Annotated in this window: 102 protein-coding genes, 1 other RNA gene, 2 riboswitches and 1 other annotated feature (1 of these 106 running past the window's edge); of the genes, 7 read left to right on the top strand and 96 right to left on the bottom strand. The window is 31.6% G+C overall.

Features of this window, described 5'->3' with window-relative positions; translation table 11 throughout:
* Positions 1–85 precede the first annotated feature (85 nt).
* The 13 genes from KQ51_RS04820 to KQ51_RS04755 form a co-directional block, all read right to left on the bottom strand.
* The gene (locus KQ51_RS04820; RefSeq protein ID WP_038471768.1) at positions 86–1,015 is read right to left on the bottom strand and encodes a nucleoside hydrolase; all 930 of its coding nucleotides are present in this window, start codon (positions 1,013–1,015) and stop codon (positions 86–88) included.
* 134 nt (positions 1,016–1,149) lie between these two features.
* The gene (locus KQ51_RS04815; RefSeq protein ID WP_038469576.1) at positions 1,150–1,917 is read right to left on the bottom strand and encodes an EFR1 family ferrodoxin; all 768 of its coding nucleotides are present in this window, start codon (positions 1,915–1,917) and stop codon (positions 1,150–1,152) included.
* A gap of 2 nt (positions 1,918–1,919) precedes the next feature.
* Entirely contained in the window at positions 1,920–2,705 is a 786-nt protein-coding gene (locus KQ51_RS04810; protein ID WP_038469572.1) for a MerR family transcriptional regulator, read from the bottom strand.
* A 197-nt stretch (positions 2,706–2,902) separates the two neighbouring features.
* Entirely contained in the window at positions 2,903–3,652 is a 750-nt protein-coding gene (gene truA / locus KQ51_RS04805; protein WP_038469569.1) for a tRNA pseudouridine(38-40) synthase TruA, read from the bottom strand.
* Positions 3,653–3,956: 304 nt separating this feature from the next.
* A complete protein-coding gene (locus KQ51_RS04800) occupies positions 3,957–4,289 on the bottom strand; it encodes a hypothetical protein (protein ID WP_038469566.1) in 333 nt (110 codons plus the stop codon).
* Positions 4,290–4,649: 360 nt separating this feature from the next.
* The gene (locus tag KQ51_RS04795) at positions 4,650–5,393 is read right to left on the bottom strand and encodes a Fic family protein (protein WP_038471766.1); all 744 of its coding nucleotides are present in this window, start codon (positions 5,391–5,393) and stop codon (positions 4,650–4,652) included.
* 404 nt (positions 5,394–5,797) lie between these two features.
* The gene (locus KQ51_RS04790; protein ID WP_038469562.1) at positions 5,798–6,490 is read right to left on the bottom strand and encodes a hypothetical protein; all 693 of its coding nucleotides are present in this window, start codon (positions 6,488–6,490) and stop codon (positions 5,798–5,800) included.
* 12 nt (positions 6,491–6,502) lie between these two features.
* Positions 6,503–7,330: an ABC transporter ATP-binding protein gene (locus KQ51_RS04785; protein ID WP_052609205.1), complete on the bottom strand. Its 828-nt coding sequence runs from the start codon at positions 7,328–7,330 to the stop codon at positions 6,503–6,505.
* The gene (locus KQ51_RS04780; RefSeq protein ID WP_052609203.1) at positions 7,323–7,703 is read right to left on the bottom strand and encodes a GntR family transcriptional regulator; all 381 of its coding nucleotides are present in this window, start codon (positions 7,701–7,703) and stop codon (positions 7,323–7,325) included. Before KQ51_RS04780 ends, KQ51_RS04785 begins: the two co-directional genes overlap by 8 nt.
* A gap of 554 nt (positions 7,704–8,257) precedes the next feature.
* Complete coding sequence (locus tag KQ51_RS04775) at positions 8,258–9,586, bottom strand: hypothetical protein (RefSeq protein WP_144242084.1); 1,329 nt, start codon at positions 9,584–9,586, stop codon at positions 8,258–8,260.
* Positions 9,587–10,542: 956 nt separating this feature from the next.
* Complete coding sequence (locus KQ51_RS04765; RefSeq protein WP_038469554.1) at positions 10,543–10,869, bottom strand: PadR family transcriptional regulator; 327 nt, start codon at positions 10,867–10,869, stop codon at positions 10,543–10,545.
* Positions 10,866–11,984, bottom strand: coding sequence for a hypothetical protein (locus tag KQ51_RS04760; RefSeq protein WP_038469552.1), 1,119 nt, complete (start codon positions 11,982–11,984; stop codon positions 10,866–10,868). Before KQ51_RS04760 ends, KQ51_RS04765 begins: the two co-directional genes overlap by 4 nt.
* Positions 11,985–12,509: 525 nt before the next feature.
* The gene (locus KQ51_RS04755; protein ID WP_038469549.1) at positions 12,510–12,992 is read right to left on the bottom strand and encodes a hypothetical protein; all 483 of its coding nucleotides are present in this window, start codon (positions 12,990–12,992) and stop codon (positions 12,510–12,512) included.
* Between the two features lie 251 nt (positions 12,993–13,243).
* On the opposite strand from KQ51_RS04755, the gene KQ51_RS04750 reads away from it, so the two are divergent.
* Positions 13,244–14,185: a tyrosine-type recombinase/integrase gene (locus KQ51_RS04750; RefSeq protein ID WP_038469546.1), complete on the top strand. Its 942-nt coding sequence runs from the start codon at positions 13,244–13,246 to the stop codon at positions 14,183–14,185.
* 218 nt (positions 14,186–14,403) lie between these two features.
* Here the strand turns inward: KQ51_RS04750 and KQ51_RS04745 are convergent, their stop codons facing one another.
* Positions 14,404–14,886: a hypothetical protein gene (locus KQ51_RS04745; protein ID WP_038469549.1), complete on the bottom strand. Its 483-nt coding sequence runs from the start codon at positions 14,884–14,886 to the stop codon at positions 14,404–14,406.
* A 251-nt stretch (positions 14,887–15,137) separates the two neighbouring features.
* On the opposite strand from KQ51_RS04745, the gene KQ51_RS04740 reads away from it, so the two are divergent.
* Positions 15,138–16,079, top strand: coding sequence for a tyrosine-type recombinase/integrase (locus KQ51_RS04740; protein ID WP_038469546.1), 942 nt, complete (start codon positions 15,138–15,140; stop codon positions 16,077–16,079).
* A 72-nt stretch (positions 16,080–16,151) separates the two neighbouring features.
* On the opposite strand, the gene ssrA is transcribed toward KQ51_RS04740, so the two are convergent.
* The 11 genes from ssrA to gpmI all read right to left on the bottom strand — a co-directional run bounded on the left by ssrA (position 16,152) and on the right by gpmI (position 26,889).
* Positions 16,152–16,502, bottom strand: a transfer-messenger RNA (tmRNA) gene (ssrA, locus tag KQ51_RS09595).
* 7 nt (positions 16,503–16,509) lie between these two features.
* Positions 16,510–16,707 (bottom strand): hypothetical protein, encoded by a 198-nt coding sequence (locus KQ51_RS04735; RefSeq protein ID WP_038469543.1) that lies wholly within the window; start codon positions 16,705–16,707, stop codon positions 16,510–16,512.
* Between the two features lie 32 nt (positions 16,708–16,739).
* Positions 16,740–17,519, bottom strand: coding sequence for a sulfite exporter TauE/SafE family protein (locus KQ51_RS04730; protein ID WP_038469540.1), 780 nt, complete (start codon positions 17,517–17,519; stop codon positions 16,740–16,742).
* Positions 17,519–17,965, bottom strand: a complete 447-nt coding sequence (gene smpB, locus KQ51_RS04725) for an SsrA-binding protein SmpB (RefSeq protein WP_038469537.1) — start codon at positions 17,963–17,965, stop codon at positions 17,519–17,521. Before smpB ends, KQ51_RS04730 begins: the two co-directional genes overlap by 1 nt.
* Positions 17,966–17,974: 9 nt before the next feature.
* Entirely contained in the window at positions 17,975–20,074 is a 2,100-nt protein-coding gene (rnr, locus tag KQ51_RS04720; RefSeq protein ID WP_038471759.1) for a ribonuclease R, read from the bottom strand.
* 54 nt (positions 20,075–20,128) lie between these two features.
* Entirely contained in the window at positions 20,129–20,350 is a 222-nt protein-coding gene (secG, locus tag KQ51_RS04715; protein ID WP_038469534.1) for a preprotein translocase subunit SecG, read from the bottom strand.
* 11 nt (positions 20,351–20,361) lie between these two features.
* Positions 20,362–21,366, bottom strand: a complete 1,005-nt coding sequence (locus KQ51_RS04710) for a sodium:calcium antiporter (RefSeq protein ID WP_038469531.1) — start codon at positions 21,364–21,366, stop codon at positions 20,362–20,364.
* Positions 21,367–21,457: 91 nt separating this feature from the next.
* The gene (locus tag KQ51_RS04705; RefSeq protein ID WP_038469528.1) at positions 21,458–22,777 is read right to left on the bottom strand and encodes an MFS transporter; all 1,320 of its coding nucleotides are present in this window, start codon (positions 22,775–22,777) and stop codon (positions 21,458–21,460) included.
* Positions 22,778–23,405: 628 nt separating this feature from the next.
* On the bottom strand, positions 23,406–23,825 hold the full coding sequence (locus KQ51_RS04700; RefSeq protein WP_038469525.1) for a hypothetical protein: 420 nt from the start codon (positions 23,823–23,825) through the stop codon (positions 23,406–23,408).
* 103 nt (positions 23,826–23,928) lie between these two features.
* Positions 23,929–25,221, bottom strand: coding sequence for a phosphopyruvate hydratase (eno, locus tag KQ51_RS04695; protein ID WP_038469522.1), 1,293 nt, complete (start codon positions 25,219–25,221; stop codon positions 23,929–23,931).
* 150 nt (positions 25,222–25,371) lie between these two features.
* On the bottom strand, positions 25,372–26,889 hold the full coding sequence (gene gpmI / locus KQ51_RS04690; protein ID WP_038471756.1) for a 2,3-bisphosphoglycerate-independent phosphoglycerate mutase: 1,518 nt from the start codon (positions 26,887–26,889) through the stop codon (positions 25,372–25,374).
* Positions 26,890–27,033: 144 nt separating this feature from the next.
* Here gpmI and KQ51_RS04685 point away from each other — a divergent pair, with 144 nt between their 5' ends.
* Complete coding sequence (locus KQ51_RS04685) at positions 27,034–29,112, top strand: alpha-amylase family glycosyl hydrolase (RefSeq protein ID WP_038469519.1); 2,079 nt, start codon at positions 27,034–27,036, stop codon at positions 29,110–29,112.
* A gap of 17 nt (positions 29,113–29,129) precedes the next feature.
* On the opposite strand, the gene KQ51_RS04680 is transcribed toward KQ51_RS04685, so the two are convergent.
* The 38 genes from KQ51_RS04680 to KQ51_RS04500 form a co-directional block, all read right to left on the bottom strand.
* Positions 29,130–31,484, bottom strand: a complete 2,355-nt coding sequence (locus KQ51_RS04680; RefSeq protein ID WP_038469516.1) for an HD domain-containing phosphohydrolase — start codon at positions 31,482–31,484, stop codon at positions 29,130–29,132.
* Between the two features lie 98 nt (positions 31,485–31,582).
* Complete coding sequence (locus KQ51_RS04675; RefSeq protein ID WP_038469514.1) at positions 31,583–32,107, bottom strand: folate family ECF transporter S component; 525 nt, start codon at positions 32,105–32,107, stop codon at positions 31,583–31,585.
* Positions 32,108–32,156: 49 nt separating this feature from the next.
* Positions 32,157–32,248: riboswitch (THF riboswitch) on the bottom strand.
* A 249-nt stretch (positions 32,249–32,497) separates the two neighbouring features.
* Positions 32,498–33,148, bottom strand: a complete 651-nt coding sequence (ung, locus tag KQ51_RS04670; protein WP_038469511.1) for a uracil-DNA glycosylase — start codon at positions 33,146–33,148, stop codon at positions 32,498–32,500.
* A gap of 68 nt (positions 33,149–33,216) precedes the next feature.
* Entirely contained in the window at positions 33,217–35,841 is a 2,625-nt protein-coding gene (gene ppdK, locus KQ51_RS04665; RefSeq protein WP_071162086.1) for a pyruvate, phosphate dikinase, read from the bottom strand.
* A gap of 196 nt (positions 35,842–36,037) precedes the next feature.
* Entirely contained in the window at positions 36,038–36,580 is a 543-nt protein-coding gene (locus KQ51_RS04660; protein ID WP_038469508.1) for a permease, read from the bottom strand.
* 1 nt (position 36,581) lies between these two features.
* Complete coding sequence (locus KQ51_RS04655) at positions 36,582–37,064, bottom strand: hypothetical protein (RefSeq protein ID WP_038469505.1); 483 nt, start codon at positions 37,062–37,064, stop codon at positions 36,582–36,584.
* A gap of 68 nt (positions 37,065–37,132) precedes the next feature.
* Complete coding sequence (locus KQ51_RS04650) at positions 37,133–37,438, bottom strand: RnfABCDGE type electron transport complex subunit B (RefSeq protein ID WP_038469502.1); 306 nt, start codon at positions 37,436–37,438, stop codon at positions 37,133–37,135.
* Positions 37,439–37,440: 2 nt separating this feature from the next.
* A complete protein-coding gene (locus tag KQ51_RS09740; protein WP_158497945.1) occupies positions 37,441–37,611 on the bottom strand; it encodes a hypothetical protein in 171 nt (56 codons plus the stop codon).
* Positions 37,611–38,216: an electron transport complex protein RnfA gene (locus KQ51_RS04645; RefSeq protein ID WP_038469499.1), complete on the bottom strand. Its 606-nt coding sequence runs from the start codon at positions 38,214–38,216 to the stop codon at positions 37,611–37,613. The genes KQ51_RS09740 and KQ51_RS04645 overlap by 1 nt, the downstream gene beginning before the upstream one ends.
* A complete protein-coding gene (gene rsxE / locus KQ51_RS04640; protein ID WP_071162085.1) occupies positions 38,213–39,016 on the bottom strand; it encodes an electron transport complex subunit RsxE in 804 nt (267 codons plus the stop codon). Before rsxE ends, KQ51_RS04645 begins: the two co-directional genes overlap by 4 nt.
* On the bottom strand, positions 39,016–39,543 hold the full coding sequence (locus KQ51_RS04635; RefSeq protein WP_038469496.1) for an FMN-binding protein: 528 nt from the start codon (positions 39,541–39,543) through the stop codon (positions 39,016–39,018). The genes rsxE and KQ51_RS04635 overlap by 1 nt, the downstream gene beginning before the upstream one ends.
* A complete protein-coding gene (locus KQ51_RS04630) occupies positions 39,533–40,657 on the bottom strand; it encodes an RnfABCDGE type electron transport complex subunit D (protein ID WP_052609201.1) in 1,125 nt (374 codons plus the stop codon). The genes KQ51_RS04635 and KQ51_RS04630 overlap by 11 nt, the downstream gene beginning before the upstream one ends.
* A gap of 4 nt (positions 40,658–40,661) precedes the next feature.
* On the bottom strand, positions 40,662–41,963 hold the full coding sequence (locus KQ51_RS04625; protein WP_052609199.1) for an RnfABCDGE type electron transport complex subunit C: 1,302 nt from the start codon (positions 41,961–41,963) through the stop codon (positions 40,662–40,664).
* A gap of 27 nt (positions 41,964–41,990) precedes the next feature.
* Entirely contained in the window at positions 41,991–43,688 is a 1,698-nt protein-coding gene (locus tag KQ51_RS04620) for a phospho-sugar mutase (protein WP_038469493.1), read from the bottom strand.
* A gap of 138 nt (positions 43,689–43,826) precedes the next feature.
* Entirely contained in the window at positions 43,827–44,411 is a 585-nt protein-coding gene (locus KQ51_RS04615; protein ID WP_038469491.1) for a peroxiredoxin, read from the bottom strand.
* 231 nt (positions 44,412–44,642) lie between these two features.
* Positions 44,643–45,005, bottom strand: a complete 363-nt coding sequence (locus KQ51_RS04610; RefSeq protein ID WP_052609197.1) for a DUF5684 domain-containing protein — start codon at positions 45,003–45,005, stop codon at positions 44,643–44,645.
* A 168-nt stretch (positions 45,006–45,173) separates the two neighbouring features.
* Positions 45,174–45,989 carry a purine-nucleoside phosphorylase gene (locus KQ51_RS04605; RefSeq protein WP_038469489.1) on the bottom strand — a complete coding sequence of 272 codons (816 nt, stop codon included), beginning with the start codon at positions 45,987–45,989 and terminating at the stop codon, positions 45,174–45,176.
* 57 nt (positions 45,990–46,046) lie between these two features.
* Positions 46,047–46,664, bottom strand: coding sequence for an ECF transporter S component (locus KQ51_RS04600; RefSeq protein ID WP_038469486.1), 618 nt, complete (start codon positions 46,662–46,664; stop codon positions 46,047–46,049).
* Positions 46,665–46,756: 92 nt separating this feature from the next.
* A riboswitch (FMN riboswitch) is annotated at positions 46,757–46,873 on the bottom strand.
* Between the two features lie 124 nt (positions 46,874–46,997).
* Positions 46,998–49,394: a glycogen/starch/alpha-glucan phosphorylase gene (locus KQ51_RS04595; protein ID WP_038469483.1), complete on the bottom strand. Its 2,397-nt coding sequence runs from the start codon at positions 49,392–49,394 to the stop codon at positions 46,998–47,000.
* 78 nt (positions 49,395–49,472) lie between these two features.
* Positions 49,473–51,884 (bottom strand): glycogen/starch synthase, encoded by a 2,412-nt coding sequence (locus KQ51_RS09645; RefSeq protein ID WP_081909908.1) that lies wholly within the window; start codon positions 51,882–51,884, stop codon positions 49,473–49,475.
* Complete coding sequence (locus KQ51_RS09820) at positions 51,877–53,007, bottom strand: glucose-1-phosphate adenylyltransferase (RefSeq protein ID WP_038469480.1); 1,131 nt, start codon at positions 53,005–53,007, stop codon at positions 51,877–51,879. The genes KQ51_RS09645 and KQ51_RS09820 overlap by 8 nt, the downstream gene beginning before the upstream one ends.
* Positions 53,008–53,009: 2 nt before the next feature.
* Positions 53,010–54,869: a 1,4-alpha-glucan branching protein GlgB gene (gene glgB, locus KQ51_RS09815; RefSeq protein WP_038469477.1), complete on the bottom strand. Its 1,860-nt coding sequence runs from the start codon at positions 54,867–54,869 to the stop codon at positions 53,010–53,012.
* Positions 54,866–55,666, bottom strand: coding sequence for a RecX family transcriptional regulator (locus tag KQ51_RS04575; protein WP_038469474.1), 801 nt, complete (start codon positions 55,664–55,666; stop codon positions 54,866–54,868). Before KQ51_RS04575 ends, glgB begins: the two co-directional genes overlap by 4 nt.
* The gene (locus KQ51_RS04570; protein ID WP_038469471.1) at positions 55,659–57,074 is read right to left on the bottom strand and encodes a S41 family peptidase; all 1,416 of its coding nucleotides are present in this window, start codon (positions 57,072–57,074) and stop codon (positions 55,659–55,661) included. The genes KQ51_RS04575 and KQ51_RS04570 overlap by 8 nt, the downstream gene beginning before the upstream one ends.
* 1 nt (position 57,075) lies before the next feature.
* The gene (locus KQ51_RS04565) at positions 57,076–57,957 is read right to left on the bottom strand and encodes a YitT family protein (protein ID WP_038469468.1); all 882 of its coding nucleotides are present in this window, start codon (positions 57,955–57,957) and stop codon (positions 57,076–57,078) included.
* Positions 57,957–59,057 (bottom strand): peptide chain release factor 2, encoded by a 1,101-nt coding sequence (prfB, locus tag KQ51_RS04560; RefSeq protein ID WP_038469465.1) that lies wholly within the window; start codon positions 59,055–59,057, stop codon positions 57,957–57,959. Before prfB ends, KQ51_RS04565 begins: the two co-directional genes overlap by 1 nt.
* Before the next feature lie 51 nt (positions 59,058–59,108).
* Positions 59,109–61,607, bottom strand: coding sequence for a preprotein translocase subunit SecA (gene secA, locus KQ51_RS04555; protein ID WP_038469462.1), 2,499 nt, complete (start codon positions 61,605–61,607; stop codon positions 59,109–59,111).
* A gap of 131 nt (positions 61,608–61,738) precedes the next feature.
* Entirely contained in the window at positions 61,739–62,278 is a 540-nt protein-coding gene (hpf, locus tag KQ51_RS04550) for a ribosome hibernation-promoting factor, HPF/YfiA family (RefSeq protein ID WP_038469459.1), read from the bottom strand.
* 103 nt (positions 62,279–62,381) lie between these two features.
* Positions 62,382–62,753 carry a hypothetical protein gene (locus tag KQ51_RS04545; protein ID WP_038469456.1) on the bottom strand — a complete coding sequence of 124 codons (372 nt, stop codon included), beginning with the start codon at positions 62,751–62,753 and terminating at the stop codon, positions 62,382–62,384.
* Positions 62,754–62,792: 39 nt separating this feature from the next.
* Positions 62,793–63,296: a 3'-5' exonuclease gene (locus tag KQ51_RS04540; RefSeq protein ID WP_052609195.1), complete on the bottom strand. Its 504-nt coding sequence runs from the start codon at positions 63,294–63,296 to the stop codon at positions 62,793–62,795.
* Between the two features lie 118 nt (positions 63,297–63,414).
* Positions 63,415–64,476, bottom strand: coding sequence for a butyrate kinase (buk, locus tag KQ51_RS04535; RefSeq protein WP_052609193.1), 1,062 nt, complete (start codon positions 64,474–64,476; stop codon positions 63,415–63,417).
* The gene (locus tag KQ51_RS04530) at positions 64,473–65,372 is read right to left on the bottom strand and encodes a phosphate acyltransferase (RefSeq protein WP_038469453.1); all 900 of its coding nucleotides are present in this window, start codon (positions 65,370–65,372) and stop codon (positions 64,473–64,475) included. Before KQ51_RS04530 ends, buk begins: the two co-directional genes overlap by 4 nt.
* A gap of 12 nt (positions 65,373–65,384) precedes the next feature.
* Positions 65,385–65,927 (bottom strand): 2-oxoacid:acceptor oxidoreductase family protein, encoded by a 543-nt coding sequence (locus tag KQ51_RS04525; protein ID WP_038469450.1) that lies wholly within the window; start codon positions 65,925–65,927, stop codon positions 65,385–65,387.
* On the bottom strand, positions 65,927–66,688 hold the full coding sequence (locus KQ51_RS04520; protein ID WP_038469446.1) for a thiamine pyrophosphate-dependent enzyme: 762 nt from the start codon (positions 66,686–66,688) through the stop codon (positions 65,927–65,929). Before KQ51_RS04520 ends, KQ51_RS04525 begins: the two co-directional genes overlap by 1 nt.
* Entirely contained in the window at positions 66,688–67,755 is a 1,068-nt protein-coding gene (locus KQ51_RS04515) for a 3-methyl-2-oxobutanoate dehydrogenase subunit VorB (protein WP_038469444.1), read from the bottom strand. The genes KQ51_RS04520 and KQ51_RS04515 overlap by 1 nt, the downstream gene beginning before the upstream one ends.
* Positions 67,755–67,985, bottom strand: a complete 231-nt coding sequence (locus KQ51_RS04510; RefSeq protein ID WP_038469440.1) for a 4Fe-4S dicluster domain-containing protein — start codon at positions 67,983–67,985, stop codon at positions 67,755–67,757. Before KQ51_RS04510 ends, KQ51_RS04515 begins: the two co-directional genes overlap by 1 nt.
* An 11-nt stretch (positions 67,986–67,996) precedes the next feature.
* Positions 67,997–68,647 carry a hypothetical protein gene (locus KQ51_RS04505; protein ID WP_038469437.1) on the bottom strand — a complete coding sequence of 217 codons (651 nt, stop codon included), beginning with the start codon at positions 68,645–68,647 and terminating at the stop codon, positions 67,997–67,999.
* 192 nt (positions 68,648–68,839) lie between these two features.
* Positions 68,840–69,454 (bottom strand): Pr6Pr family membrane protein, encoded by a 615-nt coding sequence (locus tag KQ51_RS04500; protein WP_038469434.1) that lies wholly within the window; start codon positions 69,452–69,454, stop codon positions 68,840–68,842.
* A gap of 82 nt (positions 69,455–69,536) precedes the next feature.
* On the opposite strand from KQ51_RS04500, the gene KQ51_RS04495 reads away from it, so the two are divergent.
* Positions 69,537–71,378 (top strand): hypothetical protein, encoded by a 1,842-nt coding sequence (locus KQ51_RS04495; protein WP_038469431.1) that lies wholly within the window; start codon positions 69,537–69,539, stop codon positions 71,376–71,378.
* A 174-nt stretch (positions 71,379–71,552) separates the two neighbouring features.
* Here the strand turns inward: KQ51_RS04495 and KQ51_RS04490 are convergent, their stop codons facing one another.
* The 9 genes from KQ51_RS04490 to KQ51_RS04450 all read right to left on the bottom strand — a co-directional run bounded on the left by KQ51_RS04490 (position 71,553) and on the right by KQ51_RS04450 (position 84,104).
* Positions 71,553–71,825 (bottom strand): GtrA family protein, encoded by a 273-nt coding sequence (locus KQ51_RS04490; RefSeq protein WP_232958017.1) that lies wholly within the window; start codon positions 71,823–71,825, stop codon positions 71,553–71,555.
* The gene (abc-f, locus tag KQ51_RS04485; protein ID WP_038469428.1) at positions 71,825–73,675 is read right to left on the bottom strand and encodes a ribosomal protection-like ABC-F family protein; all 1,851 of its coding nucleotides are present in this window, start codon (positions 73,673–73,675) and stop codon (positions 71,825–71,827) included. The genes KQ51_RS04490 and abc-f overlap by 1 nt, the downstream gene beginning before the upstream one ends.
* Before the next feature lie 21 nt (positions 73,676–73,696).
* On the bottom strand, positions 73,697–74,506 hold the full coding sequence (locus tag KQ51_RS04480; protein ID WP_038469425.1) for an amidohydrolase family protein: 810 nt from the start codon (positions 74,504–74,506) through the stop codon (positions 73,697–73,699).
* 1 nt (position 74,507) lies between these two features.
* Complete coding sequence (locus KQ51_RS04475; protein WP_038469422.1) at positions 74,508–77,435, bottom strand: GNAT family N-acetyltransferase; 2,928 nt, start codon at positions 77,433–77,435, stop codon at positions 74,508–74,510.
* Between the two features lie 191 nt (positions 77,436–77,626).
* Positions 77,627–78,601, bottom strand: a complete 975-nt coding sequence (locus tag KQ51_RS04470; RefSeq protein ID WP_038469419.1) for a DUF3137 domain-containing protein — start codon at positions 78,599–78,601, stop codon at positions 77,627–77,629.
* A 19-nt stretch (positions 78,602–78,620) separates the two neighbouring features.
* Entirely contained in the window at positions 78,621–80,072 is a 1,452-nt protein-coding gene (locus KQ51_RS04465) for a M20/M25/M40 family metallo-hydrolase (RefSeq protein ID WP_038469416.1), read from the bottom strand.
* Between the two features lie 97 nt (positions 80,073–80,169).
* A complete protein-coding gene (locus tag KQ51_RS04460) occupies positions 80,170–80,535 on the bottom strand; it encodes an iron chaperone (RefSeq protein ID WP_038469413.1) in 366 nt (121 codons plus the stop codon).
* Between the two features lie 63 nt (positions 80,536–80,598).
* Positions 80,599–83,001 (bottom strand): leucine--tRNA ligase, encoded by a 2,403-nt coding sequence (leuS, locus tag KQ51_RS04455; protein WP_038469410.1) that lies wholly within the window; start codon positions 82,999–83,001, stop codon positions 80,599–80,601.
* A gap of 40 nt (positions 83,002–83,041) precedes the next feature.
* Positions 83,042–83,259, bottom strand: a binding site (T-box leader).
* Between the two features lie 32 nt (positions 83,260–83,291).
* Positions 83,292–84,104: a DUF1189 family protein gene (locus KQ51_RS04450; protein WP_038469407.1), complete on the bottom strand. Its 813-nt coding sequence runs from the start codon at positions 84,102–84,104 to the stop codon at positions 83,292–83,294.
* 70 nt (positions 84,105–84,174) lie between these two features.
* Here KQ51_RS04450 and KQ51_RS04445 point away from each other — a divergent pair, with 70 nt between their 5' ends.
* Positions 84,175–85,113: a TIGR01212 family radical SAM protein gene (locus tag KQ51_RS04445; RefSeq protein ID WP_038469404.1), complete on the top strand. Its 939-nt coding sequence runs from the start codon at positions 84,175–84,177 to the stop codon at positions 85,111–85,113.
* Between the two features lie 19 nt (positions 85,114–85,132).
* On the opposite strand, the gene KQ51_RS04440 is transcribed toward KQ51_RS04445, so the two are convergent.
* Positions 85,133–86,533 carry a hypothetical protein gene (locus tag KQ51_RS04440; RefSeq protein ID WP_038469401.1) on the bottom strand — a complete coding sequence of 467 codons (1,401 nt, stop codon included), beginning with the start codon at positions 86,531–86,533 and terminating at the stop codon, positions 85,133–85,135.
* A gap of 220 nt (positions 86,534–86,753) precedes the next feature.
* Here KQ51_RS04440 and KQ51_RS04435 point away from each other — a divergent pair, with 220 nt between their 5' ends.
* The gene (locus tag KQ51_RS04435; RefSeq protein WP_038469398.1) at positions 86,754–88,424 is read left to right on the top strand and encodes a hypothetical protein; all 1,671 of its coding nucleotides are present in this window, start codon (positions 86,754–86,756) and stop codon (positions 88,422–88,424) included.
* Positions 88,425–88,501: 77 nt separating this feature from the next.
* On the opposite strand, the gene citX is transcribed toward KQ51_RS04435, so the two are convergent.
* From citX to KQ51_RS04350, 17 genes are all read right to left on the bottom strand, one after another.
* On the bottom strand, positions 88,502–89,782 hold the full coding sequence (citX, locus tag KQ51_RS04430; protein WP_038469395.1) for a citrate lyase holo-[acyl-carrier protein] synthase: 1,281 nt from the start codon (positions 89,780–89,782) through the stop codon (positions 88,502–88,504).
* Positions 89,782–90,801 (bottom strand): adenylyltransferase/cytidyltransferase family protein, encoded by a 1,020-nt coding sequence (locus KQ51_RS04425; RefSeq protein WP_038469392.1) that lies wholly within the window; start codon positions 90,799–90,801, stop codon positions 89,782–89,784. The genes citX and KQ51_RS04425 overlap by 1 nt, the downstream gene beginning before the upstream one ends.
* Positions 90,802–90,874: 73 nt before the next feature.
* The gene (locus KQ51_RS04420; protein WP_052609190.1) at positions 90,875–92,299 is read right to left on the bottom strand and encodes a citrate lyase subunit alpha; all 1,425 of its coding nucleotides are present in this window, start codon (positions 92,297–92,299) and stop codon (positions 90,875–90,877) included.
* 9 nt (positions 92,300–92,308) lie between these two features.
* A complete protein-coding gene (locus KQ51_RS04415) occupies positions 92,309–93,124 on the bottom strand; it encodes an HpcH/HpaI aldolase/citrate lyase family protein (protein ID WP_052609188.1) in 816 nt (271 codons plus the stop codon).
* The gene (gene citD / locus KQ51_RS04410) at positions 93,117–93,371 is read right to left on the bottom strand and encodes a citrate lyase acyl carrier protein (protein ID WP_038469386.1); all 255 of its coding nucleotides are present in this window, start codon (positions 93,369–93,371) and stop codon (positions 93,117–93,119) included. Before citD ends, KQ51_RS04415 begins: the two co-directional genes overlap by 8 nt.
* A gap of 8 nt (positions 93,372–93,379) precedes the next feature.
* On the bottom strand, positions 93,380–94,633 hold the full coding sequence (locus tag KQ51_RS04405; RefSeq protein WP_038469383.1) for a methylaspartate ammonia-lyase: 1,254 nt from the start codon (positions 94,631–94,633) through the stop codon (positions 93,380–93,382).
* A gap of 4 nt (positions 94,634–94,637) precedes the next feature.
* Positions 94,638–96,101 carry a methylaspartate mutase subunit E gene (locus KQ51_RS04400; protein ID WP_038469381.1) on the bottom strand — a complete coding sequence of 488 codons (1,464 nt, stop codon included), beginning with the start codon at positions 96,099–96,101 and terminating at the stop codon, positions 94,638–94,640.
* Between the two features lie 11 nt (positions 96,102–96,112).
* Positions 96,113–97,501 carry a methylaspartate mutase accessory protein GlmL gene (gene glmL / locus KQ51_RS04395; protein WP_038469378.1) on the bottom strand — a complete coding sequence of 463 codons (1,389 nt, stop codon included), beginning with the start codon at positions 97,499–97,501 and terminating at the stop codon, positions 96,113–96,115.
* Positions 97,501–97,905 carry a methylaspartate mutase subunit S gene (glmS, locus tag KQ51_RS04390; protein ID WP_038469375.1) on the bottom strand — a complete coding sequence of 135 codons (405 nt, stop codon included), beginning with the start codon at positions 97,903–97,905 and terminating at the stop codon, positions 97,501–97,503. Before glmS ends, glmL begins: the two co-directional genes overlap by 1 nt.
* Before the next feature lie 366 nt (positions 97,906–98,271).
* Positions 98,272–98,751 (bottom strand): hypothetical protein, encoded by a 480-nt coding sequence (locus KQ51_RS04385; RefSeq protein ID WP_038469373.1) that lies wholly within the window; start codon positions 98,749–98,751, stop codon positions 98,272–98,274.
* A gap of 12 nt (positions 98,752–98,763) precedes the next feature.
* Positions 98,764–99,921, bottom strand: coding sequence for a methionine adenosyltransferase (gene metK / locus KQ51_RS04380; protein WP_038469370.1), 1,158 nt, complete (start codon positions 99,919–99,921; stop codon positions 98,764–98,766).
* A gap of 11 nt (positions 99,922–99,932) precedes the next feature.
* The gene (locus KQ51_RS04375) at positions 99,933–101,531 is read right to left on the bottom strand and encodes an HD domain-containing phosphohydrolase (protein WP_038469367.1); all 1,599 of its coding nucleotides are present in this window, start codon (positions 101,529–101,531) and stop codon (positions 99,933–99,935) included.
* A gap of 13 nt (positions 101,532–101,544) precedes the next feature.
* Positions 101,545–102,108, bottom strand: coding sequence for a phosphatidylglycerophosphatase A (locus KQ51_RS04370; protein ID WP_052609186.1), 564 nt, complete (start codon positions 102,106–102,108; stop codon positions 101,545–101,547).
* 43 nt (positions 102,109–102,151) lie between these two features.
* Positions 102,152–103,093, bottom strand: coding sequence for a methionyl-tRNA formyltransferase (fmt, locus tag KQ51_RS04365; protein WP_038469364.1), 942 nt, complete (start codon positions 103,091–103,093; stop codon positions 102,152–102,154).
* A gap of 12 nt (positions 103,094–103,105) precedes the next feature.
* The gene (priA, locus tag KQ51_RS04360) at positions 103,106–105,445 is read right to left on the bottom strand and encodes a primosomal protein N' (RefSeq protein WP_038469361.1); all 2,340 of its coding nucleotides are present in this window, start codon (positions 105,443–105,445) and stop codon (positions 103,106–103,108) included.
* 4 nt (positions 105,446–105,449) lie between these two features.
* Positions 105,450–106,238, bottom strand: a complete 789-nt coding sequence (locus KQ51_RS04355; RefSeq protein ID WP_038469357.1) for an AAA family ATPase — start codon at positions 106,236–106,238, stop codon at positions 105,450–105,452.
* Complete coding sequence (locus KQ51_RS04350; RefSeq protein ID WP_038469354.1) at positions 106,231–107,019, bottom strand: Cof-type HAD-IIB family hydrolase; 789 nt, start codon at positions 107,017–107,019, stop codon at positions 106,231–106,233. Before KQ51_RS04350 ends, KQ51_RS04355 begins: the two co-directional genes overlap by 8 nt.
* A gap of 149 nt (positions 107,020–107,168) precedes the next feature.
* On the opposite strand from KQ51_RS04350, the gene rnjA reads away from it, so the two are divergent.
* Positions 107,169–108,851, top strand: a complete 1,683-nt coding sequence (gene rnjA, locus KQ51_RS04345) for a ribonuclease J1 (RefSeq protein WP_038469352.1) — start codon at positions 107,169–107,171, stop codon at positions 108,849–108,851.
* A gap of 40 nt (positions 108,852–108,891) precedes the next feature.
* Here the strand turns inward: rnjA and KQ51_RS04340 are convergent, their stop codons facing one another.
* The 6 genes from KQ51_RS04340 to KQ51_RS04315 all read right to left on the bottom strand — a co-directional run.
* A complete protein-coding gene (locus KQ51_RS04340; RefSeq protein WP_038469349.1) occupies positions 108,892–109,671 on the bottom strand; it encodes a cobalamin B12-binding domain-containing protein in 780 nt (259 codons plus the stop codon).
* A 1-nt stretch (position 109,672) separates the two neighbouring features.
* Positions 109,673–111,235: a lysine 5,6-aminomutase subunit alpha gene (locus KQ51_RS04335; protein WP_038469346.1), complete on the bottom strand. Its 1,563-nt coding sequence runs from the start codon at positions 111,233–111,235 to the stop codon at positions 109,673–109,675.
* Between the two features lie 5 nt (positions 111,236–111,240).
* Positions 111,241–112,080 carry a hypothetical protein gene (locus tag KQ51_RS09405; protein ID WP_052609183.1) on the bottom strand — a complete coding sequence of 280 codons (840 nt, stop codon included), beginning with the start codon at positions 112,078–112,080 and terminating at the stop codon, positions 111,241–111,243.
* Between the two features lie 163 nt (positions 112,081–112,243).
* The gene (gene ablA / locus KQ51_RS04325) at positions 112,244–113,503 is read right to left on the bottom strand and encodes a lysine 2,3-aminomutase (RefSeq protein WP_038469343.1); all 1,260 of its coding nucleotides are present in this window, start codon (positions 113,501–113,503) and stop codon (positions 112,244–112,246) included.
* Between the two features lie 10 nt (positions 113,504–113,513).
* A complete protein-coding gene (locus KQ51_RS04320; RefSeq protein WP_038469340.1) occupies positions 113,514–114,542 on the bottom strand; it encodes an L-erythro-3,5-diaminohexanoate dehydrogenase in 1,029 nt (342 codons plus the stop codon).
* Position 114,543: 1 nt separating this feature from the next.
* A protein-coding gene (locus KQ51_RS04315) for a 3-keto-5-aminohexanoate cleavage protein (protein WP_038469338.1) crosses the window boundary here: on the bottom strand, positions 114,544–115,343 show its 3' portion. Its footprint extends 25 nt past the window's final position; only the last 800 of its 825 coding nucleotides appear in the window; its start codon lies beyond the right edge, outside the window; it ends in the stop codon at positions 114,544–114,546.

Genomic DNA, 115,343 nt, shown 5'->3' with positions numbered 1-115,343 from the left:
AGGATATTTCTCCCATACACATTAGTAATTATATCATAAAACTATAACAATAAAAGAAGAGTATAAATTAATATACTCTTCTTTGTTAGTATCTTTTTAAAGCTTCTTCAATCATATCCCAAAACATTTCTTCATCAATGTCTTTTGCGATATAGGTGTTTCTTTCTAATTCGAGAAAATCAAAGATATCACAATTAGTACGACCATAACTAGTCCCATGAGATATATCAATATCACAATGAACATGTTGTATTTCTAATAAATCAGGATTTATTAAGTATCCTATTGTTACAGGGTCATGTAATGGTGAACCATCAAAACCAAATACTTTCTTTTGATTCTCATTAAATACTCGCATTAATTTTACGAATAAATCAGAACCGTTGTTATTTATTTTTTCCATTCTATCAATAATGTGCGAGAATACTTTCACTTTTCTAGTAACGTCTAACCCAACCATTGTTACTTTTACTCCAGAATTAAAACATATATATGCTGCTTCTGGATCACAGTAAATGTTGAATTCTGCAGCAGGTGTTACATTACCATTTTGATAAGAACCACCCATTAAGACGATTTCTTCAATATTTTCTATTATCTTTGGTTCAATTCTTAGTGCAAGACCTAGATTAGTCATAGGTCCTGTTGTAATCATTGTTACCTTTTCTTTACTTTTTAAGATTTCTTCAATCATAAATTCCATAGCATTACGCTTATCAAAATCAATTTCTAACGGGGGGAAGTCAAAACCATCAAGTCCTGATTCACCGTGGATTGCCTCGCATACTTCAACTTCTTTTATAATAGGATTTACTGCACCTAAACAAACAGGTACATCAAGTTCTAAATACTGTACTAAGTTTAAGGCATTTCTTCCTGTTTTAGCTAATGTTTGGTTACCAGAAGCTACTGTAATACCTAATAAATCAAATATTGGATTTTTACCTGCTAATAGAATTGCTATTGCGTCATCATGACCTGGGTCACAATCTAATATTATTTTTCTTTTTTTCATAATTTGCATACATTCGAGATGAATGTATCTCCTTTCAGTATATGGATTGTTAGTCTTAGAACAATTATATCATATCTAAGGTAATAACTTTCACATTACCTACAAAAAGAGCCTATGTATAGTAATTCACCTTCTTATTTACTTAAGTATCTTGATAATGAGTAACCATTCTTAATTAGTATAAATTTTGATATATAAGGGGTGATTGCTTTTTGGGGACACTCTGTGATACACCTCATACACATTTCACATTTAAGTCCAAATTTTGGAATGTTGTATTTATTTGGCTTTATATTGTTTTCAGGACATCTATTCCAGCAAATCGAACAAGAGTTACATGCCTTAGTGGCATGTAGTTCTAATCCAAATAGTCGAGCAGCTGGATCTTCAAGTTTCCCTATTAAATTAACTGCTTTTGATTTGAATTTTACTTTTCTATTTGATGAATGGTTTTTAGAAATTATGCTACTGATATCATTTATCTTATCCTCGGATTCTTTGACTAATTTCCGACCTGCAGCATCAGGAAAACTCATTACAAAAGTAAGTGGCATTGCCAATACTTCATCTAAACCAACTACATAATTCTTCGAGTGTAGTATTTTTTTGATATCTATAGACACTGCATCATTAAGCCATAAAGTATTACACCCTACAGCAATTATATGGACTTTCTTGTATAATCCTTCTGGTAAATTCTTGATGAAGCGTTTTACTGTGCGAGGTGCATTAAACCCTTGTATTGAAAACATCAAAATAAGGGTATCATTAGTTTTTAAGTCTTCCGGCTTTGCAAATTCTAAAGGGAGAATGTAAGTTTCATCAATTTTTAGGTTTTCACCTAATTGTTTTGCTAGATGTTTTGTATTCCCCGTTGGGCTAAAGTATAGCAATGTGTACATAGTTATTCCTCCAATAGTGAATTTATATTTTTTTCTTTCATAAAATACTCAATAGCTTTTTCTAGAAATAATTGTGATTTCTTTTGAATTTCTCCAAATTCAGCCGGCCAGTTTCCAGCACCACTATAAAATTTATAGAGTTTCTCAAGGAGTTTGGAATCACCCTTGGTGTATTTCATAACTGATCTCCACCACTCATTGGCTATCTCTTGTCCTTGGACACTTTCTGGACTAACTCCCTGCTTATCGAGCAAAACAGCTTTCTCGAGGCATTTTTTTAGCCAATCCGGTGACATTCCTTGGTTCTCATCTAATTCATGTGTCTCGGTAATACTTGTTAGAATATCTTTGTCTAAGAAATTTATTACCCAGTAATACTCGTTGTTATCATTTATTAGTTTTACCATATTGGAGTACTTAGCCCAATCGACTTGATTTGTCTCGATTATTTCCCTTTTTATCATTTCAATAGATTCAACAGTTTTATTTGCTTTAGATATTTGCTCTTTGATAATTTTCGATTGTTGGTCCAACATGTGTACAATATCATTATTCGAATTTATAGGGATTATTCTTTTTCCTATGTCCTTCAAAGATAGTCCAAGTGATTTAAGTGTAATTATCTGATGGATAATAGATATATCATTTGAGTTATATATTCTTCTCCCACCTTCACTTATCTCTGAAGGTTTTAGTAAACCTATTTTGTCATAGTATTGTAATGTTCTTACAGATACATTTGCTAGTTTAGCCATTTCTCCAACTAAAAGCTTATTGTTAATCGTCATATTGAGCACCTCTATTCACTATAATAATACATTACGTTACGTAACAAACAAGGTATATGTTATTTAATTTATAATATAATAAAAAAGAGCATAAATTTATATGCCCTTTATTTTACTACTTGAGGTGGAGAGCGGCTCTAAAGGTTCCTCTCTTCCACAACTCTACAATACTTAGTTATCATGTATTCTTGATACTACTAGTTATAAGTTACATTAACCAAACACAATCCTTTTCCAGGAACTGTAAAGCCTGCTTCTTCACGGATTCCACTTGAAAAAATTTGCTGAATTACATCAATGTCTTTTTTTGATTGCCCGATCTCGATAAGTGTACCAACAATAATTCTAACCATATTATATAAGAAACCTTCTCCAAATATGTCGATAGAAATCATTGATCCTTCACTTGAGATATTTATGTTATAAATATCCTTAATTGTATTTTTCTTTTTACTTTTAGAGGAAAACCCAAGAAAATTATGTTTACCAATTAATAATTTAGAGGCTTCTCTCATTTTGCTTATATTTAAAGAGTCTTTTACCCAATAACTATTTTTTCTTTCAAAAACACTAGAATGAATTCCATTCCAAATTTTATATTGATAGTGTTTTTCAGAAACATTGAATCTAGAATGAAATTGCTCATCCATTATTTCAATATTACTAACTGCAATATCCTCAGGAAGATAGTGATTTACATATCTATAAATCTCTTCCGTAGAATAAGCATTCTCTGCATGAAAGTTAGCTATTTGACACAATGCGTGTACTCCAGCATCAGTTCTTCCTGAACCAATTATCTTAATCTCAGATTTATATAATTCAGACAAGACTCTTTCTATCTTAAATTGAATCGATTTCTCGTCATTTTTCAGTCGTTGCCATCCTTTATAATGTGTGCCATCATATGAAATTGTCATTTTATAATTTTGCTTTTCAATACTCATATTCTCACTTCTCTCTTTAATTTATATTAATATGTGTAGAATCAAATTCTATCATATTTTGTGAAATAGTTCACTAGGTAATTCCGCAATTCAAAATGTTATGTTCCTTATTCTTTAACCAAATTTGTTATATATTTCGAGAAGCTTCTTATTTAAATAGTTATCATATGACTACGATGCAAATCACATCCAGGATTCAATTTACATTACAGTCCAAAATTGTACTTGGTTTCAATGTTTTTAAAATGTAAATGAAGTCTATGGAACTATAATCGACTTTAAAAAAAGAGCACACGAATGCTCTCTATTTCTTATAATTCTGTGGATTTGAGCGAGTTTGAACATCTGTCAAAAATACAATCGTGAGTTTTACTAATAATGCAGCAACTAGTGCCCCAACAATTACCGGTATCAAAAAGAACGAACCGAATAAAGCAGCAAGTGCATCTCCCATATCTGCAGAATAAGCTATTGAAAATAACATGATCATACCTATTAAAGATGCAGCAGATACTAAAATTTCTATAAAGTAGATTCCTCTTTTTTTACTTATGAAGAAATACCATAACATTGATATACCATACATACAAGGTACAATAAACAAAATTGCCATAAATATAAATCTTTCAGGACTCATACTATCACCTCTTCTAAAACATTATATCACATAACAAACAACAAGGTATAGCCTTTCATCAATTTGCTCAACACACATCAAACTAATTAACAGGCACATTGTTGAAACAATTAATAAATGCAGATAGGAGTTCAGAAGGTAGAAAATACATACTAACTACATTGCCACATAAAAATATCTACATCTTGAGAGGGAGAATTTAAGCAAACAACACAAAGCATACTCCCCACTATCTAAACTATGATTTCTTATTGACCAATTAAAAAAGACCTCTCAACTGATAATCAGTTAAAACGCCTTAGTTAAAGTCTTTTATTGGTGGAGTTGAGGGTCCCTGAAGGATACCATCGTCCATGACAATTACCTAATTACTTTCAACCATAACATTTCAGATTCAACGACAAATTCCGAGACTAATTTAATGAATTTAGAGTAGTCCATTGTAGTATGAGCATAATCTAATGTGTCATAATATTCAGCTCTTTTAGTCTTTGTAATTATTATTGGAGTATATCCATACTTCATTAATTCAAAATTTAATATCAATCTCGCTGTTCTACCATTTCCATCAATGAATGGATGTATCTTAACAAATTCCCCGTGTAACAAACATGCTTTTATAACTGGATGAAATTCATTCCATTCCTTGTTATATTCAATTATTAGTTTCTGCATAAGTTCTTGTAAAACCACATGGTTAGGTGGAATATGACTTGCTCCACTTATTATTACATTCTCATTTCTATACTTCCCTGCATTTTTATTATCTATGTCCTTAAGTATTAAAGAGTGAACATTCTTTATATTCCATTCAGATATCTCTTCATTACCAGAAATTAATTCCTCTAAAAATAATATTGCATCTTTGTGATTGATTGTTTCTAAATGTTCTATAACACTTTTACCACCAATTGTGATGCCTTCAAGTACTACTTTTGTTTCAGACATAGTTAAGGTATTGCCCTCAATAGCATTACTATTATATGTCCACTCAACTATAAGTTTCTCATGTAGACCTTTTGATATTCTTTTCGGTAAGGGTCTATATGAATCTATTTCTTTTTTCAATAAATCAATATTTGAAAAATCAGACTCTAAACCAATATATTCTTTATTACTTTTTCTTCTTGCATCATAAGGTTTCCCCTCATCTTCTCTAATTAACCAACTCTTTCCAACTTTCATCGCACTTTCAATACGACCTTCTTCACATAATATTCTTACTCTACGATCATTGATACCCCATTTTTTTGATATTTCTTTAGTTCCAATATATTTCATGATATCACCTCTCAATACTATATTAACCCGTTACCGGTATATTGTCAATATTTACATCTTGAGAGGAAAAATTTAGTAGAACAACATAATGCCTACTCCCCACTTAAGAAACTGTAGTTTTTTATTGACCAAATAAAAAAGCCCCATCAACTGACAATCAGTTAAAAGCGCTTTATTTACTTGTTATATTGGTGGAGTTGAGTGCAATCGACCCCCTGTTTTACGTCTTAGCTAGATAGTTTCTTAGATGTTGAGTACGAAACAAGCAACGCTAATACACTTATGAACAGTACTACAATTGATAAAAATAAGCCATATGATGTATCTTCCATATTAATTGACATATTTGCATCTATATTTAATCTACCAGTTAATATCCAAGTAATTGTGTAATTGAATACTACCAAAGCCATGATTGATAAAAATCCATGAATATATCTCATCTTCACATTTATCATGAAAGCTGTGGGCATAAATGCAGCAAGTACTATAAATGAGTATCCAATTGAATAAATTGTACCAGCGAGATAAAAAGGATCATTTACTGTATTGTTTTGCACGTCTGTAAGAAGTGTGAACAATAATAATGTTGTAGATGCTAGTAGCACCATTATAACTACTACACCCAAAAAGGTAAAAAACACACTTATGTAACCATTTATTACCCTATCTTTATTATCTAATGGAAACTGATAAATCGGATGAGATGATTCTGATTGGATAAGATATACATAGTAAATCACTGCAAATAAAGACCAAAAGAACATCACTGCAAAACCTGTTGTAAACATGTCTGTTAGACTTACAAACTTGTTATAAACAATTATGTTTAGTAGTACAAAAAGTAAAGTATAGAAAAAACCCTTTTTTGATGGAGTTGTTAATCTTAATATATTGTAATACTTAAAATATTTTTTCATTATATCTATCCTCTATGCACACAGGTGAACAAATATCTGCTCTAATGAAGCCTGATTATGTTTACCTGCAACCTTTCCTAAGTCTTTAGTTCGAACAAGTCCTTGAACTCCAAATGGAGTGCTTTTTGGATTAATAAGTATCACACTGTTCCTATCATTTTCAGCTAATGTAATCATTTTATATTTGTCTAGTAATGTTTCCTTATCCTCAAATAATACGATCTCCCCTTCATTCATAAATGCAATATAATCCGCAATCTTTTGAACATCATCAATTTGGTGGCTAGACCATATAATGGAATGCTTCTCATTCTCCATATAAGACTGGATTATATTGATGAACTCTTGTTTATCAATTGGATCGATTCCTATTAACGGTTCATCTAATAAAAGTGTTGTAGGATGAACTGAAATAGCTAGTATAAGCATAAGTTTCTTTTGCATTCCTAGTGATAAGCTACTAACTCTCTTCTTTAAATCAATGTTGAATCGTTTTATTAATTCATCGAATAATTTCAAGTCAAAATTCGGGTGACTTTGAACGTAAATTTTTCTTAGCCACTTTACTTTCGCATATGGATTACCATTAAAGAAATCATAAACAACTGCCACATTAGTTCGAATTTCTTTCTCATTGTCTATATAGTTCAATCCGGATAACTTTAAATCTCCTGAAGTTTTAATGTATGATCCATGTAATGTCTTGAATAGAGTAGTTTTACCTGCACCATTCCTCCCAATCAAACCTACAATAGAACCTTCTGGTATCTGTAAATCGATATCTTTCAGTTCAAAATCACCAATTTTGGCACACAATTTATTAGTTTCAATACTATTCATTTTGTCCATCTCCCTTTTGCTTTAATATCCCCTCAAGTACTTGAAAATCAATATTAGCATCATCTTTTAGGCGAACAACTTCATCAAGCAAATCATTAATTCTAGATAAATACATATCTTGTACTTTATCAAGATCAATTTCACTTACAAAGTAACCTCTCGCTGATTGGCTAAAAACAAACCCTTCATTTACAAGATCATCATAAGCTCTTTTTACAGTCACTATTCCAATCTGCAATTCTTTTGACAAGACTCTTACACTAGGCAATTTATAGTGTTTCTCTAATTCACCTTTGATAATAGCCTTTTTCAGTTGATCTTTTAGTTGCTCATATATTGGTTTATCAGAATACAATGACACATTTAGATTCACAAAATCACCTCGTTCTACTGTTATCATACAATGGATACAGTTATAAGTCAATAGCATTTTTCAAATCCGTTTAAATGAATCAGTTCCCTTAACTCCCTCTGTTTTTTCATATATACTTTACAATTTTATCGTCCTTATTAAAAAAGCGTAGATATAGTCTGATTGGACCTTTTTCCATGCTTTTTAGGACACGGGTTCGACTCGTTAAAATTTGAAATTTCCCTATTGTAATAGGGCTGGCGAGAAAAAACACCGATTTTTTTGTCAGTTTTCACTATAATTTTGGGTAAATAAAAAACCGAGGATTCCATTAACGGCTAATTAAAGCCATCTGAAATTCTCGGACGCGGGTACTATTGGTGGAGTTGAGTTTGGACCAACCCCTTTCCCAATAATGATGAGTAAAGTTGAAGAAAACTATTAAGTAAATATCAGTTTCATTTTTGATCCATTAAATTGCAATAAAAACTCCCTAAATAATAGGGAGTTTAATGTTTCTTTAGTGTTACTTGGAATAATTACATTTCTGTTCAAAATAAACCATTTTAAATATTTTATTCAGTTAATAAAAGCAAGTATTTGAAGATAGGGTTGTAATCAAACATTGGTGCATCTTCATAAAATAAATGTGTTTGATTGTCAAAACCAATAATATTATCATCTGGTCCACTATTAACATGCCCAATTTCTCCTATGGTACTGCTTAACTCTGATTCATCTTTTATTCCATCATTTCCATATTCTTCAATAAGATATCCATAATCAGTTTCATATAATAAACACGTCTTGTAATTATACTCGAAAAATGTAAATCCATTATAGTTATCAACATCATAACTCGATGTAATCTCATTCTGAGAATTTTCTAGACTAATATAGTTTTTCTCTGTTAAAACTGATAATTCAGTTTCTTTCAAATTAGTGAAATCGTAATCCCAAAGGCTTTGATAATACTTTCTCACATATGACGATGTATTATCCCAACTATTAATCGTAAAGTTATACATTTGAGATGAGTACATATTTTCTCCTAAATCTGTTTGTTCATTTTCAAAATAGATCCTATATCCAGAAAAGATGTTTGATACAAATCCCTCATACTTTGATTCTATACTATAAGAATCTCTTGAAGGTACATCTTCATAGAATTTAAATTCATAGGTATTTTCTTCAGCTAACTCATATTCAACTCGATATTCTGTTTCATAGTCTGGTTCATCTGCACTGAAATCATGAAATGGAAAATCTGTTATATCAGAAACCCCATCAATAACCCCTGTTAATCTGAAATTCTTTTTGTTTTGTATTATATCTTCAGAACCAAACTCTGTTTCAATAATTACTTCATAATAATTTGAGACTAATGTCTGATTTACAAGTGTAAAAGCCTTATCAAAGTCACTTATAGATTCATCTTTGGTATAGTCATCTGCATAGTAATTACTAATCTCCTGTAAGCGATAATACTCAATAATATTATCATCTGTGTATCTGACCTCAACCCTGATCTTTGATCCGCCAGTATCCACTTTCCGATACTGGTAACCTGTCATACCAGTTCCTGATAAACCATTGTATCCATTACCGCTACCAAAATAATTATATTCAAAAGTCATAATTAAAGAGTCTTCTGTTTTAACTACTACAGGTTCTGGACAATTATACATTAATCGAGAACCATGGATATAATTTCCAAACTCATCGTAATAATAACATCTCTGGATAGGTGGTGTTTCTGCCTCCATAATATAATTTCTTTGTGTTATTAAGATTACCGTTAGCGATGTCACTATTGATACAACTGTTATAATTCTAAAAAAGATTAACCGCTTCTCTTGGAAAACGTCACTGTTTCTATCTAAATTGCGTTTAAATAATGCCATTGTTATTTTAATACTTAATAGTCCTAATAATAGAAAAGTAAGTGTATGCTTAGTAACATACAATAGTTGGTTATATCTAGGTGTAAACCAAAAAATCACCACGATAACTAAAAGTAATATCGTATAATATTTCTTAATATATTTAATAATAATTTCTCCTCTCGTATTTTAGATTTCTTTTACAAACCAAAATACGATCAACATCTAATCACTTGAAGCTTTTGCAACTTGTTTTTATTAACTAGAGTTAAGCTCTTTTTTGCGTAAACTTGCTTAATTGCTTTCGGGAAGCTTGTTTCACTAAGTGCAATATTCAGTCTATATATTTTTACTATACAAACTATTGGTAATATATATGTTATAAGAATACTTAATCCCACCAAGATGCATAATTCTAGAACAAAAAACAGGATATTCATTAATGTTTTATAAGTAAAAATACCAGTTGGTATTATATCAATTTGAGCAAAATAAAAAACTTGAATTATTGTATAGAATATAAGAATGCTCGAAATAATTATTTTCATTGTTCTATCATTTCTCATATTCTCACCACCTCCAAATTTACTTAATTAACCATATATATATTTAAAAAGTCAGAAATCTTTGATATTTACAATAATCTAGATTAAGTATCTTAAAATCCCTATACTCCCTCAGTTTTATTACATGAATCATGATTCTAAGACTTCCTTTTGGACGCGGGTTCGATTCGTTAAATTTCTAATTTTCCCTATTGCAATAGGGCTAGAATGAAAAAACACCGATTCCGAGCTACATTTTCCCTGTAATTTTGGGTAAATAAAAAACCGAGGATTCCATTAACGGCTAATTAAAGGCCATCTGAAATTCTCGGACGCGGGTACTAATGGTGGAGTTGAGTAAAAGTGACCCCCTGTGCAATAATAAAGAGCAATACTTGGATTTTCAAATCATTTGAAATTTATAGAATAATATCATTTCCTAATGATTTGATCAATAAGTTCTTTTGTTGAATTCCATTCGTGTATTTGCTTTTCGAGCATACTTTTACCTTTATTAGTGATTGAGTAATATTTTCTTTTTTTGTTAGAAGTGCTTTCAAGCCAATATGTTTTAAGATAATCTAGTTTAACTAATCTTTTAAAACTAGTGTAAAGAGTTGCTTCAGTGAAAACAAAATCACTATTTGTCATATCCTCAATTTTTTTGTTTATCTCATACCCATAAGAATCTTTATCACTTATTATACTTAGTAGCATCATATCAGTGTGACCTCTTAATGAATCACCGTTTAAACTCATTTTATTTTCCTGTTAAGATTGAAATCAATTATAAATAGTAAAATGAATACAATCCCTACAAAGAAGAATATTGGTCCATTCACACTACTTATACTTCTAGTTGATTCAAGGGCAATCCAGACAATAAATACTATAACTGAAATAAGTATATTTATTATCGGAATTAATAGATGGTATTTAATTTTACCAAGTACTATGAGTATAGTTAATAGTAAATACAAACAGATAATTATAAGGTTTTCAATAATGAAAAATCGAGATAAAACATACCACTCATATTCAGAACTATCCGATACAACATTAATATCAATGAGTAAAATTAAAGATATTATAAGATGTAATACTGGATAAAACCACTTTCTCAGAAAGATATTTTTCTTCTGAGTATAATTGTGAGTAATAAACTCTTTTGCTTTTAATCCAATTGATTTTACATCATTATTACCTGATAAGTCTGTATATTTTTTTATTAATCTTCGATATAAGCCTATGAACAATGAACCTATAATTGCAAAAACAATTAAGAATCCAATGACTGAGAAAGTAATAATACCATAAAAATCTTCTATACCTAATGTATCCATAGTCATTACAGTTGCAAATAGTACTACAATACCATAAATCATTCTTGTGAAAATCAATGAAAGTGATATAGCCCAAAATACAAAATTAGTTTTCATATATGAAAAAACTTTATCTATAAATGATGTATATTTTTGAATATCGTACTCTTCTCTTTGAATAAATTTACTATATTGATAAAGGTAGACAGCTCCAACAGCATACAATGTAATACTTATCCCAACTACAATCGCTCCTGCAACACCGCTTAATAGTGTAACAATTAAACTAATAACTGAAATTACAGTTGCTGAAACCAAAAACATTTCTGCAACCAGCGGTTTGTATGAATCTTCATCGGTAGAATCAGCGGGAAAATCACCAAATGTTTTTATTGCCTCTACATATGAGTAAGATTTATCCTTTGTTTTTTCATACAACTCATCATATCTATCAATGATATTTGAAATAATTTCTTCTTTTTTCTCTTCATGATCTTCTGAATGATCACTTTTCAATTTAAAATCAACATATTCCCTAATTTTTTTATGCATTTTTCTCTCTCCTTACCTAATCTAGTTAGGTATATAGTATCACCTTATACCTAATCTGTCAATGTATAAAATTGAATTAAAAATTTAAAATATTTTTGTTCCACTTCCCTCTACTCCCTTAGTTTTACTGCTCACATAGTAAATCATATAACAAATATCTCTCAATACTCTAATAAGGCTATTTAATCCGGTTCAATAATGTGTTTTTGGACGCGGGTTCGACTTGTTAAAAATCTCGTTTTCCCTATTGCAACAGTGCTGGAACGAGAAAACACCAATTTCGAGCATCATTTTTGCTTCGATTTTGGGTAAATAAAAAACCGAGGATTCCATTAACGGCTAATTAAAACCATCTGAAATTCTCGGACGCGGGTAATATTGGTGGAGTTGAGGGGATTTGAACCCCACAACTTTGAAAAATCAAAAAAATAAGTATATAATTAAAGTAGTCAACTTAATAATAATCATACTTGGTCAATTATTTAGTTACAGATATTTCGATAGTTATTAAAGACCTAAAATACATTACATAAACCAAAACTTAAGATTATTAATTAAAGCGAACTGATACAAACTAAACAGAGTCATAGTTACTGCTAATATTGAAACAATCCAGTTAATTATCATACTTCTTGTTTTTTTAATATCTCTTTGCTCATGCAAATACTTGTATTCATAATTTTCAACTAATAAAAGTCCATACCTAGATAACATATAGTTTCCATTAGCAAAATTATTTAGCATTCTTTCAGTTTCAACTTTATTATAAGCAAACTCTTTTATTTCAACACCTATATTTTTCAAGGATATTCTATTATCATGAAAGTCGTCATCAATATACATTAATGGGTCTCTTCTCAAAAAACTAAGAGAATCAAAAAGTTCCATATCTACTTTACAATCATTGAACTTAATGTAATCAACTATCTTAAAAGATTTGCTTTTGTACTTTCTCAAAAAAGTATATTCTCTTTTCGTAATTCTTTGCGCATAATTTTTATCACTCATTGCAATCATCTCCTTCCATTCAATTATATCATATCGAGGTCGTGAGGTAAAAAATGTTCTAACCCCAAGCGAGTCCCACGAGTGCGGTAGTCTTATAAACAATCTTTTGACTCTGGGGGTTATTCATAAGGGGGCAAAAGTGCCCCCTATGAGATAGAGTCTTGAGAGCGTGTCACTATTACTAGACAATGTGACACATTTCCCTCACTTTACAAATAATAAAAAATAATTATAAATAAGAGGTGTTTAGTATGAATGATTTAAACCGTATAGTAGAACTACTTACAAAGGAAACTAACAAGACAATAACGATAGATAATTTAATACATTTATTCTTAAAGAATTCAAAGTACACAAAGCGATTAGGTACTTACGATTATGAATCAAAACACCTAGAAATAGTATGCAGGTATTTAGATTCTAGAAAGATATACATGACTAAAGATATAACACTATCCGTAATGTATGATTTTATCGAATTACAAAAGCTAAAAGGTATAAGCAACAATACAATAAACAAGCGTATAGGATTACTCAAACAATGCCTTAACTTTTCAGTAAGAAACAACTTTATAAGTGACAACCCAATACAAGGTATCACAATGTTAAGAGTACGAAAACGAGAAACAATCACTATACCAAGATACATAATATTGGATATCCTCTACTATCTAGATCACTTGAAACCCACACCACTAAATTTAAGAAATAAAGCAATAGTGTATTTACTTCTAGATACTGGTATGAGATTGAGTGAGCTAGTGCATTTAAAGATTGAGAACTTAAACCTATCAGAGAATACAATCAATTTAACTTATACTAAGACTTCCGAAGACCGTACTGTATTTATTTCACAAAAAACTAGTGAGATATTAGAGGAGTATTTAAAACTCTTAAATCGCAAATATGGGCTTCTAATTATTGAGTTTAGAACTGAAGGGAAAATATATCCAAGATATGTAAATCATCTATTAAGCGATATCGCCAAAACACTAAATATCAATCAAAGTATCAGCCCTCATAAATGGAGACATACTTACGCAACTATGTGCTTACAAAACGGAGCGAACTTAGAATTCGTAAGGAAAACACTTGGTCATTCAAATCTACAAACTACACAAAAATATTTACATCTTGAGAGGGAAAATTTAAGCAAACAACACAATGCATACTCCCCACTTACGAAACTGTAGTTTTTTATTGACCAAATAAAAAAGCCCCATCAACTGACATTCAGTCTCTAGCGCTTAATTAAGCCATAATATTGGTGGAGTTGAGGGGATTTGAACCCCACAACTTTGAAAAATCAAAAAAATAAGTATATAATTAAAGTAGTCAACTTAATAATAATCATACTTGGTCAATTATTTAGTTACAGATATTTCGATAGTTATTAAAGACCTAAAATACATTACATAAACCAAAACTTAAGATTATTAATTAAAGCGAACTGATACAAACTAAACAGAGTCATAGTTACTGCTAATATTGAAACAATCCAGTTAATTATCATACTTCTTGTTTTTTTAATATCTCTTTGCTCATGCAAATACTTGTATTCATAATTTTCAACTAATAAAAGTCCATACCTAGATAACATATAGTTTCCATTAGCAAAATTATTTAGCATTCTTTCAGTTTCAACTTTATTATAAGCAAACTCTTTTATTTCAACACCTATATTTTTCAAGGATATTCTATTATCATGAAAGTCGTCATCAATATACATTAATGGGTCTCTTCTCAAAAAACTAAGAGAATCAAAAAGTTCCATATCTACTTTACAATCATTGAACTTAATGTAATCAACTATCTTAAAAGATTTGCTTTTGTACTTTCTCAAAAAAGTATATTCTCTTTTCGTAATTCTTTGCGCATAATTTTTATCACTCATTGCAATCATCTCCTTCCATTCAATTATATCATATCGAGGTCGTGAGGTAAAAAATGTTCTAACCCCAAGCGAGTCCCACGAGTGCGGTAGTCTTATAAACAATCTTTTGACTCTGGGGGTTATTCATAAGGGGGCAAAAGTGCCCCCTATGAGATAGAGTCTTGAGAGCGTGTCACTATTACTAGACAATGTGACACATTTCCCTCACTTTACAAATAATAAAAAATAATTATAAATAAGAGGTGTTTAGTATGAATGATTTAAACCGTATAGTAGAACTACTTACAAAGGAAACTAACAAGACAATAACGATAGATAATTTAATACATTTATTCTTAAAGAATTCAAAGTACACAAAGCGATTAGGTACTTACGATTATGAATCAAAACACCTAGAAATAGTATGCAGGTATTTAGATTCTAGAAAGATATACATGACTAAAGATATAACACTATCCGTAATGTATGATTTTATCGAATTACAAAAGCTAAAAGGTATAAGCAACAATACAATAAACAAGCGTATAGGATTACTCAAACAATGCCTTAACTTTTCAGTAAGAAACAACTTTATAAGTGACAACCCAATACAAGGTATCACAATGTTAAGAGTACGAAAACGAGAAACAATCACTATACCAAGATACATAATATTGGATATCCTCTACTATCTAGATCACTTGAAACCCACACCACTAAATTTAAGAAATAAAGCAATAGTGTATTTACTTCTAGATACTGGTATGAGATTGAGTGAGCTAGTGCATTTAAAGATTGAGAACTTAAACCTATCAGAGAATACAATCAATTTAACTTATACTAAGACTTCCGAAGACCGTACTGTATTTATTTCACAAAAAACTAGTGAGATATTAGAGGAGTATTTAAAACTCTTAAATCGCAAATATGGGCTTCTAATTATTGAGTTTAGAACTGAAGGGAAAATATATCCAAGATATGTAAATCATCTATTAAGCGATATCGCCAAAACACTAAATATCAATCAAAGTATCAGCCCTCATAAATGGAGACATACTTACGCAACTATGTGCTTACAAAACGGAGCGAACTTAGAATTCGTAAGGAAAACACTTGGTCATTCAAATCTACAAACTACACAAAAATATTTACATCTTGAGAGGGAAAATTTAAGCAAACAACACAATGCATACTCCCCACTTACGAAACTGTAGTTTTTTATTGACCAAATAAAAAAGCCCCATCAACTGACATTCAGTCTCTAGCGCTTAATTAAGCCATAATATTGGTGGAGTTGAGGGGATTTGAACCCCTGTCCAAAATAGCCGATACCCAACTTTCTACATGCATAGTTTGCCCATTGTTTTAACTATTAACCAAGAAGCAAACAACCAAGTTAATAGCGAGCCTTATTGTATTCATTAAAGTTCTTAAGACTGCAGACCTTTAATATATCCTAGATTACTGATCTCAACCGATACAACTCTAGGAAGTCGTAAAGGGAGAACGCGCTTATATATTAAGCAGCGTAAGCGTAATTTTGGTTTCCGGTTATATTTAACCTAGTGTTTTTACAACCACAACGTTGGCATGCTTATCAAGCTCTAAACTACTCTGTCGAATCCATAAACAACCCCGAGTTAGTTAGATAGTTCCTAAATTTACTGTAAATGCTATTACTATAAGTGCAATCCCAATTACAACATAAAGTATTTGTGTTGGTACAACACCAATCAATTTAATCCATCTTTGTGCTTTTCTTCCGTTAAACCCAAATCTAGATAATCCTACAATAATAACAAGAATTCCTGAAGCAACAAAAATAATTTGCGGTAAACTCATAAGAACACCTCCATATATATTATAACATAAATCTATGAAAATATTGTGAAAATGTGTTTTCCAAATATACCTACATAGATTAAGTTACTACCAAAAATTATTAAAACAAAATTCATAACTCTTTGGAAGATTTTATCACTTACTCGACCAGATAGATAGACTCCAAATACACAAGCACCCACTGCGAAAGCGAAAACAATCAATATATTATTAATAATAAACGTGTTATAACTACTCCCAATAAATCCATGAGTGATAATATAAATAATATTCATTACAAGGAAATACGTTACTAATGTCGATTTAAATACCTTCTTATCCATTTTTGATGAACCTAGTAGAATTAATACTGGAATTCCTCCTAAACCAAACATCCCGTTTAATATTCCTGAAATAACGCCAGTTATACTATAGTGCTTCCAGTTCAACTCTTTGAAATGGAATTTTAGTTTAAATATTCTATTTAGAGTTACTAGAATAATCATTGATCCAAGTAATATTTTAAACGAAGATTCATTAATTGCATCGAGGAAGAGTAATCCAACAATGCTAAAGACTGTCCCAAAGAGTACTAAAATCCATATTTCTTTTATAAACTTTAAGTTGAAGTTCTTACCTTGAATTATCATATATATGTTCAAGAACAAGTTTACTGTTACAACGATAACCATTATCTCTTTTGAGTTATCAAATCTTGATAAGAAAAGTAATAACGGTGGTACAACTAGATTTGTTCCAAATCCAGCCCATCCTTTTAAAAAGGCCCCAAACATAAATATTACAATCATTAATAGTATGGAAATTTCAAACACTAATATCGCTCCTTAAGTCTACGATCAATATTTCTTTTATCATCACGTTCTTTGATACTTTGACGTTTGTCATAGTTTTTCTTACCTTTAGCAAGGGATATCTCTAATTTGCAAAGTCCTTTTTCCATATAAACTTTTGTAGGGATTATCGATAAATCTTCTTGCATAACTTTATTGTTCATTTTGATAATTTGCTTTTTATGTAATAAAAGTTTTCTTGATCTAGTTTCGTTATGATTAAAAACGTTACCATGATCATATGCTGAAATATGCATATTCACGATAAACATTTCTTCGTTTCTTATTATACAGTAAGCATCACCTATATTTACTTTGTTTGCTCTAATACTTTTGATTTCAGTACCTTTTAAAACTATACCTACTTCAGTAGCATCTAACAAAAAGTAATTAAATTTTGCTTTCTTGTTACTTGCAATAATTTTCATATCAATCACCTAAACTATCTTAAAATCAACTTCTCCGTCTGTAATATTAGCATTCATTACTTGAATTGTTACTTTATCTCCAACACGGTAGATTTTCTTTTTTCTTTCCCCAACTAGCAGCATAAGACTTTCATCGTAGTGATAATAATCATCTGTTAATTGGGTGATATGAACTAATCCTTCTACAGTATTTGGTAACGAAACATAAAGTCCAAAACTCGTAACACTGCCTATTATACCATCAAATCTTTTATTAATATAACCTGATATATATTCAGCTTTTTTCATATCAACGACTTCTCTTTCTAAGAGAACAGCACGTCGTTCTGTTTCACTTGCTTGAGCTGCAATTTCCTTCATTTTCTCATTATAGTAGTCAATCACTTCAGTTGATTGATTTCCCTTAAACAAATACTCTCTTAATAAACGATGAACAATCAAGTCTGGATAACGTCTAATTGGACTTGTAAAATGAGTATAGAATTTAAAGCTTAGACCGTAATGTCCTAAGTTTAGTTCGCTATAGATTGCCTTTTGCATACTACGAAGCATTAATAAGTTGATTCCTTTTTCAGCTTCTGTTCCATGAACTTTTTCAACTAGCTTTTGAAGTTCAAAATTACTAATTTCATTCTTAGCTTTGACTTGATAACCTAAAGCACTTGCCATTGATAATAAACGATTAAGTTTCTCTTCGGTCGGTTTATCATGAACCCTGTATATAAACGGTAAATTTAACCAGTGAACATGTTCTGCAACTACCTGATTTGCTTTTAACATAAATTCTTCAATGATACTCTCACTGATTCCTCTATCACGTAATTGAATATCTATTGCTTTACCATTTTCATCTAATGTAATATATGATTCATCTGTTTCAAAATTGATACTACCAAACTCTGCTCTTTTCTTTTTCAAGATTTTGGCTAGGTTTCTCATTTCATAGAATGTACCAACTAAATCAACATATTCCTCAGCTAAATCAACATCACCCATAAAGATTTTATTGATTTTATTATATGTCATTCTTCTATTAGATTTTATAACAGATGGATATATCTCATATTTAACTACTTTACCACTTTGATCTATTTCCATTTCACATGTAAGAGTTAGTCTTTCTTCATCAGGTCGTAAAGAACAAACACCGTTACTTAGATTCTCTGGTAACATTGGGATAACTCTACCGGGTAAATAAACACTAGTTCCTCTTTGATAGGCCTCTTTATCTAAGATACTTCCTTTAGTCACATAGTGGCTAACGTCAGCAATACTTACACCTAAGAAGAAATTACCATTAGAAAGAGTTTTCACTTGAACTGCGTCATCAAAGTCTTTGGCATCATCACCATCAATAGTGATGATTACTTCATTAGTTAAGTCTTTTCTATCTTTGTAGTCTTCAGGTTTAACCCCTGTGAACTTATTTGCCGCTTCAAGCACTTCCTCACTAAATACAGGATCGACATTATATTTTAATATCTTACTTAAGATATCAACACCACTATCGTTCTTGTTTCCAAGAACATCAGTTACTGTTGCTTCTATTTTCCCTCTTAATGAGTAGTTAAGTATTCTACATCTAACTTTATCAAACTTTTGAGAACCATTAAGGTTTTCTTTTTTTACAATAATATCGGTATTAATAGTTTTATCATCACTAATCACATACCCCATACCATTTCTAAACATCATAGTTCCAATAATATGTGTATATTTTCTTTCTAATACTTTTCTAATAATTCCTTCTTGTCTTACACCATATCCATATTTTTCAATATGAACTAAGACAACGTCATTATTCATTGCATCATTTATGTCTTTCTTACCTATATAAACATCATTTCTTGAAGGGTCCTTGGGGATAACAAACCCAAACCCTCTTGGTTTTAACATTAGTCTACCTACTAAGAAGTTAGTATTTTCAATTAAGGTAAGTTCATGTCTACTACTTTCAATAAGCTCAGCCTGATCTATTAATTCATTAATTGTCTTCATTAATAAAACTAAATCTGGACCCGACGAAATATGAAAAACTTCACGAAGTTCTTCAACAGTTGCTTTTTTATTATCTTCACTGCGTAGATATTCTATAATTCTGTCTTTCATAATTCCACCTCTTATCTATATTTTAGAAAAAAAAAGAACACTATACAAGTGTTCTTAAATAGCGATTGCGACAATACTCAATACTACAAACGATATTCCAACTACTGTTGTAACACGATTTAGTATCAATTCATATCCACGTTGCTTTTGGTTGTTGAATAATTCACTCTTTTCCCCACTAAAAGCATTTGCAGCACTATCTTTTGAACTTTGCATAACAACTAATGTAATTAACATTAATGCTACTAATAATAAAATCATATCAATTGGTCTCATGTTGATTCCTCCTATAAACTTAATCCAATGTATATAAAATATGCTACCAAGATTAATACACTTGGAATTATATACGTAATTTTACTTTTTTCATCTTTTCTAATTAAAGCTAACATTAATATTATAGAGTTAATTAGCCCTAAAATCAAGAGGTAAGATATATTTTCTCGAACTGCTCGATTATCAACTAATTCTTTAAAAATATCTTCCTTAACATTTATGATATCTACAACACTAATTATCGTCATATTAAAGATATTACTACCAATAATATTACCTAGCGCTGCTTCATAATTTCTCAATTTCATTAAAGTCATAACTGCAGTTAATTCAGGTAAACTAGTTGCAACTCCTAAGAAGATTGCTCCAGCAAAACTGCTTCCTAAATTTAACTCAGTACCTAAATTATTTGCAACAATTGTTACAAAGAAACTAGATACAATAACTACTACAGACCATAAGACAAAGGAAATACCGATCTTTTTATAAGATAGTTTACTAACTTCTTCACTTTGTTCTGTTTCGTCCTCATTCATTGCTTTGATGCTAAATAAATATATTACTACTATAACTAGTGATATTACATTAAATATTAATAAAATATTTATTGTAAATGAATTGTAGTCTAAGCCAGTAAATCCACTTAGTATTAATGGAATCATAAATACAATATACATCAATATAACTAACGCATTAGTTTTTCGTTGAGTTTTAACTTTATTAAAGAACATATGTTTAATGAAGATAATGTCAGCTACAGCTAGTATTACAATATTGAATATATTACTACCAAAAACATTCCCAAATGCTAATCCAGGTTCTCCAAGTCTTACTGTTGAAGTAATACTAGTAATAAATTCAGGCATACTTGTAACAGTTGCCAATAGTACCCCACCAATTAAGGCTCCACTAATATGAGTTTTTTTATCGAGTTCATCGATAAAATAACTTAATCTACTCGTTGCGAATATTACGATAAATGCTAATAGCAAATATTCTAAAATTAATAAGAACATCTCACCACTCCTCACGACCTTTCTATTATATTACAAAACCTTCTAAAATGGTAGTGTTTAAAACAAAAAAAGAGCGTAAGCTCTTTTTGTTTTATGCTCCTTCAGGTACCACTTCTTGGCTAAACTTTGAATCAATAATTTTAGAGTCTTCTTCAATTCCTTCAAGAAGAGTTTTTACTTTCTTATCAAATAAGAATCCAATCGTTGGAACTAATAGTATTAACGAACAGATAACTCCTAAAAACGCAACATTTGTTAAGGCAATAATTGGTCCACTTAAGAAGATAGCAATTGGTACAGCACCACCACTTATTGCGCCGATTGTACTAAATACTTTCCCTCTAAGTTCAGGATCTATTACTTTAATCATTCCTGTATTTAAAGGTACATTTGTAGCCATCATTGCGGTTGCCATCGAAACGTGAAGGACTAATATAATAATATAGAATACATTATATGAGATTGTTCCATTAGTTAATAGATATATATTTACTGCAACTAGGATAAAACTTGCAGATAAGAACATTAGACTAACTCTTATGATTTTCGTCATTGATTTCAAAACAATACTACCTACAACTAATCCTGCAGCCATCATAGCAATACCAAATACAATATCAACTCTTGCCAACTCCCATGCACCTTTTTTTAATTCATCTCTAAATAGGAAAGGTACTCCAACACTAAAAAGTGGTGTGAACGCAAAATTTAAGAATAGACTATAAGTCATCAGTCTTAGTAATCCCTCTTTTTTCTTAATATAGTTAAATCCTATTTTAATATCATCTATCATGTGAGGAGGTTCATGATCTGGAATTTCTTGTTTATGTTCTGATTTTATAAACATTTCACTTACTCCAGATAGAATAAATGAAATCCCATTTATAAGTAAAGCTATATAGAACGGAAATATTCCGAATGTTGCAGCTCCTAGTACTACCCCCATAATCATAGTTATACTCAGAATTATACTATTTGCTCCATTTGCTTGTTGAACTTTATCAAGCCCAACAATTTCTGGTGTAGCAGATGTAACTGCTGGCCCGAAAAAAGCACTAATAATCCCTGATAATATTGTGACTATTAACAAAACAATTACCGCTGTAGTGTTATCCACACCACCAAAGATTATGTATGCAGTAGCTATGAAAATCGACCCTCTGATAAAGTCTGTCAGATAAATAATTTTAACTTTATCCCATCGATCAACTAAAACACCTGCAATAGGACTAAACAGTAGTCTTACTAAAGCTCCTAAACCTAAAAATACTGCTAATAAAATTGCGCTTCCACCAGTTATATCAATTACATATAGCGCAGCCACAAATCCGAATAAAACATTTCCTATTTCAGACACAAAGTTACCTGTAAATAACAATGCATAATTTGTATTTCTAAACAAATCTCTCATATGTACACCTCTTTTATGTTATGTTATAAATTATATCAATTTTCGATTGATATAAAAATCTACAATATTCAATATTATGTCACATTAGTTTTTGTTTATTTTAACAAATACATTAATGCACCAAATACTTTAGCAAAGCCAATAGCTACGCCCCAATCACAATACCACCGACAGCAACTCCACCTAGACAATACCACCTATTGCTACCCCACCAATACTAATAACACCAACAGCGACATCTCCTATAGTAATAACACCTTTAGCTACTCTATTTTGGTATCTCCCACACATATTAATATGAACTAAGGGTAGTCCGAATATTGTAACCTTACTTTTGAACTAATGCATTTTCAAACTATAAGACATCCCAATAGTGACTGGGTATCTATCAGGTATTTTTAAATTCTCGTTGAATTCTTTAGCTACTTCTAATGGATCTCCAATTTCTTGCATCAAGTCAAAGAAAGGAACATTCTCTTCAGCTATTTCAATCCTTTGTGATAAATCTTCCTTGATTCTATTTTAGAGTCTTTTTATCTGCAGCTATGTTTCTTAAAACGTCAGCGATGTATTTATCTTTATTTATATCCATCTATCCTTTCAAGATTGCATAAAAAAAAGATAATTGCTAGTTACTGCAATTATCTTTTAGAATTTTCATAGCTCTTATTAAGTTACTTTTTGATAAATAACCGATTGCTTTTGTTTTTTCTCCATATGTGAAGGTAATATCTTTTTCATTTAATGCAATATCTCCCATTTCTGCATAGTTATACTCTTTATTACTAAACCAATATGAGTTAATAACTACCTTTTCCACTTGAAACGATACTTTTAATTGATCCTTTTTCATCTTTAATAAATCAACTACATCTAAACAAATAACAACTACCGCAACTCCCAAGAAGATGTATTCAAGTGCTCCATATCCTTTTGCAATATCGAATCCTGTTACAAGTGTTACAACAATAAATATTACATAAACTAGTGCAATAGTTAAACTGCTTACTGCTCCATTTTTACTTTTTATTAAAAAGTCCTTATTCATAATTTACCAACTTTCTTTATATGTCAGATTACTATCTATAAATCATTATATAAAAAAAAGGGCTAAATTAATAGCCCAAATTGTTGCATTGTTTTTGTTGCAATTATTTTAAGTTATAGAATGAAGCGATTCCGTTATAGATTGAAACCTCTCCTAATTCATCTTCAATTCTTAATAATTGATTGTATTTTGCAATACGATCAGTTCTTGATAATGAACCAGTTTTGATTTGTCCTGAGTTAGTAGCAACTGCGATGTCAGCGATTGTTGAATCTTCTGTTTCACCACTTCTGTGTGATACTACTGCAGTGTATCCAGCTTTCTTAGCCATTTCAATAGCTTGGAAAGTTTCAGTTAAAGTACCGATTTGGTTTACTTTAATTAAGATACTGTTAGCGATACCTTCATTGATACCTCTTGCTAATTTTTCAGTATTTGTTACGAATAAATCGTCACCTACTAATTGGATTTTTTTACCTAATTTTTCAGTTAAGACTTTCCATCCGTCCCAATCATTTTCATCTAAACCATCTTCAATTGAGATGATTGGATATTTATCTACTAATTCTACATAGAAATCAGCTAACTGAGTTGCAGTTAATTCTTTTCCACCTTCACCAGCTAATACATAAACACCTTTTTCTTTGTTGTAGAATTCACTTGAAGCAACGTCCATTGCTAACATAACGTCTTTACCTGCTTCGTATCCTGCTTTTTTAATTGCTTCTAAGATTACTACGATTGCTTCTTCATTAGATCCTAAGTTTGGAGCGAATCCACCTTCGTCACCTACTGAAGTGTTATAACCTTTTGCTTTTAATACAGCTTTTAATGCATGGAATACTTCAGCACCAGTTCTTAAAGCTTCTTTAAAAGTTGGAGCACCTACAGGCATAATCATAAATTCTTGGAAATCTACGTTATTATCTGCATGAGATCCACCATTGATGATGTTCATCATTGGAGTTGGTAATTCTTTTGCATTGAATCCACCTAAGTATAAGTAAAGAGGTAATCCTACGTAATCAGCTGCCGCTCTAGCACATGCCATTGAAACACCTAAAATTGCGTTAGCTCCTAATTTACTTTTATTTTTTGTTCCGTCTAAGTCAATCATAACTTTGTCAATTAATACTTGTTGTGAAACGTCTAAACCTAATACTTCTGGTGCGATAATTTCGTTAACATTTTTAACAGCTTTCTCTACACCTTTTCCTAAATATCTAGATTTAACTCCATCACGTAATTCAACTGCTTCGTGTTCTCCTGTTGAAGCTCCACTAGGTACTAAAGCTCTACCAAATGCACCTGAATCTGTATATACCTCAACTTCGATAGTTGGGTTACCACGTGAATCTAATACTTCTCTTGCGTATACATCAGTAATGTATGGCATTTAAAACATCTCCTTTTTACTATTAGTTTTTATATAATTTACGTACATATTAATTATAGAATAATTTACTTTTATTTACAAACGATATATATTAGATGAAAACACTTTCAGTAAATTTTCATAAAAAGAAAAGTTCACACAAGGTGAACTTTATTTTTTAACTAAACTAGTACCAGTCATTTCTTCTGGTTGTTCAATATTTAAGTATTCTAACATTGTTGGTGCGACATCTGCTAAGATACCACCTTCACGGATAGCAATTGCTTTATCAGTGATAATCAATGGAACAATACTTGTTGTATGCGCGGTAAACGGGTTACCATTTTCATCTAGCATTTTCTCAGCATTACCATGATCTGCAGTAATTAAAGCAACTCCACCTTTATCTAAAATAGCATCTACTACTTTACCAACACATTCATCAACTGTTTCAACAGCTTTTATAGCAGCAGGAATAATACCTGTGTGTCCAACCATATCGCAGTTAGCAAAGTTCAAAATAATTGTATCGTGTTTTTCTGCAGCTATTTCATCTAAGATTTTATCAGTTACTTCATAGGCACTCATCTCAGGTTGCAAATCATAAGTAGCGACTTTGGGACTATTAACAAGTACTCTTTCACTATTTTTGATTTGTTTATCCACTCCACCATCAAAGAAGAATGTTACATGGGCATATTTTTCAGTTTCAGCTATACGTAATTGTGTTTTACCAGCATTACTAATAACATCCCCATACATATTATCTAACTTTTGTAATCCAAAGGCAATTTCACCTTTAACATTTTGACTATAAGACATTGTAGAAACAAATGTTAAATCTGTTGGTCCATTACTTGAATCTAATCCAGAAAGTTCTGGATTAGATAAAGCTGTACCAATTTCAATTGCTCTATCTGGTCTAAAGTTAGCAAAGATTATAGAATCTTTGTCTTCCATAATACCTTCTGGTACTACATTGAAGGGAATAACGAATTCATCATAAACACCAGTGTTATAAGATGCTTCTATACCTTCTACAGCATTATCATAATGTGGTCCTTTTGCTTCAACAAATACATCATAATGTAATTGAACACGGTCCCAGTTTTTATCACGATCCATACCATAATATCTACCACCAACACTAGCTACTTTTCCATAATTAATCTCAGTCATATAAGCTTCTAAGTCTTTGATATAATTTACTCCACTATCTGGAGGGGTATCTCTACCATCTAAGAAGGCATGGAAGTAAGCTTCTTCTACACCATTATCTTTAGCTAATTTGAAGAATGCTTTAATATGTTCAATATGAGAATGAACTCCACCATCGCTTAACAATCCCATAATATGTAATTTTGAGTCATTAGCTTTAGCATTTTCTATAGCATTTAAGTATGCTTCATTAGTGAAAAATGTACCTTCACTTATTGCTTTATTAATTCTTGTTAATGATTGATATACAATTCTTCCTCCACCTAAGTTTAAATGTCCAACTTCACTGTTACCCATTTGTCCTTCAGGTAGCCCTACACTAAGTCCACTAGCTTGTAAAGAACTTGTAGGATATTCTTTCATTAATAATTCAATATTCGGAGTTTTAGCCATATGGATTGCATTTCCAGTATCACTATCACTCAAACCAAACCCATCCATTACGATTAGGATTACTGGTTTTTTCATAATAATCACCTCTATCGAAGATATTATACTCTATTATGAAAATTTTTCATAGCGAAATAACCCAGGTGGTAGCGTTTTCACATTTGTGCAATTCTATTTAATTTACTATAATGTTATTATATAATAGTTTTGAAAGAGGTTGATATTATGAGTAAGTTAGTTCTAGAAAAACTACTGAAAACATTGAAGAATAATAACGACAAACAAATATATAACTACACAGTTCCAGATTTATGGAATTGTTTTGACTATGATAAGAAAAAATACATAAGAACAAGTAATAATGAGTTAATGGTAAATCCTTATGACTTTTATGCTAGTGTGATTGAAGATTATATCTTACCTAATAAAAAGGATAAAACTAATTATAAACAAAGTTTGTCTTCAAATAAAACAATACCAAAACGAGGATACAAAGGTGGAGACTGGATAAAACAAAGTGTTTGCTATTCTACTATGATTCGTGTATCTAGTGCCTGGGATTTTGATCGAAGTGGAAAACTTGAACAAGAGAATATCTACAAAATGACAGAGACTGGTAGTTTTGTTAAGATGTTAAGTTTATTACCGCTACTTAAAAAAATGGGTGTAGATGTTGTTTACATGTTACCAATATCTAAGTTTAGTTTAAAAGATAAAAAAGGTGATTTAGGTAGTCCATATGGGGTTAGCAATTTTAATGAATTAGATCCTAATTTAAAGGATCCACTTACTGGAGATAATATTACTCTTGAAGAAGAATTTAAAGCTTTCGTTGAAGCTTGTCATATTCTTGATATGAGAGTAATGATTGATATAATACCTAGAACTAACTCAGTAGAAAACGATCTAATTAAAGAACACCCAGACTGGTTCTACTGGATTAAAGACAGTGAATATGATAAATACCAAGTACCTTTCGTTGAAGGTGTTAAAAAGACAAGTGCGCCGACTATAGAGCGAATGGAAGTCGTATATGAATCAAAAGATACTTTACGTCATATTGATATGTTCCAATATGACCCAAAAACTCAAGACGAGGAAAAATGGAATAGAATAAAAGATAGTAAAAATATTAGTCAGGCAATTGCAAAAGAGTTTGATTTAAGAGTTGCTCCTGCGTTTAGTGATCATATTAATGATCCTCAACCTCCATGGACTGACGTTACTTTCTTTAGAATGTATAAAGACTTTCCTAAGGAAACCGTTAAATTCCTAAATACTAAAAACCGTGCTCCTTATATTTTATTTGATACAATCAAATCAAATATGTATCATGGAAAAGAGCCAAATATTGAATTATGGGAAACATTGGCTGACATCGTTCCTAGTTATCAAAGACGTTTTGGAATTGATGGAGCTCGTATTGATATGGGCCATGCATTACCTAAAAAGTTACTTAATATGATCATGGAAAAAGCGAAGGAAATAGATCCAGACTTTAGTTTTATTGCTGAGGAACTTACACCTTCTAATGCAAAGAAAGCAAAAGAAAATGGTTATAATATGATTATTGGTAATGGTTTCATTATGGAACCACGTATCTGGGATGGTAGTTTAAGAGAATTCATGTATGAATCAATTGATTTACCAATTCCAACATTTGCTTGTGGTGAAACACATGATACACCACGTCTAGCTGCTAGAGATGGTGGACCAACACTAAGTAAAACATTAACTGTGCTAAATATGTTTATGCCTAATGCAGTTCCATTTATTAATAGTGGACAAGAAGTATATGAAACTCAACCAATGAATACAGGATTAGATGCTAGAGAAAATGAATTATATATGTTACCAGAAGATGATCCTTATTATGGTAAACTAGCATTATTTGACCTTTATCAGTTTCATTATACTAATCAAAGACGTTGGGAATTACCTGATTTACTAGAGCAAATAAAACCTATTAGAAAGAAATATTTAAAAGAAATCACAAATAAAAAAGCGTTTATGCCAGTTTATGCTGAACATCATCCAGATACATTTATTGGATTTAGTTATATTAAAAAAACTGGTAAGGATAAAAAGAATATTTTACTGATTTTAGCTAACTCAAACCCTTATGACCAACAATACTTAAGAGTTGATATAAGAAATCTTAGACAAATTACTGATAACCAAGAAATGAAAGGCAAACTATTATTTAGCACTCATGAGAGTCCTAGAGAGTTTACACAATTTATCGATTACAACACATTAGATATTCATCTTGGTGCTGGAGAAGTAAAAATAATTGAATTATAAAAAAAGCAGTAGAATTTCTACTGCTTTTCTTCTTCTAAAATTTCAATAAATAGTTCAATTAATTTATTATCAAATTGAGTTCCTGAACACCTTTTAAGTTCATCTATAACTTCACTTAAAAGTTTAGGTTTTGAATAAATACGTCCTGATACCATTACATCAAATGCATCACATATTGATATTATCTTAGCATACATTGGAATTTCATCTCCCGACAAACCAAATGGATAGCCGTTTCCATCAATTCTTTCGTGATGATATAGAACCCCATAGGCTATATCATCAGATTCGACAATATTTCTAACAATCTTATATCCTGCTTCAGCATGTTTTCTAATTTTCATATACTCATCTCGAGTTAGTTTTCCACCTTTTGAAAGAATATTTTCAGCAACAGTGATTTTACCAATATCATGAACCTTACAAAGAAGTTTCATATCTTCTTGATCACTAGATCTGTTATATCCTACTTTTTTCATCAGCTTTACAGCATATCCCGACATGCGTTCACAATGTTCTTTTGTTTCCTCAGTTTTCTGGTTTAAAGTTTCAAGAACTGTTTCCATAGTTCTACTTTTACGAGAATGTCTTTCGTTTAGTTTACGACGATACATAAGATTCTCTGCTTCAATAAAAGCTTCAGAAAACTCCATTTCACTATCAACAATTTCATAACCCCATGAAATATTGATTTTTATGTTATATGCATTATAGAATTCTACTAAAGAATCTCTAACGAACTGTATTTGTTCCTCTAATACTTGATGTTCAACTATCGATGAGATAATAGCATACTCATCTCCTCCGATTCTAAAGAGATCAGAAGTATCACCAAAGAATTGGGTAAGTTTGTCTGCTGTAAAGGCGATAGCTTTGTCCCCCATTAAATGTCCAAAAGCATCGTTAATAAATTTAAGACCATCTATATCCACAATAATTAATGAGTAATCAAGATCGAGATTATGTGAAATAATATAATTCTCAAACGAGTTTCTGTTTTTTAAGTTTGTCATCTCATCATAATTTAGGAGATAATCATTTCGCTTTTCAGCTATTACTTCAGCAGTGACATCAGTCATAAATCCACCACGAACCATCAGAGTACTATCATCATATCTTGTCTCAACTTCAAAATTATGTTCGAAATACATTATTTCTTTATTCTTTATATTTTTATGCTTAACAATAACCTTCTCAAATGAATCCATAACTCCGTCGATGACTTTAAGTTTATTATCTTTGTAGTTTTTATCTAAGGAAATCCCCTCTTCATCATCTATGCAAATTGATTTATCAAAGTCTTCAACATGAAAAAGATTATTAGTACTTCTTTCTAGTCCTAACTTATCAATAATCATATCATTTCCATAGAAGTAACCTTTTTCTATTTCGGCATCATCGATAAACCAAATCATTACTTTTCCAGACTTCAAAGCCAATGTATGAGCTCTCAAAAGACTTTCATTCTCTTTTGCCAATTCAACATTTACATTACCCAAATTTACTCTGTCTGTCATATTAAAGATATAACCGCCAATCTCCTCAATAGATCCATCAGCATATCTTTTTTCTACTTTAGTATTATGTTCTAAATAAACCGCATTCCCATTTTTCTTATTCATATGTTTTACTAGTACTTTTTCAAATTGATCTAATTTATTATCAATGCTCAGTTGGAACATCTCCAATAACTCACCCATTGATTTTGTTCCTTCTTCATCTGGGTATCCAGTACTTATAAAATCACTTAGTTTAACATACCCATCTCTATTTCTTTTAAGTCCAAGTGTTTCTACATAACTATCGTTAGCTAGAAAATAATCGCCATTTGGATATGCATTGTAATCAATTCTCCATACTAAAATATCAGCTAATTCTATCGCACGGTTATTGGCTTCTTCTAATTGCTTATTAGTTTCTTTTAAATCACTTATAGATTCACTAAAAGTCATTTTATCAGTTATATCAATTGATGATCCTGCTATCAATATTGGTTTTCCTTTATCATCTTTTTGAATAACAGTAAGTTGATTTTCAATCCAAATCATCTTATCTCCTTTAGATATCCACGGAAAAAAGTTGATATAATTATCAAACTCCCCTTCAAGTAATTTATTGAATAATCCTTGAATATCATCAATGTATGACTTGTACGAATCATCTATCGCTACTACTTTATCTGCAATTTCATGCCATCTTTTACCAAAAATCTCCCTCTTTAAACTTTTAGTATTATGGCCAAATAGTTGTTTCCCGGAATCAGGTTGATAAATGTAATATTTTCCATTATCCCATCTAACCCACCAAACTCCAAATGCATGTTTCTTCTTTGATTCATTATTTGGATGGTTCCCTTTTACGTAATTCGGCATTCGTATCACTCCCAACATCTTAGTACTATTATACTATTATCGAAATACGTTTGCATAGAGAATTATTGATTATAAAAAAAGACAAGAAAACTTGTCTTTTATTCTTGTCCTATAAGTTTAAATTGCATCATCAATACGCGATGGTATATTACTTCGATTGCTAATACTTGAATTGGTAATTTAATTAGTAGAACACCAATTCTATAGTAAAGAGTTCCTAGCATCCCACCCATACCGTTAAACTGAATAATACCAATCGTATTAAGACCAAATGATAAGAAGCTTGCGATCAATATTGTAGTAATTAAACGACGTCTTGTTAGTTGTCTCTTAAATAATAACAGTCCAGGGATGATTGCCCATACCATATTAGATAATGTAAAAACACTAAATGTGAATGCCCATGGACTAAACATCATGTGGAAGAAATCTACAATAATTCCTGTTATTCCACCAATAAATGGTCCAAAAATTATACCGATAACCATCATTGGTATATCGTAAAAAGTAAACCTAAAAGTTCCTGTTTCTATTACTAAGAAACTTTTTAGAACTACTGCCATAGCTATTAAGATAGCTACAAGAGTAATTTGTTTTGTTGTTAATAATGTTCTTTTTTGCATAATAAAAAACCTCCTTAAAATATTAAGAGGTCCACACGAAAATGATAATTTCAGCGGACGCACTATTTCACCGCCACGATAGTGTTCGTCATTACCCGACTTCCCATGGTAAAGCACTTAACGCGAAATAGTTACTCTGATACTATGATTTTAAACAAAATATTTCTTTTATTCAAGATATATTTTAACTAATTAGTGAGACAACTAAAACGACTCCAAATCCAGTGATCATTCCTAGTATTATTAAGTTTAAACTTTTTGAATAACCTTTTGGTGAAATCATGTCCTTATTGTCTAATTTCTTAACAATTGGGTATAACTTCCAGTAAATTAAGTATTGTACAAAATCCTTGTTTTCATCTTTTATATTAGTGTATGAGTTGAAAAGCCCTATTCCAGTTCAAAGTCTATTATACTTCTATAATTATTAAATAGGAAATCATTAATTTTTGTAAACACCTTGCTACCAAAAAAAGAATGTCTTGCACTAAGAGGAGAAGGATGCGAAGTTTCAATGATTAAATGTTTAGGGTTATCAATGAGGATGTTTTTCTTCCTTGCGTTGTTTCCCCATAATACAAATACTTTGGGTTTACTATCTTTATTTAATTCTCTAATAACATTGTCCGTAAATGTCTCCCAACCTTTTTTAGAATGGCTCATCGGTTTATGAGCTTCTACTGTAAGAATGGTATTAAGTAGGAGTATCCCTTGTTTTGCCCAATTAGTTAATTCACCGTGCTCGGGGACAGACAGTCCTAAATCACTATTTAGTTCCTTATATATATTTCTTAAAGAAGGAGGTATTTTATTACCTTTTTTTACACTAAATGCTAACCCATGAGCTTGATTGAAATCATGGTAGGGATCTTGTCCTAAGATTATAACTTTTGTGTCAACAAAAGGACAGTAATTAAACGCATTAAATATATCTTTATATGGAGGAAATATTTCCTTTGTTTCATACTCTTTTTCAGTAAAGTCTTCTAACTTTTTAAAATAGTCTTTTTGCTTTTCTTTTTCAATATAATCATGCCACATATTATCACTTCCTAATTACTAGTATAACAAAAAAAGCACTGAATATTCAGTGCTTTTAATTTATTTAATTACTTGTTTCTAAGTTCAGCTTGTGCAGCAGCTACGATAGCTACTGGAATACGGAATGGAGAACAAGATACATAATCTAATCCAGTTCTATGGAAGAAATCGATTGAACTTGGTTCACCACCATGTTCACCACATACACCAATTACGATATTTGGATTAGAAGTTTTTGCGTTTTTAGTACACATTTCAACTAATTGCCCAACACCTTCTTGATCTACTGCAGCAAATGGATCGTTAGGGATGATTTTTTTAGTAGCATATTCTTTTAAGAATTTACCAGCGTCATCACGGCTAAATCCGAATGTCATTTGAGTAAGGTCATTAGTACCGTAAGAGATGAATTCTGCTTCTTCTCCAACTTGTCCACCAACTAATGCAGCACGTGGAGTTTCTACCATTGTACCTATTTTATAATCTAAATCAATACCAGCTTCAGCGATTAAGTTATCTGCAGTTTCTTTAATGAAAGCTTTAAGATATTTTAATTCTGCAACTGTAGCGATTAGTGGAATCATGATTTCAGGTTTAACAACTTTTCCTGATTTAGCAACAGCGATAGCAGCCATAATGATTGCTTTTGCTTGCATTACTGAAATCTCTGGATAAGTTACAGCTAAACGACAACCACGGTGTCCTAACATAGGATTAAATTCATGAAGTGTTTCTAATGTTCTTTCTAATACTTCAGGTTTAATTCCTAAATCTTTAGCAACTTCAGGCACTTCATCTAATTGAGGTAAGAATTCATGTAGTGGTGGATCTAATAAACGGATACACACTGTTTTACCTTCCATAGCAGTAAATAATTCTGTAAAGTCTTTTAACTGATGAGGTAAGATTTTAGCTAATGCTTCTTCTCTATCAGCAGTATTATCAGCAATAATCATTCTACGAACATCTAAGATTCTTTCTTCATCAAAGAACATATGTTCTGTACGACAAAGTCCAATTCCTTCTGCTCCAAATTTTAAAGCTTGTTCAGCATCTCTTTTGTTATCAGCATTAGCTTTAACACCTAGAGTTTTGATTTCACTTGCCCAGTTAAGAATTGTTTGGAATTCTTCACTGAATTCAGGATCTTTAGTTTCAATTGTACCAGCGTAAACATTACCAGTAGTTCCATCAATACTGAATGGAGTTAATTCTGGGTATTTAACACCGTTAATTGTCATATATCCTTCTTCTTCATTAATTGATAATTCTCCACATCCTGATACACAGCATTTACCCATACCACGAGCAACTACTGCAGCATGAGAAGTCATACCACCAAGTTGAGTAACGAAACCTTCACAAACGATCATACCTTCAATATCTTCAGGTGAAGTTTCTTTACGGAATAATAATAATTTTTCGCCAGTTTCATCTTTAATTTTAGCAGCTTTCTCACTTGAGAATACGATTTTACCAGTTGCAGCCCCAGGAGATGCAGCTAAACCAGTTGTTAGAATCTCAGCGTTAGCCATAGCTTCTTCATTAAATACTGGGTGTAATAATTGATCGATAGCATTAACATCAATTGAGTTAACAGCTTCTTTTTTAGTTAATAAACCTTCTTCATGCATATCTACAGCAATTTTGATTCCTGCAGCACCAGTACGTTTACCATTACGAGTTTGAAGTAAGAATAATACTCCTTCTTCAATTGTAAATTCAACGTCTTGCATATCATGATAATGAGCTTCTAAGTTATCTAAGATGTCAGTTAATTCTTTATAGATTTTAGGAGATACTTCAGCAAATTCTGCTAATTTTAATGGAGTACGGATACCAGCAACGATATCTTCACCTTGTGCATTAAATAAGAATTCTCCCCATGTTTCTTTTTCACCAGTTTTAGGGTTACGAGTAAATAATACTCCAGTACCACTGTTATCTCCAGTGTTACCAAATACCATTTCTTGAACATTTACAGCAGTTCCCCAATGATGAGCAATTCCATTATGATCTCTATAGATTACAGCACGTGGAGTATCCCATGATTCGAACACAGCATTAACAGCCATTTCTAATTGTACCATTGGATCTTGCGGGAATGGTTTTCCAGTAGCTTTTGCAACGATTGCTAAGTATTGTGTTGCAACACTTTTCCAATCAGCAGCAGTTAATTCTAAGTCACCTTTGTATCCATTTTCTTCTTTGATTGTTTCAAGTACATTGTCAAATAATTCATATTCAACACCTTGAACAACTTCACCAAACATTTGGATAAATCTTCTGTAGATATCCCAAACAAATTTTGGATTTCCAGTTTTTGCAATCATAGCTGCAACTGCTGAGTCAGTTAAACCTAAGTTAAGAATAGTATCCATCATACCAGGCATTGAAACTCTAGCACCTGAACGAACACTTAATAATAACGGATCAGTATCAGAACCGAATTTTTTTCCAGTTTCTTCTTCTAATCTTTTTGTATATTCGCGCATATCAGCAAGTAATTCATCTGAATTCTTACCTCCATTTGCATAATAATCTGTACACATCTCTGTTGTAATAGTGTATCCTGCAGGAACAGGAACACCCATTGTTTTCATTTCAGATAAGTTAGCACCTTTACCACCAAGTAAGTTCTTTTGTTCTTTGGTACCCTCACCAAACATATAAATTCTTTTCACTTTGACTATCCTTTCTATATCTCATTTATTTTCTAAAAAAGTTCGGTTATATTATATCAAAGTAAATATATTTATTCAACTAAAAGGACAATAAAAAGACACTAGGAAACCGTTTTTATTATGAAAACGCTTTACATACCAGAACTTATCACTAATGTAGGAATTGACTCAAAAAAAAAACATAAAATTTATGCTTTTATTTTTCTTACTTTGAAGTATAGTTGATCGCTTTGTTAGTCATTTCTTCCTTTTCATTAGAGCTAAATAGTTTATCGGCAAATAATGCACCGAGAATAAAGACTATGAGCATACTAGTATTAATGATAGTTGTTAATTTCCATCCTACTTGAGAAATTTGAAAGAGAATGATCGGTATTTTAAGTGTAGACCATGTCATAATGAAAAATATAACGTTTGAATACTTAGCACCTTTTTTCAACATAATTAATGCAACCGGGAATGCCGCCATTGTTGGTCCTGCTGAGAATGCACCTAAGAAGAATGCTAAGAACATTCCTTTTGGTCCAGAATTTTCTCCCATAAGCTCAATAACTTTTTCTCTAGATACCCAGACATCGAATAATCCGATGAGTATAAAGATAGGTGGGACGATCAATAACATACTCTTTGTTTGACTAACCGTATTTGATAATGCCTTGATTGTTATGCTCATATCGAAAATAGCAAATATAATTAATAGAATAACTGAAATGACTAAGAACTTATTTTTCATAATAATTTTCATCATATTAATACACCACCAATACTATAAGAATAATTAATAATGCACCAATAAAACTCACTACATTTCTATAAATAGCGGCTTTTTTACTAAATAACTTACTTTCAGCAGCATAATATACTACCCCAACACTCATTAATGTTGCTAAGAAAGCAGCTACTTGAGCTACTCCTGCTCCACTTGCAATCAGTTCAGCTCCTAGCGGATATGACAGAAAAGCTGGCATAAAAGTAATACTACCTACTACAAGAGCAAATATCATTCCCATAAATCCACTTTCTTCTCCGAGCATCTTCGAAATAAAATCAGGTGTTACAATTGCTAATAGAATTCCTATAAATAAAAACAAAGGTAATAAAACAGGCATTAATTTCATAAATGCCTTTCCACCTTTTTTTAATCCTCTTAATGTTTTTTGCCTATCAGCAATTAATGATGCGATTAATAAAATTGCTGTTAAGACATAAATTATTACTTGATCAAGACTCACACAAATCACTCCTCTTAGGTATTTTATAATATTGAAAGTATTAAGTCAAAATAAAAGCAGGCGGTTGCCTACTTTTGTATTTTTAATATACTACCATCACTATTGGGATTATCTTTTAGATATTCAATGATTGCATTATAGTTTTCATCTTTACCTGGTTTACACATCGAAAGTTTTTCTACTTCACCTTCCATGATTCCTTCGGCAAATCCACTACAACCTGGATAACCACAAGCCCCACAATTATACCCTGGTAGTCTTTTCTCTACTTCTTGAAGACGGATATCCACTTCTACTTTGAAGACATCAGCCGCATAAGCAAGTCCAAGTCCTAGTAAAAGTCCCATCACTGCTAAAGTAATCGTCGCTGCCATTTCTATTCGCCTCCGTGATGTCCACATGCGAAGTTATTACAACTTGTACATGCAGCAGTATCGATATCATCTAAACATTCTTCTGGAACTGGCGTTCTTTTATTTAAAGCATATGATAATACATATACTAAAACTAAACCACCAATCATAATGAACGGTATTAGTTCTTTCATTAAATAACACCTACCAATCCAGCAAACGCTAAACTCATAATTCCAGCAACAACTAAACTAATTGGAACTCCGGCCCATGCTTTTGGAATATTTGATGAATCTAATCTTTCTCTAACACTAGAGAAAGCAAATAAAATTAAACCAAATCCTAATCCTGTACCTACAGCATTAGATACTGAAAGAAGCAATCCATTGAAGTAAGGCATTGTTTCAGTCCAAACACCGGTAATATTTCCTTCTGCAACTCCTAAGATAGCACAGTTTGTGGTGATAAGTGGTAAATAAATACCTAAAGCTTTATATAGTGATTTACTATATTTCTTCATTATCATTTCAACAAATTGAACTAAACTTGCAATTACTAAAATAAAAGCAATTGTTGAGATATATGGGATATCAAATGGGAATAATACAAGATCATAAATTGTATATGTTACTGCAGTAGCAATTACCATAACAAATAATACTGCTGCACTCATACCTACTGCACTACTTGATTTCTTACTTACTCCTAAGAAAGGGCAAATACCTAAGAAACGCATTAAAATAACATTGTTAATTAACATCGAGCTAATAATAGCTGCTACAAATACTGTCCAACTCATGCACTTTCACCTACTTTCTTAAGTGCTGCTGCTTTTTTCTTTTCTAAAGCAATACGTCTTTTCTCAGCAATTAATGCTTTACGTTCTGCTTCTAACTTTTCAGCTTTTTTAACTTGTTTAGATTGAATAAAAGATAAGATTAATCCAAGGGCTATAAATGCACCCGCTGGTAAAGCAAACATTGGAATTGCAACATCTTCAATAGATCCATTTACCAAAATTGAAATATTTGGAATTAGATTTATAAGATATACAACACCATCAATCAGCCAATCAAATGTAAATAAGTATATTGGTTTATCAACGAAAAATGGTAGGTAGTTACCATACATAATACTACCGGTACTTAATAATTCTCTTACAAAACCAATAACAACTAAGGCAAACGTAAATCCTAGACCCATTCCTAAACCATCAATTGCACTATCAACAACTTTGTTTTTAGAAGCAAATGATTCTGCTCGCCCTAAAATTAAACAGTTAACCACAATTAAAGGTATAAATACACCTAGAGCTTCATATAAAGCATAAGCTTTCCATTCAGTTAACATTCCTACAATTGTTACAAAAGTCGCAATAACAACGATATAAGAAGGTGTACGTACATCATTTGGAATTAAGTTTCTTAGTAAACTAACAACAATATTGCTCATTGTTAATACAAATACAACTAAAATCCCCATACCTAACGCTGTTTCAAATGTTGAAGTAGTCGCTAAGGCAGGACACATTCCTAATAAGAAGACGAATATCGGATTTTCTTTGAAGAATCCTTTTAAGAAGTTTTCTTTTTTACTCATTATTCGTCACCTCGATTCAACAGATAATACTCAACACTAGCATCAACAACTTTTTTAACACTACCATAAGTAAATGTTGCACTAGTTACATCGTCATAATCAACATCATTTGCATTTTGATTAGTTAGACCTGCTAGATTATCATCTTTTACTGCTTTAACATATGTTGGAGTATTTGTTGAACTTGAAATAATAACGTTTTTAATAACTCCGTTAGTATCAATCCCAACTAAGATAACGATATCTCCATATGCGTTTGTATCAGTCATTTTATAGATATACCCAATAACATCACTATTTGCATCTACTAATTCAACTTCTTCTAACCCTGATTCTAAAATCTCTTTAGTAAATGTAATAACAAAATCATCGTCTAAATTAAATAGTTCTTTATAATATCCTTGTTCTCTAATTTCTCTATTTTCTAAGATTCCATCTTTTGATAATTCATTTGTTCCCCAAATTAAGAATCCACTTATTGCCCCTATAACTAATAACACGAGTGCTGTTTTAAATTTAGAACCCATAATGAACTCCTAACACTGTGACTAAGATAGTTGCTACTATTACACCAGCAAATATTAAGTTACCTTTATTTGTAAATCTAGATTTACTCCATTTAAAGTAATCGAATGTAGGGACAAACATATTCATAATTAAAATCGAGAATACTACACCTTCTGGTAAAGCACCAAAAAGTCTAATAAAGAATGTTATAACACCGAGACCAAATCCAAAGTAGATCCGTCCTGGTTTAGTTATTGGTGAAGTGATTGGATCTGTTGCCATGAAAATAGCTCCAAATAATAATCCACCACTTAATACGTGATATACCGGATACCATAAACCTAAACCTTGTTGTATAGCAACAACTCCTGCAAGCAAGAAAACTGTTCCAACATAAGCAAGTGGTATTCTAACTTCAAAACTAGTTCTAAGAGCTAAATAGATTCCCCCTAGAATTAGTAATATTGCACTAACTTCTCCAAGACTACCCGGTATTCCCATACCGGTAAATAAGTTCATTAAACTGAAATTATCAAGGACTGCAGGATTAAATGCATTAGTAATCATCTGTCCTGCATCGGATGTATATGCAAAGTTTGTATATTGTAATGCAGTTGCTCCACTCATTCCATCAACAGTACCTGCTAAGGCAAAGTCTGCTGTATGAGAACCATAAGCAATGGCAAAGTTTACTACTACTATTACTCTAGCTACTGCAGCTGGATTAAAGACATTTTGACCTAACCCACCAAAGATTAACTTAGCTAAGAATATTCCAAGTATTCCTGATACAGCAACAACCCATATCGGTGTTTGATCAGGCAAGGTTAATCCGTAGATCAGTCCACTTGTTAGAGCACTAAAATTATAAAGAGTAAAACTTTTGTTTTTAAATTTAAATGTTTCTCCTTTGATTTTATCAACAATTTGATAATAGAAATACTCAGCTAATACCATTGAGATTATAGCTGTTGATAATATTTTTACAGCGTCCATTCCGAATGAATAAATTGCAAAGATAGTAATTGGCAATAATGCTATAACCACATCACGCATCATTCTAGAAACACTAGCTTGTGGTCTTCTTAAATAAGGAGATGTTTTTCTAATTATTTTTGGTTGATGTTCTATCATGATATCACCCTATTAACTTTTTAGCTTTACGAACATATTCAGTAACATGGATTTTACTTGTACAAACATAAGCACATAATCCACACTCAATACATTTATAAGCCTCAAGACCTTTCATCGCTTCTTTATCATTACGTTTTACTGCATTCATTATTTGAACTGGTTCTAAATGAGTTGGACAACTATAAACACAACTACCACAACGAACACAAGGTTCTTCCTGATAATCAATATTTTGTAGAATAATTACTGATGTTGTAGTTTTAGAAACGATTACATCATCACTAACACTACTTACACCCATCATTGGTCCACCCATTACTACTAATACTTCATCATATTCTTCTTTATAACCATCGCTTAAAGCAATTAATTGTTTTACACTTGTACCTACTTTAACACGGTAGTTTTGCGGAAATTTGATCGCATCACCTGTTAAAGTAAAGTATCGCTTAGTTACTGGCAAGTTATGTTTTATTGCATCAAAAACACCTGCTGCTGTTGATACATTAAAACCGATAACGCCATACTTCATTGGAAGTTCTCCATGAGGAATGGTAATTCCTAAAGCATTTTTAAATACTTCTACTTCCCAACCTTGTGGATAATAGTTACCTAAACGCATAACTTTAATATCTAAGTCTGGGAAACGGTGATTTATTACTTGTGTTAAAACTTGGTATAAAGAATCTTTGTTTTCTTTTATTGCGATAACACCTTTTTTAGTGTTTAAAGCTTGCATGATATATTTCATACCAGCAACAACACGGTCTGGATGTTCTAAGATTAATCTATAATCACTACTAAGATAAGGTTCACATTCTACTGCATTAATTACCACAGTATTAATCTTTTCTTTTGTAGCTAACTTTATGTAAGTTGGGAACCCACTTCCACCTAAACCTACAAGTGATCTATCTTTAATAATTTCAACCATTTCTTCTTGTGATAGTGTATCAATAACGCTATCAGGTCTATCTACCACACTATGATGTGGTGTTTCTCTAAAGTCATTTCTAATTTCAACACAATCAACCTTGCGGCCTGTACGGTGTAATTTTCTACCAACTACTCCAACTGTCCCACTGACAGTAGCATGGATTGGTTGTTCAAAAAATCCACCATGGCGAATCCCAATAATTTCACCAAGGGTTACTTTGTCACCCTCTTTGACATAAAGATCATACGTTTTACATCTACCATTTTGGAGGTGGATGTAAACAGCTTCTGGTTCAACATATCTAAGTGTTGGTAAAGCTTTTGTAAGTTCTTTATAGTCCCGTACCTTTCTTGATTTCTTGATCATTTTCTCTTCACGTCCTAATGTGTATTTTTAAACTCTGTCGATGATTTTTAAAACTGCTTCTTTAATTTCCTTATTTTTACTTAATGAATCTTCTAATGTTTTTCCTACAACACCAATATAAATTTTAAGTTTAGGCTCAGTTCCACTTGGTCTAAGTACAAACCAACTTCCATCTTCAAGAACAAACTTAAGTACATTTGAAATTGGTAAATCGATTTCATTTGTATGTTTCTCAAAATATCTAGTTCTTGTCAAATAATCTTCTGTTTTAAAAACTCTTAAATCTAAAATTCTTGTTGGTTTATTTGCACGGAAGTACTCAATAATCTCTTTGATACGTTCTTCTCCTTCAGCACCTTCTAAGACTATATTTACTAAATCTTCTTTATAAAAACCATGCTTTTCATATAAATCAATTAAGTAATCGTATAGTGTTAAACCTCTACGCTTACTTAAGTTAGCTACTTCACTAATTAATAGTAATGCTTGAATACTATCTTTATCACGAACAAAGTCTTTAATTACATAACCATAACTTTCTTCATAACCAAACATAAATTCATATTCTGTATCTTCTATCTGTTTTGCTTTTTCACCAATGAATTTAAATCCAGTTAAAGTACTTTCAACTTCCATACCATAACTTTTAGCAATTGCTGCTCCTAAACCACTAGTAACTACCGTATCAAAGACTTTTCCTTTAGTAGGTAAAGTTCCTTGATTCTTTCTTGTTCTTAAAATGTAATCTACAAGAATTGCACCTGTTTGATTACCTGTAAGTAAAATATATTCACCATTATGTCTTACAGCTACACCTAAACGATCAGCGTCAGGGTCTGTAGCAATTAAGATATCTGCTTTATGTTTTTTACCGTATTCAATTGCCATAGCAAAAGCTTCTTTACTTTCAGGGTTAGGACTTTTTACAGTACTAAAGTCAGGATCAGGTTCCAGTTGTTCGATAACAGGAATAACATCATAACCGTTTCTTTCTAAAGCAATTAAACCAATCTTAGCACTTGTCCCATGTAAAGGTGTAAAGACAACTTTAAGGTTTTTGTCTAAATCTTGATTCAATTGAACAGTATCAACTGCTTCTAAATATTCTCTATCGATTTCTTCACCAATAATTTCAATTAGGCCTTTAGATAGTGCTTCTTCATAATCCATGTAATCAATGTTAAATACATTTTCAATCTCATTAACATTTTCAATTACTTTGTCAGCCATTCTTGGAACATATTGACAACCATCTTCATCGTAAATTTTATATCCGTTATATGCAGCAGGATTATGCGATGCTGTAACTACGATTCCACCAATAGCTCCTAATCGTCTAACGGCAAAGCTTAATTCCGGAGTTGGTCTTAGACTTTCGAATATGTATGACTTAATGCCAAGACTTGCTAAAACACAAGCACTTTCCTTTGAGAATTCGACACTTTTATGACGGTTATCATGTGCTATAACTACACCACGTTCTAATTCGCCTTTATATTTCTTAACTAAATACATACCAAAGCCATAGTTTGCTTTTCTAATTGTGTATTTATTCATACGATTAGTTCCAGCACCGATGATACCTCTCATACCGGCAGTAGCAAATTCTACTGATTTGTAAAATGCATCCTTTTTAGTTTCCTCATCCATTGCATTAAGTTCTAAACGTAGTTCTTCATCCAATTTCTTATAACGATTCCACTTCTCAAATTCTTCTCTAAACATACCCATTCTCCTCTCTAAAAACATCTAAGATATTATAACAAAAAAAGACATATTTTACAATGTAAAATAGCCTTTTCTATTTAATGTTCGAAAATATCAATCTTATTTATATAACTTATAGTTATAAAAGCCAATTATCTATTTCTTTACAACAAAATCTGAACCCGGAGTCCAACCACAAGGAACTAATTTTCCTTCCATTTCATTTTGGAAAACTTCTAATGTTCTTAAAACTTCATCAACGTTTCTTCCACCTTCACCGTGGTTTACGTGAGCAGCTTTTAAAGTACCATCAGGAGCGATAATAAAAGTACCTCTCCAAGCTAATCCTTTTTCTTCATCAAGTATACCATATGCTTCAGAAACAACGTGATTACCATCTGAAGCATGAACATGGTTTAATCTACCTAAATCAGCTCTATCTTGCCATGCTAAATGACTAAATACACTGTCTGTAGAAGCTGCAATTAATACTGCATTTTTCTCTTCGAATTTTGTGTTTAACTCATTAAATTTTTTAATTTCTGTAGGACAAACAAAAGTAAAATCTAATGGATAGAAGTATAATACAACCCATTTTCCTGCTTCTAAATGTTCATCTAATGTTACTTTACCAAATCGATCTACAAATTCACCTTCAGGTAATACTGCATCCATTTCAAATTTAGGTGCTGGCTTTCCAACTTTTGCACCTGTTACATAAAAATCGTTATCATAATTCATTTTCTATTTCCTCCTCAATAATATAATTATTATCCAACTCGATTTTACTAAATATTTAGTATTATTACAAATAATATGATTTGCAAATATTACATGTTGAAATAAAATATTATGGTCAAGTATTATCTTTTGTTATTTGAGGATATACTTAAAAGGTTTACATCAATAAAATGCAATAAAAAAAACCTACAAGTCAATTAATGACAAATAGGCTTTTGATAACGTTAATAGTTACCCTTGAAATACTGAATCATCAAATGCTAGTATAGCCCAAAAAATTGGACTTAAGAAAATTAACCCTAAGGCGAATCCTCCACCTTTACCGAAATTCTCAGCTATCTTAAATAATAAGACAAATGCGAAGATAACATTAACAACTGGGATAAAGAATAATAATAATGCCCAACCACTAAATCCTCCCATTTTTACTTCAACATAAACGTTATAAATTGGAATAATTGCTCCTACACCTGGATATCCTGCTTTCTCGTATACTTTCCACATACAAACTATCATAAAAATACCAAATGCTAATGAAAATAAATAAAAACCTACCCCTATACCTTGCAATAAATCAAAATCTGAAAAACCCATAGTAACCTCCTTATTTTTTTAACTCTTTTAAGAGTCCCTATTACTATTATATCATATTCAATAGTTATAAAAAATAATTTAAAATAATCAATATTTATGGCTTTATTAAAGCATTAACTTATAATTTAAAAAACAACTTAAATTATTAAGTTGTTTTATTTTGTTAGCTTATATCGATTTTACTACTTCTTTTATCCAAAGAGCTAATTTTTTAGAAGCTTCACCAGCTATCTTTACTACATTCTCATGAGAATGTTTTACTTTTTGAATTCCTGTTGCCATATTAGTAATTGTTGCAAAAGCTAAAGTTTTAATTCCTAGATAATTACTCACAATTGTTTCTGGTACTGTACTCATACCAACAGCATCACTACCCATTGTTTTAATCATTCTTATTTCGGCTTTTGTCTCATAATAAGGACCCATAAAGCCAGTATATACTCCCTCAACGTATTCGATATTTAACATTTTTGCTTTCTCTTTAGCCAGTTTTCTTAATGACAGATCATAAGGTTCAGTCATATCAGGAAATCTTGGTCCAAACTTTTCATTGTTTTCTCCAATCAAAGGGTTTGATGGCATAAGATTAATAAAATCATTAACAACCATAATACTTCCTGGGGACAGTTTCTCAGTGTTGATTCCTCCACAAGAGTTCGTCAGAATCAAGTTTTCAATACCTAATAGTTTAAATACATAGATTGGAAATGTAATATCCTTCATTGAGTATCCCTCATAGTAATGAAATCTTCCACTCATTAAAAGAACATCATTACCATTAAGTTTACCTGATATTAATTTTGATGTATGACCTTTAACAGTGCTTGTTTTAAAGTTTGGAATATCTGCATAATTTAATTCAACTTTGTCAGTAAGTTCGTCCATGATACTTGTCAAACCACTACCCAACACTATCGCTGTCTTTGGTTCTGTTGTTATGTTTTGTAAAATATAGTACTTAGCTTCGATTGCTAAATCATACATTGAATCACCTCTTAATATTAGTATAACAAAAAAAGGCATTAAATGCCTTTTTACTTGTTACTTTTGAAATCTTTTTGCTAATTCATCAATGAAGTGTGAAATACGTTTATAGACTAAGAATGTCACACTATAGACAATAACACTTAATAGTAAGTTAAACGGAATAGCTGCATATAAGATATACTTACTCATAAAGTTTTCTGCTGTAATTCCTGGGATCATACTAGCCATTCCAACAAGTGGTTCGATTGCGCCGTTGAAGAAAAATTCAACGTAGAAATCAATAACAAAGAAATAGTTTGCTGCTACTGCTACTACAACCCATACAATTGTACCAACACCCATACCTAGTAATGCCCCTTTTAAAGTACGATTACGCTTATAGATGTACGCTGAAGTTAAAACAGTAGATAGACCAATAAGTAAATCAACTAGTTCTCCAACATATGCTGTTGTTGAGAAAGGTAATTTAATTAATGTTCTAATAACTACAATTGCACCACCGGCAATAGGACCAAGTGCATATCCACCTATAATTGCAGGTAGATTTGAAAACTGGATTTCTAGAAATCCGGGGAAGAATGGTAAAGGGAACTTTGGAAAGAAATAGAATAGAACTGCTAGTGCAGTTAGGTTCGCAATCACCGTAATTTGTAAAACTTTGCTTCTTTTCATCTTTTTTTCACTCCTTTAAAATAAAAAAATTCTAACGAAAAATCGTTAGGACTCATTTCAAAAGATATAATATACCCAAAAAAGGTATATATTTTTATCTTCTTCCATCTAGACTGTACTATCGGTATTGGAGTTACACCAATTCATGCACTTTCGTGCTCGCGGACTTTACCGCCGGTCGGGAATTTCACCCTGCCCTGAAGATTGTTCAAGTGTATTATATTCTAGTTTTTAAAAGTTGTCAAATAAAATTATAATGGTTTATAAATACTATATCAATCTAGAATATGAGACTAATATTTAGTTAATAAAAAACGGCTTAATTAAGCCGTTTTATTTAATTGGTTTTATATTCCAAATTTCTGTAGCATATTGTTTAATTGTGCGATCGCTTGAGAAGTAACCTGATTTTGCGATGTTAATGATAGTTGCTTTAAACCATGCTTCCTCGTCTTTATAAAGGTCATTAGCTCTAGCATGTGCTAAACGATAACCTTCAAAATCTTCTAATACCAAGTAATTATCAGAGAATAGTAATCTATCACTTATTTCTCTAAATTCTTCTTTTGCAACATCTTCGAAGAATCCATTAGTTAATTGATCAATTACTAAATGTAGATCAACATGATTATCATAAATAGCTTTTGGATTATATGTTTTGTCGATATTAACTTGGTTAACTTCATCAGCATTTAAACCAAATAATAAGATATTCTCTTCACCAACAAGTTCAGCAATTTCAACATTTGCTCCATCCAAAGTACCTATAGTTAGAGCACCATTCATCATAAACTTCATATTTCCTGTCCCACTTGCTTCTTTTGAAGCAGTTGAAATTTGTTCACTTAAATCACAAGCTGGCATAATTGCTTCTGCATATGTTACATTGTAATTCTCAACGAATACAACTTTTAGTAAGTCGCTTGTTTCAGGATCATTATTCACTTTTTCAGCAATGGTATTAATTAGTTTAATAACTTTTTTAGCGAAATGATATCCACTTGCGGCTTTTGCTCCAAAGATGAAACTGTGTGGATAATAGTTTTCTTTAAAGTTACTATCACTTTTTAGTTTGTTATAAACATACATAATATGTAAAGCGTTCATAAGTTGACGTTTGTATTCATGAAGTCTTTTAACTTGGATATCGAAAATACTATTAGGATCTAATTTGATTCCTTGTTCCTTTTCAATTCGCTCAGCTAAAGCGACTTTCTTAGTTTTTTTCATTTTCTTAACTAGTGTACGATACTTTTTAGTTGTTGCTTTTTTCAATAATTTCTCTAACTCATTAGGATCATTAACCCAGTTGTCAGAAACCATATCCATAATGCTGCTTAATTCTGGGTTTGAATGTAACAACCATCTACGGTGTGTAATACCATTAGTTTTATTATTAAATTTATTTGGATATAGATTACTAAAATCTTTCATTTCAATATTTTTTAGGATATTAGTATGTAAAGCAGCTACACCGTTAACACTGAAAGAACCAACGATAGCTAAATGAGCCATATGTACTCTTCCATTTGAGATGATAGCTAATTTAGTAACTTTTTCTTGATCATAACCTTTGTCTAATAATTCTTTACAGAATCTACGGTTAATCTCTTCAACTATTTGATAAATTCGTGGTAAGACAGGTTGGAAGATGTCTACACTCCATTTTTCTAAAGCTTCTGCTAAGATTGTATGGTTTGTATAGGCACAAGTTCTTGTTGTTATATCCCAAGCTTCATCCCATTCTAAACCGTGATCATCAACTAATAGTCTCATTAATTCAGCTACAACGATAGATGGATGAGTATCATTGATTTGAATTACTACTTTTTCAGGTAATAATGCAAAATCTTCATATTTTTCTAAGTGACGCTCGATAATACTTTTAACACCAGCAGCACTGAAGAAGTATTGTTGTTTTAAACGTAATACTTTTCCTTCTCTTGTTGTATCATCTGGATATAAAAATCCACTAATTTTTCTAATTTCAGAATCATAGGCAAATGCATCTTTATCACTTGGACGTTTTTCAGTTGGTTCTGCGTTCCATAAGCGTAAGTGAGTAATAACACCATTATCATTACCTACAATAGGGACATCATAAGGTACAGCATTAATTAATTCATCTGGATAATAAACAGCATTTCCTTCTTCAAAAATTACTTTTCCACCAAATGGAACAGTAATGCTTTCTTCATCTTTTCTTACTTCCCAAACATAACCATCTTTTAACCAATCATCTGGTTTCTCGATTTGATATCCGCCTTGGATTTTTTGTTCAAATAAACCATAACGATATCTAATTCCATTACCGTATCCTGGATATCCAAGAGATGCAATTGAATCTAAGAAACAAGCAGCTAGTCTTCCTAGTCCACCATTCCCAAGTCCGGCATCACTTTCGAAATGTTCAATCTCGTTTAAGTCTAAACCCTCTATTTCTAACCCTTTTTCAATAACATTGCGTAATCCTAGGTTCATAATGTTATTAGTTATTAATCTTCCCATTAAAAATTCCATAGAGAAATAATAAACTTCTTTTAAGTTATTGTTACTTAGGACATTTTTAGTATCCATCCAATTATCAGCGATAACTTCACTAACCATTTCTCCTAAGACATTATATTTTTGTCTTGTACTTGCATTTGCAAGCTCTACAATATATCTTTTTTCTAAACGTTCTTTAAATTCGCTTAAGAAAGTATATTCATCTTTAAAATAAGTGTTCATTACAAATCACTCCTATTCATTATATATTATAGCAAAAGATAACGGATTTCATTGCTGAAACCGTTATCTTATTTTATTTTATTTTTCGGTAATTGCTCGATACAATTCAATATACTTCCTAGCAGAGCGTTTTAAACTATTATCTGATTTCATCGCTCTTTTCATTAGGATGTTCCATGAATCAGGATCGTTTTTATAAATATAATATGCCTCTAATATCGTATTCCTTAATTCATTAGAGTCATAGTTAAAGAACTTGAACCCATTACCTTTTCTAGTTAAGCTATCGTACTTCTCTACGGTATCTGCTAACCCACCAGTATCTCTTACTATTGGCAAAGTTCCGTATCTTAAAGCAATCATTTGGCCTAATCCACACGGTTCAAAACGAGAAGGCATTAAGAAAGCATCAGCACCGGCATAAATGTAATTTGGCACAGTAGCATCATAACCAAGATTAAGTTTGATTTTATCTGGATATTTATCTTCTAACTTTTGAAGTTCAGCTTCATACTTCTTATCCCCTGTCCCAAGAAGGACAAATTGGATATCATAATTACTGAAAATTTCATCAAAACTGTGGATAATTAAATCAAATCCTTTTTGTTCTACAATACGAGTAACCATTCCTATTACAAATATATCAGGGTCTTGTTTTAAGCCCATTAGTTCTTGTAGATATTGCTTATTTTTCGTCTTGCAATCTCTATTTTCCGCATTGTAATTACAGTATACTAACTTATCTGTTTCTGGATTAAATGATGTTGAAACACCATTTAATATGCCGTAAAAATCACGTTCTCTATTTAAGAGAGAATATGTTAGATTTTTACCGTAATATTCATACTTTAATTCTTCTTTATATGTTGGTGAAACTGTTGAAAGTTTTGTTGCAGTATTTATTCCGATTTCTAGACAATTTGTTTTATCATCTCTAAGAGCAAAATCCTTAATTCCTAGTTTATCAATTATATCACTAGAACCAATACCTTGGTATGCTATATTGTGTAATGTCAGTAGTGTTTTTATACCTTTATGTGGTGAATTATCTAGTAAAATAGGGACAAGTCCTGTATGCCAGTCGTTAATGTGAATTAGATCAAATGGCTCTAAATCATCCATAAATTCGACAGCTGCTTTACTAAAGAATGCAAAACGATCGACATCGTTTTCATAACCATAAACATTTTCAAAATCAAAGAAATCATGTGATTCTATGAAGTAGTGTTTTACTTTTTTGTATGTATAAGAAAAGATACGAATATGATAGACTTCCTCATCATATACTACTTGTCTTGATGAACCTCTAGTTAAACTTTCTCCAAAAGAGTCTTTGATCTTTTTGTATAGTGGAATAATTACTGAAATCTCTTGTCCAAGACGAACCAAATTCCTACTTAAAGAACCAATAACATCAGCTAATCCACCAGTTTTAATAAATGGATAAGATTCAGCAGCGATAAAGAGGATTCTCTGACAATCGGTATTTGTTACTAATTGTTCCTTTTGTGATATATATGGATTATGTAATGTCCCAGAAATAACTGTATCTTTTTTTACAACTGTTTGCTTATCTAAAATAGCATATTCGATATTAGCATCTTCTTCAATGTAAGAACCTGATAAAACATAACTATTTTTTATTACTGCTCCTTTTTTTATAACAACATCACGACCAATAATACTATCGATAACGGTACCATCAATAATGCTTCCTGAAGATACCATTGAGTTGTTCATTTTTGCATTACTAAGGTATTTAGCAGGTGGAGCTGTTTTATCTTTAGAGAAGATTGGACGATCACTTCTAAAGATGTTTTTACCAATATCAAATCGCAACATATCAAGATTTGATTTCAGGTAATTAAAAGTATCGGTAATTGTTCTTGTATAATCTTGGTGCTTATAAATATAAACATTCAGATTCGGTGCTTTTTGAACTAAATCTAACATCGTTTTATATTCTAATGAGTCATAAGAAAGAATATATTCTAAAAGCAGTTTTTTACTGATTATAAACGTTCTATTTCTGATGTTTTGATACATTACTTCTGTGATATCTGCTCCTGCTTCAATATGTTCATATAAAACATCATTAAAATCGATGTTCCACACGATGTTTGGAGCTGTAAAAACAGCGTATTCTTGGCGAGATCTTTTAAAGAACTCGATATGTTCATACATTCTTTGGAATGTAATCATATTACCAGGTAAGATGTATAAATTCTTAGGTGGAAGGATAAATAATCCATCACGTCTTCGATCCAAATCCCATCTTTTACCTCGTCCAACATGATCTTGTAGAGAACGATAATTACCATAGGGGAAAATCGCGACATTGGTAATGTCACTATTTCTAATATTTGATAATGTAAAATCGATTAGCCTAAATTTACCACAAAACGGTAGAGCTCCAGGCATACGGTGTAACGTAAGTGTATCTAAATTATTTTTAAACGTTGCATCTACAATAGCAAGCATATTATTCATTCGTCTCACCTAACTTCCATAAGTACTCATTGTCTACAACAGTAACTTTGTTAAAGACAAGTTTGGTGTTTGGTAAGATAACACTATTTTCCATAATAATTGCATTTTTAATATAACTTAGTTTACCGATTCTTACATTTTTGTGAACGATTGTATCAACAATTTTACTACCATGTTCAATAACAACTCCACTACTTAAAATGCTATGTTCTAAATCCCCGTATATCAAGCAACCATCACTTATGAGCGAATTAATTACTTTACACTTTTCAGCGATATGATGGGGTGGTAAATTACCTGATTTAGCATAGACAGGAAAATCAACATATTCCCTTAGTTTTAAATATTGAGGGTTATCTAATAGGTCCATATTTGCTTCATATAAACTTTCAATTGTTCCAACATCTCTGAAGTAACCATTAAACTCAAAGGCATGAACGTTTAGTTTGTTTTCCAAAGCAAGAGGAATTATATCGCTTCCAAAATCAGTATTTTGTTTTCCATCTAGTTCCAGAAGTTCACGAAGTACTTTGGAGTTAAATACGTAAATCCCCATAGAAGCTTGATTAGATTTAGGTTTCTCTGGTTTTTCTTCAAAACTAACAACTTCACCTTTTTCATTAGACTGCAAAATTCCATATCTTGAAGCATTTTTATCAACTGTGAAAGTAGCTATTGATATTTCTGCTTCTTTTTTTATATGTTCATTAATCATGTCATTGTAATCCATTTTATAAATGTGATCCCCACTTAAAATTAGAACATAGTCAGGATTATATTGTTCGATATATTTAATGTGCTGATGAATGGCATTCGCAGTTCCATTTTGCCATAACTGATCATTTTGTGTAGCATATGGTGTTAAAAAAGAAATACCTCCTTCATTAACATCTAAATCCCAAGTACTACCATGTCCAATATATGACATTAATTCATGTGGTTCATATTGGGTAATAATTCCACATGTTAAAATATTTGAGTTAGTTAGGTTACTAAGAACAAAGTCGATAAGATGATATTTCCCGCCAAAAGAAACAGCTGGTTTAGCTGTTGATTTAGTAATATTTCCTAGTCTCGTTCCTCTGCCACCTACCATAACCATGGCAATTACTTGTTTTTTCATATTTATTCACCAAATTTCAAAATAGTGATTGATAATGGACTTAATATTACATTGATTGATTGTTCAAAATCATGCATTTTAATAACTTCTGATTGAATTGGTAAACCATTATAAAGATTACCTCCACCATATACATCTTTGTCACTATTAATAATTTCTTTGTATGCTCCTTTTTTAGGTACACCTAAACGGAAATTATGATGAGCCAATGGTGTTAAATTCAAGATAACTACAACAAAATCATTTTTATCTTTGGCATATCTAATGAAGCTAAAAACACTTTGATCTGAGTTATTTGAATCAATCCAGGCAAAACCTTCTTTGTTATGATCTAATTCATATAAGGGTTTATGATGTTTAACAACTTGATTCATATCACTTACAAATCTTTTTGCACATGAATGAAGTGGATATTCTAGTAGATTCCAATCTAATTCGGTATAGTCTTTCCATTCGTGCATTTGAGCGAATTCTCCACCCATAAACAATAATGTTTTACCAGGGTGAGTAAAGAATAATCCCATGAGTGCTCGGTAGTTAGCAAACTTTTGCCAGTAATCTCCGGGCATTTTATCGACTAAAGAATGTTTACCGTGAACTACTTCATCATGTGATAAAGGTAAAACATAGTTTTCACTAAAGGCATAAGTTAAGCCGAAAGTGATATCATGATGGTGATATTTTCGATGAACGGGATCTTTCTCAAAGTATTCTAGTGTGTCATTCATCCATCCCATATTCCATTTATAGTTAAAACCAATTCCACCTAAATGAACTGGGTGAGTTACTTTTGGAAAAGCTGTTGAATCTTCGGCGATAAGAAGAGCTTGGTTGTGTTCTTTAAATACTTGTGTAGATAGTTTTTTCAAGAACTCTAATGCCCCTTCATTTACACCGTGTCTTGAATCTCCAAGGTAGTAAATAATGTTTGAAACTGCATCGATTCTAAAACCATCAACATGAAATTTTTTCATCCAGAATAAAGCATTTGAGATTAAGAAGCTTTGAACTTCACCTTTACCAAGGTCGAAATTTGCGGTTCCCCAAACAATGTTTTCTCTTTTCCATTCTTCGCTATATTCATATGTAGGTTCTCCGTCAAACATATATAACCCGTGATCATCACGGCAAATATGTCCTGGTACCCAGTCGAGAATTACTTTTATATTATTTTGATGACATTTATCTACTAAATACATTAAATCTTTAGGAACTCCATATCTTGAAGTTGCTGAATAATATCCAGTACCTTGATATCCCCATGATTGATCCAGAGGATGTTCTGTGACTGGCATTAATTCTAGATGAGTAAACCCATTTCCTAATAGATATGGGATTAAATGATCTACTAACTCATTGTATTTATGTGGTGTCCCATCTGGTTTATTCATCCACGAACCTAGATGTAACTCATATATACTCATTTGTGATTCATAAGGGTTTTCATTATGACGGTTTTTCATGTATTTGCTATCATCCCAGTGATAACCATCTAGATCATAAACTTTAGACATTTGCTCAGGTCTTTCAGCACTAAAGAAAGCATAAGGATCAGCTTTATAGAGTGTTCTACCATCATTAGTCTTGATTTCATATTTATATGATTCCCACTCTTTTGCTTCTGTTATAAACAGACTCCAAATTCCCGCTGAATCGACTTTTGTTAGATTATGGACCCAAGCTTGAAAGCCATTGAATTCTCCTAATACGCTTACTTCTTTGGCGTGTGGTGCCCATACTGTAAATTGAGCCCCAACTACATTTCCGGCTTCATCTTTTTTTACATGTGCACCAAAAACACGGTAAGCATCAAATAGCTCTCCTTGATTGAAGAAATATAGGTCATCTTTAGTCATGATCATTTTGTTCCCTCCTTATTGATGAACACTTTTACTGTTTCGTAATTGTGTCCTTTAGACATTAGTTTCTTAATTAATCTATTTTTTTCCTCATAAATACTTAAATCGTATTTATCTTTAACTCTTAAATAATCTTTTTTTAATAAGTCTTCTTCATCAATCATTAACTTGATATCATCTTTCCTTGAAAGCAAAGATGATTCAATAATATTTAAGTTGAAGCCTTTAGTGATTAATTTTTGTTTTAAAGATAGATAGACTTTTTGATATGGTTTCTTTTGTTTGTACTTTATTTCTTTAGAGATTAATTGGTAAATTTTATCAAATTGAATATGCTCATTATAGCTTAGTAAAGCCTCACTTATTAAATCAAAATGAATACCTTTTTGAATTAATTTTTCCTTGATATACCTGGGACCTACTAAATCAAATTCCTTTTTTTCATTAACAAATTGTTGTACATATTCTTTATCGTTTAAGTATCTGTTTTTCTTTAATTCATCAATTATTTTTGTGATTAAAGTATTATTCTTAGTGTCTTTGTTTAAGTGTTTCTTTACCTCACTAATTGTTCTCATTTGATAACTAATATAATTAATTGCTTTTAAATAAAGTAGTTCATATTCATTATCTTTTATAATTTTTTTATACTCTTCTTTAGTTAGAGTATCTTTACTTAGTAAGTTATGTTTGATAATTGTATTTTCGGTTATTATATGTGGAACCTTTGTTCCTTTTTCTTCAATTTCGATAATGTAGCGGTCATTTTTTAGTTTTCTTAAACCAATAATTTTATTCATCAAATATGTTTAACGATGCCGCTAACTGCGAATCGTTTAGATAATCATTTTTATAGGTTGTTAAGAATTCATTAATTATTACTAAGACCTCTGAATCTACATCACCGGTTATTGTTAATGAGTTATTTGTTTGGATATCTATAATAGCGTCTTTGGTTTCTTGATCAAAGTATCCGTCTTCTCTTACAGTATAACCCATTGCATTTAAGATAACTTGAAGATTTTCAGTACGATGATCGACTGTGTCAAACCCAAGACTTTCATCAGCAGCAAAGAACAACTTATATGCCAATTCTGTAGATGATTGTTCAACTATTACATCAGGTATAACACCATCAGTTCCACCATCAAAATGAACCCAATTACCGTCTGCAGTTAACCATTTACCAATGGTTAAGTGGATAAAGTCACTTTCATCTTCTTGTAATTTAATATCTAATTGCATTGTTCCTTTTCCAAATGTTGTTGTTCCAACTACAGGATATTCTCCGTGCTCTTGCATAGCAGAAGCAAACACTTCAGATGCACTGGCACTATTTCCATTTACTAAAGTTACAATATCATATGATTTTTTAGCGTCCAGACTACCAAAGAACTCATCTCTTTTAAATACACCTTCAGCATAGTATTCAATACTAAACATTTCTCTTCCATCGTTAACGAGAAATTCTTGAAGCATTGAAACAACAGTACCAAGATGTCCTCCACCATTATTTCTTAAATCAACAACTAAACCATCAATTCCTGCTTCTTCTAAATCTAAAACTGCAGCTGTAAATAATTCAGCAGTTGCATCTCCAAAAGTACTAACATAAATATAACCAATTGTTTCTGTTCCTACATTGTATGTAGTATAAGTTACTGTTGAATTAACAATGACAGTTCGTGACATTGTTAATGTAATTATATTTTCTACACCTTGACGAATAAGACCAATTGAAACTTCGGTATCTTCTTCACCAACAATGTTACTAATTGCTTCATAAAAACTCATCGAAGTGATATCTTCACTTTCTACCTCAATGATAATATCGTTAGGTAAAATTCCTGCATTATCAGCTGGTCCACCAGCTTTAACTTCTTCGACTACAATACGATCGTCTTGAAAAACCACAGTTATTCCAATCCCAACGTATGTTTCACCAAAACTGCTCCTATATGTATCAAACTCATCATAATCAAAATAAGATGTGTAAGGGTCATCAACTGAATCTAAAATTCCGTCAATTGCTCCTTGCCATAATTCTTCTTCAGTTGGCTTTGTATAATGGTTATCTAGTAATTGATTCATTACTTCATCAAATACTAGGTTTGTTTCACCTGATGGTGTATTTACAAATGTACCTAAGTAGAAACTAGCAGCTACTACTAAGATAAATGCGACGATACTAACTATTCTCTTCTGCATGTTATTCACTCTCTCTTTCAAAGAAATCGCCGTGTATTTCTGTTGCTGGTGTTACATATACGAAGGCATTCTCATCAATTTTAGCGATGATATTTCTTATGATGTAATATTCTTGTCTTGTAATAACAGTCACAAGCATTGTTTTTTTATCTTTAGTATAACCACCTTTAATACTAACTTCAGTAACACCTCGAGTGATCGCACTATATATCGCATTTTTAATTTCTTCAGGAAAATCAGTAATAATTTGCATTGCTTTTTTACTGTTGCTTCCGACAATCACAACATCGGCAACACGGCCACTTATATAAATAGAGATTAAGGCATATAATCCCCCTAATATTCCATTTGTATCAAAGAAAGCAACAATACCTAATGCGACGATTATCCCATCAATTAGATAAATACTAAATGAGACTGGAATGTTGAATTTCTTATTTAATATTTTAACTGGTATATCAGTTCCACCACTTGTCCCACCATATTTCAAGACAACTCCAAACCCGATTCCTAGCAAAGTTCCACCAAAAATTACGGAAATGAACAAATCATTTTGTAAATCAAATAACGGAACGAATCTTTCAAATAGATATAGTACTGCTGGAAAGAGTAAACTTCCGTAAATACTTCTAAAAAATATTTTTTTTCCTAATATTACTAGTCCTAGAATCAATAAAAACATATTGAAAATAAGTACTGTAATAGCTATTGGAAAATCAAATAATGTGTTTAGAACTAGTCCTAAACCAGTAACTCCACCTGCTACTATTTCGGCAGGTATTAAGAAGAAATAGAAACCAGAAACCATTAAGACAATTCCCAAGGAAATCATAATGTATTGCTCAGGTTTTGATATTTGTCGAATTCTTGTACGGTTAAACATTATAATTCTCCTTTCGCTACTTGTTTTAAGTATGTATTAATAAACCCGTCTAGATCACCATCTAATACTTTTGTAACATTACCTGATTCAAAAGATGTTCTGTGATCTTTAACCATTGAATATGGATGCATAACGTAACTTCTTATTTGTGAACCAAAGCTATTTTGGTCTTTAGCTCGATAACTAGATATTTCAGCTGTTTTCTTTTCAAGTTCAATCATATATAATTTCCCTTTTAAGATTTTTAATGCTGTTTCTCTATTTTTAATTTGTGAACGTTCGTTTTGTACAGTTACTACTGTGTTAGTAGGTAAATGAGTTACTCGGACAGCACTATCAGTTGTATTAACGCTTTGTCCACCTGCTCCACTACTTCTATAAGTATCAATTTTCAGTTCTTTTTCATTAAGTTCTACATCGATAGAATCATCGATTTCTGGGATTACAGTGACACTTGCAAATGATGTGTGACGTCTTCCACTACTATCAAAAGGACTTATTCTTACTAGTCTGTGAACACCGTGTTCTGCTTTTAGATAACCAAAAGCATTTGGCCCCTTCATACTGAAAGTAACACTTTTGATGCCAGCCTCATCTCCGGCTAAATAATCTAACAACTCTAATTCGTAGTGATTTATTTCACTATGTCTTTTATACATTCGATAAAGCATGTCGGCCCAATCTTGCGATTCTGTACCACCAGCTCCAGGATGTATTTCAAGGATTGCATTCAATTTGTCGTTCGAATCTGTTAACAATAACTCAACACTTAGTGAATGGAATGTTGATTCATAGGTTGAAAATGTAGAAGCAAAATCATCCGCCATATCTTCTCCAGATTTGATAAAATCAAATAAAATCTCTAATTCTTCAAATAATGAAACAAAGTTATCAATCTTTTCAATTTTATTTTTTAATGACTTTAATTCTTTTATGACTTTGTTTGCTTTTTGACTATCATTCCAAAAATCCTGATCGTAAGTTTCTTGATCAAGGGCGTTAGTTTCCCGTTTAAGAGTATCATAATCAATCATTGACATGATTTCTTGATGGTACTGAGAGGAAATATGAAATTTTTGCTTAATTTCACTAAGTTGCATAATATCACCTATTGCAAAAACTCAAGAATAGTCTTGAGTTTTATTATTTTTTTATCTACCGTGGCAGTTTTTATATTTCTTACCACTACCACAAGGACATGGATCATTACGTCCTACTTTTGAAGAAGTACGTGGTTTACGTTTTGTTTCTTCTTTTCCACTTGATGTATGAGTTGGTTTAGCAACTTGGATACGTTGCATATTATCTCTTATTTGTGCTCTTAAGATGTATCTAGTTACATCATCATCTATTGAACCAATCATATCATTAAACATACTAAATCCAGTATCTTGGTATTCACGTAATGGATTCATTTGAGCATATTGTTGAAGACCAATTCCTTGGCGTAATTCACTCATTTGATCGATATGTTGAACCCAATATGTATCAACGACTCGTAGGATAACTGCTTTTAAAAATTCATTAAATTTACCATCGATAAATTTAGATTCCTTTTTAGCTATATCTTCATTGATAATTTCCATTAAGTAGCTATAAACATTTTCCTTTGTATCTTTTAATTTAGAACGTGATATTACATTTGGTGCGAAATAACGTCCTTGTAGTATTTTATATAATTCAGTTTCTTTAACTAATTGCTCTTTTGATTCTTGATTTACATAGTTAGAAATGATTTTATCGATACTTCTTTCTACCATTCCCATCCCAATATCTTTGATATCATCTTTGAAGAGAATATCTCTTCTTTGAGCGTATATTACTTCTCTTTGACGTCGATTAACTTCATCATATTGAAGTACTGTTTTACGACGGTCGAAGTTGTTACCTTCAATTTGTTTTTGAGCTCTTTCTACAACACGGCTAAAGAATCTCATATCAATTGGTGATTCATCACTACTACCTCTTGTACGAGTTAGTAACTCTAATCTAGTTTTAAATGTATCGCCACCGAATCTTCTTAGTAAATCATCTTCAGCACTTAAGAAGAAGCGTGAGAAACCTGGGTCTCCTTGTCGTCCTGAACGACCACGTAACTGGTTGTCAATACGTCTTGATTCATGACGTTCTGTTCCTAGTACAGCTAATCCACCTAATGCAACAACACCTTCACCAAGTTTAATATCTGTCCCACGACCAGCCATATTGGTTGCGATTGTAACTGAGAATTTTTGTCCGGCATTTTCGACTATGTCAGCTTCTCTTTCATGTTGTTTGGCATTTAATACATCATGTCTAACACCACGTCTTTTTAATAATTTACTTAGTAATTCTGATGTTTCAATTGAGATTGTACCGACTAAGATTGGTTGCCCCTTAGCATTACGAACCTTAATTTCATCTGCTATTGCGTTATATTTAGCTTTCATTGTTGCAAATATTAAATCATTTGCATCATCACGAACTATTGGCATATTTGTCGGGATTTCAATTACTAACATATTGTAAATATTTCTAAATTCTTCTTCCTCTGTCTTAGCTGTACCAGTCATACCAGCAAGCTTAGTGTACATTCTAAAGAAGTTTTGGAATGTAATTGTTGCTAATGTTGATGTTTCCTTTTTGATTTCAACACCTTCTTTAGCTTCTAAAGCTTGGTGTAATCCTTCACTAAATTGACGTCCATGCATTAAACGTCCTGTGAATCCATCAACGATAATTACTTTGTTTTCTTGAACTACGTAATCAACATCTCTGTCCATAGTAAAATTTGCCTTAATAGCGTTATTAATACTATGTAAGATACCAACATGTGACAAATCATAAAGATTTTCTAGGCTGAAATATCTTTCAGCACGAGCAATACCTTCTTCTGATAAGTTAACTGATTTTGTTTTAATATCTACTTCATAATCTTCTTCACCTAAATTACGAGAAAATGCTTGTGCTTGTAAATAAAGATTTGAAGTATTTTTAGAACCACCAGAAATAATTAATGGTGTTCTTGCTTCATCAATCAAGATACTATCAATTTCATCGATAATAGCGTAGTTTAACGGTCTTTGAACCATTTGTTCTTTATAGATAACCATATGATCTCTTAAATAATCAAACCCTAATTCATTGTTTGTTGAATAAAGGATATCACAGTTATATACATCTCTTTTTTCATCCTTAGATAATTCTCTTCTGTTGTAACCAACAGTTAATCCTAACCAACGGAATAAATCTCCAATTTCACCTTCAGCCTCACGTCCAGCTAAGTACTCATTTACTGTTACGATATGAACACCTTCACCAGATAGAGCATTTAAATAGGCAGGCATAACACTTGTTAGTGTTTTACCTTCCCCAGTTTTCATCTCTGCTATGTTACCTTCATGGATAGTTGTAGCTCCCATTACTTGGACTTTAAATGGTGTCATATGAAGAACACGTGTAGAAGCTTCCTTAACTGTCGCATATGCCTCAGTCATTAAGTTTTCTAATGTTTCTCCGTTTTTAACACGTTCTTTAAATTCAATTGTTTTATTCTGTAATTCTGCGTCTGTCAGTGCTTTAAATTCATCTTCAAGTGCAAACACTTTATTTGCAACAAGTTCTAAGCGTTTTAGCTCTTTTCGACTGACATCAAATAATCGTTTTAGCATTTAATATCACCTCTTTTTAGTCATAAATATCATATCACATTTACTGCCAATATTTTAATTATAAATATAATTTATAATAAATATGTGAGATTTTTATGAAAACAAAAAAAATACGCCGAAGCGTATTTTAATTACTCTGTTTCTATAACTCCGTATTTACCGTCATTTCTTAGGTAAGCTACGTTTACATGTTTAGTTTCTTCATTTTTAAAAATATAAAAATCATGTCCTAGCATTTCAAGAGCTGTAATTGCTTCTTCAATGCTCATAGCGTCTAATTTTATAGCTTTCCTTCTTACAGGACTAGCTACTAATTCAGTTTCTAAAGCCTCTAAATCAAGATCTTCAACAAACATATTACTTACACCATCACGTTTTTGAAGACTTCTTGTAATTTTTACTTTATGCTTTCTTACTTGGGATTCTAATTTATCAATTGTTAAATCGATAGCAGCGTACATATCAGGATTACCAACCTCTGCACGCATTGTATAGTACCTCGTAGGAATTGTAACTTCTACTTTGTGATGATCTTTATAGATTTTACACACCACGAACGCATCTAAGTCTTCTTTAAAGTAGCGTTCTAGCTTCTCAAGCTTGTTAACCGTATAGGTTTCAATAGCTTTTGTTACTTCAAATCCATTTTTTCCACGAACTTGTACATTCATTATATCAACTCCCTTTTTTCTTTGTTTATACCTAATTATAACACAATTACAATATTCTCTTACAAAAACACTAATGTAAATAAGTTATAGCTTTTCATTGTTCTTACATTATGTTCTCATTAAAAACCGAGATTAGAAGTATAGCTTTTTCAGCCAAATTTATGATTAGCATCATTGTTTCTGAATCAATTTCATTTTCCACAAACATGACCACTGACCAGTCTTTGTTTACATTCATCCTTTCAATCAAATATTGACCATATTTCAAGAACAAAAAATCACTGTCCGATTCTTCATATTTTTCTTCAAAAAGATAATCCAAAAACACAAGTTTTTCCAACAGTGGAAAAGTCGTATATTCGCTATTTTTGTTTAATAAATTCTCACATTCTTCATGAATGTAATAATTAGACTTAAATATGTTCCTAAATGTTATATTTTTATACAGATGTTCACCACATAATTTGCAAAACAAAAAACCACCTCATTAGAATTATACTAATGAGGTGGTTTTTTATCTTTTTAAGAGTTCTAAATATAGCTCATGTGTTGCATAAACATCACTTAAAGCACGATGTGCATCTTTATTAGTAATATTGAATACACGGCACAGTGCCGCCAACGAATAGCTTCGCAATCCTTTAACCTTACTCCTAGCTACCCATACTGTATCTTTAACTTGTAGTTTATCAAACTTTATAAAGTTACGAACGAACTCACTTTCCAAAAATGGATAATCAAATCTCTTCGCATTATGTCCTACTAAATAGTCTACATCTTTAATGAAGTTATAGAACCTAGTTAGTACTACTCCGGGATAATCCGCACCCTCTACCATATCATCATAAATATGATTAATGTCAGAAATATAAGGAGGAATAGGAAATCCTGGATTAATAAGTTTATCAAATTCTTCAATAACAACTCCATTTTCTACTTTAACTGCTCCAATTTCGATAATTCGATCATTATTAGTATCTAACCCTGTGGTTTCAATGTCGAAAACTACATATTTCAAAGTAATCACCTCATCTAAATTTTACCATAGTTATGCCTTTATATAAATATTTTTCTAGTTTAATATATAAGTATTTATTATATCTAATTATAAAGAAAAGGTGAGAAATTCTCACCTTTTAATATGTCTTAAGTTCTAAAATACCTCTTTGTAGTTCACATAAATTGAAGTTTAATGCTTCTAGTTCATCTTCTCCAGGATAGACAACTATTTCTCCTAGATGATTTAGATACTCTAAGAGAGGTTGTATTACATCCTGATTATAGGCAAGTCCACCAGTTATGATGATTGCATCTAAGTTATTTCTTGTTACAGCATATAAACCACCAATCTCTTTGGCAATTTGATATACCATAGCCTTCATTACTCTTTTAGCAATAACATGACCTTCACTAATCATTTCGCTTACCTTTTCAGCATCATTGGTATTCAAATATGAAACTAAGCCACCAAATCCATGATTTAGTTTTTTTATTTGGTCTAAACTATACTGACCACTAAATGCTAATTCATATACACCAGCAACAGGTAAACCACCCGTTCTTTCTGGTGAGAATGGACCATCACCGTTTAAGGCATTGTTAACATCAGTTACTCTTCCTCTTTTATGAAGACCAACACTAATTCCTCCACCTAAGTGGGCAACTATTAAATTCAAATGTTCATATTTTTTACCTTGGTTATTTGCATATTTACGAGCTACTGCTTTTTGATTTAATGCATGCCATAATGGTCTTCTATTAATTCCATTAAGTCCACTTATTTTTGCGACACTACTCATTTCATCAACTACAACAGGATCAGCAATATATGCTTTTTTATTAATTTCATCTGCAAGTTCCTTAGCAATTAAACCGCCTAAATTACTTGCGTGATTGCCATATTTACCACTTGATAAATCTTCCACCATTTTATCAGTTACTTGATAGATTCCAGATTTAACTGGTTTCATTAATCCACCACGACCAATAAACCCGTCAATACTTGATAATTTTATTTTTTCCTTTTTTAAGAACTCAAGGATAACTTTTTTTCTGAACGACAATTGTGCATAAATGTCTTCAAACTTTTTAAGTTTTTTAGCTGAGTGTCTAATCGTCTCATTCTTTAGTAGTTTATCATCATCAAATACCGCTATTTTTGTTGATGTACTACCAGGATTAATTGTTAGATTAATCATGTTATATCGGTGCTGACCACGGCTAAAGCAATCGAATACAGTTTACTGCGGTATGAATCCGATCTACTTGTTAATACTATTGGGTTCTTAGCACCTAAGATTAAACCAGCTACATTAGAATTTCCAAAGAAAGTTGTTGATTTATAAAATGTATTTCCAGCTTCTATGTTAGGAAATATTAAGACATCTGCGTCACCAGCAACAACATGTTGAATACCTTTTGTCTCTGCTGATTCGTGACTTACTGCGATATCTATACTCATTGGTCCACCAATATAGAATTTCTCTTGATCTCTTAGTGCCAAAACAATATTTCTCGATTCAACAGTTGATGGTACTTCTTCATCAACTGTTTCAATCGCACTAACAAGAGCAATTTTTGGTTTATATATACCTAAACTTTTCACGAAATTATATGTATTATCAATGATTTTAATCTTTTCTTCTTCGTTTGGTAAAACGTTTAAGATAGCATCACTAATAAATAATAATTTGTGATAATTTGGTATCTCTAAAACTCCGATATGTGACAAGAAAGAACCGGTATATAAACCATGATCTTCATCTAGGACTTCATGAAGTAATGTTCTTGTTTGTAATAATCCTTTCATCAATATCGAGTTCTCATGTTTACTTACTAGTTTTACACTCATTAAAGCAGCGTCTTTTGGATCAACTGCGTTGTATATCTCATATCCTCTTTTACTTATCCCTAGTTCCATAAGTTGATCAAGAATTTTCTTCTTGTCGCCAACTAAAACAGGTCTAATTAAGTTCATTTGATACGCATCATTAATAGCTATTAAGATGGTAGTATCTTCTGGACTTGCAACGATTAGATCCTTTGTCTCTAGTTTTCTAGCGTAATCAACTACTTGTGTGAAATTACGAAACATGTAATTCACTCCTTACTTTTTAACAGCTTGTCTTCCTGTCTCTAAAGCGATTTTATTGATATCAATTAATTTCGCTTTACTTCCTGTAAATTTCTTTCTCATAATGCTAATTACTTCTTCATCTGTAAATAATCCAGTTACTTCTAGATACGCACCTAACATAATCATATTAGATACTTTTAAGTTACCGATTTTTCGCGCCAAATCATTGATTGGGACTTCGTATACTTTTACATCGTCACGGTATTCTAAACCTTTAACTAAGTTTGTGTTAACAAATAAGTTACCACCTTTTTTCAGTTTAGGCATAAATTTTTGTAATGATGGTTTGTTCATAATAATCGTACTATCTGGGGTGCTAATTACTGGACTGTTTACATATTCCTCAGATATGGTTACAGAACAATTAGCAGTACCACCGCGTGTTTCTGGTCCGTATGAAGGGAACCATAATGTATTTATATCTTTTGCTGTTGCGCAAAAAGATAATAATTGTCCCATTAGCATAACACCTTGTCCACCGAATCCGGCAATAATTACTTTTTCATTAATCATTATTTTTCCTCCTCTACAGTTTTATCTTTAAATACTCCTAGAGGATAATAAGGAATCATATTATCTACTGCCCAATCAACTGCGTCTTTTGGAGTCATTCCCCAGTTTACAGGACATGTTGAGATAAATTCAATTAATGTGAATCCCTTGTTATCTTTTTGAATTTGAAATGCTTTTTTAAGAGCTTTTTTTGCTCTGTTAACGTGTTTTGGATCGTGTACACTAACACGTTCAATATATGTTGCACCAGGGATAGTAGCCATCATTTCACTTATTCTAAGTGGTAATCCAGTTGTTGCTGCATCTCTACCATCTTGTGATGTTGTTGTTTTTTGTCCAATTAAAGTTGTAGGGGCCATTTGTCCACCTGTCATACCGTAAATTGCGTTATTTACGAATACGATTGTGATGTTTTCACCACGGTGTGCTGCATGGATTGCTTCTGCAATACCAATACTTGCTAAGTCTCCGTCACCTTGATATGTAAATATAATCGAATTAGGTCTAACTCTTTTAATACCAGTTGCCACTGCTGGAGCTCTACCGTGAGCCGCTTGTTGCATGTCACAACTAAAGAAATCGTAGTTTAAAGCACTACATCCAACACTACTAATTCCGATTGTTCTATCTAAAACGTCTAGATCAACTAAACATTCTGCTACTAATTTATGAATAATACCATGTGTACATCCAGGACAATATGTTGTTCTAATATTTGATAATCCTTCTGATTTTTTATATACAGTTTTGCTTTCTGGCATTATTTTTCACCTCCAACAATTTTCATAACTTGTTCCGCAATTTCTTCTGCTTCTGGAACAACTCCACCAACGCGTCCGTAGAAGTGAATTGGGTGTTTAAATTCGTCTGCTAATCTTACATCATCAACCATTTGACCAGTATTCATTTCCACTACTAATAACTCTTTTACTGTTTTAGGTATTTCTTTGAATGCATTAGTCGGGAATGGGTAAATTGTGATAGGTCTAATAATCCCACAGTTAATACCTTTTTCAGCTAAAAGTTCAATTGAAGTTCTAGCAATACGAGATGTAGAACCGAATGCAACAATTGCAATTTCAGCATTTTCCATGTTGATCATTTCATATCTTTGATGATTTTTCTTCATGTCATCATACTTTGCTTTTAATTTATAATTGTGTTGTTCTAAAACTAAAGGATCCAAATATAAACTATTAATTATATTTTTTGGTCTTCCGTTTTTTCTATTTCCATCTGCTGCCCAAGTTTTTTCTTCTAAGTCCCATTTTGGAACTTCATTTTCAAAATCGACAGGTTCCATCATTTGTCCAATTAAACCATCGACTGCAATCATAACAGGATTACGATAGTAATCTGCGATATCGAATGATTCTTTAATTAAGTCTACTGCTTCTTGTAAACTTTCTGGAGCTAAACTATATAAGTAGTAATCTCCGTTTCCTCCACCACGTGTGATTTGCTTATAATCACCTTGTGAAGGTTGAATTCCACCTAAACCTGGTCCACCGCGCATAACGTTAATAATAACTGCAGGTAATTCTGCACCAGCGATGTAAGTAATTCCTTCTTGTTTTAAAGCAATACCCGGACTACTAGAACTTGTTAAAACTCTTGCTCCTGCTCCAGCAGCACCATAAACCATGTTAATAGCAGCTACTTCTGATTCACTTTGAACAAATACACGCCCATTAGCTTGCATATGTTTACTCATGTATTCAGGCAATTCATTTTGCGGAGTAATAGGATAACCATAAAAAGCTTCGCAACCTGCTTTGATAGCAGCTAATGCCATAGCTTCGTTACCCTTCATTAGTACTTTTGCCATTATTTAGCCTCCTTAATATATCTTTCTACTGTAATAACTGAATCAGGACACATTGTTGCACAAAAAGCACAAGCAATACATTTCTCAGGTTCAGTTACCATAAGTGGAGTGTACCCTCTTTTGTTTGTTTTTGTGTCATCCAGTTTTAAAATACTAACTGGACAGTATGAGGTACATAAGTTACATCCCTTACATTCATCTACATCAATAATAATATAACCTTTTGCCATTTATATTCCTCCTATAGCCATCTTTTAGCGACTAGTCTTTCTAGTATAAGAAGTTCACCTTCAAAAATATGATCAAATGTGTGATTTTCTTCTACTACAGTGTATTTGATAGGTAAATTAAGTTCTTTACTAACCTCTTTCAAGACTTCTTCACCCTGTAAAACCTCTTCTAACGTTGTTAAATGCATTAAGTTAGTATTATTAATTAATCCAGTTACTTTCAACTGTGATTCTCCTTCTAACTTTCCAATAGCATTAACAATTAAATCTTTGTTTGCTGTTTCTGGTCTAAATATATTTACAACATATAATAAATCAATATTTTCAATATCTTTAATTCTATCCACAAACTGGATTAAAACTCTACCACCGTTTTCAGTTCCACCTAAGTCATAAATCGCAGTAACACCTGTTTGAACAAACGGGACTGCCGCTTCTCCTGAAACATATGGCATGTCACTATTTAGCTTACCTCTAATTGTAGATTCAACTAATCGTATATTGTTTGCTTCAAAAACATCATTTAATGCTCTGCTTCTAAAGTAAGGATTGATAATATCTAAATCAACAATGTAATCTAATTTGTGATTTAGTGCTAAGTTAACACTTATCTCGCTTTTCCCACTTCCGTAATGACCTGCAATAATTGTAATTCGTTTCATAATTTCATACGAAAATTCCTAACAAACACCATTAGGAATCTCTACCTCCTCATTACGCTTCAAAATGAAAGCGTTTTTAACCAGTTGTATTATATCAAATAAAAACACCATAATCAACAAACTCACCAGAAATAATGTGATTTTTTCTATAAATTGAAAACGGCCATAATAGGCCGTTAATTTTTCTGAAAACTATGAAAATACATCATATTTTTTTGAAAGAATTTTCACTACTCCAAATGACAACAGGAAGAATAGTCCAATTAAGCCAATAATACTTATCATTAATCCTAAAATTCCAATTTCACTCACTTGAAAAAACGGATATAAGAAATCTCCTGTGATAGTCCCAATAATAACTAGAAAAATCAAATAAATAACAGGAAATATAATCCATGTATATGAATCGCTAAACTTAAAGTCAAAGTCATTTCGATATGTTATCACATAACCTATTATAATTATAGGATTAATATAGTGTAAACATAGACTACCTACTAAGGCTAAGTTCTTCTCTATGTAAAGACCTTCTAAGAAGATTGAGAATACTAAAAATGTTATTGTGGTGTATATCATAACACCACCTACTAGATTTTTCCATTTTCGTGATTTCTCATCAACTCTTAAACTGAATATTAACCAAAAATATATTACAGCTAGTAAATTTGATAGTACTGTAAAATATTTAAATAGCCTTAGAGACATCATAGGATGTTCAGGGTTAACAATAAATGCATCATCAAACACAAGACTTAAGATGCCTATTGTCCCGACTAAAACAATTAGTAATCTATAATATTTTTTCATAATAATCACCTTCTTAATTATAGCACACAATAAATAGACAATAATACTGAACTATATTATAATTATATTAGGAGGTGGTTATATGAAAAGGATATTTTGCATATTATTGATTACAATAATGTCGTTTTTTTTATTGGGCTGTGAATTATTCAAAAAAAATATCACCATTTCTGAGAATGCCTTTATTGAACCAAGTGTTATTTTCGAGGATAATCAAGTAAGTGATGAAATATCTACTTTCTTTAATAGTTATGAAATAGAAGATATTATACTTCATGAAGGTATATTCGTGGTTTTGTATATAGCTGAAGATGGCAGCAATAATATTGCTGGAATCAATGATGATGAAGTATTATGGACTATCGGTCCTTTTAGATTAGGTGCTCGTATCAGCAGATACAAGGATAATATAACTGTCAGAATAATTGAGGGCTCTGGTGAAAGTAGTTACGGTTTCCTAACAAGTGACGGTGTTATTACATATCAATATAAGAATCCTATTTTCGTTTCAAAAGTCGAGAATGGATTTATTACAGTTGAAAGAGATCATATAATTGTTGATCACTCTTACTCTAGAAACTATTTATATACAATTTCTAGAATATATGAGAATTATCGTGAAGTTTTTTACACTATCACAGCTAGATACGGAATGAAGATCGAAGAATTAAATAATGATAATTATGCTATTTCTTACAAAACCATCGAGGATAAGTACATATTCAAAATAATTGATATATATGGAACCGAAATAATATCAATTGAATCTAATGATGAGGTTACTTATCAACAGGCATTAAATGGTATGTTATATATGTATTATACCGATGATTCAAAGGGATTGGTAACTAAGTTTTATAACTCTGATGGTGAAGATTTATCACCTGACATTGATATGACGAATAAAGAACTAGCATTTACAAATAACCGAATTGTATTATTTGAAGATTATAAAAGTATAGAATTGTTAGACTTTGAATTTAGAAGTAGAGGAACTTACAATCTTGATTTCAACTACGAATCACTAGTAATATCTACAAGTGATTATATAGTGTTTACTTTTGGAACACTTTCAGGTAATAACTATGCTAAGCTCGAGTATGATGGTACTTTTACTCCTTATTATGAATATACACCAGAAAATACTACTGAAATATTTGTTAAGAAATATCCAATATACAATACCGAAGACCAAATTCTATACTATATAGATGATGCAACAACATTTCTATCTAGAATAGATAAAGATGAAAAAGAGATTTGGAATCTTGAATTCGAAGGAAAGTATTCTTTTGTAGAAATCAACGATGATATTATTTATATATCTAACTCGTGGGAAGAAAGTTTAGTTAAAGTCTCTACAGAAGGAAAAATAATAGAGACACAAGAACTACTTTGTAGATTAATGATTGTGACTGATGACGGTGGATACATATGCTCTGCAAACTATGGTCTTGTGAGATATGATAGAGACTTAAACATAATATGGGAAAGAGAGTACTTACAAATATATACTATTGAAGTGGTTGTTGACGGTAATATAATTGTTACTTATCCAGATACTAAAGCATTTGATTTAATAGATCTAGGTTTCGCGATTTATAATGGTGCATTTGATTTAATTTCACCTAATGGTGATTTAATCAAAGTATTTAATAAAATCGAGACTAGTGATTATAACGACATAATACCTTATGGACTGATATTCATCTATAACGACAATACATTCTTTACTGGTTCTTATGAAGATATGGAAGCTCATAACTATACCTGGAGAAATAGTTTACTTTTTGAAATAGATGAAGAAGGAACCATTATTAATGAGCACAAGATTCTTTGCAGTTATAACATTGAAGGTTATAGTGTACTTCTTATCAAAGATAAAGATATTATCACTAGTATCAAAATACCAATAGACTACTAAAAAAGCACAATTCATCACGAATTGTGCTTTTCTTTATTTTTCTTCTAATGCCGTATTTATTTGATTGTGATATACAAAATATTTTGTATAGATAAATTCAGTTACAAAGTTAGTAATCATTGTTCCAAATAGAACGATATAATAATTCCATCCTATGTCTGTTAATGAATCTCCCTACCATAGTGAAAGGGGTGTAAATATTGCGTAGAATACCGTTACTTTCATCATAGCAATTGGTACATTGGCTGCGCTTTTAAAGGTAAACTTTCGATTTAATGTGAAGTTCCATAATACAGAAAGTATTAAAGCAACTAAATAAGATGGCCAATATATAAGATTGAATAATTCGTGAAGTATAGTGAACGATAGAATTTGAATCAATCCTGCAGAAACAGAAAAGAAAAAGAACTTAACCATATGTTCAGTATTTTCATTCTTATTTTCCATTAGTTGTCCTCCATTATTGAAAACATGTTGTTATACTCATTCTCAAGTATCTCTTTCTCATTATGCAGTTCTTGTAGTTTATCTAAATCATTGCCAAATTCATTCATTTTATGATTTATATCATTAATTTTGCTTTCAATTGATTCTAGTTCTTTATAGTAATCTACTTCTTTTTCTTTCTTAGGTGATTTAACTCGTTGCTTCTTTTCTTTTTTTACTGTTTGAATTGCCTGATCCTTCTTCATAAAACGGAAATACTCATAATCACCATCATAGTATGTAATTTGTCTATTCTCTATCTCACCAATTTTAGTAGCTATCTTCTTAATGAAGTATCTATCGTGTGAGATAAATAGAATTGTTCCAGTAAACTCTTCTAACATTTCTTCTAATACTTCTCTACTATCAATATCAAGATGGTTTGTAGGTTCATCTAAGATTAAGAAGTTCGTCTGATTAAAAGTTAATGAACAGAGTTTAAGTTTTGATTTTTCTCCACCACTTAATACTCTTATTTTCTTGAGAACATCATCTCTAATGAATAAACCTTTGGCAAGTTCTCTACGAGCTACACCTTGATTTACACTATGTGTATTCATGAAGTAATCAAGAATTGTCTGATCATCATTCTCAAAATTCACTTCTTGAGCAAGATAACCAATGTTTAGTTTTGTGCCCCACTTGAAGTCGTTATCTTCTTTGGGAAAGTCTTCTAAAAGCATTCGTAGTAGAGTTGTTTTTCCTGTACCATTATTCCCAAGAATAGCTAAACGGTCTTTATAAAACATCTCAAGAGTAGCATTTCTTAATAATTCTAAATCTCCAAATGCCTTATTTATGTTCAATGCTTCAAGCACTCTTTTACCACTTCTTGAAGTATCAGCATTCCTTAGTTTCATTTTATCATTGTCATATTTTGGTTTATCTAAGCGTTCAATTTTAGCTAGTCTTTTTTCTAATTCCTTAGCTCTTTTAAACATTTTGTCGCTATCGCGCATAACTCCCCAAATACGGTATCTTTTGATTTGTTCTTCCATACGGTTTATTTTTCTTTGTTGAGATAAATAGACTTTTAACTCTAGTAAGAATCTTCTTTCTTTTTCAATCACATAGTAACTGTAATTACCATGGAATATATGAGCTTTGTATGTTGAAAGTTCAACTATTTTCTTACAGACATTATCTAAAAAGTATCTATCATGAGAAACAATTAGAACACTACCCTTATAACTGTTAAGATACGTTTCTAACCATTCGATAGATTCTAAGTCTAAATGGTTAGATGGCTCATCTAACATTAAGACACTTGGTTCTTCTAATAGTATTTTAGCAAGAGTAACCCTAGTTTTTTCACCACCCGATAAGGTATTAAATGTAGAGTTTCTCATAACATCATTAATTCTTAAACCAGCACAAACTTTGTTTATTTTAGTATCGGTGTTATATCCGTCCATATGTTCGTAGATTTCAGTAAGACGAGAATATTCTTTTAGTGCTTTGTCAAGTTCGTTGGGACTCAGGTCACCAAACGAATGGGATAGTTCGTCCATTATTTTCTTTATTTTATATGTTTCTTCAAAAGACATTTCTAAGATTTCTAGAACTGAAACATTATCTTCATAATCAGGAATTTGATCTAGATACCCTAGTTTGGATCCTTTACGAAAAGAAACACTACCGGAATTTATGTTTTCAACTCCATATAACATTTTTATTAACGTTGTCTTTCCACTACCATTTGGTCCAATTAGTCCAATTCTCTCATTAGTTTTGATATCAAAACTAATGTTTTCAAAGATTAAATCAGCACCAAAGGTTTTAGATATATTATTGATATTTACTTCTATCATGTTGTTCACCTCTTGGTGTTATTATATTTTGAATAAGTTCTTTGCATTATTATAAAAGACATCTTCTTGATGTTCTTTTGGTATTAGTTCTTTTATGAATTTAATGTAGCTTCTAGTATCTACTAAAGGCCAATCTGAACCGTATAATATTTTTTTATAGTTATCTAGATAGACTAAACCTCTTGTTATGTGAGATACAAATTCTTGTTTTCTAAATCGTTCTACTTGATGAAAGTCACCAACAATTAGTCCACTAAGATCGATATAAACGTTAGCATTTTTAGCTGCGACCTCAGCTGCTGTCATAATCCATGGATCACCGAAATGAGCTATCATGAAGTTTATATCAGGATTCATAACAGCTAATTCATCTACTTCTAGTGGATGAGAGTATTTGAGTAATCCTTTTTGACTGAATGTATCTCCTGAATGAATAACAACAGGGAGGTTATGTTTTCTTGCGATGTCTAGTAATGGCTTATAAACATTATCATGCACATGATAATGATAGTATCCAGCATATATTTTAAGACCAACAACTTTTTCAGTAATCTGCTTTTCAAATTCATCAATATTTATATCTTGATTAGGATTAAAACCTAGACAAGTATATAGGTTGTTTGGATTAACATCTAAATCAAGTGTCATTGGATTTATACTAGTATCGTCTGGGAATATACCTTTGTTTTCTGTGACTCCCATCCCAATAGCTATATAATCTTCAAACTCGTTGTTAAATCCTTCTAAAGAATAATCAACTCTTGATTTAGAGCAAATTTCTTTAAATGACTTAATGTTTGAGAAATGAATATGTGCATCGATTATCTTCATGTTACACCTCAAATTTTATGTTTTCTAGATCTATAAGAGCTTCTTTGGTTAAGTCTTCTTTAGTAAAGATTATGAAGTCTCCTGCTTGTTGCTTAGATTCATTGTCTGGAATTGTCATGTTCTTTTCAGAAAACAGGATATTGTACTTTTTCTGTGTATCTGCTAGAAGTGTATTATCTTTGTTATATACTCCAAATTTATACTCTCTTGAACTGCTATAAAGAACTAATTTATCGGCAATCAAAGATAATTCAACCTGATTAAGTTTGTATGAAGTATTCCCTTGTTTTATAGTAGCCTGTTCTTTTTTATCATCAATTTTCAGGACGTTATACTTACTAAACTCTTTGTTTTCAATTAACTTACCAGTTTTATTTATTATGTTGGCAAATGAATGTACAACAGGTACTCCTGGCAATGTCATTGTGTATGTTTCTACAACTAACCCTTTATAATCAGGATCGTTTTCAATCATTAAAGATACTTTGATACCTTGCCACTCATTTTCAAAGTTGTCTTTGAGAGAGACAAACTCAACTTCTCTTGTTTCTTTTAAAGAGCTATTGTCTTGAATTCCACTTACTCTAGTTGTTAATCCTCCGACAAAATCACCCCACCAAGCTCTTTCTTTTGGGGTAGGATAGTTCGAATCTAACCATTCATTATCATTGAAGATCAAACTATAAATCGAATCGGCATAATCTTTCGATGCTTTAAATGTTAGCAAGCCGTTATTAATAACTAAAGAATCGTCTTCAATAGTTTGCTTAGTTGCTCCTTGTTTCTCAAATACCAATCGTTTAAATAATACAGATTTCTCTTTTATATCAACGATGATCTCTTTACTTCCAGGAGTAGCATGAATACTCTCTTGGATATTGGTTTCCTTTGAATCGACTGTAAAAGTTCCTTCTAAAGGTGCTTTTTTATTATTTATCACTTTGATTTCAACATTGTCACTAGCAAATGGGTTCCCATTATTTATATCTAGTTCGAGGAAACTATTAGTTCTCTTTTTCGTGACATTTCCAGCAAATGCTCTAAAGTCCTTAACATCCTTATGGACAAATGAACTATAGATTTTCGGTGTAATAAATGATGAGTTTTTTTCAATTTTGATATCAGCGATATCAAATTTTAGTTTCCAATCACTCAGTTTCATTTCGATTGAGTTGTCCCAACATAAACCATATCTAGCTTTTGCATTGAATAACCAATTCTCATCAATTTTTATTGAATCTAAATTACCTAAATCAGCTTCAACTATTCCTTTTACAGATAACAGTTTATTATTATAAGGTACTACATTGTCTTTCATTCTATACCATACCGGAATTGATAGAGATAGTTCTCTATCTTCACCTTCATTAATTATTTCATAGTATGTTTCTAAGATTCCAAATGTATGTTTGATATTGATTATTAATTGAATTCCTTTGAAATCATTCGAACTATATATTACTTTAACTTCATTATCAGAAATAATTTTGACTTCAGGTTTAGCTGTCGCAAATTCTAAACTATAAGGTTTCCCTAACGATGGTGCCATTAATGCACTAATATTGTTCTCATGAAATGAATTGATCATAGCTAAATTATTGCTTTTTGTGTTTAAAATAGTCACGAAGTTACCACTAACCATATAATAAAGATACTCAGCTGAGCCAATAAAGCTACTCATGGCCCCTTTAAATATTGAATAAACAATCTTATTCAATTTGTAGTTCGAGTAAGTTACTTCTGCTTTTTCTTTATAGAACCCAAACTCACTTAATGTGTACTTAATAGTTATTGATCTCTTTTCTTTTGGTTTTAATACAATCTTATTGTTCTTATCAAACTCAACAAAGTTAGAAGGAAGGTTTATTGTGAATTCCTCTTCTGTATCTAGATTGTTTTCAATATCCAAATAAGCTGAATACTGTTTATTTAAAACGTGAGTGTAGTCTAAAACACGAAGTCTAAGGTTTACTGGTTCTTTTGTTTCAACTCCAGTTTTAAATAATACATGTTTACCATTTATGTAAATATTTGCTTCAACAACTGGATGTGTTCTACTCTTATCTTGTTCTTTGTCAGTAGGTACAACATTGAACTGACCATTAAACTCAATATTATCAATTACTTTGACATCTTCATCCATAGAAAACTCTATGTTTTTATTGTTATTTCCTTTGATTTTAATAGCTAAAGGCTTATCTGTTTTATTGCTTACCACGAAATCAACCTTGTAGTTGCAATTATATACTACTTCATGATTTTCTACTGTCATCTCGATTGTATATTCAGGTGTGTCTAAGTATCTCATTCCACGACCTGTTTTTTCAAACTCACATGAAAGTGAAACATCGTTATTAACATAGTCATAGCGATAATACTCAAACCCATTTTTTTCAATTCCATCTTGTTCCATATCGATAATTCTTTTACTATCATTATAGCAGTCTATCTTATCCATATATTCATTTATTGCATCTGTTTGATATAGGTAAGGAATGAAGTTCATAAGATGTACATCCCTATTTAGTTTCTCCCAAAAGAAACCACATTTTTTATATAGAGGCATAGCTTTGATGTTTCCACTCCAAGTAAATAAATCAAATCTTGACCAGTTTGATTTTTTTGCATCCTCTATTACTTGTAATATTAATGCTTTTCCAACTTTTTTACCGTGGTACTCAGGAATTACATTTAACAAGGGTAAGTATGAAGCTCCTTCATCGTGTTGGTATAAGGAAAAACTGCAATAACCAACGATAATATCGTTGTCCATTGCTAGGTATAGTTTTATGTTACCTGATGTGGTCTCAGAACGAATTACATCCTCAGCAGTTTGTATTGTTTGGTCGTCTCCCCAATTAGAACTACTCTTGTTCCACATATCTGCAACTTGTTGTGCATATGAATCTCTGTATTCAATTATTTTCATGATAGTATCCTCTTTTCATATATTTCTCACTTTAAATTTTATCATATTATTATGATTATTTCACTATTTGTTTGAAATCCAAAGTAATAGAAAAAGACACCGTTTGGTGTCATTAGTCTACTTTTGTGAAATTAAGACTCTTTTTATATACTCGTAATTTCTCTTTAGAATCTAATAATGTATTTAGCTGATTATATGCTTTTTAGTTCGATAATAAAATTCTTCAACAATTCTAGTTGATGAGTAAATTGGGGTGCATAACTAAATTTATCTGTGTTTGAATCTTTATCGTTAGGCATAAACATCTTTTCTTTGTATTTTATCTTGATATATAATCTATTTCTTATATATGAGTATTCAACATTACCAAGTAACTTTGAATCAAGATTAACCAATACTTCTCTTAGTTTCTCAGATAAATCAACTTCGTTACCCTCTTCTTTAACATAAGTGTCAAATTGCAAATTAAAGAATGAATTAGTGGTTCTAATAATCTTATACTCATTTGGAACTAACGACTTAGACTTCTTAAATATGGTATCTTGACTGAAAACATCTTTAATGCTCAATTCATAGACCGATGAAAGTTGTTTTAAGGGAATAGCAATATCTTTTGTTTTGTAGTCATACACAATTGCGTGTCTAATATTAATCCCATCTATCTTACTAATATAAAAGTCACGACAAGATTTAATTGAATTGAATTCGTATAACCCAGTTTCAATTAACTCATTATCCGAGTAGCCACCTTTTGGGTAAAATAGATTTTGAGGTAAATGAGTATCAAGTAACTCTTGTAAAGAGTTTGATTGATCTTCATCAATTTCGATTTGAATTTCTGTTTCAATTGCCTTATAGTTATCATTCGTTTTAGATAATTTTGAAGCGCCATTACCTATTACAATGACCCCACCAATTATCAATAGTATTCCAAAAGGAATAAATAGCCCTATTACTATAAGGAATATCCCCGATGTAATAGTTGCATAACTACCACCATTCTCAGAGAACTTTGTTTCAGTTGCATCTTTTTCAGCCTTTGCTTTTGCTTCAGCTTGATGTTTTTCTCTACTCTTGTTACCCCAAAGTTTATCAACATCGAAGTAATCATCTTTCACTCTCATATTCTTAAAAGTATCTGATTCTACTTTATTATCTTCTTTCATCTCTTTATCCCCTTATAATTTATAAATTATAGTTAACTATTATATCTTTGTAAAAATTAACCGCTTCTGTGATTGTTGATTTTCTAATTGATTCATTTTTACCATGCATTTTACTTAACTCTTCATTGTCTAGTCTGGTGGGACTAAAACGATATGCACTATCAGTTATTTCACTAAAGAAACGGCAATCGCTACTTCCTAACATTATGTAAGGACTAACTAAAACGTCAGGGAAGTTTTTAATGATTGTTTCTGTTAAGTATTTATATACATCATTATCTGTTTTTGATATTGGTGACGCATCTCTATCTCCTGAAACTTCGATAGTTAGATCATGTTTTTTAGCTATATTATTTAGAACTTCATAAGTATCCTTAATCCCTTGAATCGGATGTAATCTTAGGTTTGCCATAACATAAGCTTCACTAGGAATAACATTTTCTGCGTCACTACCTTTTTGCATTGTAAAGGCAATTGTAGTTGATAATAATGCTCTACCAAATGGATTTATCTTTGGTAATAAAAATGTAATTAAAGGTTTAAACAACCACATATTCCCAAATAGATAACGGTAAGGTCCACTCATTGCTGGTGCAGCATTTATAAACATATCTCTAACTTCAGGAATCATTTTTGTTTTTAATGGGAACTTAGTTTCAACATCATTGACAAATGCACTCAATCTAGCGATTGGTGAATTCTTAGCTGGTGTTGATGAATGTCCACCTTTACTTATGGCTTTGATTGTAAAATTGACATACCCTTTTTCTAGTACCCCAATTAAAGCTAATGGTTTACTTACTGATGGTAAAGCTCCTGTAACTATTGCTCCACCTTCATCTAATACGAAGTATGGTTTAATTCCTTTTTCAGTTAAATACTCAACACTAGACAATGCCCCAGTTCCACTTGTTTCTTCATCTGATGAACTTGATAAGTAAACATCTTGTTCTGGAACATAACCTGTTGCTATTAGTTCATCTACTGCTTTAAAGAAAGCATATAGCGTACATTTAGTATCAAGTGTTCCACGACCATGAATATCTTCTTTTGTGATGTCACCACTAAATGGATCATGGTTCCAATCATTTTTATTAGCAGGTACTACATCTTGATGAGCCATTAGAACCATTGGTTTTTCACTATTTTTACCTGGCCATTTAAGAAGTAGTGCGCGACTGTCAAAAACAGTTTCATCAACAGTTTTATATACGTTTGGAAATAGTTCTTTCATTAGTACTTGGAGTTCATCAAATGATTCGACATTGTTCTCTTCTTGAGAATAAGAAATTGTTTTCACTTGAATCATTCTGCTAAATTCTTTTGCATACTCCTCAGTTTTTTCTTTGTCTATATCTAAAGGTTTTATATCATTATTCTTATCCTTAATCATAAATGAATTTATCAAAGCAATAAGCAATAATACTATTAATACCCCTAAAAGACCTAAAACTATGTATATGAAAATCATGGTGTTGCCCCCTTTTTATGTGTTGCTCCTAATTATTATTATAACACTTTAAGAGTGTAATTGTAGAAAATAAAAATACCTATAGTGCTAAGTATTTTTATTTTTGATTAACTTTATTGAATCTGTGTATAACCATTCTCTTAACTAAGTCTTTTGGAATATCCTTTTTATACGAGAACTGAATGGTAGATTCTAATACTTTATAAGGTATTAATTCTTCTTTGAATACCTTAATTGTATCTTTATGAGGATAGAAACTTACATGATTTTTAAACCCACCAAGCATAATTTTGTCGTTAAGTTTTGCATTAGGTATAAGGTCAAATGCAGGAGAACCATAACCCATAGATTCAATAACGTTAGGTGCTGCCTCTAAAATTAACGATCTTAATTCAATTAACATTTCTCTTCCTCTTTGGGATTGAGGTTTAATGTATTCTTCAAATGAATTGTACTTTTCCATATGTAACAACCTTTCTTAGTCTATATTTCTATTATACAAAAAAAAAGAGTCTCTCGACTCTTTTTATTTTACAACTAGGTTTACTAATTTATTTGGTACATATATTTCTTTAAAGATTTGCTTACCTTCAATTTGAGGGATGATCTTCTCTGCTTTTTTAGCTAGTGCTAATATTTCGTCTTTTGCCATATCAACAGATATAACTATTTTATCTCTTACTTTACCATTAATAGATACTACTATTTCAATGGTCGAAGAGACTAATTTAGATTCGTCATACTCAGGCCAACTAGCAAATACCATATCTTCTTTATGACCTAATTTTTCCCATATTTCCTCACAAATGTGAGGTGCAAATGGATAAACAATTTTAAGAACTTTCTCATAATCTTCTTTATTCACATATGTCTCTTTACCTAGAACGTTCACTAAACTCATTAGTTTAGCAATAGCGGTATTGAATTTAACATTCTCGATATCTTCGCCAACACTCTTAATTGTTTTATGAAGTTCTGTTTGATAATTGTCATTTGGTTTATCTGAAAGTTTATCTTCTAAACGAGCTAGTTTATCTAGGAATCTACGAGACCCTTTTACTCCATTAGGATTCCATGGAGTTGCTTGTTCATAATCCCCAATAAAGAGGATATATAAACGTAATGTGTCTGCACCAAATTCTTCAATTATTTCAATTGGGTTAACAACGTTACCTTTAGATTTTGACATTTTGTCGCCATCTTCTCCAAGGATTAAACCTTGTGCTGTACGTTTTTTATATGGTTCTTTTGTAGGGACTGCTCCAATATCATATAGGAAATGATGCCAGAATCTTGAGTAGATAACGTGTCGAGTAACATGTTCCATTCCACCGTTATACCAATCAACTTGTAGCCAATATTTTAGTTTATCAAAATCTGCTAAAACCTCTTCATTTTTAGGATCAGCATATCTTAAGAAATACCATGAACTACCTGCCCATTGCGGCATTGTGTCAGTTTCTCTTTTAGCTGGTTTTCCGCATTTAGGACATGTTGTGTTAACAAATTCAGGAATGTTAGCTAGAGGACTTTGTCCATCTTCTCCTGGTTCAAAATTTTCAACTTCAGGAAGAATTAATGGTAATTCATTTTCAGGTATATGAACCATTCCACAATCTTCACAATGAATGATTGGAATTGGTTCTCCCCAATAACGTTGGCGGTTGAATGCCCAATCCTTCATTTTATAGTTAGTAGCTTTTTTACCTATTTCTTTTTCTTCGAGGAATTCTAGAATTTTAACTTTGGCATCTTTTACACTAAGTCCATCAATAATACCAGAGTTAACTAGTGTTCCTTCATTAGTATCAGTATATGCTTCTTTTGTTATGTCTCCACCACTAATAACTTCAATGATTTCACAACCAAATTTAGTAGCGAATTCATAGTCTCTTGAATCATGAGCTGGTACTGCCATAATAGCACCTGTACCATAACCAATCATGACATAATCAGCAACAAAAATAGGAATTTCTTGATCATTAACTGGATTAATAGCGGTAAGTCCATCAAGACGAACACCTGTTTTATCCTTAGCTAATTCTACTCTTTCAAATTCTGTTTTCTTTCTAGCTTCTACTTGATAAGCTTTCACTTCATCCATATTCTTAATACGTACTTCTTGACGTTTTAAGATATCATGTTCTGGAGCAATAACCATAAACGTAGCTCCAAACAATGTATCAGGACGAGTTGTATATACTTGCATAACTTCGTCTGTATCTTTCACTGTAAAATCAACATGAGCTCCAGTTGATTTTCCAATCCAGTTTTCCTGTTCAATTTTTATACGAGGAAGTGTTTCAAGATCATTCAAACCTTGAAGTAATTTTTCAGCGTATTCAGTTATTTTTAAGAACCAAACATCTTTTTCTTTTTGAACAACAGGAGTTCCACAACGGTCACATTTTCCACCTTGTGAGTCTTCATTAGAAAGAACTACTTTACAACTTGGACAGTAGTTTACATATGTTTTATCTCTAAAAGCTAACCCTTTTTTAAATAATTGAACAAAAATCCATTGAGTCCATCTATAGTAATCTTTATCTGTTGTATCAACAGTACGATCAAAATCAAAACTGAAACCAGTTTGCTGTAATTGATTTAAAAAGGTTTTGATATTAGTATCAGTAACTTCACGAGGATGAGTGTTGGTTTTAATTGCGTAGTTTTCTGTAGGTAAACCAAACGCATCAAACCCGATTGGGAATAATACATTATATCCTTCCATTCTTCGTTTTCTTGAGACAATTTCCAAACTTGCGTAAGCTCTAATATGTCCCACATGCATTCCTACTCCACTTGGATATGGGAATTCTACAAGATTATAACATTTTGGTTTTGAATCAAAATCAATCGCTCTAAAACGTTTCTTTTCATACCAATGTTTTTGCCATTTAGCTTCAACACTTTTGTGATTGTATTCCATCTTTCTCACTCCTTTTAGATATAAAAAAAGCCCGTCCTAAAATAAGGACGAACTTATAATGTCCGCGGTACCACCTTGGTTTCTAGTTAGACTAGACTCTTTAAACTCTTAACGTGAGTTAACGATGCACGCTTGACTTACCTGCACGTACACAACTCCCTAGACTAATTCATAAAATTACTAACTCCTAAATTTCCAGCACTATTTAGGTCTCTATAAGTCTTCTTTTTACTACTACTTCTAGTTCACAGTATTTCTATAATGTATGATAACATATGGTATTTTCCTTATCAAGGCTTTTTACGTAATCTCTTGTATAATTCCATACTTAGTTGTGAATTTTGTCTAATAGCTACAAACAATAAAATTATTACTAAGAAGAAGTTCAAGTTATATAGACTATTTAGAATAAGGATTATATATAAAGCAGTTGATGAGTATGCTGTCATTGTGAATAGTTGTTTGAACTTAACCTCTCTAAAACGCATTCTAAGCATCCACGAGCTTAATAGGATAAAGATCATAAACATAACTAGATTTGTTAGGAAATCAAATACTATCATTCCAGCTCCCCATGCTGTTTTTGTACTTATTAAATATGAATCAGTTGCATCAAAGATAGCATCAAAGAAAGCTTCTTGATCTGTTTCATATAAACCAAAATCTAAGTTTTGAATTCCTGAAGGTAACTCACTAACAGGTACTTGGAATAGATCTTGTCCTGAAATTACAACATGTAAAGTCTCACCATGTATAACCATATTATATCCAGTTTCTTGGTAAATACTTGGGTTCCAATTATCAAATGAATCAGTAAAGAAAGTAACCATAACCGTTTGATAAACAAATGTTGATTCTTTCGCACCACATTCTAAACTACTATCAACAATCATACATGTCTCGTTAACATCCACGAATTCTTCTTGTACTGCTTCTTTAGTCCTTTGATTTATTCCATCAAAGGTAATAATGTCAATTGTCATTCTTGTACTTAATAGTAAAGCAAAAAACAATATATAAAGAAACACTTTAAAAAGTGAGTCGTCTTTAAAATTCACGATATTCCTTGGAGAGATAATACTATTATAAAATCTTGTATACATTTTCATCACCTTGAATTATTATAACATAGTTTTTTCATATTTTGTGTTAAAATGATGAAGAGGTGAGATTATGAATTTAATGACAAAAGAGAAACCATACAACACATTAAATGCTTTCTATCGAGACAAATTTGGTAAGAAGGTTTTCAAGGTATCATTAAATGGTAATTTTACTTGTCCGAATCTAGATGGAACTAAAGCTACTGGTGGTTGTGTTTTTTGCACAGAAAGCGGTAGTGGCGACTTTGCTGGTGATAAGAATGATTCTTTGGAAACCCAGTTTAAACAAGTAAAAGATATGATGAGTATGAAATGGAAAGACGCTTTTTATATCGCATATTTCCAGGCAAATACTAATACATATGGACCCATCGATAAACTTAGAAAATTATATTATAAGGCAATTAGTTTAGACCCTAATATTGTTGGTTTAAGTATTGCAACAAGATGTGATGCACTAGATGAAGAAACTTATGATCTACTTAGTGAATTAAATGATAAAACTTTCCTTCAAGTAGAACTAGGATTACAATCAATTCATGAAAAAACAAGTGAGTTTATCAATCGTGCTCATTCATTAGAATGTTTCACAATAGCAGTAAAAGAATTAAGAAAAAGAAATATCAATGTTGTAATTCATATTATCAATGGTTTCCATATCGAAACTAAAGAAGACATGCTTGAAACAGTTAAGTTTATAAATACTTTAGATATTCAAGGCATCAAAATTCATTTATTACATATTATGAAAAAAACTAAATTAGGACATATGTATTTAAATGAACCTTTTAAAGTCTTATCTTTAGAAGAATATGTGGATATCGTAGTAGCTCAGATAGAAATCTTAGATCCTAATACAATCATCCATAGGATTACAGGTGATAGTCCTAAGGAACTTCTAATAGAGCCTAAGTGGAGTTTAAAGAAATTCATCGTTATGAATGAAATAGATAAGGAATTGAGAAAAAAAGATAGTTATCAAGGTATAAAATATAAGAGCGAAGAATAATCTTCGCTCTTTTTTTTGATTAGTTTAATGGTTGGATGTTTGTTACAGTAACAACTGGTTTTTCTTCATTACCAACATAGACATCTCCTGTTACAATGTTGATTGACACCTCAGTTGTACTAAGATTATTTGCTATTTTTAGATTGATATATGAGTTTTCAAGAAGTATTTCTTCATCACGTCCTATATTACCTTCATATAGTAATTCTAATTCATCCAATTCGAAATCATATCTATATATTTCCGATAAAGTAAGCAAAAATAACTTGTTATCAATTTTTGCGAACTCAATAACTCCGTCTTTTAGTTCGATTGAATTTTCTATTTGTAATGAATCTAGATTGAAAATATTAATGTAGTTACCATTTAGGAAGTAAACTAGATTCTGATCTTGATAAACTGGTATTTTAAAATATTCAGAACCAACACTAGTTTCACCAAATTCAAAAGAATCCACTTTTTGAAAGGTCATATTGAATTTCTCGACACTGTTACTTCTAAACAAGAAAATCTCATTGTCATACTCGTATATATGTTGAACATAATCTTCTCCGAGATCAACAAAAGTACTAAAATCACCTAGCATGGCATGATTCATCTCAGCCTGTCTGTAGCCTAAAACTCCCGCGCTAGTTATAAACAACGGCACTAATTCAACCTCAGTTGTGAAATCAGTAACATCTAACTCGTTTGTATCTGTATTAAAAACAAACTTTGAGAAGTGAAAAGATTCGCTATAGTAAGCAAAATAGAATGTATCCCCATCAAAGAGAGTCTTCATTATTTGTACACCAAAAACATTCCCATCCTGAGTTGTTTCAGACATTTGCTCAGAATTCATTTTGTTTAAGTCGAATACTTTTCCTGAAATGTTATGAATGATAATCCCCTGAATATCACCATCTGGATGACTATCAGATATCATTCTAGACAAGAATGTTTCTCTATCTAAATTTGAATCTATAATTTGAAGATTATATAAGAACCCGTTTAAAGGCTCTTCAAGTTTTGTATCCATTACTATATACTTAAAATCGTTTTCTATACTCTCAAAATCATTTCCAGTATAGTAAAAAACAAAGGAGTAGTTTGCAACAACTTCTAAATACAGAATACTATTATCAACTTCAACTACTTTATTATCCTCATTGTAAAAATCTACTATGCTTACTTCCCCATTTTCATTAACGGTTACTAATCTCTCTGGTTCTGGTTCTGGCTCCGTTTCTGAATCTGCACTAACTGTAGTAATATTATATGCATTCTTTTCCTTCTCAACAGAAGAACTTGTTCCAATAAAACTTGCATTATTAAAGTTTACATGTAAATTTGAAAAGTCAATCTTTTTATTACCACTTAAATTGCACGATGATATTGTCATCACAACAATTATAAGTAAAACCGAAACTACTTTTTTCATATGTTATCCCTCTTCATCTAGTATTTTTACTCAAGTAAAATTATAACATAAATTGTAACAATATATAATCTTTTATTTTGATGCTTGTAAAGACCATTAACGCCTTCTATATTGGCTATATAACTGATTATCAAGTGTTCTAAGTAAAATTCCATAGAAATGGTATAATATATGTGTAAGGTCTGTTGCAAGTCGTTTTTTTATTGAAAGGGGATTAATTATGACATTATTTATTTGGATTGCACCATTACTACTAGCTATTTTTACTACACTATTGTTTAATAAGAGAACTGCTACTAACTCTATCCATGAGAACTTTCTTCTTTATTCTATAATAGATATAGTTAAAACTTATTCTTTTATGATGATATTTTTAAGTTTGATTATTAATCAGAGGTTCTATTTTCCTTTGCTATTTATTGGATTACTCATAGGTAGCACGCTAATACATTTATTGCTAAATAAAGATCAGGACCAGGACATACCTGTTGTATATGAGACATTAAAGAATAATGTTGTCATACAGATGACAACTATCGTTTTGTTCTTAGTTTTTATGTATATATATAGAGATGCCTCGACCAGTTTGCTGGCAATTCTATTTTCAGTTCTAAGTACTTTTGTATTATTTGTTTTATCCTATTGGATGAAAAAAGTACCCTTACCACTATGGGATTATATTGAACTTAAGTTGGAAATGTCATATCACTTAACTAAACTTGTAGCTTATTTTTCTTATGCATTTGCTGTATCATTAGCTATAGTGATATTTTTCTTAACAACAAAAGCATATGTGCAAGTAAAAATTGATCCTGAGAACACATATTATATTGAAAAAATTGATAGAGAAAATGTTTTTGATTGGAATCAAGTTATGATCATAGACTCTATAATAACTGTAGAAGATAACGGCTTAATTAACAGTACTCGTTTATTGATTAAAGATGAGGATAATATTGAATACTTAGTAGTTCTTGATTACAGTGAAAGCATCCTTGTCCCAGGTATGAAATACTACCAACTATCTGAAGAGAATAAAGAAGACTTAGGAAATAATAGCAGATTATATATATCAAACAGCAATATCATACCTTCTAGTTCTGGTTTGTATAGATATGTTGGTAATGATGTAACTATAGTTTCAGGTACAGAAGACAAAATGACAGGATATATAATTAATGATGGGATAAAGTTTTACTTGGTAAAGGAAGACAATCAATCTTACTTATTACTAAACACTGTTTTTGAAACAATAGAAATAATATTAGATCAGGATCTAGAGATAATAAATAACCAGTTGTTTATTAAAGATGAGGAAAATTATACAAACTATTTTGAAAGCACCGAAATATTTAAAATCGTAGAGAACGCCGTACCGTTCTATGATGTGTCATCGGGAACCTTATATCAGATTGTCTATAAGAGCGATGAGGCAATAATTAACATTGCCAAAAATGAAACTACTGTCGAGGAATCTATTACAATAAATGTAGATGATAAAATCATTCCAATATTTAATGGTATCTTATATAATCACTATCAGTTCTCATATCAGGATAAAACACGCAAACTTAATGAGAACTTAGTAGTTTTTTCAATGAAGAAATCTAATGATAGTTATGATGGTTTTCTGATTTACAATGAGAATGAGTATTTTGTAAACTCAGATAATCATACAACAATATCAGTCTTTGATAAAGATAGTTTGAGCTCAGAATTAACCTATGAGTTAACAACATACAACTTTGTAGGAAATGAAACTAGGTTAAGAATTAACATGATAAATATACTCATCCGTTATAGTATATTTATAGCATTGTTCTTATTTGTGCCTATAACTAATTATGAAAAGCATAGTACATTTGATAGTATTTTTAGAGATAACGATTAAATATAGTTCAAAAGAATAATAAAAAAGTGAATCCCCTAGTGCTACTTACTGGGGATTCACTTTTAATTTACAGCAAATTATTTGATTAGTTTTTTCAAATCCTCATAAATGATTTTAACAACCAACATATCTGCACTACCTCCAGGAGATATGCACTTTGTTTGATATTCATCACTGATTTTATGAACTAGTTCTTTGTTGCTTTCATACCCATTGTTGTTAATAATTTCTTTCATTGAATGTTGTACTTCATCTAATGTTTTCTGATTTGTTTTATGAATTATTGTAGTATCATTTAATTCGCTCATTAAATGTATTAAGTAATTATGGTGAGTTATATTCATATCGTAATCTTTGTATTCAGGTATTGTAAAGATTAACTCTAAACCTTCTAGTGCCTCACCTCTAATACCTTTAAGTCCTGTTTCCATGAATATTTTATCAGCGTTACTTAATTCTTCTTTACTCTCTAGATTACTATAATAATCACCAACAATTGTTTTTGTAATGTCTTTTATTTGCTCTTTTAGATAGGCTTTTGATTCATTTAGTATAATTGTTTTGGTTAATGCTGGGAGGAATATTCCGAGTAAGAAGATCAGACCTTTATGGGTGTTAACTCCCTTTGTAGCTTTGTACATTCTTTTTTCAGCTCGAAGTCCTATTTTTTGAAGTCGAAGTGGATCAAACTCTTTTTCCAACCCTACTTCAACATACTCAATTAGATACTTCTTAATTGCGAATGTGCTTTTAATGAATGTTTCATAATCCATATCGTTATGACACCCACTATCGATATGAGATACTAACCCAAATTTAGGGTATAGTTCTAATTCACTATAGATAGCTTTTATGGTTATATTTGTGACGTATTCCTTTAAGAAATTGTGGATAATCTCTTCCATCTTATTATGGATTTCTATTTGTGGATGTTTTTGCTGTCTAGCGCAGAGATGAGCATAGTTATCACAAATTAAACATTTTCTCATTTCACAAGATAAATCTTGTCTTGTAATTGATTTTTTATGATAGACATCAATATCTATTAATCTACCAAGTGGTGTTGCTTCTTCTATTTCAATAGTTCTTATTTTTACCATAGCACCGATTTCATCGACAACAAAGAAACAATAGTTTCCATCTTCAGAAAACTGATGGCCATTTACGAGAATCTTATCTTTAAAGGTATCAAAGATAATATCGTTAAAAAAGGCGCACATGAATTTTAAATGTAGTGGGTTTTTATCTTCACCCACTACATTAGTTTTTAAGATTATTACGGTTTTATTTGGATATTCTATCATTAAATCTTCGATATGTTTTGCACGAACTTCTCTTGCTTGTAAGATTTCATTCATTAATGTCTACCTAGTTTCTTATTTTGGATTTCTTCAACTATCTTTTCCCCTTTTTGGGAAGTTAAATAGTTATATGTAGCTAGAGGAACATAATCTTTAATCTTTTCAATTTTATTAGCTTTAATGAGTTTACGGACAAGTGATGCACTTATTGCTTTATTGTTTTTTTCTTTTCTTGGGATAATCTTAATATGTGAATTTAAATAATCCTTCAATACTTGATTATATTTAGATGTATTAAAACTAAATGGTTCATCGCCTAAATATCGTTTCTCGATATTAAAGATTGGTTTGTAATACTGTTTATATACTAAAACATCTACTAATGTCTGTTCTTCTTGGATTAATTGATCTTCTTTTAGGAAGTATTTCGGGAAAGTGATTTTTGATACTAGATAACTTAATGTTGGTAATACAGTAACGTTATCTAAATGTTTTGTCGCATCTTTGATTATTTCAATTCTATCTTTGAATGGAAAACTACTTAAATCTTCACTTACAACAAAGACTAAAACTTCTTTATTTTCTTTAGCTGCTGTTTCTATTAAATAGACATGTCCTAAAGTCATTGGATTTGCATTGATAATTACAGCTGCTTTTTTATTGTTTGAAATATTGTATTCTAATTTTAATTCATGTAGTACGTTTTTAATGAAGTCTCCACCCTCTAAAAGGACGGTATTCATCGTTTCAACGATTTTCTTCATGTTTAAGGAAGTAAATACTTTTTCATTGTTAGGACTAGTATAAACAAAGAAATTATACATTCCTCGTGTTTTAAGGATATTTTCTAAATGATGAAACATTAAAGTAGTAATATTTTTGTTCTTGTAGTCATTTCTAACTAAAAAACACTTCATTACATTATTAGCGATAGAACTTGTAGCAACCAGTTCGTCACCATCATAGACTAGAATAGAGTAATCAATGTCAAATTCATACTCAAGGTTGTTTTTGTGTAGAAAGGAAATAAGCTTGTTTTTCTCTTCTTCTAATAAAACTTCTTTGATTTTAAACATATTTATTCCTCCTTTACCATATCCATTATACTACTTATTTATGAAGAAAGTATGAAAAAAAGGCTTAAAAAGCCTATTTTTTATAAATATTATCGATAATATCGTAGGTTCTATCTTCTACAACACCGATTTTTGTTTGATGGTTAGTTGATTCTTTAGGTATTCCTGTGTAGCTGTAAGCCTTGTTAGCCAAGTCTTCAATGGCTATTATATTTAATCTTGTGTTTTTTAATTTTTCTAATATATCAGTTCTCTTTGGATTAATAGCAATTCCTCTTTCAGTTACAAAACAATCAACATTTTTACCAAGAGTAGTTATTGTTGTTACTCTGTCTCTAATAATAGGAATTCTTCCTTTTATTAATGGAGAAACAATAACTGTCAGTTTAGCTTCACTTGCAGTGTCACTGTGGCCACCACTTCCACCAATTAGAGTTTGATGAGAATCGGTAGTTACATTTACATTGAAGTCATAATCAATTTCTGTTGCTCCTAGAATGACTACATCTAAATCTTTTACTACCATTTTAGGATCATCAGGATTAGCGTATCTTGAAGCGCTAATTGCATGATGCTCTTTATTTCTTGATAGTGAGCTGATAGCTTCTAGATCAAAACATTGAACATCATATAGTTTTTCCACTAAGTTCTCTTCTAACATTTCGACATGATATTTGGTTATTCCACCACTAAAGAATGAAGCTTTAATCTTTTCTTTTATCATGATATCTTTGACATCCTTTGTTACTCTTAAGCTAACTCCTCCAGCTCCACTTTGGAAACTAAAACCATTCTTAATTACTCCTAGTTCATGAAGTAATCTTGAAGTATTCTTAGCGATTTTAACACCGATAGGATTGGTAGTAACATTGGTAGTTCCTGAAACAATACCATTATTGTCTCCAATTGAATCAACTTTAATTATATAATCAACATTTGAACCTTTTATCTCAGGATTACTAATAGTGTCTTCAGTTATATAATCAGTAACTAACACTACTATTTTAGCGTGTTCACTATCTGGAATAGCATAACCTAGACTACCACATTTATTAGGTCCTTTATAACCTATACCATTACCATTTTCATCTACATAAGGACATGCGATAAAGGCAATATCAATACTGCTTTTTCCATCAATGATTGAGCGTGCTCTACCACCATGTGTTTGCATTCTTAGAGTTCCGTTTAGTCCATTTGAAGTAATATATTCAGCGGTCGGACCATTTAGATAATTTGTGGTTATATTGTTGATTTGGTTATTCTTAAGTAGTTCTAGAATATTAGTATAACTAGGGAATATCGCACTTGGGAAAAGGTTGATATCAGTTATTTGATTTTTAATATAGTAATCTAAAACCATATTCAAAACATAATCACCGTTTCTAAGGTGATGATGAAATGAGATGTTTTTGTTTTCATTGATGGGGATAACTTGGAAAAATTCATCAAGAGAATTGATGAATTTTATTTGTTTTATTATTTTACTATTATCCATAAATATCACCTACAGTAAGTTATATTTTTTGGCTTTTTCTAGAGTCTTTTTGGCTTTTTCAATGATTGGTAAATCAACCATCTTACCATCTAAAGAGAAAGCACCTTTAGTTGTTTCAGAAGCTTTTTTTACAATTCGTTTAGCTTCTAAAATCTCTAATTCATTTGGTGTAAATGCTGTGTTGATAACATCAACATGGTTTGGATGGATTGAAGATTTAGAGGTAAATCCTAAGTTCGTTGCATTAAGTGTGTCCTCTAATAAGCCTTCTTGATTATCTTTATCAACCCACGGTGTATCAATTGAATTAATATTATAGGCATTACATACTAATACTAGTTTGCTTCTTGTATATAATATTTCTGTTCCTTGTAGTGTTCTTTTAATATTTAATTCTTTTGTTAGATCTTCAGCACCTAATAGGATACCTTCAATATTTTTTTGCATAGCTATTTCTTCCATTCTTAAAACACCCATTGGTGATTCAATAATTGGAATTATTTTTTTGTTAGTTAGTTTACTTAGCTCCTCAACATGAGAAGGTAAGGCTTTTGGTAGTACATATCCTTTAATTGGTAAATCCTTTGTAGCTTTAACATCTTCTAAGAAGTTTGAACTAAGAGCATCGTTAATTCTAATAAAGATTTCCGTGTTAGAAAAGTCGTATTTATTTAGAAAATTACTTACTAATATACGGGCTGCATCTTTGTCGTAATCAACAACAGAGTCTTCAAAATCAATGATAACTGCATCTGCTTCAAATACGTCTAAATTTTGAAGCATGCTTGGAGTATTACCGGGGATAAATAAATAACTTCTACTCAATGTAACCACCTCTTTTTAGGGCTGTTTCTAAGCGAGCTTTTACAGTGTAATCAAGGGCACCTTTATCGTAGATGTCCACTTTTATGTTAGTTAGATTATGTGCTTTTAGTGTATTTGTAATTACTTCTTTAATTTTATCACCAAATTGTTCAAAGACGATACTTTCAATATTAATTTGCAAAGTATCATTCTTTTCTACAGTTATATTACAATCACTTGATTCATATGTTCCTGCGCTTGCTCTCATATTATCACCTATTTTTTACTATTTCTATATTCAATCATTGCTAAAGTACGATTCATCATATTGTTAACAATCATGATTCCTTCATCAGTTCCCATACCAGGTTTTGCAAGGCATTGTTTTGCATCACAAGCCATTGCGATAGAAGTAGTTACTTCTGCTGATACGTTGGTTTCATTACATGAACCACCACTGTATGCTCCAATATTTCTATCTTTACAATATAGTAGAGCTTCAATGATATTGTTTACTCCACCTAAATCAGGTGTTTTAACTTGAAGCATATGTCCAGCATTATTATCCGCAAAGTATTTAACGTCGTCTAAAGTATTACACCATTCATCGGCAACGATTTCAACGGTACGGTTGTTATCGTTGATTAGTTTTGTTATATCTCTTAATGCTTCCATTGTTTCTTTTCTATTTCCAGCATCAACTGGACCTTCAATACGAAGAGTGAATGGTTGAGCTAATTCTTCTAACTCTATAAGATAATTATACATTTTTTCAACATCATTGTTAAAGATTGTTCCAATTGTTCCATAAACATCGATATGGAAAACTGGTAGATAATCACTTGATTGACGTAAATGTAAAACTCTACCTCGTAACCAAGATACATATTCTTTTAATATTTCACCTTGGTGACCAAGTTTAGTTTCAATATTATTTATTAAGGCATGAGGCATTACTTCAACTGCTTTAATAATCATCTTATCAACGTTTGAATAACGGTCATCCCCCGATTGTGCAAACATCGGAACTCTTGTATATTTCTTGTTTTTAATGTTATATTCATTTCTGATTACTTCAGGCATTGTAATTGAGTTAGCTTTTGCTGTAGCATGTAATAATGCTTGGGTTAACCCGTATCTTAAAGCCGTATGAAGTTGATTGCCATTAATAACTAAGTTATCAATCTGCTCAGCGTTCTCTTTAAAGCAAGAAACATCTTTACCAATCAGTAATGGTTTAATGTATTCATTGATTGTATTAATCCCATCATCACTTAAGAATAATGGATCACGACCCCCAGCTCCACTATATTGAACAGCTGTCGCATCTCCAAATCCAATTTGACCATCTTCCAAAATTATCATAATACTTACTGCTTCACCTTTTTGGCGGATAGCTGTAAATTTATCTGTCACAGGATCTCCTACATAGGTAAACCCATCTTGTGTTGCTCCTGCTTTTATTGCTTTTTGATCATCGAAATAGAATCCCGTTAAGCTTTTAGAGCATATAATATCAACTATTTTCATGTTGTTATTCTCCTTTTTCTCCTACTAAGTTACCCATGCTTACTGCGTAAATATCATCAATAACCATTTGAATTTCCATTTTTTTTCTGTTTTGTTTATCAGCACGTTCCTGTAGTTTCTTATGATGGAATTCTTTGATTTCTTCTGTTAAACCTAAGTTCCCAAATTCTAAGATTCGAATTTTTCCATCAATATCTCGTGCTGGTAAAATCTTACCTGCATTGATTTCTGATGGAGCGAATGGAACATCAATGATACCATCCTTAAATGCTTTTACTGAACCTTGGGCTATGTCGCCTTTTCCTGCTTTAACCACACTTCTGATTAAACTATCAACTTCTGATTTAATTTGTGCTATTTCATCTAATAATTCTTCACTGTCAGGAGTTTTTTGGTCTTTTAATAAATTAGTGATATATCGTGAAGTTTTTAATCCTTTTGCATTTGCTTCTTTTGTTGGAATACCAAAGGATTCATGTGTTGTTTTTGTAATCATTTTAGTTGCTTTTCCTAAAGCAGCAACAGTACTAGCATATCCAATTAAAGCAACTGCTTCTGATTCATCGGCTGGGAATCCACCCATCCATTGATGAAATACAGTTGTTACAAATACATCTTTATATCCGAATATTTTTAAGTAATGGTTAGTTTGCTCTTCAAGTGCTCTTAGAGCTGCGATGTCTTGTACTAAGTTACCACCTTGTCCGTAACCAACTGTAATATTTTTAACACCTTGTTCAGCTGCAAGAAGACTTTCGATTATTGCAACAGTATTAGAAATACATGGCGGACATAATGTACCTGTTAAAGGCCCATAAGGTTCACGGTTTAATTCAACACCATGTTCTTGATAATATCCAACTAAACGATCACAATACTGCCAGTATTTGATTGTATCTTCTAATGATATTTTTTTACAGTAAGGAATATTATAACTAATTCCTCCACCTTCATTACTTGTCCACCCTGAAGCATGGATAATTTCAGACAATAATCTAGCATCAGGTGTACCATGTCGTGCTTGTAGAGGTACTTTAACACTATCTAGAACTTTAGAACATCCATCAACTCCGTGATTAACAGCAGGGAATCCATTTAGTAATGATCTTCCTTGTTTTTCTGATTCTTGAATTCCATCTTCGGCATTACTGTAACGGTTATGTCTTGTATAAGAATCTATTGTTGAAGGTAAGAAATCTGCTTTTCCTTCATCTTGTAGATATTGCATTAATTCAATATGTTCATCTAAACGTGCAACTCCGGCACGAGGTTGCACTAAAGTTATCCCTTTAGCTTTTGCTTCACGTAATTTGTGAGCAAAATGTTTTTCCTTTGGTAAGTTTTTAAGTTTTTGGACAGCTCTATCCAAATCTAAATCTGGATGAGTTCCTGTTTTCCAATGTCTAAGTACTTCTTTTCTGATCTCAAGAAATTCCTCAAGAGGCATTTTTTTGTTTTGTACCATGATTGTACTCCTAACTACATTAAGTATTGTTTCATTAATTTTAAGGCTACTTTAGGATACTTTTGACTTAGTAATCCCATTGCACTTAAGATATATGATTTATCTAATAAGATTGATGGATTTGTTGGTCTTAATTCTAGAACCTTATTAGATTTCTTGTTTACTTGTTTTAATATTTTTTTTGCATCATTATTATTGATTAATACTCCACCTGTTCCAATAACATACCTAATCCCTGTAAGGTCTTTACCTGTTTGGTAATACATATCTCCTAAAGGTGTATGAACTACTTCTACATGACCTACATGACGGCTCATTGAGACATCACAACAGATCTTAGCAATTGCTTTATCAAATGATTCTTCATCCTTTGTTTTGGGGATAAAGTCAACATTTTTCGCTCTTCTTTCAAGTGATTCTTCAATGTTGTGTTCACACTGATCGTCTTCCTCAAAATACTTTTTGAACTCGTAATTTGATACATTTGTAAGAAGGGCATTAGCGCTATAGCGCATACCTAAATCTCCTTCTACGGTTCTTTTAGCAAATGGTTCTTCTAAACCTTTTAAAATTACTTCAGTTCTTTTCGGGAATCCTTCACCAATCGTATGAACGTCAGTTGTAGCTCCACCGATATCAATAATGATTAATTCTCCGTAACCTTCTTCATCTTCAAAACCATCAGCTAATAATTCAGCTGCTTGTAAAACTGCTTCTGGAGTAGGCATAATGATTTCTCCAATTTTTTCCTCAGCTTTTTTAATACCTTTTGCTTCGATGATTTTTTCAATAAAGATTTTTCTTATTGCATGTTTAGCTTCTTGAACATTAAGTTTCTTTAGTTGTGGCATAACGTTGTCTACAATATAGTATTCTACGTTTGTACCTTCTAAGATATCATCAATTTCATCTTGAGCATCTTTATTCCCTGCAATTATAATTGGGACATCTATTTCAACTTCTTTTAGTCTTTTGGCGTTATGAATGATACATTCTTGATTCCCACCATTTGTTCCCCCAGCGAGTAGAACAATATCAATATTTGCTTCTTTTAAATCTCGTGCTTCTTTTCTTGTCATATGGTGTGAATAAACTCGTTTAACGATTGCTCCTGCTCCTAAACAAGCACGTTTAGCAGCTTCAACTGTTAATTCTTCTACTAGTCCTATCGCAGCCATTTTAAGACCCCCAGCTGCACTACTGCATGCTGAAATACCAGATATTTCTTTAATTTCTGGATGATCGGTAATTAAATACTTGAAGGCTCTATCGTATCCTTCTAGTACATTAGTTTCAACAGTAGTAGGTGCTTTAGATGTACCGATGATGTATTCGCCTTCTAAGTCAACACATGTTAACTTAGTATAGGTTGAACCAAAGTCAACTAATAGATAAGGTTTCATTACATATCAAGATCCTCTCTTAAATCAACAAGTGCTTCTTCAATTTTTGTTCCTGGAGCATATACTCTGTCAAATCCCATATCTTTGAAACGGTATTCAACTTCAGTAAAATCTTGTTTTCCAACAACGATATTTCCTCCAACATATAACTTAACATGGCCGAGTCCTGCTTCTTCACATTTCTCTTTAAAAAATTTACAGTCCATTTCACCATGACCGTATAAACTTGATACTAATATTGCTTTCGCGTTTGTTTCGATTGCTGCGTTGATAAAGTCCTCTTGGCTTGATAAAACACCGATATTTACTACGTTAAATCCACTTTCGGTTAAAACGTAATCAATTATTTTGTTTCCTACAGCGTGTACATCTGCACCAATTACTCCAATTACAACAGTATTCATAGTACTTTCCTCCTGAAAAAATAGAAAAAGGATAAAATCAGTATTGTGATTTTAATCCTTAATTTTAGTCAAGTATAAACAAAGGTCGTTTTTTTGAAAAACGGCTGCTATTCTCACAACTTTTAACTTCTGTTTAAAGTTCTGATTCATAATCTCTACCTCGTCTATTACTATTGATTTTGTTATTTAAAAACATACTTATATTATAATAAGATTTATTTAAAAGCAAGTCTTTTTTTCATTTTTTGTAAGCGTTTTTAAAAATGCTATTTTTTTCATTTAAGAAAGGTTAAAATGATGGTTTTTTCATAGTTTTTTGACTATTGTTCTATGTGAAAGTATTTTCACAAAAGAAAAAGAGTATTTTTAGCCAAAATACTCTCTTAGTTCTAAATTCATTCTTAATGCTAGATATCTTGTAGGAAACACACTAATTGTTTGGTTGTAAATTAGGACGTTAGTATTGTAAATACGTCTAACTTTTTGAAGTTCATTGAATTCTTTCTTTAACAAGGCAAATTCAGCCTCTTCTAGTTCTTCTATTTCATCAAAGATAATATTAATCGCATTGAATAGAGCTTGTCTCGTGCTTAATAACAAGGTACGTACATGCTTTTTACGATAGCGAGTAATTATTTTAAAGAATTCTTTATTATCTTCTGTTTTAAGTAGTTCTTTGTTTTCGTGAAATAGCGTTGCTACTTTTTCTAATTGCTTATGAAAGATAACTTCTTTTGTAGTTACATCTTTCCATAATTTTAATAAATGCTTGTGTAGTCTTGCGAATAATAGTGCGACAAGAGCACAAGCAACAACTACAATTAATAAGTTTAGATACCAAGGCATTTTGATTCCTCCTTATAAATATTTTTTAAGGATTTCTACTTTATCCAATTTTTCCCATGGTAAGTCGAGATCATCTCTACCGAAATGTCCGTAGGCTGCGGTTTGCTTATAGATTGGTTGAAGTAGATTTAGTGAAGAAATAATTCCTTTTGGTGTTAACTTGAAGTTTTCTGTTATTGCTTTAACAATAACTTCTTTAGAAACTTTTTCTGTATTAAATGTTTCAATTAAAATACTCATTGGTTCACTTACACCAATTGCATATGACAATTGAATTTCTAAGCGGTCTGCAAATCCTGCGGCTACACAGTTTTTCGCTACATAGCGTGCAGCGTAAGCTGCTGATCTATCAACTTTAGATGGATCTTTACCACTAAATGCTCCGCCACCATGGCGGCCCATTCCTCCGTAAGTATCAACTATAATTTTACGGCCTGTAAGTCCGGCATCACCATGTGGTCCACCGATTACGAATTTACCTGTTGGATTGATATACAGTTTTGTTTTATCATCCATTAATTCTTGAGGAATAATTACATTTATTACGTGTTTTTCAACATCTCTTCGTAATTGCTCCATTGTAATGTCTGGTGAGTGTTGTGATGATACAACAACACTATCTACTCTCATCGGAGTATTATCTTCATTAAATTCGATTGTAACTTGTGTTTTACCATCCGGTCTTAAATAAGATAGTAATCCATCTTTACGAACTTTTGTTAATTGCTTTGCTAGTTTATGAGCTAAAGATATTGCGATTGGCATATACTCTTTTGTTTCATTAGATGCATAACCAAACATGATTCCTTGATCTCCTGCACCTTGTTCTTTAAAGTCACCTTCACCTTCATTTACTCCTTGAGCAATGTCTGGTGATTGGGGATCTATAGCTACTAATACTGCCAGATTTTCAGCATCAAAACCATATTTACCACGATCGTATCCAATCTCTTTAACAGTTCTTCTTACGATTTTTTGGATATCAATATATGTTGAAGTTGTGATTTCTCCAGCTACTAGAACCAATCCTGTAGTAACACTTGTTTCACAAGCTACTCTTGCATTTGGATCAGTCTTAAATATTTCATCTAAAATTGCATCACTGATTTGATCACAAATCTTATCTGGATGCCCTTCTGTAACACTTTCTGACGTAAATAATTTTCTCATGTTTCTTCCACCTACTCTTTAAACTTAAATTTATCGTAGAACGCTTCAAATTCCATTTGATATTTTAAAAATCTGTCTAAAATATATGGTTCGAAGTATTCTTTAAATTCTAACTGTAATAAATCTACTGCGCGTTTATGTTTTAATTCTGATTTATAATTTCTTTCTTGTCTTAATACATCATAAATCTCAGCAAGGAGGATGATTTGTCCTTCTTGTGATCTTTGAACACGTTTCATTTTTTCTATAAAATTTGTATCTACTGTTTTTTCAAAATGAACACGAACTATATCTTCTGATTTTTGGTTTAACTGTAATCTTTTAATTACAACTGAACCTAAAATTGTTTTCTCTCTAATAACAGCGTAATCCCGTTCTGTTAGTGTTTCTTTTCCTTCATACTCTAAGATTGATAAATCATTTACTCTATCAGTATGGATGACACTATATTCATATATTTCAGTACAGATGTTACTGCTTAAACCAAGGACATTGGCTAAGCGAGAAGCAAGTTCTGCGACTCTATGAACATCATCTTTTGTTTGGTTGATTGTATGGGAATTAAACACACCGATAACGTCGAACACATCACCTACAACTGCGGTAAAGTCTTTTTCCATATCACGGCGTTTTATTAATTCTTCTTTACGTTTATTATTCATCATTTGTCCAATTGATACGCTTGAATACAAAGCGATATAAAAGACAACAAGGGTTATTGTTCTTAAGACTATATCGATCGTAACATTGGCGTGGTCTATAAATAGGTATTGATATAAACCTAGTAATCCTCCGGTAATACTATATAGCGGATACATGACTATAATATGCAGGATTGTCATGAAAACAAATACCCATCTAAATAAGATTCGTAGTAATGTATTATCTTGGTAAAGACTGATTACTACAAGTGCGAAATAGATTAATAAGTATCCCGCTTGAGATATTGATAAATCGGTAATAAATGAGAAGATTCCTTCAACATTTCCATTACCAACAGCTTCAGCAAGACTTATGTTTCCAGCGGAAATCCTCAGTTTTGCATAAACACCAATAGATGCAACGAGAATATAAATACTTCCAATATACATAGCCATCTGTTGTTTTAGTAATGTTCGTGGTTCTTCGTTAATTACTCTTCTTAATGTTCTATTTATTGTAAACATGAAAATCGCAAATCCTGCTATAATTACATAGTTAGGACGTTGATTGCCAATAAATGTAAATAAGATAAACACAAAGTTGGTAAGAACTAAGATATTACGATTAACTTTATTACGACGAAACAAAACTGATGTATCATCTAAGATATCTACACCCGCTTCAAAGTTAAACCTTTCAGTAACATTTCTTATAATGTACTTCCAATAAACTTGAATTCTTCGTCTAAATGTTGATGTTTTATGTAAGGTTTTATCTTTCTTATTACGATTATAATAAATTCCAACTTTGTCAGCTAAGTTTTTAAAGAAGAATGCGACTCGGTCTGTGACCGTTTTTTTGTTAGGATCAACACCCTTATTTAAATCTTCATAATACTTTACTAACTCTTCTGGTTCATCATTAGATTTTTTAAAGAAGTCATCAAGCTTTTTATTTGTGTTTGGCATTTTAAAACCTCCTTTAAATATCTAAATCTAATTTAATCTCCTCAACACTAGGATCTTTTAAGGCTTCATTTTCATTAGTTATTTGCGCAACTCTAGTAGATGCTGCGGCTGCAATGGCTCCGACTATATCATCTAAGAATGTATGACATAAACCACCTTCATGTTTCCCATCTTCATTAAGACGATCAACAACTAAAGGTTTATTTACATCGATATCTCCAAAGTTAGTCTTACCGATAGTACCATACATACCAGCAAGTTCTAAACCAAACAGTTCATCGATACCAAACATTCCTAAGTCAGTAACTAAAATCTCTTGAATAGGACCTTTAAAAGCTCCCTCATCTGTTAATCTATCTATTTCTGCACCTAGTTGAAGGATATGGAATGTATCTCTTAAACTAAGTATTTTCTCTACAGAATCAACACATTGTTGAAGTGAGATTGTTTTTGACCATTTAGATTGTTGACGAAAAGCTACTTCGGCAATTTCTATAACAGAAACGGTTCTTTCTTTTAAGGTTTCAACGTTCAGTTTCAACATTTCTTCTCTTGTATATAATGCTTTATGTTTCATATTTATCACCTCTTATAATATTTAATTATACCATAATTACGAATTATTTGAATACTTTATCTATGATAATTATATTTCTCCCTGCACCATTCATGAAAGTTTTTATGTCTTGTCTTTTCTTTCCTGACAGTTGAACTTCGTAAATATAAATATAACCATTTCTTACCTTGACCCCTATTTTTTCTTTTTCGATAATTACAATTGAACCATTAGCTTTCGACTCGTCTGCTTCTTTTAAATCTAAAGAGAAGAGTGTATTATAGATTTTAATTTGCTTATCATCGATAGTTGTATAGCAACTTGGAGTAGGAGTAAAAGCTCTTAAATGAGCATCTATTAATTGTGCTTCTTGATCCCAATTAATAACTTCTTCTTCACGTTTTAAGTTATATGCATAAGACACTAAGTATTCATCTTGTGGGATACGTTTATTCGTACCTTCGAAGATTGTAGGTAAAGTCTCTAGTAAAAGATCACTTCCTAAATAGCTTAGTTTCTCAAACAAAGTACCTGAAGTATCATCTTTTAAGATAGGAATACTTCTTTGAGTAATAATATCTCCACTATCCATCTTCATTGCCATATACATAATGGTAATTCCTGTCGTATTATGTAATCTTTTGATTGATCTTTGGATTGGTGCTCCACCTCTTAATAATGGCAACAAACTTCCGTGAACATTGATAGCACCATATTGGGGATTATCAAGGACTATTTTTGGTATAATTTGTCCATATGCAGCCGTGATAATAATATCTGGTTTTTCTTGTAGAATTCTTTCATAATCGTTTCTGATTTTCACAGGTTGAAAGACCTCTATTCCTAATTCAATAGCGGCAATTTTAACAGGAGAAAAAGTAACAATTTTCTTTCTCCCTACTTGCTTGTCTGGTTGTGTAACAACAAGACTAACTGGGTATTTCTCGTGCAAATCTTTTAAGACTCTCACACTAAAATCTGGTGTTCCCATAAATACTATTTTCATGGTATCAACTCCTTATAGAAGTGATGGGTTTTTATCAATTGTAATAGTTAATAATTCACTGTATTCTTGATAGATATTCTTTAAAACCTCATCAATAACTTTTGATTCTTTATATTTAATAATTATCTGAGCTCGGTAGTAATTATTAATTCGAGCTATTTTAGGTAATACTGGTCCTAAGACTTGAGTATTATCCTCTAATTGTTTTCTTAGTTTCATTACAATTTTAGTCCCTTCTTTAAGGACTTTTCTGACATCTTGATCAGTTAGAACTATTTGGGTGATATTAAAGAATGGTGTATAACCACCTATTTCTCTAATCTTCATTTCAGTTTTGTAGAAATTTAAATAATCGTGATCTTTAGCATACATAATCGCATAATGATCTGGATTATATGTTTGAATTACTACTTTCCCAAAGATATCGTGTCTGCCAGCTCTACCTGAAACTTGAGTTAATAACTGGAAGGTTTTCTCGATTGCCTTATAATCTGGTAGGTTCAAACTCATATCAGCTGCTAAAACTCCGACTAATGTTACTTTGGGGAAATCTAGCCCTTTAGCAATCATTTGCGTACCTATTAGTATATCACCATTATGCTCAAAATTGTAGAGTAATTTTTCATGAGCATTCTTAGTTGTAGTGGTATCACTGTCCATTCGAGTAATCCTTGCATTAGGGAATGCTTTCTTAGTAAACTCTTCTACTTTTTCAGTTCCTATTCCCATGAATCTTATATGGGTACTGTGGCATAAAGGACACATTGTTGGATTTGGTTCTTCGTGGCCACAATAGTGGCATTTTAGTTTCTTAGTTTTGTCGTGATAAGTAAGTGAAATATCACAGTTAGGACACATAATAACTTCACCGCATGTACGACACATTACGAATGTAGAATGGCCTCTTCTATTAAGCAATAGAATAATTTGCTCTTTCTTTTCTAGTCTGTCTTCAATTAGTGTTTGTAGTCTTCTTGAGAAGATTGATCTATTTCCACCTTGAAATTCAAATCTCATATCTTCGATAAAGACTTCAGGCAATGTAGTTCTATTAGCTCTCTTTTTAATTTCTAAGAGTTTATATTCATTATTTAGTGCTTTATAATAGGAATCAATACTAGGTGTAGCACTACCCAAAACAATAGGTATGTTATAGTATTTACTTCGTAATAATGCCACATCTTTTGCGTGGTAATTAGGAGTTGTTTCTTGTTTATAAGAGTCTGTATGTTCTTCATCAATAATGATAACTCCTAGATTCTCAAAAGGTGCGAATATAGCACTTCTAGCCCCAACTACTACTTGGACTTCTTTTCTTCTAATTTTACGCCACTCATCGTATTTCTCTCCGACACTTAGACGACTATGTAGTAAAGCTACATTGTCGTTGAATCGTCCTTTAAACCTAGAAACCATCATAGGAGTTAGGGAAATTTCTGGTACAAGCATGATTGCCTCTTTACATTGTTTTACTACTTCTTCAATAATGTTTAAATAGATTTCTGTTTTTCCACTTCCGGTTATACCATGAAGTAGAAAAACCTCATTTTTATTTAGACTATTCTTTAAGTCGTTAAGGCAAATTTCTTGTTCATCGTTCAATGTTACTTGTTTGTCATTAATCGCATAGATACTTTCTACTTCTCGATATGTTTCCTCACTTAATTCTTCAATTACACCTTTATCCACCAGTGTCTTTATAGTTGAGTTTGATAAATTAAGATTCTTCATTAATTCTAATTTAGGAATTACTTCGGTTCCTTCTAATAGTTGAACTACTTGTTTTTGCTTTTCTCCTCTTAAAGGAATACTACTATCAAGTAGTTTTATTTTCTTGATGTATTGCTCTTTATTAACCTGTTTAACACGGTAATCTAGATTGATTATACTTTCATTAATATATTGCTTAATTTGTTTCAAATATGGATCAAGTTCTTTAGTTAGCTGTGCTTCGTTATAGCGATTAAACTTTAAAGCCAAATCAAGAGGCAAAAGACTAGTATCCTTGCAAGTTAATACTTTCTTGTATTTAGACTTTAACGCTGTTGGCAACATTGCTTGATATATTGATACTAAAGGACTTGTATTAGTTACTCTCAGTTCTTTACCTATCTCGATTAATTCTTCTGTTAGCGTTGGAATTAGATCCATTATCGAGGAAATATTTCTTAGTCTTTCAAAGTCTGATTTCTCTTTTAGATGAAGTACATAACCCATAATGAAACGCGGTCCAAATGGGACTTTCACCCTTTGGCCGATTTCAATAACATTTTCTAAGTTTAGAGGTACTTTATAATCAAAAGTACGATCTACTGCCTTAGCTTTAACATCTACTAAAATCTCTGCGATCATATGTTTAGAGCCTTTCTATAAAATTATCTTTATCATTAAGGAAATGTTTCATAAATTGAACACTTTCTATGTCTTCATATTTAATTTCCTTAATACTGTTTTCTGTAAAATTGTATATTTTAGCGCCTTTTAAAGCCATTAGTATTGGAGAATGGGTAGTTAAAATAACTTGTGATCCATTCTTAACTAAGTCAGTAATTAGCACAACTAATTGGTATTGATTAATTGCACTTAAAGGAGTCTCTGGTTCATCAAGAATGTAGATACCCTTTTGATGCATTCTCGCTTTAAAGAATTCTAAAAACCCTTCTCCGTGTGATTTTCGACCTAATTCCCCTTGATATTTGTCTTCTAGTGCCCGTAAGCTTTTTTTGATTGGACCTAATGCTAGTTGTAAGCTATAGGCATTTTTTTCTTTAAATTCTTCTTTTATATCAATGAGATCTTTTTCTAACTGTGATTTCATCATTTTAAGAGAATTGATATAGGTAATAAACTCTTCTCCACTAAAGAAAAATCCCTTTCTAGTTTTAACTTTATAGACTAACCTCATTTTACTAGATAGTCTTTGGATAGCTTCATAATAATGACTATCGATACTAGCACCTGATACATTGATTGAGTTATTATAATATGCAATAGCTTGCAACAAGGTTGATTTACCACTACCATTTTCGCCTACAAAAATGGTGATATTGTTGTCTAGTTCTAATTCTTTTGTGTTTTTAATGGGTACGATATTAAAGGGATAGGAATTATCATCAAAATCGTCAAAGTATAAACGCTTAATCATCAAGTAATCCTAAGGCAATAAGCCCGTTTCTTACTCCGTCATCCTTAATGTCATTTGTTAGATATCTTGCATGTTCTTTAGCTCTTTTACTAGCATTACCCATTGCGACGCTTTTAGGTATATAATCTAGCATTTCGATGTCGTTATCTCCGTCACCAAATGCATAAGAATTCTCCAATGGAATTCCCTCGATTTCAAGAACTTTTTTGATCCCTTCACGTTTACTCATTCCCTTACTTAAGACATCAAATCCTCCACCAAGCCAGCGAACAACTTCTAAATCTTTAAACTCTTTTTTGAAATAATCGTGTTCATCTCTTTCGCAAAAAGCCCACATTTGAAATATCTCATTATCTTTATAGAAATGAGGATCTATTTTTGGTAATTTCATATCAACAAGTTCGAAAGCTTCTTTTCCTTTGTCATCAACGATATTCAATGTTTCATCAAATTCACCTAAGAATCCATATTTCATGTTATTTTTATTAAAGTTTTCTACTACTTCAAGTACTTGTTTTTTTGGGATAGGATTTTTGAATATAGTTACCCCATCTTTGATGATTATTTGGCCATTTATTAGGATGTAAATGTTGATATATTCTTTAATCTCTTCGACGTTGTGTAACATATAAAAAGCACGACCTGTAGCGATTGCAATCTCTACAGAAGGGTCGTCATGTAATTTCTTTAATGCTTCTATTGTAGAAACAGGTATACTTCTTGTATCTGGGTCGTATAACGTACGATCTATGTCAAAGAAGATTATTTTCTTGTCAGTCATATAAACACCTCACTAAGATTATATCATATATTAAATAATATATAGGTATTTGTAAAAACATTTTCATAACATATATCTATAATTTAAGCGATTTGTTTGTTATAATAAAAATAGAGAAATATCGATTCTTTTAGAAAGGACTATTGATAATGCAAAATATATTAAAAAACAACGAAGTCGGTGTTTTTGCATTAGGTGGTCTTGGTGAAGTAGGAAAAAATATGTATGTGGTGGAATACCAAGATGAAATTCTTGTAATTGATGCTGGAATTTTATTCCCAGATGATTCATTACTGGGTATTGATTATGTCATTCCCGATTATACATACCTTTATGAAAATCAAGATAGGATAAAAGCGCTTATTATAACGCATGGGCATGAAGACCATATTGGTGGAATCCCTTATCTTTTACGCCAGGTAAAAATACCAAAAATCTATGCTAGTGGTATAGCTATTGGATTAATTAAAAACAAAATGGACCAGCACAAAGGGTTCAGAGCAAATGTTTTAGAATATCAAGAATATGAAAAGCTTGTTTTAGGAAAAATGAGTGTTAGTTTCTTTAGAACAAATCATTCGATTCCTGATTCTTTTGGTGTCGTAATCCATACTCCTCAAGGAGTAATAGTACATACAGGAGATTTCAAGTTTGATTTCACACCTACAGGACCAGATGCCAACTATCAAAGAATAGCTGAACTAGGACGTAAAGGTGTACTTCTTCTATTAAGCGATTCAACTAATGCAGAACTCGCTGATTTCACTAAGAGTGAGAAATTAGTAGCTGAAAGTATTAAAGATATATTCACCAAAATTGATGGTAGAGTTATCGTTGCTACATTCGCGTCCAATGTTCACAGAGTTCAACAAATTGTTGAGGCAAGTGTTGCTACTGGAAGAAAGATTGCAGTTTACGGTAGAAGCATGTTAAAAACTCTAGATGTTGGTGGTGAAATGGGTTATATAAGAGCCCCAGGTGGTACTTTTATAGAATCTCATAACATTAATAAATATCCAAAAGAGAAAATGACAATAATCTGTACTGGTTCACAAGGTGAGCCCCTTGCTGCTCTTAGCCGTATTGCAGCTGGTACACATCGCCAAATTAAGCTAATGGAAGGCGATACAGTAATATTCAGTTCAAGCCCTATTCCTGGTAATCAAATAGGGGTTAGTAGAACGATTAATATGCTATTTAGACGAGGAGCAAACGTTATTACTAATTCACCTCTAACTGATACTCATACATCTGGACATGGTGGACAAGAAGAACTAAAATTAATGCTAAAACTAACTAAACCAAAATACTTTATGCCAATTCACGGTGAATACAGAATGTTAAAGATCCATTCCAACATTGGACATCAAACAGGTGTTCGTAAGGATAGATCATTTGTTATGGACAACGGTGAAGTCTTAGCAGTTACTAAAAGTACTGCTAGATTCGCAGGAAAAGTTCAAGCTGGGAATGTCTATATTGACGGTAAAGGTATCGGAGATATTGGTAGTATAGTAATCCGTGATCGTAAGTTATTAAGCGAAGATGGACTACTTAGTGCCATTGTTACTATCGATAAAAAGAATATGAGATTAATTGGTTCTCCTGTAATCATTTCAAGAGGATTCATCTATATGAGGGAACATGGTGCATTAACTGAGGAAATTGCAAATTTAACTGAACGCGAAATGACGAAAAAATTAAAAGCTTATAAAAGTTTAAATATAAGTGCATTAAAAAAATCTCTAACAAAAACATTAGGAGATTTCATTAGAAATAAAACTGAACGTAATCCAATGATTATGCCAGTAGTTATGTTAGTAAATGAGTAGAGAGAAATCTCTACTCTTTTTTTTGCATAAAAAAAGAGTGCTATGCACTCTTTCTATTGTGTAATTCTTGAGCAAAAAATGATGCAACATCTTCAGCAAATTTCTTAGGTCCAAACCCAGCATCAAAACCAAGTTCCTTGGCTAATTCATGCGTAATACGTGGCCCACCAACTATAATCAAAAATCGTTCTCTAAGTCCTTCTGCTTCTAGTAGTTCTACTAGGTTAACAAGGTTCTTAATATGGACATCTTTTTGTGTTACAGTTTGACTTACTAGTAGAACATCTGCATTAACATCTAAAGCTTTCTTTATAAGTAGCTCATTTTCAACTTGGCTACCTAAATTATAAGCATCAATGTTCCGATATCTTTCAAGTCCGTAATGACCCGCAAAGCCTTTCATGTTCATGATAGCGTCAATTCCAACAGTGTGAGCATCTGTTCCTGTAGATGCACCTACTACTACAATATTATTATCAAAGTTCTGTTCAATAAAATCTTCAACTTCGTATTTACTCATTACATCAGTGTCAACCGTCTCAACTTCAATTGTTGTGTAATCAATTGTGTGATTGACCCCTCCGTAAACTATGTACATAGTAAACTCATTATCAAGGGTAATAGATTCAGCAACTAGAGGGTCATTTATACCCATTTTTCTTGCTAAAACTTTTGCTGATTCAGCTCCCTTTTCATCATTTTTGATTGGTAACGTAAAACTCAGTTGAATTTTACCATCATTCATTGTATCTCCGTATGGTTTAAGCCTTTTAAGGTCCAACTCTTTGGAATAATTTTTAGCATTTAAGTCATATCCCATATTATTTAACCTCCTCTAACTCTTTTATCATCTGGTCAAGAATTGGATTAATGTATTTATCATCCTTGAACGCTACACCTTTTAATCCTTTTCCACCAGTTTTTTCTCGTTTTATACCTGCAAAAATTCCTCTTTCTAGTGTTTCAAAGATACCAATGTTTGCAATTTCCTTTAATAAATCATTGGCGTCATCAAGTACTTTTGTAGCTCTATTCTCGATGATTCCACCTTTCTTAAAGACTATTTCCTCACCTAAATCTTGCATTGTTCTATTAATATAGTTAGCATTCTCAATTGCTAAATATCTATCACTCATAAAGGGTGTATGTACAGCTTCAGTTAACATTCCTAATAAGTGGATTCTTTGATCTGTTATCTTTGTTACTATGTTAAACAGAGCGTTCTGTACCTGTCCTTTGAATATATTACCAGTCATGTACTTAGTTGGTGGCATATACTTTAAAGGGGCATTAGGGAATATTTCACGTGCCATTTGTGCTTGTGCCAGCTCGTACAAGAATCCATTTTCTACCTCTGGATCAATTTCAAATGCATGTCCTAACCCTTGCAGCTCCTCTTTCATGTGTGCCAGTAATGCAAATTGCTCATTTATAAACTGTGAAGCTAAAACAGTGTGTGCTTCTGTAACTGCATCACTTGTTGTTAGATAATTATCTTCACCAGTGTTTATAATTATACCAGAGTAGGCATTTATAACTCTGGAAAAGTTCTGGTCAACAAAAGTTCTTTGCACATTTATATCTCTAAATAAGATACCATAAAGTGAGTCATTTAACATCATATCTAGACGCTCTAAAGCGCCCATTGCTGCTATTTCAGGCATACATAAACCTGATGCATAATTTACCAGTCTAATGTATCTTCCTAGTTCTTCACCTACTTCATCTAATGCAGAACGCATTATTTTGAAGTTTTCCTGCGTAGCATAGGTACCACCAAATCCTTCAGTCGTTGGTCCATAAGGAACGAAGTCTAAAAGGCTTTGACCAGTTGTTCTAATTACAGCAACTACGTCCGCTCCAGCCTTCGCTGCAGCTTTAGCTTGAGTAACATCCTCGTAAATATTACCTGTTGCTACTATTACATATAGTAATGGTCCTTCTTTGTCACCATACTTATCGAAGTAACTTTCTCTTTTCGATTTGTTCTGGTTGATCTTAAAAAGAGATTCATCAATATAAGGTTGAAGAGTGTCGATAACTTCTTGTTTTGACAATAGCGGATAAGCTGTTAAATCAATCTCATTTGAAACTACGCCCTCAATAATTTCAGAAAGTGATAAATTGGTCGATTCAATAGTAGAAGCTAAATAATTAGAAACTCCTATTCCAAGATCACCTTTCTTTTGAATATGGTCCACAACAATATTTGGATATGGAACATCAAGATCATCAACTCCATCAATTCCAAGTAATCTACAAATAGTTCTTTCAACTGTTACTGTTGTATGTTTATCAATAAAAGCCTGAGTATCTTCTGCAATTTTAAATGCATATTCTCTTGCTTCTAAAATTTTCGTTTTATCTAAATTTAACTTTGCCATACTTCTCACTCCAAATCTGTTAAAACATTTATTATTTTTTTACTTATTTTTTTCTGCAATTTTTCTCTTAATTCTTCATTATTGAAATCATAACTAAAAGGTGAGTAAGGATTAAATGTTACGAATAATATTTCGATTTGATTTAGGACCTCTACTTCAACTCCGATTTTCGATAAGTTACGAAAATGATTTGGCTTCATTAAGATATTTGTAGCATCTTTAACTACTATTTTGAGTTTTTTGAACTCATTACGATTATTGACCAATATTTGGTAAATTCTGTCCGTTAAAGCACCTTTAATATAAAGTAGATCAAATTTACCTAGGTAAGTAGACAAAATATCCTCATTATGTAAAAGAGATTCATGAATTACCTTGTTTTCATTAGTATTTACATTGGTGTAAAATGTGTTTTCATATGTTCTTACATTAGTATTTACTGGTCGTTTATACTGTGGTAAAGATAACTGGTCAATAAATATCTTTGTATCTGTAACTACTATATCTATGTCTTTATTGTAACTTGCACCTGTCGACAAAATTATTGCATCTGATAAATAAGTATTCGCAATTGATTTACGGAATAGTGCTCCATCTATCAATATCATACTCGCTTGATACTTTTTGAGTAAATTTACGATGAACTTCATATCATTATTTGTGGAAGGCCCGGCTACTAGTACTTCGCCTTGTTTAGTAATTTCAGCTATTACTATAACTCCTAGAGGAGTACTTATATTTGTTTTTTCATGAATAACATATTCACTCGTTGTTTCTTCGAGACAGTTTAACGCTGTTGCAACAAGCATTTTTGGGTATAACTTAATGCGTGGTTTATCTTGCATTGTTACGTTATCTACCTTTTCACCATCTAAACCAATAGAAGTAACAGCTATGTGCTCGTTCTTATATTCATCAATGATACGGTTTAAAGCGGTTGTTTTACCTGCATTCTTTGCGATTCCGATAATTGATATTACTTTATGATCCTTTAGATAAGGTCTTAGATTAATTATTGTGTCTTCTCTTTCGATGAACGTTGTATTGATCTAATCTAACATTACTTGCTAACTCAGGATCAACGATACCATTTCTAGCTGCAACACAATCTTCACAATCACATTCGTTATCATAACTAGTAGGTCCATGATATGTAGTAATCATCCCTTCGTAGTTACGTAATATTGTTTTACCTGGAGCTTGCGAGATAATATAGTTTGGCATAACTGGAATTTTTCCACCGCCACCAGGTGCATCAACAACAAATGTAGGTACTGCGATTCCGCTTATGTGTCCTCTTAAACCTTCAATAATTTCAATCCCTTTAGAAACAGGTGTTCTAAAGTGTTCGATACCTTTAGATAGGTCACATTGATAAATATAATACGGTCTTACTCGTACTTGAATAAGTCTCTTAACTAGCTTTTTCATTACGTTAACACAATCATTAACCCCTTTTAATAGTACTGATTGATTACCTAGAGGTATTCCTGCATCAGCCATTAGGTCTAAAGCACGTTTAGCTTCCGGTGTTAATTCTTTTGAATGATTAAAATGCGTGTTAACCCAGATTGGGTGGTACTTCTTAATCATATTAACTAAGTCTTTAGTGATACGTTGAGGCATAACTACTGGTGTTCTTGATCCAAGTCTAATTACACCTACGTGATCTATCTTACGAAGTTCACTAAAGATGTATTCAAGTCTTGCATCACTAACTAGTAAAGCGTCTCCTCCACTAATCAAAACATCATTGACCTCTGGATGATTCCTAATATACTCAATTGCCTTATCAACATTGTCCATTTTTGAACCTGTATCTTTTTGTCCAGCAAATCTTCTTCTTGTACAATGACGACAATACATACTACACATGTCTGTGATTAAGAATAGCACTCTATCGGGATAACGGTGCGTTAAACCAGGTACTACTGAGTCACCTTCTTCATGTAATGGATCATCTAAATCATGTATTCCTACATGCATTTCATTTACCATAGGTACTGCTTGTAGTCTAACTGGATCCTTCTTATTATCAGGATTTATTAAAGTTAGATAGTACGGAGTAATAGCCATACGGAACTGACCAAGTACATTATTTATAATATCTAACTCGCTTTCGTCTAATTCAATATATTTCTTTAAATCTTCGACTGTAGTAATACGGTTTTTTACTTGCCAATGCCAGTCGTTCCATTCTTCATCTGTAACATTTGGGAAATACTTATCTTTTCTCTCTAAATACTGTGTATATAATTTAACTGCCATGATATCACTCCTATGTGTATATTCTTTCAAATAATTCTTTAATCTTTGGTGCGTTATTCACTAAGTCTAGCGTTAATTCTGCATGTCCTTTAGTATAACCATTACCTATTATCATTGTTACATCACTACCTACACCTTCAGCACCTAGAGCTGCTTTTGTGAATGAAGTGGCCATACTAAAGAAATACACAGTTCCTGTATCCTTAGTTATTAAGATACAACTCATTTCTGTGTTTTGTACATTTACAACATTGATTGTTACATCAACAGCTTCTTTATTAACTGCCATTACTTTATCATATACATCAATAGCATTTGTTGCATCTGCTAATACTATCTCATGACATAATCCTAATTCCTCTAATTGTGTAATTTGCTTTTCTTCATTTACTACTCCAATAACTTTTCCATTATCACCAGCATTAATCATTGCTTGGTAAGCACAAAGTACTCCACTTTTACCTGCAGCACCGATAATTGCTACTGTATCGCCCTTTTTAACAAGTTTGTTAACTTGGGCTGGTGCACCTGCTACATCTAATGCAGCAAGGACTAAATGTTCATCCATGTCATTTGGTACTTTTGCAAAGATACCTGATTCAAACAAAATTGCTTGTCCTTCAATATTAACTTGATCATTATCAATATTGACTGAATTAATTTTATTAATCACCAACGGAGTTAACGAAAGTGATACTAAGGTCGCAATTTTATCTCCTACTTTGATTGACTTGTTAGGGAAGTCTTTTCCTATCTTCGCTATAGAGCCTATCAACATCCCCCCACTACCTGTGACTGGATTCTGCATTTTACCCTTCGTCTTAACGATATCTAAAATCATTTCTTCCATCTTATTGATATCTTTATTACAAGCTTTTTTAATTTGTGTGAATGATGCACTATCGATATTCAAAGTTATAACATCTATTAAGATCTCATTATCATATATTTCCATTGTATTATCGACTCTTACTGCTGCTTGAGGTAAAACACCTTTTGGCTCAATAACGCGATTAGTACCATATTTACAAGTTTTCATGTTAATTCTCCTTAATGTGTAAAATTCTTCTAGCTTCTTCTGGTGTTGCTATTTCTCTATTGTGTTTTTTAGCTAATTCAACAACTTTACGTACTAAATCAGCGTTTCCTTCAGCTAAAACACCCTTTTCAATATATATATTATCTTCTAACCCAACACGAACATGGCCACCATACTTTATAGCTAATTCTGCGAGTGAGAACTCATAACGTCCGACTCCCGCAACACTATATGTTGCATTTTGTGGAATACTTTCTCTTAGAAAATGAAAATCTCGTTCTTCACCCGTTTGCCCACCATTAATACCTAGGACAAAACTAAAATGTAAATGGTCATTTATGATTCCTTTTTTGTATAATCTTAAAACTTGGTCAATATGTGATTTTCCAAAACATTCTAACTCCGGTAAAATATTTCTTTCATAAATCTTTTCAGCGAAGTACTTGATGTCATCCTCAGTGTTAATGAATACTTCACTACCACCAAAGTTTACGCTACCGCAATCTAGCGTACACATTTGCGGATTTAAACGGGTTGGTTGCAACCTTTCGTCATTTGTCATCCCAACTGCTCCTCCTGTGGACGGTTGTATGATAACTTTTGGACATTTTTTTGCAATTTCGTTCATAACATCTCTAAATCTATCTATATTTTGGGTCGGTTTTCCATCATTTTCACGTACATGTAAATGAATAATACTTGCTCCAGCTTTATAAGCTTTATAAGCCTCAGTTGTAATCTCTTCTATAGTATAAGGAACGTAAGGATTATGTTCCTTCATTACCTCTGCTCCACATATAG

The organism is Candidatus Izimaplasma bacterium HR1, from assembly GCA_000755705.1.
In the GTDB taxonomy this organism is placed as follows: domain Bacteria; phylum Bacillota_I; class Bacilli_A; order Izemoplasmatales; family Izemoplasmataceae; genus Xianfuyuplasma.
The sequence above is the reverse complement of the archived record's forward strand: the minus strand, read 5'-3'. Positions and strand labels throughout refer to the sequence as shown.

Coding starts and splice junctions, on each gene's coding strand:
- KQ51_RS04820 (WP_038471768.1), bottom strand. CDS start 1,015: ATGAAAAAAAGAAAAATAATATTAGATTGTGACCCAGGTCATGATGAC.
- KQ51_RS04815 (WP_038469576.1), bottom strand. CDS start 1,917: ATGTACACATTGCTATACTTTAGCCCAACGGGGAATACAAAACATCTA.
- KQ51_RS04810 (WP_038469572.1), bottom strand. CDS start 2,705: ATGACGATTAACAATAAGCTTTTAGTTGGAGAAATGGCTAAACTAGCA.
- truA (WP_038469569.1), bottom strand. CDS start 3,652: ATGAGTATTGAAAAGCAAAATTATAAAATGACAATTTCATATGATGGC.
- KQ51_RS04800 (WP_038469566.1), bottom strand. CDS start 4,289: ATGAGTCCTGAAAGATTTATATTTATGGCAATTTTGTTTATTGTACCT.
- KQ51_RS04790 (WP_038469562.1), bottom strand. CDS start 6,490: ATGAAAAAATATTTTAAGTATTACAATATATTAAGATTAACAACTCCA.
- KQ51_RS04785 (WP_052609205.1), bottom strand. CDS start 7,330: ATGAATAGTATTGAAACTAATAAATTGTGTGCCAAAATTGGTGATTTT.
- KQ51_RS04775 (WP_144242084.1), bottom strand. CDS start 9,586: ATGGCATTATTTAAACGCAATTTAGATAGAAACAGTGACGTTTTCCAA.
- KQ51_RS04765 (WP_038469554.1), bottom strand. CDS start 10,869: ATGAGTTTAAACGGTGATTCATTAAGAGGTCACACTGATATGATGCTA.
- KQ51_RS04760 (WP_038469552.1), bottom strand. CDS start 11,984: ATGCATAAAAAAATTAGGGAATATGTTGATTTTAAATTGAAAAGTGAT.
- KQ51_RS04755 (WP_038469549.1), bottom strand. CDS start 12,992: ATGAGTGATAAAAATTATGCGCAAAGAATTACGAAAAGAGAATATACT.
- KQ51_RS04750 (WP_038469546.1), top strand. CDS start 13,244: ATGAATGATTTAAACCGTATAGTAGAACTACTTACAAAGGAAACTAAC.
- KQ51_RS04745 (WP_038469549.1), bottom strand. CDS start 14,886: ATGAGTGATAAAAATTATGCGCAAAGAATTACGAAAAGAGAATATACT.
- KQ51_RS04740 (WP_038469546.1), top strand. CDS start 15,138: ATGAATGATTTAAACCGTATAGTAGAACTACTTACAAAGGAAACTAAC.
- KQ51_RS04735 (WP_038469543.1), bottom strand. CDS start 16,707: ATGAGTTTACCGCAAATTATTTTTGTTGCTTCAGGAATTCTTGTTATT.
- smpB (WP_038469537.1), bottom strand. CDS start 17,965: ATGAAAATTATTGCAAGTAACAAGAAAGCAAAATTTAATTACTTTTTG.
- rnr (WP_038471759.1), bottom strand. CDS start 20,074: ATGAAAGACAGAATTATAGAATATCTACGCAGTGAAGATAATAAAAAA.
- secG (WP_038469534.1), bottom strand. CDS start 20,350: ATGAGACCAATTGATATGATTTTATTATTAGTAGCATTAATGTTAATT.
- KQ51_RS04710 (WP_038469531.1), bottom strand. CDS start 21,366: ATGTTCTTATTAATTTTAGAATATTTGCTATTAGCATTTATCGTAATA.
- KQ51_RS04705 (WP_038469528.1), bottom strand. CDS start 22,777: ATGAGAGATTTGTTTAGAAATACAAATTATGCATTGTTATTTACAGGT.
- KQ51_RS04700 (WP_038469525.1), bottom strand. CDS start 23,825: ATGAATAAGGACTTTTTAATAAAAAGTAAAAATGGAGCAGTAAGCAGT.
- eno (WP_038469522.1), bottom strand. CDS start 25,221: ATGCCATACATTACTGATGTATACGCAAGAGAAGTATTAGATTCACGT.
- KQ51_RS04685 (WP_038469519.1), top strand. CDS start 27,034: ATGAGTAAGTTAGTTCTAGAAAAACTACTGAAAACATTGAAGAATAAT.
- KQ51_RS04680 (WP_038469516.1), bottom strand. CDS start 31,484: ATGCCGAATTACGTAAAAGGGAACCATCCAAATAATGAATCAAAGAAG.
- KQ51_RS04675 (WP_038469514.1), bottom strand. CDS start 32,107: ATGCAAAAAAGAACATTATTAACAACAAAACAAATTACTCTTGTAGCT.
- ung (WP_038469511.1), bottom strand. CDS start 33,148: ATGTGGCATGATTATATTGAAAAAGAAAAGCAAAAAGACTATTTTAAA.
- KQ51_RS04660 (WP_038469508.1), bottom strand. CDS start 36,580: ATGATGAAAATTATTATGAAAAATAAGTTCTTAGTCATTTCAGTTATT.
- KQ51_RS04650 (WP_038469502.1), bottom strand. CDS start 37,438: ATGGCAGCGACGATTACTTTAGCAGTGATGGGACTTTTACTAGGACTT.
- KQ51_RS09740 (WP_158497945.1), bottom strand. CDS start 37,611: ATGAAAGAACTAATACCGTTCATTATGATTGGTGGTTTAGTTTTAGTA.
- KQ51_RS04645 (WP_038469499.1), bottom strand. CDS start 38,216: ATGAGTTGGACAGTATTTGTAGCAGCTATTATTAGCTCGATGTTAATT.
- rsxE (WP_071162085.1), bottom strand. CDS start 39,016: ATGAGTAAAAAAGAAAACTTCTTAAAAGGATTCTTCAAAGAAAATCCG.
- KQ51_RS04635 (WP_038469496.1), bottom strand. CDS start 39,543: ATGGGTTCTAAATTTAAAACAGCACTCGTGTTATTAGTTATAGGGGCA.
- KQ51_RS04630 (WP_052609201.1), bottom strand. CDS start 40,657: ATGATAGAACATCAACCAAAAATAATTAGAAAAACATCTCCTTATTTA.
- KQ51_RS04625 (WP_052609199.1), bottom strand. CDS start 41,963: ATGATCAAGAAATCAAGAAAGGTACGGGACTATAAAGAACTTACAAAA.
- KQ51_RS04620 (WP_038469493.1), bottom strand. CDS start 43,688: ATGTTTAGAGAAGAATTTGAGAAGTGGAATCGTTATAAGAAATTGGAT.
- KQ51_RS04615 (WP_038469491.1), bottom strand. CDS start 44,411: ATGAATTATGATAACGATTTTTATGTAACAGGTGCAAAAGTTGGAAAG.
- KQ51_RS04610 (WP_052609197.1), bottom strand. CDS start 45,005: ATGGGTTTTTCAGATTTTGATTTATTGCAAGGTATAGGGGTAGGTTTT.
- KQ51_RS04605 (WP_038469489.1), bottom strand. CDS start 45,989: ATGTATGATTTAGCAATCGAAGCTAAGTACTATATTTTACAAAACATA.
- KQ51_RS04600 (WP_038469486.1), bottom strand. CDS start 46,664: ATGAAAAGAAGCAAAGTTTTACAAATTACGGTGATTGCGAACCTAACT.
- KQ51_RS04595 (WP_038469483.1), bottom strand. CDS start 49,394: ATGAACACTTATTTTAAAGATGAATATACTTTCTTAAGCGAATTTAAA.
- KQ51_RS09645 (WP_081909908.1), bottom strand. CDS start 51,884: ATGAATAATATGCTTGCTATTGTAGATGCAACGTTTAAAAATAATTTA.
- KQ51_RS09820 (WP_038469480.1), bottom strand. CDS start 53,007: ATGAAAAAACAAGTAATTGCCATGGTTATGGTAGGTGGCAGAGGAACG.
- glgB (WP_038469477.1), bottom strand. CDS start 54,869: ATGATCATGACTAAAGATGACCTATATTTCTTCAATCAAGGAGAGCTA.
- KQ51_RS04575 (WP_038469474.1), bottom strand. CDS start 55,666: ATGAATAAAATTATTGGTTTAAGAAAACTAAAAAATGACCGCTACATT.
- KQ51_RS04570 (WP_038469471.1), bottom strand. CDS start 57,074: ATGCAGAAGAGAATAGTTAGTATCGTCGCATTTATCTTAGTAGTAGCT.
- KQ51_RS04565 (WP_038469468.1), bottom strand. CDS start 57,957: ATGTTTAACCGTACAAGAATTCGACAAATATCAAAACCTGAGCAATAC.
- prfB (WP_038469465.1), bottom strand. CDS start 59,057: ATGCAACTTAGTGAAATTAAGCAAAAATTTCATATTTCCTCTCAGTAC.
- secA (WP_038469462.1), bottom strand. CDS start 61,607: ATGCTAAAACGATTATTTGATGTCAGTCGAAAAGAGCTAAAACGCTTA.
- hpf (WP_038469459.1), bottom strand. CDS start 62,278: ATGAATGTACAAGTTCGTGGAAAAAATGGATTTGAAGTAACAAAAGCT.
- buk (WP_052609193.1), bottom strand. CDS start 64,476: ATGATTAATCTAACAATTAATCCTGGTAGTACATCAACAAAAATAGCG.
- KQ51_RS04530 (WP_038469453.1), bottom strand. CDS start 65,372: ATGTTTCGTAATTTCACACAAGTAGTTGATTACGCTAGAAAACTAGAG.
- KQ51_RS04525 (WP_038469450.1), bottom strand. CDS start 65,927: ATGATTAATGAAAAAGTAATTATTGCCGGATTCGGTGGACAAGGTGTT.
- KQ51_RS04520 (WP_038469446.1), bottom strand. CDS start 66,688: ATGCCAGAAAGCAAAACTGTATATAAAAAATCAGAAGGATTATCAAAT.
- KQ51_RS04515 (WP_038469444.1), bottom strand. CDS start 67,755: ATGGCAAAAGTACTAATGAAGGGTAACGAAGCTATGGCATTAGCTGCT.
- KQ51_RS04510 (WP_038469440.1), bottom strand. CDS start 67,985: ATGGCAAAAGGTTATATTATTATTGATGTAGATGAATGTAAGGGATGT.
- KQ51_RS04505 (WP_038469437.1), bottom strand. CDS start 68,647: ATGAAACGAATTACAATTATTGCAGGTCATTACGGAAGTGGGAAAAGC.
- KQ51_RS04500 (WP_038469434.1), bottom strand. CDS start 69,454: ATGAAAAAATATTATAGATTACTAATTGTTTTAGTCGGGACAATAGGC.
- KQ51_RS04495 (WP_038469431.1), top strand. CDS start 69,537: ATGAAAAGGATATTTTGCATATTATTGATTACAATAATGTCGTTTTTT.
- KQ51_RS04490 (WP_232958017.1), bottom strand. CDS start 71,825: ATGGAAAATAAGAATGAAAATACTGAACATATGGTTAAGTTCTTTTTC.
- abc-f (WP_038469428.1), bottom strand. CDS start 73,675: ATGATAGAAGTAAATATCAATAATATATCTAAAACCTTTGGTGCTGAT.
- KQ51_RS04480 (WP_038469425.1), bottom strand. CDS start 74,506: ATGAAGATAATCGATGCACATATTCATTTCTCAAACATTAAGTCATTT.
- KQ51_RS04475 (WP_038469422.1), bottom strand. CDS start 77,435: ATGAAAATAATTGAATACAGAGATTCATATGCACAACAAGTTGCAGAT.
- KQ51_RS04470 (WP_038469419.1), bottom strand. CDS start 78,601: ATGAAAGAAGATAATAAAGTAGAATCAGATACTTTTAAGAATATGAGA.
- KQ51_RS04465 (WP_038469416.1), bottom strand. CDS start 80,072: ATGATTTTCATATACATAGTTTTAGGTCTTTTAGGGGTATTAATAGTA.
- KQ51_RS04460 (WP_038469413.1), bottom strand. CDS start 80,535: ATGGAAAAGTACAATTCATTTGAAGAATACATTAAACCTCAATCCCAA.
- leuS (WP_038469410.1), bottom strand. CDS start 83,001: ATGGAATACAATCACAAAAGTGTTGAAGCTAAATGGCAAAAACATTGG.
- KQ51_RS04450 (WP_038469407.1), bottom strand. CDS start 84,104: ATGTATACAAGATTTTATAATAGTATTATCTCTCCAAGGAATATCGTG.
- KQ51_RS04445 (WP_038469404.1), top strand. CDS start 84,175: ATGAATTTAATGACAAAAGAGAAACCATACAACACATTAAATGCTTTC.
- KQ51_RS04440 (WP_038469401.1), bottom strand. CDS start 86,533: ATGAAAAAAGTAGTTTCGGTTTTACTTATAATTGTTGTGATGACAATA.
- KQ51_RS04435 (WP_038469398.1), top strand. CDS start 86,754: ATGACATTATTTATTTGGATTGCACCATTACTACTAGCTATTTTTACT.
- citX (WP_038469395.1), bottom strand. CDS start 89,782: ATGAATGAAATCTTACAAGCAAGAGAAGTTCGTGCAAAACATATCGAA.
- KQ51_RS04425 (WP_038469392.1), bottom strand. CDS start 90,801: ATGTTTAAAATCAAAGAAGTTTTATTAGAAGAAGAGAAAAACAAGCTT.
- KQ51_RS04420 (WP_052609190.1), bottom strand. CDS start 92,299: ATGGATAATAGTAAAATAATAAAACAAATAAAATTCATCAATTCTCTT.
- citD (WP_038469386.1), bottom strand. CDS start 93,371: ATGAGAGCAAGCGCAGGAACATATGAATCAAGTGATTGTAATATAACT.
- KQ51_RS04405 (WP_038469383.1), bottom strand. CDS start 94,633: ATGAAAATAGTTGATATTATATGCTCTAAAAGCTTAACGGGATTCTAT.
- glmL (WP_038469378.1), bottom strand. CDS start 97,501: ATGAAACCTTATCTATTAGTTGACTTTGGTTCAACCTATACTAAGTTA.
- glmS (WP_038469375.1), bottom strand. CDS start 97,905: ATGAATACTGTTGTAATTGGAGTAATTGGTGCAGATGTACACGCTGTA.
- KQ51_RS04385 (WP_038469373.1), bottom strand. CDS start 98,751: ATGCCTTGGTATCTAAACTTATTAATTGTAGTTGTTGCTTGTGCTCTT.
- metK (WP_038469370.1), bottom strand. CDS start 99,921: ATGAGAAAATTATTTACGTCAGAAAGTGTTACAGAAGGGCATCCAGAT.
- KQ51_RS04375 (WP_038469367.1), bottom strand. CDS start 101,531: ATGCCAAACACAAATAAAAAGCTTGATGACTTCTTTAAAAAATCTAAT.
- KQ51_RS04370 (WP_052609186.1), bottom strand. CDS start 102,108: ATGAAACATAAAGCATTATATACAAGAGAAGAAATGTTGAAACTGAAC.
- fmt (WP_038469364.1), bottom strand. CDS start 103,093: ATGAAAATAGTATTTATGGGAACACCAGATTTTAGTGTGAGAGTCTTA.
- priA (WP_038469361.1), bottom strand. CDS start 105,445: ATGATCGCAGAGATTTTAGTAGATGTTAAAGCTAAGGCAGTAGATCGT.
- KQ51_RS04355 (WP_038469357.1), bottom strand. CDS start 106,238: ATGATTAAGCGTTTATACTTTGACGATTTTGATGATAATTCCTATCCC.
- KQ51_RS04350 (WP_038469354.1), bottom strand. CDS start 107,019: ATGACTGACAAGAAAATAATCTTCTTTGACATAGATCGTACGTTATAC.
- rnjA (WP_038469352.1), top strand. CDS start 107,169: ATGCAAAATATATTAAAAAACAACGAAGTCGGTGTTTTTGCATTAGGT.
- KQ51_RS04340 (WP_038469349.1), bottom strand. CDS start 109,671: ATGGGATATGACTTAAATGCTAAAAATTATTCCAAAGAGTTGGACCTT.
- KQ51_RS04335 (WP_038469346.1), bottom strand. CDS start 111,235: ATGGCAAAGTTAAATTTAGATAAAACGAAAATTTTAGAAGCAAGAGAA.
- KQ51_RS09405 (WP_052609183.1), bottom strand. CDS start 112,080: ATGCAAGATAAACCACGCATTAAGTTATACCCAAAAATGCTTGTTGCA.
- ablA (WP_038469343.1), bottom strand. CDS start 113,503: ATGGCAGTTAAATTATATACACAGTATTTAGAGAGAAAAGATAAGTAT.
- KQ51_RS04320 (WP_038469340.1), bottom strand. CDS start 114,542: ATGAAAACTTGTAAATATGGTACTAATCGCGTTATTGAGCCAAAAGGT.